This is a genomic window from Bradyrhizobium sp. S3.7.6 (assembly GCF_054061875.1).
The window spans coordinates 5,821,274-5,932,766 of record NZ_JBSSEQ010000001.1 but is presented as its reverse complement, the minus strand read 5'-3'; the positions used below and the strand labels follow the sequence as shown (position 1 = coordinate 5,932,766).

General features: G+C 63.8%; 108 protein-coding genes and 7 pseudogenes (1 of these 115 only partly in view). 62 read left to right on the top strand and 53 right to left on the bottom strand.

Annotation, left to right across the window (positions count from 1 at the left end):
* Both ACVJ5M_RS29360 and ACVJ5M_RS29355 read left to right on the top strand, forming a co-directional pair.
* Window positions 1–253, top strand: the 3' portion of a protein-coding gene (locus tag ACVJ5M_RS29360) for an SDR family NAD(P)-dependent oxidoreductase (protein ID WP_063983811.1). 665 nt of this gene lie to the left of the window's left edge; 253 of the gene's 918 nt are visible here — the last part of the coding sequence; its start codon lies off the left edge, out of view; the stop codon is at window positions 251–253.
* Window positions 254–291: 38 nt separating this feature from the next.
* Window positions 292–1,471, top strand: a pseudogene (locus ACVJ5M_RS29355) (NAD(P)/FAD-dependent oxidoreductase).
* On the opposite strand, the gene ACVJ5M_RS29350 reads toward ACVJ5M_RS29355, so the two are convergent.
* Complete coding sequence (locus tag ACVJ5M_RS29350) at window positions 1,472–2,689, bottom strand: MFS transporter (protein WP_063983809.1); 1,218 nt, start codon at window positions 2,687–2,689, stop codon at window positions 1,472–1,474.
* A 93-nt stretch (window positions 2,690–2,782) separates the two neighbouring features.
* On the opposite strand from ACVJ5M_RS29350, the gene ACVJ5M_RS29345 reads away from it, so the two are divergent.
* Window positions 2,783–3,685, top strand: coding sequence for a LysR family transcriptional regulator (locus ACVJ5M_RS29345; RefSeq protein WP_063983808.1), 903 nt, complete (start codon window positions 2,783–2,785; stop codon window positions 3,683–3,685).
* On the opposite strand, the gene ACVJ5M_RS29340 is transcribed toward ACVJ5M_RS29345, so the two are convergent.
* The 3 genes from ACVJ5M_RS29340 to ACVJ5M_RS29330 are packed head-to-tail and all read right to left on the bottom strand — an operon-like array spanning window position 3,682 to window position 7,082.
* Window positions 3,682–4,761, bottom strand: coding sequence for a D-TA family PLP-dependent enzyme (locus ACVJ5M_RS29340; protein WP_063983807.1), 1,080 nt, complete (start codon window positions 4,759–4,761; stop codon window positions 3,682–3,684). The genes ACVJ5M_RS29345 and ACVJ5M_RS29340 overlap by 4 nt on opposite strands.
* Before the next feature lie 3 nt (window positions 4,762–4,764).
* Window positions 4,765–6,576, bottom strand: coding sequence for an ABC-F family ATP-binding cassette domain-containing protein (locus tag ACVJ5M_RS29335; RefSeq protein WP_063983806.1), 1,812 nt, complete (start codon window positions 6,574–6,576; stop codon window positions 4,765–4,767).
* Between the two features lie 2 nt (window positions 6,577–6,578).
* Window positions 6,579–7,082, bottom strand: a complete 504-nt coding sequence (locus tag ACVJ5M_RS29330) for a YaiI/YqxD family protein (RefSeq protein WP_063983805.1) — start codon at window positions 7,080–7,082, stop codon at window positions 6,579–6,581.
* A gap of 107 nt (window positions 7,083–7,189) precedes the next feature.
* Between ACVJ5M_RS29330 and ACVJ5M_RS29325 the strand changes: the two genes are divergently transcribed.
* Together ACVJ5M_RS29325 and ACVJ5M_RS29320 are read left to right on the top strand one after the other, a co-directional pair.
* On the top strand, window positions 7,190–7,990 hold the full coding sequence (locus ACVJ5M_RS29325; RefSeq protein ID WP_063983804.1) for a hotdog family protein: 801 nt from the start codon (window positions 7,190–7,192) through the stop codon (window positions 7,988–7,990).
* 18 nt (window positions 7,991–8,008) lie between these two features.
* Window positions 8,009–9,433, top strand: coding sequence for a DUF5107 domain-containing protein (locus ACVJ5M_RS29320; protein ID WP_283018671.1), 1,425 nt, complete (start codon window positions 8,009–8,011; stop codon window positions 9,431–9,433).
* Between the two features lie 55 nt (window positions 9,434–9,488).
* Here the strand turns inward: ACVJ5M_RS29320 and ACVJ5M_RS29315 are convergent, their stop codons facing one another.
* Window positions 9,489–11,861, bottom strand: coding sequence for a xanthine dehydrogenase family protein molybdopterin-binding subunit (locus ACVJ5M_RS29315; protein WP_063983802.1), 2,373 nt, complete (start codon window positions 11,859–11,861; stop codon window positions 9,489–9,491).
* A 212-nt stretch (window positions 11,862–12,073) separates the two neighbouring features.
* On the opposite strand from ACVJ5M_RS29315, the gene ACVJ5M_RS29310 reads away from it, so the two are divergent.
* From ACVJ5M_RS29310 to ACVJ5M_RS29300, 3 genes are all read left to right on the top strand, one after another.
* The gene (locus tag ACVJ5M_RS29310) at window positions 12,074–13,147 is read left to right on the top strand and encodes a Ppx/GppA phosphatase family protein (protein ID WP_063983801.1); all 1,074 of its coding nucleotides are present in this window, start codon (window positions 12,074–12,076) and stop codon (window positions 13,145–13,147) included.
* Between the two features lies 1 nt (window position 13,148).
* Window positions 13,149–13,841, top strand: a complete 693-nt coding sequence (locus ACVJ5M_RS29305; protein ID WP_063983800.1) for an RlmE family RNA methyltransferase — start codon at window positions 13,149–13,151, stop codon at window positions 13,839–13,841.
* Between the two features lie 92 nt (window positions 13,842–13,933).
* The gene (locus tag ACVJ5M_RS29300; protein WP_283018672.1) at window positions 13,934–15,814 is read left to right on the top strand and encodes a hypothetical protein; all 1,881 of its coding nucleotides are present in this window, start codon (window positions 13,934–13,936) and stop codon (window positions 15,812–15,814) included.
* Window position 15,815: 1 nt separating this feature from the next.
* Here the strand turns inward: ACVJ5M_RS29300 and ACVJ5M_RS29295 are convergent, their stop codons facing one another.
* The 3 genes from ACVJ5M_RS29295 to ACVJ5M_RS29285 form a co-directional block, all read right to left on the bottom strand.
* Complete coding sequence (locus ACVJ5M_RS29295) at window positions 15,816–16,670, bottom strand: TorF family putative porin (RefSeq protein WP_354099497.1); 855 nt, start codon at window positions 16,668–16,670, stop codon at window positions 15,816–15,818.
* Between the two features lie 83 nt (window positions 16,671–16,753).
* A complete protein-coding gene (locus ACVJ5M_RS29290) occupies window positions 16,754–17,536 on the bottom strand; it encodes a VIT1/CCC1 transporter family protein (RefSeq protein WP_187387729.1) in 783 nt (260 codons plus the stop codon).
* Window positions 17,537–17,714: 178 nt separating this feature from the next.
* Entirely contained in the window at window positions 17,715–19,205 is a 1,491-nt protein-coding gene (locus ACVJ5M_RS29285) for an MFS transporter (RefSeq protein ID WP_063983797.1), read from the bottom strand.
* 469 nt (window positions 19,206–19,674) lie between these two features.
* On the opposite strand from ACVJ5M_RS29285, the gene guaB reads away from it, so the two are divergent.
* From guaB to ACVJ5M_RS29270, 3 genes are all read left to right on the top strand, one after another.
* Window positions 19,675–21,168 carry an IMP dehydrogenase gene (gene guaB / locus ACVJ5M_RS29280; RefSeq protein ID WP_063983796.1) on the top strand — a complete coding sequence of 498 codons (1,494 nt, stop codon included), beginning with the start codon at window positions 19,675–19,677 and terminating at the stop codon, window positions 21,166–21,168.
* A gap of 225 nt (window positions 21,169–21,393) precedes the next feature.
* Entirely contained in the window at window positions 21,394–22,416 is a 1,023-nt protein-coding gene (locus ACVJ5M_RS29275; RefSeq protein ID WP_063983795.1) for an NADP-dependent oxidoreductase, read from the top strand.
* Between the two features lie 227 nt (window positions 22,417–22,643).
* Window positions 22,644–22,940, top strand: coding sequence for a hypothetical protein (locus ACVJ5M_RS29270; RefSeq protein ID WP_063983794.1), 297 nt, complete (start codon window positions 22,644–22,646; stop codon window positions 22,938–22,940).
* 9 nt (window positions 22,941–22,949) lie between these two features.
* Here ACVJ5M_RS29270 and ACVJ5M_RS29265 read toward each other — a convergent pair whose 3' ends face one another.
* The 10 genes and pseudogenes from ACVJ5M_RS29265 to ACVJ5M_RS29220 form a co-directional block, all read right to left on the bottom strand.
* Window positions 22,950–24,014, bottom strand: coding sequence for a LacI family DNA-binding transcriptional regulator (locus tag ACVJ5M_RS29265; protein ID WP_063983793.1), 1,065 nt, complete (start codon window positions 24,012–24,014; stop codon window positions 22,950–22,952).
* A gap of 41 nt (window positions 24,015–24,055) precedes the next feature.
* Entirely contained in the window at window positions 24,056–25,084 is a 1,029-nt protein-coding gene (locus tag ACVJ5M_RS29260) for a succinylglutamate desuccinylase/aspartoacylase family protein (RefSeq protein WP_063986433.1), read from the bottom strand.
* A gap of 62 nt (window positions 25,085–25,146) precedes the next feature.
* Window positions 25,147–25,491 (bottom strand): RidA family protein, encoded by a 345-nt coding sequence (locus ACVJ5M_RS29255; protein WP_018645782.1) that lies wholly within the window; start codon window positions 25,489–25,491, stop codon window positions 25,147–25,149.
* Window positions 25,492–25,548: 57 nt separating this feature from the next.
* Window positions 25,549–26,346: a transporter substrate-binding domain-containing protein gene (locus ACVJ5M_RS29250; RefSeq protein ID WP_063983792.1), complete on the bottom strand. Its 798-nt coding sequence runs from the start codon at window positions 26,344–26,346 to the stop codon at window positions 25,549–25,551.
* 31 nt (window positions 26,347–26,377) lie between these two features.
* Window positions 26,378–27,106, bottom strand: coding sequence for an amino acid ABC transporter ATP-binding protein (locus ACVJ5M_RS29245; RefSeq protein ID WP_063983791.1), 729 nt, complete (start codon window positions 27,104–27,106; stop codon window positions 26,378–26,380).
* Window positions 27,093–27,743: an amino acid ABC transporter permease gene (locus tag ACVJ5M_RS29240; protein WP_063983790.1), complete on the bottom strand. Its 651-nt coding sequence runs from the start codon at window positions 27,741–27,743 to the stop codon at window positions 27,093–27,095. Before ACVJ5M_RS29240 ends, ACVJ5M_RS29245 begins: the two co-directional genes overlap by 14 nt.
* 11 nt (window positions 27,744–27,754) lie before the next feature.
* On the bottom strand, window positions 27,755–28,414 hold the full coding sequence (locus ACVJ5M_RS29235) for an amino acid ABC transporter permease (RefSeq protein WP_063983789.1): 660 nt from the start codon (window positions 28,412–28,414) through the stop codon (window positions 27,755–27,757).
* 13 nt (window positions 28,415–28,427) lie between these two features.
* Window positions 28,428–29,721, bottom strand: a pseudogene (locus tag ACVJ5M_RS29230) (alanine racemase).
* Window positions 29,722–29,862: 141 nt separating this feature from the next.
* Window positions 29,863–30,705 carry a metallophosphoesterase family protein gene (locus ACVJ5M_RS29225; RefSeq protein ID WP_063986432.1) on the bottom strand — a complete coding sequence of 281 codons (843 nt, stop codon included), beginning with the start codon at window positions 30,703–30,705 and terminating at the stop codon, window positions 29,863–29,865.
* Between the two features lie 70 nt (window positions 30,706–30,775).
* On the bottom strand, window positions 30,776–31,390 hold the full coding sequence (locus ACVJ5M_RS29220) for a hypothetical protein (RefSeq protein WP_063983787.1): 615 nt from the start codon (window positions 31,388–31,390) through the stop codon (window positions 30,776–30,778).
* 167 nt (window positions 31,391–31,557) lie between these two features.
* Here ACVJ5M_RS29220 and ACVJ5M_RS29215 point away from each other — a divergent pair, with 167 nt between their 5' ends.
* Both ACVJ5M_RS29215 and ACVJ5M_RS29210 read left to right on the top strand, forming a co-directional pair.
* Complete coding sequence (locus ACVJ5M_RS29215; protein WP_063986431.1) at window positions 31,558–31,932, top strand: MAPEG family protein; 375 nt, start codon at window positions 31,558–31,560, stop codon at window positions 31,930–31,932.
* Between the two features lie 111 nt (window positions 31,933–32,043).
* Window positions 32,044–33,342 (top strand): RsmB/NOP family class I SAM-dependent RNA methyltransferase, encoded by a 1,299-nt coding sequence (locus ACVJ5M_RS29210; RefSeq protein WP_063983786.1) that lies wholly within the window; start codon window positions 32,044–32,046, stop codon window positions 33,340–33,342.
* Between the two features lie 225 nt (window positions 33,343–33,567).
* Here the strand turns inward: ACVJ5M_RS29210 and ACVJ5M_RS29205 are convergent, their stop codons facing one another.
* From ACVJ5M_RS29205 to ACVJ5M_RS29195, 3 genes are all read right to left on the bottom strand, one after another.
* Entirely contained in the window at window positions 33,568–33,777 is a 210-nt protein-coding gene (locus ACVJ5M_RS29205) for a cold-shock protein (RefSeq protein WP_008141931.1), read from the bottom strand.
* Window positions 33,778–34,042: 265 nt separating this feature from the next.
* Entirely contained in the window at window positions 34,043–34,375 is a 333-nt protein-coding gene (locus ACVJ5M_RS29200; protein ID WP_063983785.1) for a DHCW motif cupin fold protein, read from the bottom strand.
* Between the two features lie 250 nt (window positions 34,376–34,625).
* On the bottom strand, window positions 34,626–34,997 hold the full coding sequence (locus ACVJ5M_RS29195) for a nuclear transport factor 2 family protein (protein ID WP_063983784.1): 372 nt from the start codon (window positions 34,995–34,997) through the stop codon (window positions 34,626–34,628).
* A 149-nt stretch (window positions 34,998–35,146) separates the two neighbouring features.
* Here ACVJ5M_RS29195 and guaA point away from each other — a divergent pair, with 149 nt between their 5' ends.
* Window positions 35,147–36,745, top strand: a complete 1,599-nt coding sequence (gene guaA, locus ACVJ5M_RS29190; RefSeq protein ID WP_063986430.1) for a glutamine-hydrolyzing GMP synthase — start codon at window positions 35,147–35,149, stop codon at window positions 36,743–36,745.
* Window positions 36,746–37,068: 323 nt separating this feature from the next.
* Here guaA and ACVJ5M_RS29185 read toward each other — a convergent pair whose 3' ends face one another.
* The 4 genes and pseudogenes from ACVJ5M_RS29185 to ACVJ5M_RS29170 form a co-directional block, all read right to left on the bottom strand.
* Complete coding sequence (locus tag ACVJ5M_RS29185; RefSeq protein ID WP_354097851.1) at window positions 37,069–38,487, bottom strand: thiamine pyrophosphate-binding protein; 1,419 nt, start codon at window positions 38,485–38,487, stop codon at window positions 37,069–37,071.
* An 83-nt stretch (window positions 38,488–38,570) separates the two neighbouring features.
* A pseudogene (locus tag ACVJ5M_RS29180) lies at window positions 38,571–38,762 on the bottom strand (thiamine pyrophosphate-binding protein); the annotation flags it as partial.
* Window positions 38,763–38,908: 146 nt separating this feature from the next.
* Window positions 38,909–40,054 (bottom strand): zinc-binding dehydrogenase, encoded by a 1,146-nt coding sequence (locus ACVJ5M_RS29175; RefSeq protein WP_456679552.1) that lies wholly within the window; start codon window positions 40,052–40,054, stop codon window positions 38,909–38,911.
* Window positions 40,055–40,181: 127 nt separating this feature from the next.
* Entirely contained in the window at window positions 40,182–41,060 is an 879-nt protein-coding gene (locus ACVJ5M_RS29170; protein WP_231144855.1) for an NmrA family NAD(P)-binding protein, read from the bottom strand.
* Between the two features lie 173 nt (window positions 41,061–41,233).
* On the opposite strand from ACVJ5M_RS29170, the gene ACVJ5M_RS29165 reads away from it, so the two are divergent.
* Both ACVJ5M_RS29165 and ACVJ5M_RS29160 read left to right on the top strand, forming a co-directional pair.
* Window positions 41,234–41,785 carry a MarR family winged helix-turn-helix transcriptional regulator gene (locus ACVJ5M_RS29165; RefSeq protein ID WP_187387728.1) on the top strand — a complete coding sequence of 184 codons (552 nt, stop codon included), beginning with the start codon at window positions 41,234–41,236 and terminating at the stop codon, window positions 41,783–41,785.
* 260 nt (window positions 41,786–42,045) lie between these two features.
* A pseudogene (locus ACVJ5M_RS29160) lies at window positions 42,046–42,318 on the top strand (MFS transporter); the annotation flags it as partial.
* A 51-nt stretch (window positions 42,319–42,369) separates the two neighbouring features.
* On the opposite strand, the gene ACVJ5M_RS29155 reads toward ACVJ5M_RS29160, so the two are convergent.
* From ACVJ5M_RS29155 to ACVJ5M_RS29145, 3 genes are all read right to left on the bottom strand, one after another.
* A complete protein-coding gene (locus ACVJ5M_RS29155; protein WP_063983780.1) occupies window positions 42,370–42,864 on the bottom strand; it encodes a DUF302 domain-containing protein in 495 nt (164 codons plus the stop codon).
* A gap of 46 nt (window positions 42,865–42,910) precedes the next feature.
* Window positions 42,911–43,807 carry an alpha/beta fold hydrolase gene (locus ACVJ5M_RS29150; RefSeq protein ID WP_063983779.1) on the bottom strand — a complete coding sequence of 299 codons (897 nt, stop codon included), beginning with the start codon at window positions 43,805–43,807 and terminating at the stop codon, window positions 42,911–42,913.
* Window positions 43,808–43,982: 175 nt separating this feature from the next.
* Complete coding sequence (locus tag ACVJ5M_RS29145) at window positions 43,983–44,753, bottom strand: alpha/beta hydrolase (protein WP_063983778.1); 771 nt, start codon at window positions 44,751–44,753, stop codon at window positions 43,983–43,985.
* 217 nt (window positions 44,754–44,970) lie between these two features.
* Between ACVJ5M_RS29145 and ACVJ5M_RS29140 the strand changes: the two genes are divergently transcribed.
* The 9 genes from ACVJ5M_RS29140 to ACVJ5M_RS29100 all read left to right on the top strand — a co-directional run bounded on the left by ACVJ5M_RS29140 (window position 44,971) and on the right by ACVJ5M_RS29100 (window position 55,875).
* Complete coding sequence (locus tag ACVJ5M_RS29140) at window positions 44,971–45,933, top strand: AraC family transcriptional regulator (RefSeq protein ID WP_063983777.1); 963 nt, start codon at window positions 44,971–44,973, stop codon at window positions 45,931–45,933.
* Between the two features lie 396 nt (window positions 45,934–46,329).
* The gene (locus ACVJ5M_RS29135) at window positions 46,330–46,626 is read left to right on the top strand and encodes a hypothetical protein (protein WP_063983776.1); all 297 of its coding nucleotides are present in this window, start codon (window positions 46,330–46,332) and stop codon (window positions 46,624–46,626) included.
* Between the two features lie 101 nt (window positions 46,627–46,727).
* Window positions 46,728–49,013 (top strand): COG1361 family protein, encoded by a 2,286-nt coding sequence (locus ACVJ5M_RS29130; protein ID WP_063983775.1) that lies wholly within the window; start codon window positions 46,728–46,730, stop codon window positions 49,011–49,013.
* A 184-nt stretch (window positions 49,014–49,197) separates the two neighbouring features.
* Window positions 49,198–50,091 (top strand): APH(6)-I family aminoglycoside O-phosphotransferase, encoded by an 894-nt coding sequence (locus ACVJ5M_RS29125; protein WP_441280155.1) that lies wholly within the window; start codon window positions 49,198–49,200, stop codon window positions 50,089–50,091.
* A 256-nt stretch (window positions 50,092–50,347) separates the two neighbouring features.
* The gene (locus ACVJ5M_RS29120) at window positions 50,348–52,264 is read left to right on the top strand and encodes a Vps62-related protein (RefSeq protein WP_354099495.1); all 1,917 of its coding nucleotides are present in this window, start codon (window positions 50,348–50,350) and stop codon (window positions 52,262–52,264) included.
* A gap of 103 nt (window positions 52,265–52,367) precedes the next feature.
* Window positions 52,368–53,627: a serine hydrolase domain-containing protein gene (locus ACVJ5M_RS29115; protein ID WP_063983772.1), complete on the top strand. Its 1,260-nt coding sequence runs from the start codon at window positions 52,368–52,370 to the stop codon at window positions 53,625–53,627.
* 205 nt (window positions 53,628–53,832) lie between these two features.
* Window positions 53,833–54,711, top strand: coding sequence for an AraC family transcriptional regulator (locus ACVJ5M_RS29110; RefSeq protein ID WP_063983771.1), 879 nt, complete (start codon window positions 53,833–53,835; stop codon window positions 54,709–54,711).
* A 139-nt stretch (window positions 54,712–54,850) separates the two neighbouring features.
* The gene (locus ACVJ5M_RS29105; RefSeq protein WP_063983770.1) at window positions 54,851–55,513 is read left to right on the top strand and encodes an SRPBCC family protein; all 663 of its coding nucleotides are present in this window, start codon (window positions 54,851–54,853) and stop codon (window positions 55,511–55,513) included.
* Complete coding sequence (locus ACVJ5M_RS29100; RefSeq protein WP_063983769.1) at window positions 55,513–55,875, top strand: ArsR/SmtB family transcription factor; 363 nt, start codon at window positions 55,513–55,515, stop codon at window positions 55,873–55,875. The genes ACVJ5M_RS29105 and ACVJ5M_RS29100 overlap by 1 nt, the downstream gene beginning before the upstream one ends.
* A gap of 83 nt (window positions 55,876–55,958) precedes the next feature.
* Here ACVJ5M_RS29100 and ACVJ5M_RS29095 read toward each other — a convergent pair whose 3' ends face one another.
* The gene (locus tag ACVJ5M_RS29095) at window positions 55,959–56,930 is read right to left on the bottom strand and encodes a LysR family transcriptional regulator (protein ID WP_063983768.1); all 972 of its coding nucleotides are present in this window, start codon (window positions 56,928–56,930) and stop codon (window positions 55,959–55,961) included.
* A 150-nt stretch (window positions 56,931–57,080) separates the two neighbouring features.
* On the opposite strand from ACVJ5M_RS29095, the gene ACVJ5M_RS29090 reads away from it, so the two are divergent.
* Window positions 57,081–57,506: a hypothetical protein gene (locus ACVJ5M_RS29090; protein ID WP_187387727.1), complete on the top strand. Its 426-nt coding sequence runs from the start codon at window positions 57,081–57,083 to the stop codon at window positions 57,504–57,506.
* Window positions 57,507–57,668: 162 nt separating this feature from the next.
* Window positions 57,669–58,187, top strand: a complete 519-nt coding sequence (locus ACVJ5M_RS29085) for a hypothetical protein (protein WP_063983767.1) — start codon at window positions 57,669–57,671, stop codon at window positions 58,185–58,187.
* 147 nt (window positions 58,188–58,334) lie between these two features.
* Here ACVJ5M_RS29085 and ACVJ5M_RS29080 read toward each other — a convergent pair whose 3' ends face one another.
* From ACVJ5M_RS29080 to ACVJ5M_RS29055, 6 genes are all read right to left on the bottom strand, one after another.
* Window positions 58,335–58,721, bottom strand: a complete 387-nt coding sequence (locus ACVJ5M_RS29080; RefSeq protein WP_063983766.1) for a hypothetical protein — start codon at window positions 58,719–58,721, stop codon at window positions 58,335–58,337.
* Window positions 58,722–59,081: 360 nt separating this feature from the next.
* Window positions 59,082–60,410 (bottom strand): H(+)/Cl(-) exchange transporter ClcA, encoded by a 1,329-nt coding sequence (gene clcA / locus ACVJ5M_RS29075; RefSeq protein WP_084795165.1) that lies wholly within the window; start codon window positions 60,408–60,410, stop codon window positions 59,082–59,084.
* Window positions 60,411–60,701: 291 nt separating this feature from the next.
* The gene (locus ACVJ5M_RS29070) at window positions 60,702–60,965 is read right to left on the bottom strand and encodes a hypothetical protein (RefSeq protein ID WP_028157629.1); all 264 of its coding nucleotides are present in this window, start codon (window positions 60,963–60,965) and stop codon (window positions 60,702–60,704) included.
* A gap of 360 nt (window positions 60,966–61,325) precedes the next feature.
* The gene (locus tag ACVJ5M_RS29065) at window positions 61,326–62,999 is read right to left on the bottom strand and encodes an arylsulfatase (RefSeq protein ID WP_063983765.1); all 1,674 of its coding nucleotides are present in this window, start codon (window positions 62,997–62,999) and stop codon (window positions 61,326–61,328) included.
* Window positions 63,000–63,296: 297 nt separating this feature from the next.
* Entirely contained in the window at window positions 63,297–64,298 is a 1,002-nt protein-coding gene (locus ACVJ5M_RS29060) for an ABC transporter substrate-binding protein (protein ID WP_071914789.1), read from the bottom strand.
* Window positions 64,299–64,536: 238 nt separating this feature from the next.
* A complete protein-coding gene (locus ACVJ5M_RS29055; RefSeq protein ID WP_187387726.1) occupies window positions 64,537–65,526 on the bottom strand; it encodes a phosphatase PAP2 family protein in 990 nt (329 codons plus the stop codon).
* Between the two features lie 154 nt (window positions 65,527–65,680).
* Between ACVJ5M_RS29055 and ACVJ5M_RS29050 the strand changes: the two genes are divergently transcribed.
* Window positions 65,681–66,700 (top strand): phosphatase PAP2 family protein, encoded by a 1,020-nt coding sequence (locus ACVJ5M_RS29050; RefSeq protein WP_063983761.1) that lies wholly within the window; start codon window positions 65,681–65,683, stop codon window positions 66,698–66,700.
* Between the two features lie 481 nt (window positions 66,701–67,181).
* Here ACVJ5M_RS29050 and ACVJ5M_RS29045 read toward each other — a convergent pair whose 3' ends face one another.
* The 3 genes from ACVJ5M_RS29045 to ACVJ5M_RS29035 form a co-directional block, all read right to left on the bottom strand.
* Window positions 67,182–67,865: a transglycosylase SLT domain-containing protein gene (locus tag ACVJ5M_RS29045; RefSeq protein WP_456679551.1), complete on the bottom strand. Its 684-nt coding sequence runs from the start codon at window positions 67,863–67,865 to the stop codon at window positions 67,182–67,184.
* 1,019 nt (window positions 67,866–68,884) lie between these two features.
* Window positions 68,885–70,627, bottom strand: a complete 1,743-nt coding sequence (locus ACVJ5M_RS29040) for a tetratricopeptide repeat protein (protein WP_456679550.1) — start codon at window positions 70,625–70,627, stop codon at window positions 68,885–68,887.
* Between the two features lie 428 nt (window positions 70,628–71,055).
* A complete protein-coding gene (locus tag ACVJ5M_RS29035; protein WP_231144870.1) occupies window positions 71,056–71,553 on the bottom strand; it encodes a peptide deformylase in 498 nt (165 codons plus the stop codon).
* A 78-nt stretch (window positions 71,554–71,631) separates the two neighbouring features.
* On the opposite strand from ACVJ5M_RS29035, the gene ACVJ5M_RS29030 reads away from it, so the two are divergent.
* Both ACVJ5M_RS29030 and ACVJ5M_RS29025 read left to right on the top strand, forming a co-directional pair.
* Window positions 71,632–72,216, top strand: coding sequence for a TetR/AcrR family transcriptional regulator (locus ACVJ5M_RS29030; protein ID WP_063983759.1), 585 nt, complete (start codon window positions 71,632–71,634; stop codon window positions 72,214–72,216).
* 105 nt (window positions 72,217–72,321) lie between these two features.
* Window positions 72,322–72,900: a hypothetical protein gene (locus ACVJ5M_RS29025; RefSeq protein ID WP_063983758.1), complete on the top strand. Its 579-nt coding sequence runs from the start codon at window positions 72,322–72,324 to the stop codon at window positions 72,898–72,900.
* A gap of 17 nt (window positions 72,901–72,917) precedes the next feature.
* Here the strand turns inward: ACVJ5M_RS29025 and ACVJ5M_RS29020 are convergent, their stop codons facing one another.
* A complete protein-coding gene (locus ACVJ5M_RS29020; protein WP_063983757.1) occupies window positions 72,918–73,379 on the bottom strand; it encodes a cupin domain-containing protein in 462 nt (153 codons plus the stop codon).
* A gap of 322 nt (window positions 73,380–73,701) precedes the next feature.
* On the opposite strand from ACVJ5M_RS29020, the gene ACVJ5M_RS29015 reads away from it, so the two are divergent.
* Window positions 73,702–74,922 carry an MFS transporter gene (locus ACVJ5M_RS29015; RefSeq protein WP_063983756.1) on the top strand — a complete coding sequence of 407 codons (1,221 nt, stop codon included), beginning with the start codon at window positions 73,702–73,704 and terminating at the stop codon, window positions 74,920–74,922.
* Between the two features lie 6 nt (window positions 74,923–74,928).
* Here ACVJ5M_RS29015 and ACVJ5M_RS29010 read toward each other — a convergent pair whose 3' ends face one another.
* The 3 genes from ACVJ5M_RS29010 to ACVJ5M_RS29000 are packed head-to-tail and all read right to left on the bottom strand — an operon-like array spanning window position 74,929 to window position 76,706.
* Window positions 74,929–75,807 (bottom strand): bifunctional helix-turn-helix transcriptional regulator/GNAT family N-acetyltransferase, encoded by an 879-nt coding sequence (locus ACVJ5M_RS29010; protein WP_063983755.1) that lies wholly within the window; start codon window positions 75,805–75,807, stop codon window positions 74,929–74,931.
* Between the two features lie 52 nt (window positions 75,808–75,859).
* On the bottom strand, window positions 75,860–76,273 hold the full coding sequence (locus ACVJ5M_RS29005; RefSeq protein ID WP_063983754.1) for a cupin domain-containing protein: 414 nt from the start codon (window positions 76,271–76,273) through the stop codon (window positions 75,860–75,862).
* Between the two features lie 31 nt (window positions 76,274–76,304).
* Window positions 76,305–76,706 carry an Ohr family peroxiredoxin gene (locus tag ACVJ5M_RS29000; protein WP_063983753.1) on the bottom strand — a complete coding sequence of 134 codons (402 nt, stop codon included), beginning with the start codon at window positions 76,704–76,706 and terminating at the stop codon, window positions 76,305–76,307.
* 148 nt (window positions 76,707–76,854) lie between these two features.
* On the opposite strand from ACVJ5M_RS29000, the gene ACVJ5M_RS28995 reads away from it, so the two are divergent.
* Window positions 76,855–77,325, top strand: coding sequence for a MarR family winged helix-turn-helix transcriptional regulator (locus tag ACVJ5M_RS28995; protein ID WP_063983752.1), 471 nt, complete (start codon window positions 76,855–76,857; stop codon window positions 77,323–77,325).
* Window positions 77,326–77,402: 77 nt separating this feature from the next.
* Here the strand turns inward: ACVJ5M_RS28995 and ACVJ5M_RS28990 are convergent, their stop codons facing one another.
* Both ACVJ5M_RS28990 and ACVJ5M_RS28985 read right to left on the bottom strand, forming a co-directional pair.
* Window positions 77,403–77,558 carry a hypothetical protein gene (locus ACVJ5M_RS28990; protein WP_094184234.1) on the bottom strand — a complete coding sequence of 52 codons (156 nt, stop codon included), beginning with the start codon at window positions 77,556–77,558 and terminating at the stop codon, window positions 77,403–77,405.
* 100 nt (window positions 77,559–77,658) lie between these two features.
* The gene (locus ACVJ5M_RS28985) at window positions 77,659–78,012 is read right to left on the bottom strand and encodes an MmcQ/YjbR family DNA-binding protein (protein WP_063983751.1); all 354 of its coding nucleotides are present in this window, start codon (window positions 78,010–78,012) and stop codon (window positions 77,659–77,661) included.
* A gap of 68 nt (window positions 78,013–78,080) precedes the next feature.
* On the opposite strand from ACVJ5M_RS28985, the gene ACVJ5M_RS28980 reads away from it, so the two are divergent.
* The 3 genes from ACVJ5M_RS28980 to ACVJ5M_RS28970 all read left to right on the top strand — a co-directional run bounded on the left by ACVJ5M_RS28980 (window position 78,081) and on the right by ACVJ5M_RS28970 (window position 80,051).
* Complete coding sequence (locus tag ACVJ5M_RS28980) at window positions 78,081–78,632, top strand: carboxymuconolactone decarboxylase family protein (protein WP_063983750.1); 552 nt, start codon at window positions 78,081–78,083, stop codon at window positions 78,630–78,632.
* Between the two features lie 128 nt (window positions 78,633–78,760).
* Entirely contained in the window at window positions 78,761–79,387 is a 627-nt protein-coding gene (locus tag ACVJ5M_RS28975; protein ID WP_063983749.1) for a PadR family transcriptional regulator, read from the top strand.
* A 19-nt stretch (window positions 79,388–79,406) separates the two neighbouring features.
* Window positions 79,407–80,051, top strand: a complete 645-nt coding sequence (locus tag ACVJ5M_RS28970) for an O-methyltransferase (RefSeq protein WP_063983748.1) — start codon at window positions 79,407–79,409, stop codon at window positions 80,049–80,051.
* Here ACVJ5M_RS28970 and ACVJ5M_RS28965 read toward each other — a convergent pair.
* On the bottom strand, window positions 80,038–80,265 hold the full coding sequence (locus ACVJ5M_RS28965) for a tautomerase family protein (RefSeq protein ID WP_014495867.1): 228 nt from the start codon (window positions 80,263–80,265) through the stop codon (window positions 80,038–80,040). The two genes, ACVJ5M_RS28970 and ACVJ5M_RS28965, sit on opposite strands and share 14 nt — an antisense overlap.
* 117 nt (window positions 80,266–80,382) lie before the next feature.
* On the opposite strand from ACVJ5M_RS28965, the gene ACVJ5M_RS28960 reads away from it, so the two are divergent.
* From ACVJ5M_RS28960 to ACVJ5M_RS28910, 11 genes and pseudogenes are all read left to right on the top strand, one after another.
* Window positions 80,383–81,276 carry a LysR family transcriptional regulator gene (locus ACVJ5M_RS28960; protein WP_063983747.1) on the top strand — a complete coding sequence of 298 codons (894 nt, stop codon included), beginning with the start codon at window positions 80,383–80,385 and terminating at the stop codon, window positions 81,274–81,276.
* Between the two features lie 250 nt (window positions 81,277–81,526).
* Entirely contained in the window at window positions 81,527–83,191 is a 1,665-nt protein-coding gene (locus ACVJ5M_RS28955) for an acetolactate synthase large subunit (RefSeq protein WP_063983746.1), read from the top strand.
* Between the two features lie 181 nt (window positions 83,192–83,372).
* The gene (locus ACVJ5M_RS28950) at window positions 83,373–83,720 is read left to right on the top strand and encodes a Lin0512 family protein (protein ID WP_063983745.1); all 348 of its coding nucleotides are present in this window, start codon (window positions 83,373–83,375) and stop codon (window positions 83,718–83,720) included.
* A 4-nt stretch (window positions 83,721–83,724) separates the two neighbouring features.
* A pseudogene (locus ACVJ5M_RS28945) lies at window positions 83,725–84,416 on the top strand (GNAT family N-acetyltransferase).
* A 73-nt stretch (window positions 84,417–84,489) separates the two neighbouring features.
* Entirely contained in the window at window positions 84,490–85,674 is a 1,185-nt protein-coding gene (locus ACVJ5M_RS28940; RefSeq protein WP_187387725.1) for a serine hydrolase domain-containing protein, read from the top strand.
* A gap of 95 nt (window positions 85,675–85,769) precedes the next feature.
* Complete coding sequence (locus ACVJ5M_RS28935; protein WP_063983742.1) at window positions 85,770–85,979, top strand: YgaP family membrane protein; 210 nt, start codon at window positions 85,770–85,772, stop codon at window positions 85,977–85,979.
* On the top strand, window positions 85,976–86,497 hold the full coding sequence (locus ACVJ5M_RS28930) for an RNA polymerase sigma factor (RefSeq protein WP_063983741.1): 522 nt from the start codon (window positions 85,976–85,978) through the stop codon (window positions 86,495–86,497). The genes ACVJ5M_RS28935 and ACVJ5M_RS28930 overlap by 4 nt, the downstream gene beginning before the upstream one ends.
* Window positions 86,498–86,500: 3 nt before the next feature.
* A complete protein-coding gene (locus ACVJ5M_RS28925) occupies window positions 86,501–86,848 on the top strand; it encodes a carboxymuconolactone decarboxylase family protein (RefSeq protein ID WP_028157609.1) in 348 nt (115 codons plus the stop codon).
* 28 nt (window positions 86,849–86,876) lie between these two features.
* A pseudogene (locus ACVJ5M_RS28920) lies at window positions 86,877–87,543 on the top strand (DUF429 domain-containing protein).
* Between the two features lie 118 nt (window positions 87,544–87,661).
* Window positions 87,662–87,808, top strand: coding sequence for a hypothetical protein (locus ACVJ5M_RS28915; protein ID WP_456679549.1), 147 nt, complete (start codon window positions 87,662–87,664; stop codon window positions 87,806–87,808).
* Window positions 87,809–87,900: 92 nt separating this feature from the next.
* Entirely contained in the window at window positions 87,901–88,605 is a 705-nt protein-coding gene (locus ACVJ5M_RS28910; protein ID WP_231144874.1) for a glutathione S-transferase family protein, read from the top strand.
* Between the two features lie 2 nt (window positions 88,606–88,607).
* On the opposite strand, the gene ACVJ5M_RS28905 is transcribed toward ACVJ5M_RS28910, so the two are convergent.
* The 3 genes from ACVJ5M_RS28905 to ACVJ5M_RS28895 all read right to left on the bottom strand — a co-directional run bounded on the left by ACVJ5M_RS28905 (window position 88,608) and on the right by ACVJ5M_RS28895 (window position 90,610).
* Window positions 88,608–89,390 (bottom strand): sulfite exporter TauE/SafE family protein, encoded by a 783-nt coding sequence (locus tag ACVJ5M_RS28905; RefSeq protein WP_063983739.1) that lies wholly within the window; start codon window positions 89,388–89,390, stop codon window positions 88,608–88,610.
* Between the two features lie 3 nt (window positions 89,391–89,393).
* The gene (locus ACVJ5M_RS28900) at window positions 89,394–90,026 is read right to left on the bottom strand and encodes a TetR/AcrR family transcriptional regulator (RefSeq protein ID WP_063983738.1); all 633 of its coding nucleotides are present in this window, start codon (window positions 90,024–90,026) and stop codon (window positions 89,394–89,396) included.
* A gap of 212 nt (window positions 90,027–90,238) precedes the next feature.
* Complete coding sequence (locus ACVJ5M_RS28895) at window positions 90,239–90,610, bottom strand: tRNA-binding protein (RefSeq protein WP_063983737.1); 372 nt, start codon at window positions 90,608–90,610, stop codon at window positions 90,239–90,241.
* A 104-nt stretch (window positions 90,611–90,714) separates the two neighbouring features.
* Between ACVJ5M_RS28895 and ACVJ5M_RS28890 the strand changes: the two genes are divergently transcribed.
* Window positions 90,715–91,068: an ArsC family reductase gene (locus ACVJ5M_RS28890; protein WP_354099493.1), complete on the top strand. Its 354-nt coding sequence runs from the start codon at window positions 90,715–90,717 to the stop codon at window positions 91,066–91,068.
* A gap of 23 nt (window positions 91,069–91,091) precedes the next feature.
* Here ACVJ5M_RS28890 and ACVJ5M_RS28885 read toward each other — a convergent pair whose 3' ends face one another.
* Window positions 91,092–91,784 carry a hypothetical protein gene (locus tag ACVJ5M_RS28885; RefSeq protein WP_063983736.1) on the bottom strand — a complete coding sequence of 231 codons (693 nt, stop codon included), beginning with the start codon at window positions 91,782–91,784 and terminating at the stop codon, window positions 91,092–91,094.
* Between the two features lie 302 nt (window positions 91,785–92,086).
* On the opposite strand from ACVJ5M_RS28885, the gene ACVJ5M_RS28880 reads away from it, so the two are divergent.
* From ACVJ5M_RS28880 to ACVJ5M_RS28850, 7 genes and pseudogenes are all read left to right on the top strand, one after another.
* Window positions 92,087–92,842 carry an ABC transporter ATP-binding protein gene (locus ACVJ5M_RS28880; protein ID WP_063983735.1) on the top strand — a complete coding sequence of 252 codons (756 nt, stop codon included), beginning with the start codon at window positions 92,087–92,089 and terminating at the stop codon, window positions 92,840–92,842.
* Window positions 92,835–93,581, top strand: a complete 747-nt coding sequence (locus tag ACVJ5M_RS28875; RefSeq protein WP_456679548.1) for an ABC transporter ATP-binding protein — start codon at window positions 92,835–92,837, stop codon at window positions 93,579–93,581. The genes ACVJ5M_RS28880 and ACVJ5M_RS28875 overlap by 8 nt, the downstream gene beginning before the upstream one ends.
* Window positions 93,582–93,629: 48 nt before the next feature.
* Window positions 93,630–94,850, top strand: coding sequence for an ABC transporter substrate-binding protein (locus ACVJ5M_RS28870; protein WP_063983733.1), 1,221 nt, complete (start codon window positions 93,630–93,632; stop codon window positions 94,848–94,850).
* A 72-nt stretch (window positions 94,851–94,922) separates the two neighbouring features.
* Window positions 94,923–95,786 carry a branched-chain amino acid ABC transporter permease gene (locus tag ACVJ5M_RS28865; RefSeq protein ID WP_063983732.1) on the top strand — a complete coding sequence of 288 codons (864 nt, stop codon included), beginning with the start codon at window positions 94,923–94,925 and terminating at the stop codon, window positions 95,784–95,786.
* Window position 95,787: 1 nt separating this feature from the next.
* Window positions 95,788–96,756 (top strand): branched-chain amino acid ABC transporter permease, encoded by a 969-nt coding sequence (locus ACVJ5M_RS28860; RefSeq protein WP_135215252.1) that lies wholly within the window; start codon window positions 95,788–95,790, stop codon window positions 96,754–96,756.
* 156 nt (window positions 96,757–96,912) lie between these two features.
* Window positions 96,913–97,556, top strand: a pseudogene (locus ACVJ5M_RS28855) (DUF47 domain-containing protein).
* A 15-nt stretch (window positions 97,557–97,571) separates the two neighbouring features.
* The gene (locus ACVJ5M_RS28850) at window positions 97,572–98,579 is read left to right on the top strand and encodes an inorganic phosphate transporter (RefSeq protein WP_063983731.1); all 1,008 of its coding nucleotides are present in this window, start codon (window positions 97,572–97,574) and stop codon (window positions 98,577–98,579) included.
* Here ACVJ5M_RS28850 and sugE read toward each other — a convergent pair.
* On the bottom strand, window positions 98,572–98,886 hold the full coding sequence (gene sugE / locus ACVJ5M_RS28845; RefSeq protein WP_231144876.1) for a quaternary ammonium compound efflux SMR transporter SugE: 315 nt from the start codon (window positions 98,884–98,886) through the stop codon (window positions 98,572–98,574). The genes ACVJ5M_RS28850 and sugE overlap by 8 nt on opposite strands.
* Before the next feature lie 158 nt (window positions 98,887–99,044).
* Between sugE and ACVJ5M_RS28840 the strand changes: the two genes are divergently transcribed.
* The 8 genes from ACVJ5M_RS28840 (at window position 99,045) to ACVJ5M_RS28805 (ending at window position 107,996) form a co-directional block, all read left to right on the top strand.
* The gene (locus ACVJ5M_RS28840) at window positions 99,045–100,664 is read left to right on the top strand and encodes a peptide chain release factor 3 (protein ID WP_063983730.1); all 1,620 of its coding nucleotides are present in this window, start codon (window positions 99,045–99,047) and stop codon (window positions 100,662–100,664) included.
* A 232-nt stretch (window positions 100,665–100,896) separates the two neighbouring features.
* The gene (locus ACVJ5M_RS28835; protein WP_063983729.1) at window positions 100,897–101,475 is read left to right on the top strand and encodes a hypothetical protein; all 579 of its coding nucleotides are present in this window, start codon (window positions 100,897–100,899) and stop codon (window positions 101,473–101,475) included.
* A gap of 166 nt (window positions 101,476–101,641) precedes the next feature.
* Window positions 101,642–102,226, top strand: a complete 585-nt coding sequence (locus ACVJ5M_RS28830; protein ID WP_063983728.1) for an NnrU family protein — start codon at window positions 101,642–101,644, stop codon at window positions 102,224–102,226.
* Between the two features lie 75 nt (window positions 102,227–102,301).
* Window positions 102,302–103,894, top strand: a complete 1,593-nt coding sequence (locus tag ACVJ5M_RS28825; protein ID WP_063983727.1) for a class I adenylate-forming enzyme family protein — start codon at window positions 102,302–102,304, stop codon at window positions 103,892–103,894.
* Between the two features lie 167 nt (window positions 103,895–104,061).
* Window positions 104,062–104,715 carry a tetratricopeptide repeat protein gene (locus ACVJ5M_RS28820; RefSeq protein WP_063983726.1) on the top strand — a complete coding sequence of 218 codons (654 nt, stop codon included), beginning with the start codon at window positions 104,062–104,064 and terminating at the stop codon, window positions 104,713–104,715.
* Between the two features lie 44 nt (window positions 104,716–104,759).
* The gene (locus ACVJ5M_RS28815; protein WP_166352690.1) at window positions 104,760–105,311 is read left to right on the top strand and encodes a hypothetical protein; all 552 of its coding nucleotides are present in this window, start codon (window positions 104,760–104,762) and stop codon (window positions 105,309–105,311) included.
* Between the two features lie 49 nt (window positions 105,312–105,360).
* Window positions 105,361–106,743 carry a ribosome biogenesis GTPase Der gene (der, locus tag ACVJ5M_RS28810; RefSeq protein WP_063983725.1) on the top strand — a complete coding sequence of 461 codons (1,383 nt, stop codon included), beginning with the start codon at window positions 105,361–105,363 and terminating at the stop codon, window positions 106,741–106,743.
* Window positions 106,740–107,996 (top strand): TCR/Tet family MFS transporter, encoded by a 1,257-nt coding sequence (locus ACVJ5M_RS28805; RefSeq protein ID WP_166352692.1) that lies wholly within the window; start codon window positions 106,740–106,742, stop codon window positions 107,994–107,996. Before der ends, ACVJ5M_RS28805 begins: the two co-directional genes overlap by 4 nt.
* Window positions 107,997–108,101: 105 nt before the next feature.
* Here ACVJ5M_RS28805 and ACVJ5M_RS28800 read toward each other — a convergent pair whose 3' ends face one another.
* From ACVJ5M_RS28800 to ACVJ5M_RS28790, 3 genes are all read right to left on the bottom strand, one after another.
* Window positions 108,102–109,328, bottom strand: coding sequence for an ABC transporter substrate-binding protein (locus ACVJ5M_RS28800; RefSeq protein ID WP_063983724.1), 1,227 nt, complete (start codon window positions 109,326–109,328; stop codon window positions 108,102–108,104).
* A 166-nt stretch (window positions 109,329–109,494) separates the two neighbouring features.
* Window positions 109,495–110,658, bottom strand: coding sequence for an NHL repeat-containing protein (locus tag ACVJ5M_RS28795; protein WP_231144878.1), 1,164 nt, complete (start codon window positions 110,656–110,658; stop codon window positions 109,495–109,497).
* 78 nt (window positions 110,659–110,736) lie between these two features.
* Complete coding sequence (locus ACVJ5M_RS28790) at window positions 110,737–111,477, bottom strand: SDR family NAD(P)-dependent oxidoreductase (RefSeq protein WP_063983722.1); 741 nt, start codon at window positions 111,475–111,477, stop codon at window positions 110,737–110,739.
* Window positions 111,478–111,493 lie beyond the last annotated feature (16 nt).

Below are 111,493 nucleotides of genomic sequence, written 5' to 3'. Positions count from 1 at the left end.
TGTCGAATACATGCTGAGCGAGGACGCACCGACCCGCACCATCATGGGCGCCGGTGCCGGCTCCTTCGCCGTGATCAAGATTGTGGAGAGCGAAGGCATCAACCTGCCGGAATCCGACTGGACGCCGGATGCGGTCGCCGCGCATTTCGCCGAGATCAGCGACATGTCGAAGGCCAAGGCGCTGCAGGGCGCGTTCGAGCAGACGCAGAAATACGTGGCGCAGGCCGCGGCACGGGCGGGGATCAAGCTCTGACTGACATCGTCGTCATCGGCGCCGGTCCCGCCGGGCTGATGGCGGCGGAGGTGCTGGCGCAGGGCGGCGCCCGCGTCAGTGTCTACGACGCCATGCCGTCCGCGGGCCGCAAATTCCTGATGGCCGGTCGGGGCGGGCTCAATCTCACCCACAGCGAGCCGCTGCCGGAGTTCATGGCACGCTACCGCGAGGCAGCACCAAGGCTGCGAGCGGCAATCGAGGCGTTTTCCCCTGAGGCGCTACGGGGCTGGAGCGAAGCACTGGGCGAGCCGACCTTTGTCGGCACTAGCGGCCGTGTGTTTCCGAAGGCATTCAAGGCCTCGCCGTTGTTGCGCGCCTGGCTGCGGCGGCTCGATGCCGCGGGGGTACGCTTTGCCTTTCGTCATCGCTGGATCGGCTGGGACGGTGAGGGGCGGTTGCTATTTCGCACCAACGATGGGCAAAGGCCGATCGAAGCCAAAGCCACTGTGCTGGCGCTCGGCGGCGCAAGCTGGCCGCGGCTGGGCTCCGACGGCGGCTGGGCCGATATCCTTGCGCTCCAAAGGCGTTGCGATCTCGAAGCTGCGGCCGGCTAATTCCGGCTTCACCGTCGCATGGTCCGACGTGTTCCACGACCGCTTTGAGGGCCAGCCGCTCAAGGGCGTGGCGCTGACGATCGGGGCGCATACAGTCCGCGGCGAAGCCATGATCACGCGCAGCGGCATCGAAGGTGGCGCCATCTACACGTTGTCGGCCGAGCTGCGCGAGGCGGTGCTGGGTCTCGGGCAGGCGACGCTGACGATCGCATTGCGGCCCGAGCTCGACGTCGCCGCGCTGACCACGCGCCTGTCGGGCACGCGCGGCAAGCAATCGCTGGCGAACTTCCTGCGCAAGGCGGCGCAGCTGTCGCCGGTCGGCATCGGCCTGATGCAGGAGGCCGCCATCGCATCCGGCCGGCCGCTGGCGACGTTCTCGCCGGCGGAGCTTGCGAAGCTGATCAACGCTATTCCGGTTCAGCTCACCGGCGTTGCCCCGATCGAGCGCGCCATCTCGACCGCGGGCGGGGTGACCTTCGACGAGCTCGACGAACGCCTGATGCTGCGCGAGCTGCCCGGCGTGTTCGCCGCCGGCGAGATGCTGGACTGGGAGGCGCCGACCGGCGGCTATCTGTTGCAGGCGTCGTTTGCGACGGGGGCGGCGGCCGGAAGGGGCGTGTTGCGATGGCTCGCGTCGTCCTGATCACGACGTGCCGGTCCTGGTCAGAAGATCGGTGAGAAGACCTAGCACACCAAAGCTCGCCGCGACCACGCAGACAGCGGTCCAGCCGCCAAAACTCCAGGCCAGCGAGGCCGCTGCGGAGCCGACGCCGCCGCCGATGAAGAACAGCGCAACGAACAGGCCGTTGATGCGGCCGCGCGCCTCGGGGTGCAGCAGATTGACGGCGCGGCGGCCGAGCGTCTGGTCGGCGGTGATGCCGACGTCGAGCAGGATCGTGCCGAGACTCAATACCAGCAGAGCCGCCATGCGGGACTCCATCGCACCGGCCACGGCGCAGAGCGCGAGCGAGCCGATGATGAGCAGATGCGCCACAAGAAACAGCGGGCGCGCCCAGCCCTTATCGCCCCAGCGGCCAGCGAGCGGTGTCGCCGCGGCGCCTGCGACGCCGATCAGCGCGAAGGCCGCGATGCCCTTGGAGTCGAGGCCGAATGGAGCCTCCGGCAGGCGCAGCGCGACCGCCGACCAGAAGGCGGTGAAGGAGGCCATAACCAGCGATGCGGTCCAGGCCCGCACGCGCAGCACAGGTTCTTCCCGCAGCAGCTTTGGGAACGAACGGAGCAATTCGCCGTAGCCGACGCGGGCTGCCGGTCGCAGCGTCGGCAGATAACGGCCGAGCGCACCCGCGAGGAACGTCATTAGGATGGCTGAGGCGAGATAATAGGCACGCCAGCTCCAGAGATCTGCGATCAGGCTCGCTGCCGGCCGCGACAGCAGGATGCCGATCATCAATCCGCTCATGACCTCACCGATGGCCTGGCCGCGACGCTCGGGCGCCACCATCGAAGCCACGAGCGGAACCATCATCTGGATCGCGGCGCAGGAGGCGCCGAGAATGAACGTGGCGAGCAATAGCAGCGACGGCGTCGGCGCCAGCGCCGTTGCCAGCGCCGCGAAGATCGCGCAGCCGAGCGTGCGCAGGATCAGGCGCCGGTTCTCGATGAGATCGACCAGCGGCACCAGCAACAACAGGCCGAGCGCATAGCCGAGCAGCGTTAGCGTGCTGACGAGGCCAGCCTGCCAGGCGGTCATGACCAGCGACCGGCCGATCAGTCCAACGAGGATCTGCGGCGCGAACAAATTGGTGACGACGACGCCGGTGGTGATGGCGCCGAGCCAGATCAGGGATCGCTCGGCAAGTTGCTTCGGGGATGCGAGCTTGGTGGTTTCGGAGATGGTCATGGGACCTCGCGGGCAGGGTACGGGGTCCCCTTTAAGCGGGGTGACTAATATGCTACAATTCAATTAAGCCTATAAAGAATATGCGAGTTCGTTATGAATACCCATGACCTTGTCGCCTTCGTCGCTGTGGTCGAGACCGGATCAATCGTTGCCGCCTCGACGCGCCTCAATCTCACGCAGCCTGGCGTAACCCGGCGCATCCAAAATCTCGAGGAGATGCTGGGCGCGCAGTTGTTGGACCGCCTGTCGAAACCGTTGAAGCCCACGGCCGCAGGTCGTGAGGCCTATGAGCAGGGCCGGCGCCTTCTTCGGATGCTGGACGACCTCAAGTCAGGCGTCGCCAATGACGGCGTTGTACGCGGCGAGTTCAGGCTCGGCCTCACGCCGTTTCTCTCCGAGTCCGGACTCAGCGCGCCGCTCGACGCGGTGCGTGCCGAATTTCCGGCACTGAGCGTGCGCGTCGTCTCGGGCTGGTCGCCCAACCAAGTCGAGCGGGTCAGCCGCAACGAGCTGGATGCCGCCGCGATCTGCCTGCCTGACGGGGCAACGCCGCCTGCCGATCTCGTCGCCGACGATCTCGGGTCGCAGCCGGTGGTGTTCGTCGTCGCGCGCGACATGAAGATTCCGCGCACCGTCGACCTGGAGCGCCTGTCGCAGCTCTCGTGGGTGATCAACCAGGACGGTTGCGGATTTCGCGACACACTCAAGCGTCGCTTCGATGCAGAGCATTTACCGTTCACCGTCGCTGTGGAGGCGCTGGACAGCGAGCTTCGGCTGTCGCTGGTGTCACGCGGTCTGGGCGTCGGCCTGGTCACGCCGATCGGGCTGAAGCGCAGCGCATTTCGCGACAAGCTCAAGCCGGTCGCTGCGCGGGAGTTCAATCCCGCCGTGCGCGCATGGCTGGTACATCGCCCGCCGGCCGGGCGACTGACTCGCCCGATCAACCTGTTCCGCGACGGACTGGATCGGGAGCTGCAAGCTCTAATTCGCGCCTAGCGCAGCTTCCCGCGCGCCGCCACCGGCAGCGTGCCGATGATCTCCTCGCCGCGCACCATCACGACCTCGTCCATCATGTTGACGACGACGCAGACGTGATTGGGCACGATCCGCACGACGTCGCCGACATTGGGGCGCGTGTTGCTGCGTGAGAGGTCGAGGAAGCCGTGTTCTTCCGCGAAGCGCGCAATTTTGGCCTCGGGGTGCTCCAGGATCAGGCCGTGGCCGTCGAGGCCGCCGGTGTCCGTCGTCAGCGTCTTGGAGCCGGCGTCCAGAATGCCGCGCTCGGGCGCGGCGCGGCTGACGACCGTCGAATAGATGTGCAGCGCGCAATCGTCCCAGGTGGCGGAGCCGGCGGCGACCTGCATGCGGTCATTGTAGATGTAGGTGCCGAAGCGATGCTCGGTGCCGCCCTTGAGCTTGCCGAGATTCTTCAGGTTCGGCGTGCCGCCGGTCGAGACGATCTTGGCGTCCAATCCGTGCGCGCGCACGCCGGCCAGCGCCTCGTCGAAGAATTTCTGCGCGTCGGCCCAACCGGTCTCGGTCGGGTACAGCATGAAGCCGGCGAATTCGAGCCCCTTGGACCCGGCGATCTCGCGGGCCAGCGCAATCGCCTCAGCCGGGGTCTCGACGCCCGCGCGCTTGCGCCCCGTATCGCATTCGACCACGACCGAGAGCGGACGACCCGAGGCTGCGGCTGCCTTGGGCAGGCCGGCGACGACCGTCGAGTTATCGGCAGCGACCGTCATGTTCGCCTTCGCCTGCAGCGCGCCGAGGCGCGCCATCTTCTCTTCGCCGAGCAGATTGTAGCTGATCAGGATGTCGTCGATGCCGGCATTGGCCATGATCTCGGCCTCGCCGAGCTTCTGGCAGGTGATGCCCTTCGCGCCGGCCGCAACCTGCAGCTTGGCGATCGTCGGGTTCTTGTGCGTCTTGATGTGCGGCCGGTTGGCGACACCCGCATCGTCGCAGGCCTTCTGGATCCGTGCGATGTTGCGCTCGACCCGGTCCATGTCGATGACGGCGCAGGGCGTGCCATATTCACGGGCGATTTTGGCGGCGAGGGGAGTGGTCATGAGTTAAGCCTGTTCAATCTCTTCGCGGAGCATTTCCAGTTCGAGCCAGCGCTCTTCGGCGGCGGACAATTCGTCGTGCGCCTTGGCGATGGAGGCGGAGGTGTCGTCGAATTTCTTGCGGTCTTTGGTGTAGAGATTGGGATCATCAAGGAAGCGCTGCAGCTTGGCAATGTCGGCGTGCAGGGTCTCGATCTTCTTCGGCAGCGTTTCCAGCGCGTGCTTCTCGTTGAAGCTCAACCGACGTTTTGCCGTGGCGGGCGGAGCAGCCAGCCGCTCCTCTTTCTTCTCCGCGGGGGCTTGCGCCTTCGTCGTCTCGCGCTTGAGATCGGCACCGCGCTGCGCCAGCATGTCGCTGTAGCCGCCGGCATATTCGGTCCACTTGCCGTTGCCTTCGGGTGCGATCACGGACGTGACGACGCGGTCGAGGAAGTCGCGGTCGTGGCTGATCAGGATCACGGTGCCCTCGTAGTCGCCGAGCATGTCCTCGAGCACGTCGAGCGTCTCGAGGTCGAGATCGTTGGTCGGTTCGTCCAGCACCAGCAGGTTCGAGGGCTTTGCCAGCGCGCGCGCCAGCATCAGCCTGCCGCGCTCACCGCCCGAGAGCACCTCGACAGGCGTGCCGCGCTGCTCCTGGGCGAACAGGAAGTCCTTCATGTAGCCGACCACATGCTTCGGTTTGCCGCCGACCATGATCTGGTCGCCGCGGCCGCCGGTTAGCGCCTCGGCCAGCGTCGACTTGGGATCGAGGCTTTCGCGGTGCTGATCGAGCGTGGCCGTCTCAAGATTGGCGCCGAGCCGCAAGATGCCGGAATCAGGCTCCGCGCCGCCGGTCAGCAGGTTGACCAGCGTGGTCTTGCCGGCGCCGTTCGGTCCGACGATGCCGAGCCGGTCGCCGCGCTGGATGCGGGTGGAAAAATTGTCGACGATCACGCGGTCGCCGAAGGCCTTGGTGATGCCCTTGGCCTCGATCACCAGCTTGCCGGATTGCTCCGCTTCGGACGCAGCGAGACTGGCGGTGCCGGCCGTGCCGCGATAGTTGCGGCGCTGGTCGCGCAGTGCATGCAGATTGCCGAGCCGCTTGACGTTGCGCTTGCGGCGGCCGGAGACGCCGTGGCGCAGCCAGTGCTCCTCGTCGACGATCTTGCGGTCGAGCTTGTGTTGGTCGCGCTCTTCCTCGGCGAGCACCTCGTCGCGCCAGCTCTCGAACGAGGCGAAGCCACGATCGATCTGCTTGATCTTGCCGCGGTCGAGCCATGCGGTCGAGCGCGAGAGATTGGTGAGGAAACGGCGGTCATGGCTGATGATCACCAGCGCGCCGCGGCGGCTGTCGAGCTCCTTTTCCAGCCATTCGATGGTGGAGAGGTCCAGATGGTTGGTCGGCTCGTCCAGCAGCAATATGTCGGGCGAGGGCGCCAGCACGCGTGCCAGCGCGGCACGGCGGGCCTCGCCGCCGGAGACGTTGGCCGGGTTCTCGTTGCCGGTAAGCCCGAGCTGCTCCACGAGGTAGCGTGCCTGGTACGGGTCGTCGCCGGGCGCGAGGCCCGCCTCGACATAGGCGAGCGTGGTCTTGTGGTCGCCGAAGTCAGGCTCCTGCGGCAGATAGCGAACGGTGGCGCCCGGCTGCACGAAGCGCGTGCCGCCGTCGGGCTCGACGAGGCCGGCTGCGATCTTCAGCAGCGTCGACTTGCCGGAGCCGTTGCGGCCGATCAAGCAGACGCGCTCGCTCGGCGCGACGTTGAGCTCGACGCCGCTCAGCAGCGGCGTGCCGCCAAAGGTGAGCTTGATGTCTTTGAGTTGGATCAGGGGCGGCGCCATGACTAGCCTTGATTCAAATTCTGGCTCGTCGCGGCCTGGTCGGCACGGCGGCGCTGGATCCGGCGCAGCGTCTGGTCGAGCGCGGAGAGGAACGCGGAGCGGTCGCGCGGCGCGAACGAGCGTGGGCCGCCGGTGACCTCGCCGGCCGAACGCAGATCCGTCATCAGATTGCGCACCGCCAGCGTCATTCCGATCGACTCTTCCGTGAACGGCTTGCCGTTCGGTGCGATCACGTCGGCGCCCGCTTTCACGCAACGGCTCGCCAGCGGAATGTCCGATGTCACGACGACGTCGCCCGGCTTGGCCCGCTCCGCGATCCAGTCGTCGGCGGCATCCATGCCGGCGCCGGCCGCGATCCGCTCGATCATCGGGTCTTGCGGAACGCGGATGAAGTTGCCGGCGACCACGCTCACGGGCACTCCGTGCCGGAGCGCGACGCGGTAGATCTCGTCCTTCACCGGGCAGGCGTCGGCGTCGACATAGATGCGGGTGGGGGTATCAGTCATTCGCCGCGTGGTACCCCATTCGGGCCGCAAAGGCGAGGGGATTGACCGGTGTTCCCGGGGGCCTACGATCAACCCTGAAACAACAAGAATTCAGGGAAAGGCCCGCCATGCCGAACCGGCTCGAAACCTACCGCGTCGAGGCCTACAACACCGCCAAACAGTCCGAAAACAAGATGCATGACGACACGGTGGCGCGCCGCTTCGGCTTTTCCGGCGGGCTGGTCCCCGGCGTCGATGTCTTCGCCTACATGATGCACGTGCCGGTGGCGCGCTGGGGCCGCGATTTCCTGTCGCGCGGGCTGGTCGAGGCCCGCTTCATCAAGCCGGTCTATGACGGCGAGACCGCCGATGTCGATGCGACCGAGCACAACGGCCTGCTCACGATCGAGGTGTTCAGCCGCACCGAACTCTGTGCCACGGGCACGGCCTCCCTGCCGGTGGCCGCGCCTGTGGTGTCGCTGAACGACTATGTGGCGGTGCCGGTCGTAGCCGAACGCAAGCCGGTCAGCCCAGCGACTTTCGAGACCGGCAAGTGGCTCGGCACGATGCCGCGCCGCTGGGCCGGGCAGGACGCGACCGATTATCTCGCCGACGTCAGGGAAACCGATCCGATTTTTGCGCGCGAGGGGCTCGGCCATCCCGGCTTGATCCAGCGCGTGATGAATCGCGTCCTCGTCGACAACACGATTTTGGGCCCGTGGATCCATGTCGGCAGCCGCATGCAGCTGCTGTCGGCCGCGCGCGCCGGCGACGAGATCACCGCGCGGGCAAAAGTCATCGCGAATTACGAGAAGAAGGGCCACCGCTTCGTCGAGCTCGACGCGCTGGTCGTCGCCAACGGCACGACGCCGCTGGCGCACTGCCAGCATACTGCGATCTACCAGCCGCGCGAGCAGGCGGCGGCCTGAAAGCCAGTTGAGGTCTCCTTGCGCGCCCTCGTTTGTTTTGGAATAGCACTCCTTTTGTCACTCCAGGCGCTTTGCGTCGTGCATGCCGCCGGACCGGTGTCCGATAGTGTGTCGCTCAGCGAGCAGACGACGACGTGGAGCACCGTCAAATTCGCCGTCGATGCGGAGAATGGCTTTGTCAGCGGGTCGCTCGACAAGAGCGTGATCGTCGAACGCAGTTTCAAGTCCTACGTGCTTGAGAATCGATATCTGAGGGTAACGCTCGTGCCCGAATTCGGAGGGCGTATTCTTTCCATGGTCTACAAGCCGACCGGCCACGAGCAGCTCTATCGAACTGAAGTCGGAGTGCCCTACGGCATGAAGGCCGGAAATTTCTACTACGACTGGCTGATGGTGTACGGCGGAATCTTTTCAACGTTCCCGGATGCCGAGCACGGCAAGACGTGGCTGAAGCCGTGGGCTTTCCGGGTGGTGAAGCAGGGCGCCGACGAAGTCACGGTCGTGATGTCGTTCCGGGATGACTTCGACTATTCCGCGCGGCCGAGCAAGTTCAGGGGCGCGACCGGCATCGAGGCGAGCTACTATGTCACGCTGAAGGCCGATCGTGCCGCACTCGATGCGCGCGTGGTGCTGAAGAATCCGAACGACGAGGCTGTCCAATACGAATACTGGACGTGCACGACGCTCGCTCCGGGATCGGAGCCGAAAAATCCCAAGGCAACGGGCGGCGCCGAAATCATCGCGCCGATCCGAACTTTCACGACGCCTGCCTGGTCGGCCAATCTGGCCGACGGCGACGAGAGCGCGGATATGGGCAGGCGGCGCTTCGGAAACCTGCGCTACTTCAAGAACTGGCCAACGATGGGCATCGCCTATGCTGCACCAGATATGCAGGGCGGGAATTTCTGGGGCGTCATCAACCATGACAATGCAGAAGGAATTATTCGCATTGCGGACAATACCCTCACGCGGGGCCTGAAAATGTGGACGTGGGGGTTTCCGTCGTTCACCGGCGAAACCGATGCCCGGAAGGATCCGAACGAGTGGCGGCCGTATGTCGAATTATGGGCGGGCGTGTCAGACCAGTTCTTCCACAGCTCAGATTTTCCCGCACGCAGTGAGGTGTCGATTCCGGAAACCTACAGCCCGACCGTCGGCATGAGCAACGTGACGCATGCGAACGAGAAAATCCTGATCAATTTCTCGGCCGAGGCGTCTCGCGCTGTTCTCGAGTTCTTCAGCGTCGAACCGGCCATCCCGTTGCTTGTCACGTTGAAACAGGGTGACACGGCTCTGTTCAGCGGGGTCGTGAGCGCCGATCCGAACAACGGAAATCGCATTTCGGCAGCGATTGCCGACGGCCGCAGCGGGGAAAAGATACGGCTAACGATCACGACCACGGAGGGAAAGGAGTTGATCGCCGCCGAAACAGCGATCAAGTGATCTCTTTCGGAATGCCGGTCGAACCCCCGGCGTTGTCACGATCGCGGAACTCCCCCTACGCCGCGTTGCCCTTCGCATCCTGGATGGCGCGCCACACCCGCTCCGGGGTCAGCGGCATGTCGATGTGCTTGATGCCGTAGTCGGAGAGGGCGTCGAGCACCGCGTTCACCACCGTCGACAGGCTGCCGGCGCAGCCGGCTTCGCCGCAACCCTTGCTGCCGAGCGGATTGGTCGTGGCCGGCACCGGATGATCGCCGACCGTCATGTTCGGAACGTCCTCGGCGCGCGGCAGCGCGTAGTCCATCAGCGAGCCCGTGATCGGCTGGCCGCTCTCGTCGTAGCGGACGTGCTCCATCAGCGCCTGGCCAATGCCCTGGACGACGCCGCCATGAAGCTGGCCCGCGACCAGCAGCGGGTTGATCACCGTGCCGAAATCGTTGACCGCGCTGTAGCGCACGATCTGCACCACGCCGGTATCAGGGTCGATCTCGACCTCGGCGACGTGGCAGCCGTTCGGGAACGCCGAGGGCACCGGTTCGCTGGTATGGTCGACGTCGAGGCTGTCAGGCACGCCGTCCGGCACCTTGCCGTCATGCAGCTTCCTGGCGAGCTCCATGATGTCGATGCTGCGGTCGGTGCCGGCGATGGTGAAGCTGCCGTCGGCGAACTCGATGTCGGCCTCGGAGGCTTCCAGCATATGCGCCGCGGCGCGCTTGCCCTTCTCGATCACGAGCTTGGCGGCGCCCACGATGGCCATGCCGCTCGCCGTGATGGAGCGCGAACCGCCGGTGCCGTTGCCGGTGTGCACGATGTCGCTGTCGCCTTGCTCCAGCTTCACGCTGTCGAACGGCACCCCTAATTGCGCGCACAGCACCTGCGCGAATGCGGACGCGTGGCCCTGGCCGTAATCGAGTGTGCCGGTGATGAGCTGTACCGAGCCATCGGGATCGAACACGATCTTGCCGAGTTCGGGGCTCGGCGGCGCGGTGACCTCGAGATAGGAGCCGACGGCGATGCCGCGCAGCTTGCCGATCTTCTTGCTCTCTTTCTTGCGCTTGGCGAAGTTCTCGTGGTCGGAGATTTCGAGCGCCTTGTTGAACACCGCCTGGAAGTCGCCGCTGTCATAGGTGACGCCGGAGGAGGCCGGGAACGGCATCTGGTTCGGCTTGATGAAGTTGCGCTTGCGCAAGGTCAGCCGGTTGATGCCCATCTCGTCGGCGGCTCGGTCGATCAGCCGCTCCATGTAGTAGTTCGCCTCGGGCCGGCCGGCGCCGCGATAGGCGCCCATCAGCGTGGTGTTGGTGAGCACCGTCTTGATGTCGACGGCCATCAGCGGCGTGCGGTAGACGCTGGAAAAGTTCTTTCCGGTGTTGAGCGAGAGCGGCCCCGGCGCGACGCCGGTGATGTAGGCACCGAGATTGCCATAGCCTTCAAGCTTTGCCGCGAGGAAGTGCCCTTCGGCGTCGAGCGCCAGCTCGGCATGGATTTTCTGCGCACGGCCGTGGCTGTCGGAGAGGAAGCTGGTGGAGCGTTCGTCCAGCCATTTCACCGGGCGGCCAAGCTCCTTGGCCGCGTACAGGATGCACATGTATTCGGGGTAATTGACGTTCTTCATGCCGAAGGAGCCGCCGACATTGGCGGTGAGGACCCGCACCTTCTCGTTCGGCACCTTCAGGTTCTTGGCGAGGTTGGCGCGGTTGCCCGCAACGCCCTGCGTCGGCATCTGGATGGTGTAGCGCTCGGTCTTCTTGTCGTAGGAGGCGAGCCCCACGCGCGGCTCCATCGAGACGACGGCGACGCGGGTGTTCTCGATGTCGACCTTGGTGACGTGGGCGGCACTGGCGAAGGCCGCGTTCACCTTGTCCATGTCGCCATAGTGGTAGTCGAGTGCGACATTGTTCGGGATGTGGTCATAGAGCAGCGGCGCACCGGGCCTGGCGGCTTCCTCGGGATCGGTCACCGCCGGCAGCGGCTCGATATCGAGCTCGACGGCTTCGGCGGCGTCGCGCGCCTGCGCTAGCGTGTCGGCGACCACGAAGGCGACGGGATCGCCGACGAAACGGACCTTGTCGGTCGCCAGCGGTTGCCGGTTGGTCTGGAGCAGGGGGGAGCCGTCGCGGCTCTTCAGCGGCAGGCCGCAGGTGAAGGGGCCGTATCCGGCGGCATCGAGGTCCTTGCCGGTCCACACCCCCAGCACGCCGGGCATCGCCCTGGCGGCGTCGGTGCCGATGCCGCGAATGAGCCCATGGGCATGGGTGGAGCGGACGACCACGGCATGGGCCTGGCCGGGCAGGTTGAAATCGTCGGTGTAGCGGCCCTTGCCGCGCACCAGCGTATCGTCTTCCTTGCGGCGGACCGGCTGCCCGACGCCGTATTTTTGCAGTGCAATAGCGTTTTCGAGCGTGGACGATTTGGTGTGTTCTTGCATGGAATTGACCTGAAAAGCCGGCAATCGCGCGTTTTGGGGGGCGCCTGGAGGACCGGACCCTCCAAAAATAACCCACGGTCCCGTTCACGACAACGCACGAATGGGCATGGTCCCATGTGATGCGTTGTTGCGCAGGCTTGCCGCGCTGCTAATGTTTCAGGCGAAAAAGCAATTCCAGATCGGCCCCATCGGGCCGCGGAAAGACAATTTGTATGAATGACCACACGCGGCTCCGCGACGGCCATGCGCCGCACGGTGGGCTGGATGGGTCGATGGCGGCGGTGGCGTTGGCCCCCGAACCGGCCGTCGTCGCGCAAGCGCCGGGAACCGGCGTCTATGCGGCGCTGGACCTCGGCACCAACAATTGCAGGCTCCTGATCGCTTGTCCGACCAGCGACGGCTTTCGCGTGGTCGATTCCTTCTCGCGCATCATCCGGCTCGGAGAGGGCGTCTCGGCGACCGGCTGCATCAGCGAGGCCGCGATCGAGCGCGCCGTCGCCGCGCTCAGCATCTGCCGCGACAAGATCAATTTGCGCAAAGCCAAGCGGCTGCGGCTGATCGCGACCGAAGCCTGCCGGGCCGCCTCGAATGCGGAAGGTTTCCGCAGCCGCGTCGCGGCCGAGACCGGCATCGACCTCGAGGTGATCGACCGCGAGACCGAGGCCTCGCTCGCCGTGCTCGGCTGCGCGCCGCTGGTCGACCCCAGGGGCCGGGGCGCGATCCTGTTCGACATCGGCGGCGGCTCGACCGAGCTGGTGCGGATCGAACGCGATCCGCAAAATCAGGAGCCGCGCATCAAAGCCTGGATGTCGATCCCGCTGGGCGTCGTGACGCTGGCCGAGCAGTTCGGCGGCCGCGACGTCACGCCGGAAATCTATGCCGCGATGGAGCAAGAGGTCGCCAACCACGTCGCACCGTTCGCCGAAGCGCACGGCGGCGATCTCGCCGACATGCACCTGCTCGGCACCTCGGGCACGGTGACGACGCTCGCCGGCATCCATCTCAACCTCGCGCGCTACGACCGCCGCCGCATCGACAGCATCTGGATGAACGATTCCGACATCACCGCGACCATCAGCAAGCTGCTCGGCATGAGCTACGAGGAACGCGCCAACAACAGCTGCATCAGCGTCGAGCGCGCCGATCTCGTGCTGGCCGGCTGCGCCATCCTCGATGCTATCAGGCGCGCCTTTCCGCTGCCGCGCCTGCGCGTCGCCGACCGGGGCCTGCGCGAAGGCATGCTGGTCGAGATGATGCGCGAGGACGGCGCACTCAGGAGCTGGTGAGATGGCCAAGGACACCACCGGCCGCTTGCACGTCCAGGTCAAGACCGGCGGCAAGCGCAAATTGTCGTCGAAGCTGTGGCTGGAGCGGCAGCTCAACGATCCCTATGTCGTCAAGGCGAAGGCGCTCGGCTATCGTTCGCGTGCCGCGTTCAAGCTGCTCGAGATCGACGACAAATACCGCCTGCTGAAACACGGCATGGCGGTGGTCGATCTCGGCGCTGCGCCGGGCGGCTGGAGCCAGATCGCCGCCAAGCGCGTCGGCTCGGTCGACGGCAAGGGCAAGGTGGTCGCGATCGACCTGTTGGACATGCCCGAGATTGCCGGCGTCGACTTCGCGCAGCTCGACTTCATGGACAACGACGCACCCGCGAAGCTCACTGCGATGCTCGGGGGCGGCGCCGACATCGTGATGTCCGACATGGCCGCCAACACCACCGGCCACCGCAAGACCGACCAGCTCCGCATCGTCGGCCTGATCGAAACGGCGGCCGCGTTCGCCTGCGACGTGCTGAAACCGGGCGGGGCATTCCTGGCCAAGACGTTCCAGAGCGGCGCCGACGCCGATCTGCTGGCCCAGCTCAAGCGCGATTTTGCGACAGTGCGGCATGTGAAGCCCGCGGCCAGCAGACAGGATTCCTCCGAGCGCTATGTGCTGGCGACGGGGTTTCGTGGCGGGCAGCCGGACCCGGGCTGACGTGTCACGCTCACATGAGCATGACATTCACATCGATAACATCTTGAGCTGATAGATCCATCATCTGCAATTTCAGCGGGTGAGATCAATCCATGCCGTGCCTTCATCGACAACGCTTGCGCGTTTGCAAGCATCGCCTGTCCCTTGCCTCGGTCTCCTTTCTGGCGTTGGCGTCGCTCGGCTTTGCTTCGGCGACGACGTCGCGTGCAGGGACGTCGATCACGGTCAGCACCCAGAGGCCTTACAATATCGGCCTCAGCGGCAACGACGATCTCGGTGATCTCAAGAAGATCTACCAGAGCGCGAACAGCCCGTCCGAGCAGGCTCTCGACCAGTTCAACCAGATCATCACCGATACCGGCATGAAGCGGACGCGCCTGCTGCTCAGCGATGTCTATTGCGATGTCGATCAGACCGGCGATGTGTTCGGGTACACGCAGGACGGCGTTTTCCATCCGGGCGACTGCCAGCCTCTCGCCTGGCATCTTGAGTGGGCCCTGGGTCGCGGGCTCTCGCCTCACGTGGCGGTCGCGGCCTTCATGCCGCCGCGCCTGGTGCAATACGGACCTGGCGAGAGTTGGAATCGGAACGGGCCGGCTCCGGCACTTTTCCAGAAATACGCCAACGCTCTCGTGCGATATATCGCGAAGAAATCGTTCGACGGCGGGGCGTCATCCGTCATCTTCGAGGTCAGCAACGAGGCCGATATCGCCGATTCAGCCCCGGAGAACTGGAGCGACACCAATCCATCCGCCTACAGGCTCAAGCCATTGGGGTCATGGGGCCGTTGGCTGTGGTGGATGGATCCGGCCAAGTATGTCCTCAACCAGTGGACCCCGCTGCAGACCCACGTGATGTCCAAGGCCGAAGATCCGACCTTGTCGTACCCCTACGGGCTCGATGCGCGCCGTCTGCCCAGGCAGCTCTTGCCGGTTCAGAAGGTCTTCTCGCAGGCGATCGTGAACATCAGAAACGAACTCGCCGCCAACCAGAGTTATAACGGCAAGACGCTGGAAATGGCCGGGCCGGCCCTGGTCGGACTGAGCTTCAACTATTATCCGGCGGAGAATCTTCCGACGCTGGAGGAAGTCTTCCTCGACCAGACCTTCAATCCGCTGGCAGACACTTACTTGGCAAAATTCAACGCGCGGCTCGATCGTTTTTCGTTCCACTATTACGGCTCGACAGACGGCACCGGCGGTTTCGCGTTCTTCGACAATCTGGTCGACAAGGCCAAGGCCAAGCTGGACGCCTTGAAGAAGAACAATGCCAACATGCCCGACGTTAAACTGTTCCTGTCGGAATGGGGCCCTACGGCCTATGAGGCGACTGACGTCAATTATTCGCACAAGGGGGCGGCGTGGACGGCGGCGTTCCTGTCCGAAGCCGTGAAAAAGAAGATATCAATGGGGTCGTACCTCATTATCGGCGACGGCCAGGGGGATCCGAACATCACACCTTTCCTCGGCCAGGCCAGCCTGCTGCACAAGGTGCCGCACGGCGACAAGCCGGCCGACTACTACCCGAAGCCGGTCGCGAACCTCTTCAAGATGTACAACAAGATGTCAGGCCAGCGGGTGCAGGCTGCGCTCACCGGCGGGGCGGGCTCCCACCTCAACGCGTTCGCGACCTGGGATGGCGCTAACTCGACCGCGAACATCATGGTCTACAACTATGATCCGACACGTGTCTTCGGCAACAACATTTCGACCGAGACGCCGGAGGGGATTTCGCTTGAGGTCGACAACCTGCCGTTCAGCGACGGCTCGACCGTGACGATTGAGCGCTACCTGATCGATGCGAATACCAGCAACCTGGCGAAGTTCTATTCCGATCCGACCCACCCCGATCCCAACCTGCAGAGGATATTGCTGCAGCGAACGATCCATAGCGGAAAGCTCGTCCTGACGGGCGACGCGCTCGGGCTGGGTGTCGTGCTCTACCGCATATTGCCGCCGACGGTGGTTCCCTAAGTTAGTTGAACGCAAACCAGACCTTGGCGACGAACGTCGCGCCGCACCAGTTCGAGGCCAGGCCGTCCGGGTTGGTGATCGGATTGACACGGCCGCCCGGCCGCGCATTTGGATCGCCTGTAAAGACGAAGCATTTTTCCTTCGACAGATTGGTGTCATAGTAGCGCAGATCGAGGTTGAGCGCCTTGTGCGTGAACGTCACGCCGGCCTGCCAGTTGAGATAGGCAGGCAGCGGGAAGCCGCCGAGTTGCGGGGTCTGGTTGCCAAACCAGGAATAGCCGGCGGCGGTGGTGAACGACACGGTCAGGTTCTTCAGCAGAAACCGCTCCGGCACGTCGAAGCCGACTCCGGCCGCCACATATTGGCTCCAGGCGCCGGTGTTCGAGACGTTCGGAGAATAGGCGTAACCGCCGGCGACGCGGATCTGATCGCCGATGCGTCGATCGCCGCGGACCACGATCTCCCAATAATTGATGCCGTTGGTCTCGCCAGGAAGTCTTTCACCGGGATAGGCGAAATAGGTCGCCCCAAGATCAAAATCGATCGTGGCAATCTGCGGGCGCATGCCGGCGGCAAAGGTGAGTTCGGCGGCCGGTTGGGTCGGCAGCTTGACGGTGGCGACCGTTGTGCCGGCGTAGAGCGGGCCCCATCTCGTCTCGAAGGCGGCGCCAGCCGCGGGGCCATGATCGGACAGCGTGGTCCCGCGATAGATGTAGTCGGATGCAAGCCCCGCGCGAGCGCTGAACTCGAACTCGTCGGCAGGCGTTGCGTGGGTGGTGTCGGCCGCCGACCAACCGCGGTTGCCGAGGCCGAGCGCCCCGGCCGAGGATTGGGCCAGCGCCAAACCGCCGGTCATGGGTGCAAGCCACAATCCGGCCAGCGCGGCAAATAAGGCGCCGCTTGCACCCCGAAACGATGTTTCGTGTCGCCGCAAGTCGATCATCCTCCCAGAGCGACCGCGATGCCAACCAGCGTACTACCGACAGCCACCATCGCAAGTCCCGCCACCGAAGGCCGCAGCCCGCTACGAACCCCGAACACGTAACCGCAACAGAACAGCATCACGATGGCGACGGCGTAGGAGACGCGCAGCGCTAGTCTGGCGTCGCTCAGGAACAGGAACGGGATGACCACCGGGAAGGTCGACAGGAAGCTCAGCAGGCAAAGGCCGAGCGCGCCGATCCAGTCGCGCTTCGTCAGCCCTGGACCGGGAGCCGGCTCAGGCAATTGTTGCAGCCGTTTCCGCATCGATTCCAACTGCTCTACGGGCAGCATGGCCGACAATTCCGGCGGCAGCGCGTCGGCAATGACGCGGCGCGCTGCTTCGGGATCCGGCGCCTTCCGTATCGCGCGGAGGGTCAGAACCTTGTCTCCCCGGTCATTGATGCGCGCCAGCAGATAAAGACCGCCGTCAACGATGCCCCATGCGAGATTGCAGCCGAGTGCGCCGATCAGCATTGTTTGAATATTGATATTGGTCCCGGTCGCGACACCAAGCGAGCAGATGAAGGTAAGGGCCATGATCAGCCCGAACAAAGTCTCCGAGATCCGTTCCATCGGATCAAGTATGCTCCCGAACGGAGTATCCGGTCCCAATAAAGCCATGGCTTGGTCTTCGATCACCGTTTGCTGACGATCATGGCTGCGCACGCGGGCGAATGCATCGTCTCGGCTCCTGGGCCAAGCCCGACCCACGCCCGAGCAGGTGTCATCGAGGCTCATGTCCGGCATTCGCTCTTTGAGTTATGTCAACGCGCCCGGGCATGAGTGAACTGGGCCGACGCGCCGCGCGGCGGCCGCTTGTGCCCCGCCAGTCCAACGAAGACGATTTTTGGCCGTAGCTGCCGAGGCGGTCCGATCTTGCGGGTTGCCCCGTCGCCGAATTTGACTTCGTCGCGCTTTACCCCAGCCTTTGATCCCGCACGTCCTGCGTATCCTCCGTCGCCGTCTTGACGGCGGCGGTCGCGGCGCTCTTTGCGGCCCCCTTGCGGCTGGCGATCTCCACCGCCGTGCGGCCGGAGATCTCGTGGCCGGCATCGGCGGGCATCTGCCAGAAGAACCAGCTCGACGCCGCCGAGGTCAGCGCGATCACGAGGAAGGCCGGCGCGAACACGGTGGCGTCGATCTCGCTGACATGGTTGAACCACATCGTCGTTTCCACGCAGGCCGCGCCGACCGCGACGCCGGCGGAGACCGCGAGCTGCTGGTTGACGCTGACCAGCGTGGTGGCGCGGCTCATCTGCGCGGTCTCGACGTCGGCATAGGCCACCGTGTTGATCGCGGTGAACTCCAGCGAGCGGAAGAAGCCGCCGACCACCAGGATCACCAAGATGATGAGCAGCGGCGTCGTCACCGTGAACAGCGCGCAGACGCCGAGGAAGAACGCGCTGACGACCGCGTTCACCGTCATCAAGTTGCGGAAGCCGAAGGTGCGGATGATGCGCGCGGCCAGCGTCTTCATGCCCATGGCGCCGAGCGAGGAGCCGAAGGTGACGAGGCCGGAATGGAAGGGCGACAGCCCGAAGCCGATCTGCATCAGCAGCGGAAGCAGGAACGGTAGCGCGCCGATGCCGAGCCGGAACATGAAGCCGCCGAAAACGGCCGCGCGCAGCGTCGGCAGCTTCAGCAGCGAAAAATCCAGCACCGGCGAACCCGTCCGCCGCGCGTGCAGGACATACAGCGTCATCGAGATCGCTCCGCCCACGACCAGGGCCGCGACCGTGCTCCAGGGCAGAAGGTTGAGCCCGGCGACGGAAAGACCGAAGGCGATGCCGGCGAGGCCGACGCCCGCGAGCACCATGCCGTAGAGATCGAACGGTTCCCGCGTCTCGCTCTTGATGGGATCGATGAAGCGCAAGGCCATGAAGATGCCGAGCAGCCCGATCGGAATGTTGATCAGGAAGATCCAGTGCCATGACGCATAGGTCGTGATGAAGCCGCCGAGCGGCGGGCCGATCACGGGACCGATGAGGGCAGGGACCGTCACCCAGGCCATGGCGTTGACCAGCGCGCTCTTGTCGACCGAGCGCAGCAGCACCAGGCGTCCGACCGGCGTCATCATCGCCCCGCCCATGCCCTGAAGGATGCGCGCGAATACGAAATCGGTGACGGAGGTCGAGAGTGCGCAGCCGATCGAGCCGACCATGAACACGCCGACCGCGATCGCGAACACCATGCGCGCGCCGAACCGGTCCGCAGTCCAGCCGCTCGCCGGGATGAACACCGCGAGCGACAGCAGATAGGAGGTGATGGCAAGCTTGAGCGTCAGCGGGCTCGTGCCGATGTCGGCCGCGATCGCGGGCAGCGAGGTGGCGATCACCGTCGAATCCATGTTCTCCATGAAGAGAGCGGTGGCCACGATCAGCGGGATGACGCGTTGCTTGTCGACCATGACGGATTGGTAATGAAAATCAGAAGGAAAGGTGGACTTGCGGCTTATCACCGCCGCTTGGCGGGGACCATTGCGGATCAACGCATAGCACCTAAATCCTGCGTAACAACGGTGTGACCCTCGACGGCGGGTGCGCGCGCTCCCGCGTCATTCCGGGGCGCGCCCCTTGGCGGGCCCGGAATCCACCGGGCCCCAGAGACCGCTGCGGGATGGATTCCGGGCTCGCGACTTCGTCGCGCCGGGGAATGACGAGGGGGGCCGCCACCCGGCCATCCACGCCGAATTTACTTAAAAAGCCTGTGCATGGCTGGCCGGCGGTCCGATTTGCTTTGATTCGTCGCGTGGCCGTGCTATCGACCCGCGTCAACCCCACCGATGGGCTCCGATTCTCCGGCGATGCCGCAAGGCACGCTGAGGGCGGCGCTCATCCATAGCTATTTGCGGCAGGGCCGCAGGAAGGAGTTGGCAGATGGCCACGGTGCAACTTCAAGGCATTCGCGAAGCCTTTACGTTCGACGACGTGCTGTTGAAGCCGGGCCTGTCGGACGTCATGCCGGGCGAGGTCGACATCCGCTCCCGCGTCACCCGCGCCATTCCGCTCAACATCCCGATCATGGCCTCCGCCATGGACACGGTCACTGAAGCCCGCATGGCGATCGCCATGGCGCAGGCCGGCGGCCTCGGCGTCATCCACCGCAATTTCGATCCCGAGGGGCAGGCCGCCCAGGTCCGGCAGGTCAAGCGCTACGAGTCGGGCATGGTGGTGAACCCGCTCACCATCAGCCCCGAGGCCACGCTCGACGATGCGCTCAAGCTGATGAGCGACCACGGCATCTCCGGCATTCCCGTCGTCACCGGTGCGAGCAAGAATACGCCCGGCAAGCTGGTCGGCATCCTCACCAACCGCGACGTGCGGTTTGCCACCGACCGCCGGCAAAAAGTCTCCGAGCTGATGACGCATGATGGCCTCGTCACGGTCCGCGAGAATGTCAGCCAGGACGAGGCGCGGCGGATGCTGCACCAGCATCGCATCGAGAAGCTGCTCGTGGTCGACGAGCAATATCGCTGCGTCGGCCTGATCACCGTGAAGGACATGGAGAAGGCGGTCGCCCATCCGCTCGCCTGCAAGGACGCGCAGGGCCGCCTGCGCGTCGCCGCCGCCACCACCGTCGGCGACACCGGCTTCGAGCGCACCGAACGGCTGATCGATGCCGGCGTCGATCTCGTCGTCGTCGACACCGCGCACGGCCATTCCCGCCACGTGCTGCATGCGGTCAATCGCATCAAGCGCCTGTCCAACTCCGTCCAGGTCGTTGCCGGCAACGTCGCCACCACCGAAGGCGCGCAGGCGCTGATCGATGCGGGCGCGGACTGCATCAAGGTCGGCATCGGCCCGGGCTCGATCTGCACCACGCGCATCGTCGCCGGCGTCGGCGTTCCCCAGCTCACCGCGATCATGGATGCGGTCGAGGCTGCAAAGAAGTCCGACATTCCCGTCATCGCCGACGGCGGCATCAAGTTCTCCGGCGACCTTGCGAAAGCGCTCGCCGCCGGCGCCGACATCGCCATGGTCGGCTCGCTGCTCGCGGGCACCGACGAGACCCCCGGCGAAGTGTTCTTGTGGCAGGGCCGTTCCTACAAGGCCTATCGCGGCATGGGCTCGGTCGGCGCGATGGCGCGCGGCTCGGCCGATCGCTACTTCCAGCAGGACATCAAGGACACGCTCAAGCTCGTGCCTGAGGGCATCGAGGGCCAGGTGCCCTACAAGGGCCCGGTCGGCAACGTCATGCACCAGCTCGCCGGCGGCTTGCGCGCCGCGATGGGCTATGTCGGCGCAAAGGACATGAAGGACCTGCACGAGAAGGCCCAGTTCGTCCGCATCACCGGCGCAGGCCTGCGCGAAAGCCACGTCCACGACGTCACGATCACGCGCGAGAGCCCGAACTATCCGGGCGCGGGTTAGGCGCTCCGCATTCGGCTGCGCGTCGGTTTCGGCGCGCTCGCCTCGATGACGGTGTCATTCCCCGCGGAAGCGGGGAATCCAGTACGCCGCGGCTTCTCGGTTCAATCACAGCCGCCTCTGGAATACTGGATCGCCCGCTTTCGCGGGCGATGACAGCGAGTGTTGGGATTTGCTTCATTCCCACGTACCTCCTAAATGACTGCAACAAGTAGTCAGGAGGAAGCCATGTCCCAAGCCAAACGCATCGTTCTCGCCGCGCGTCCCGTCGGTGAACCCAAGCCATCCGATTTTCGTCTGGAGGAATTCGCGATTCCGGCGCCCGGCGCGGGTGAAGTCCTGCTGCGCACGATCTGGCTCTCGCTCGATCCCTATATGCGCGGGCGCATGAGTGACGGTCCGTCCTACGCAGCACCTGTGCCGGTCGGCGGCGTGATGGAGGGCGAGGCGGTCAGCGAGGTCGCGGCCTCCAACAGTCCTGATTTCGCCAAGGGCGACATCGTGCGAGCCCGTACTGGCTGGCAGTCGCACGCGATCTCGAACGGCAAGGGCTTGATCAAGGTCGATCCGAAGCTCGGTCCGATCTCGACCTCCATCGGCGTGCTCGGCATGCCCGGCATGACCGCCTATACGGGCCTGCTCGATATCGGCAAGCCGCGGGAAGGCGAGACCGTCGTCGTCGCCGGTGCCTCCGGTGCGGTCGGCTCGGCCGTCGGCCAGATCGCGAAGATCAAGGGCGCGCGCGCGGTCGGCATCGCCGGCGGCAAGGACAAGTGCGACTACGTGGTGAAGGAGCTCGGCTTTGACGAGTGTCTCGATCATCGTGAAATCGATTTCGCCGCGAAGCTGAAGTTTGCCTGCCCGAAAGGCATCGACGTCTATTTCGAGAATGTCGGCGGCGCCGTCTTCGAGGCGGTGTTCCCGCTGCTCAATCCGTTCGCGCGCGTGCCGGTCTGCGGCCTCATCGCCCACTACAACGACACCGAGGCCAAGCCGCCGAAATGGGCGGCCAGCATGATGCGCGCGACGCTGACCAAGCGGCTCACCTTCCGCGGCTTCATCGTCTCCGACTTCGCCAACCGCCATGGCGACTTCCTGCGCGACATGTCCACCTGGGTCCGTGACGGCAAGGTCAAGTACAAGGAGTTCGTCACCGAGGGCCTGGACAGCGCACCCGGTGCCTTCATGGGGCTCCTGAAGGGCGCCAATTTCGGCAAGCAGCTGGTGCGGGTCGGGCAAGATAAGGCGTAAGGCGTTTTGGGGTCGCGTGAGGAAAACGCGCCAGACTAGACGCTAGAGCCCCGGAACAGGGCTCTAGCTGCAAGGCCTAGTTGCAAAGGCGTCACACCCCGGACATCGATGGTTAACAAAGAGTGACCGATCGGCCACACCTGCCCGCAAAAGCCGCAGGTGTGACCGTCGGTTCATTGACGGCTGAGCGAAGGCATTGAATCATCGCGCATATTTTAGGTGCTGCGATGTTAGAGATTGGTATTTTCAGCGTAATCCTTCTGGCTGCCGGCTATTGGGCGACCCTGTTCGTCATGGGCCGTCGCGACGACGTCATCCATGGCAAGTTTGTCCATGTCGACGAGGAGGGCGATTTCACGCCAGCCGCGATGCCGGCGCCACCACCGCCATTCCCGAAGCGTCCGGGCAAAGCTGCGCAGCCTGACAAGATCCAGCCTGCGAAGGCGGAGGCGAGGCCGGTGAACAGTGATGCGCTGCAATCGCTGCTGGCTGCGATCCAGCAGGATCTCAAGACCATCGCCTGATCCGCAACCTCAGACGCTACCGCGCTCGACCAGGAACAGCTCGACGGCGAGCCGCTGCTCGGCGTGCGGCGTGCCTGATAGCCGCGCCAGTAGCAGTTCGCCCGCGATCCGCCCCACGGCCGCCGCATCGAACGAGATGGTGGTGAGACCGGGCGTGATCTGATCGGCGACATCGTTGTCGCCGAAGCCGAGCAGCGCCAGATTGTGCGGTACCGAGAGGCCGCGGGCGCGGGCCTCGATCAGCGCGCCGGTCGCAAGCAGATCGTTGGCGCAGAACACCGCATCGACGTCGCCGCCGCGTTCGAGCAGGGCGGTGAAGGCGGCGCGGCCGTCGGCCAGTCCCGTGATCTCACCGACACCGATCTCGTGGACGATCTCGAGGCCCAGCTGTGCCGCTGCGTTCCGAAATCCGTCGCAGCGCAGTGCGCCACGGCCGCTGCCGCGGCCGATGAAGGCGACGCGGCGATGTCCGGCTTCAGCCAGCCTGCGCGCCGCCATCGCGCCGGCATCGGCATTGGGCAGGCCGACCAGCATGTCGATGGGGTCGCGCGGAAACGCCCAGGTCTCGATCACGGGAATGCCCAGTTCGAGCAGCGCGGCACGATTCTCCTCGAGCTCGATCACGCCGGTGAACATCACTGCTGCGGGGCGGATGCCGCGCAGCGACTGGATCATCGCGACTTCCTTGGCATAGGAGTAGGAGGTCTGGCCGACCAGCACCTCGAAGCCTTCCGGCTCCAGCGTGGCGGCGAAGCTGCGCACCGCGAGGCCGAACTGCTGGCTGAGAATGTTGGAGACGAAGGCCATCACCACATTCGAGCGCCCCGAGCGCAGCGCGCGCGCATGCGGGTTGGAGGCGTAACCGGTCGCCTCGATCACTTCGAGGATACGCTCGCGAGTCTCGCGATTGACCTTCTCGGGGTGACGCAGCACCCGCGACACCGTGATCGGCGCAACGCCCGCACGCTCCGCGACCTCCTCGATGCGCGGCGGCCGCCCGCTCGCGCTGGCGCGGCCGGGCGGCGCTGGAATGCGCACCACGTCGTCATAGGTCGGCTTTGCCGGATCGGTCATCGAATCCCGAGTGTAATCGCAGTCGGTATCGTCTCCAAAACTCAGCGCGCCGGCAGCTCGTCTCGTGACAGCGCGCGGCCGACCTGGACCAGGCAGTCGCCGCTCTGGCTGTCGGTGTGCAGGCGCTGCGAGATCACGATGCCGTCGGCGGGGAAGCGCAGCACCTCTTCGGGCAGCTCCGGGCGCTCGAAATTATGGTACCAGCCGGCGATGTCGCCGGCCGCAACCCGCGTGCCGACCATGACGGCGGGCTCGAACCAGCCGCGGCGGGTCGCGAACACCGCCTGCGCATGGCTTTGCAGCGCCAGCAATTCGGTGGCGCGCTCGACCGGCGCGTGAGGGCCCAGCACCGGCGCCTGGACGAGGCCGAGTGCGAGCAGCAGCCGGTCGATCGCGCGCGCGGTGAGCGCCATGGTCTGCGGCGTGACGGTGCCGCCGCCGCCGAATTCACCGGAGAGCCCGATCGCGCCGGCGCGTGCAGCCGCGGCCATCGAGGTCGGAGCGGTCGCGCCGTTTTCCGCGACGAAGGCGAAGGGCATCCCCAACCCCTCCATCAGGCGCAGCGCGTGGCCGAACATCTCGGGCGTGCCCTGCCGCTCGATCAGCGCGCAAGGCACATGCGCCATCGAGGTGCCGCCGGAATGGATGTCGAAGACGACTTCGTGCCGCGGAAACAGCTCGTGCTCGAGGAAGTGCGCAAGCCGGAACGTCGGCGTGCCCGCGGCATCGCCGGGGAAGGCGCGGTTGAGGTTGCCTTCGTCGAGCGGCGAGCGGCGGCGCGCAGCCATCACGGCTGGCCAATTGGCGAAGGGCAGGATGGTGATCTCGCCTTTGACGTCCTTTGCATCGAGCCGGCGATACAGCCGTGTCAGCGCGATCTCGCCCTCATATTCGTCGCCGTGATTGCCGGCCATCAAGAGCAGTTTTGGTCCGGCACCGTTCTTGATTCGGAAGATCGGGATCTTGAGCTGGTAGTAGGGGGAGCGATCGATCGAGAAGGGAATGCCGAGATGGCCCGACCATTTCTGGTCTTTCTCGAAATCGATCTCATGGAAAAGTCCGGTATGCATGGCTTGCCTCGCGGCCGCGCCGTCGCCGGCGCCGGCCAAAGGTTGAAAGGGTGGCGGTGCCTTTACAGCAAGGCGACCGCGGTCATCTCGACGCGCAGGTCGGGATCGGCGAGGCGGGCTTCGACGCAGGCGCGCGCCGGCGGGTTGGCCGGATCGATCCAGGCATCGTAGACCGAGTTCATGGTGTCGAAGTCGGTGATATGCGGCAGGAAGACGTTGACGGCGATCAGCTTCGACCGGTCGGAGCCGGCCTCCTTCAGCAACGCGTCGATCTTGGCGAGCACCTGTTGGGTCTGCGACACGATGCCGGCCTTGCGGTCGTCAGCGACCTGGCCGGCGATGTGCACCATGCCGCCTGCGGCGACGGCCTGGCTCATGCGCGAGCCGACGACGTAACGTTTGATCATCTCGAAATTCTCCTCGTGAAGCTTGGCCCCCGCATGATGCAGGAGCCGTGCGCAAGCTTACAGCGTCGGCAGCGTCTGCTCTTCCTTGAACCACTTTAGTTGCAACGCGCCGAGCTTGCCGTTGAGCTTGTTGAAGAAGATGTCAGTATTGATCCAGTTGAGCAGGTTCTGCTCGCCCTGGCGCACGCCGACATGAGCCGGCGACTGGCGGATCAGGAACTTCAGCTCGACCTCCTTGGTCGGGTTCTGGTCCTGCACCTTCAGCGCGATGGCGCTGTTCTCGGCGAAGGTATCGGCCTGTCCCGCGAGAAACGCGGCGAGCGCGGCCGGCGTATCCTCGAAACGCACCAGCTTCACCTTCGGCGCGTTGTCGGTGAGCCAGACGTCGAGCGTCGAGCCCTTGGCGACCGCAACGCTGCGGCCGTCGAGATTGTCAGGCTTCTTGCCGGTCGCGGCCGGAATTGCCTTGGCGCCATAGACGCCGAGATTCACCACCGCATAGGGCTGCGAGAACATCACCTGCTGGGCGCGCTCGGGCGTCGCGCCGAGGCCTGCGATCAGGATGTCGATCTTGTCGGAGAGCAGGCTCGGGATGCGCGCTGCGCCCGTCACCGGCACGAGCTCGAGCTTGACGCCCATGTCGGCGGCGATCAGCCGGGCGAGGTCGGCATCGAGACCTGCGATCTCGCCCTTGTCGTCCTTGAAGCCCCACGGCGCGGCATCGGTCAGCAGGCCGACGCGCAGCTTGCCCGCGCCGAGCACGTCCTGGAGCTTGTCGGCTTGCGCGAGAGTGGGGGCAGCGAGCACGGCGAGCGCGGTGGCTGCGATCGCAAAGAGGGATTTTAGTGGTCTCATGGCTCTCTCCTGATCGGGGATTGGTGGATGGTTATTTGGCGGACGCGATGAAGCTGGCGAGCTCGGGGGTTTCAGGATTGGCGAACAGCTTTGCCGGCGGTCCCTGTTCCCAGACGCGGCCCTGATGCATGAAGACGATGCGGTTGGCGACGTTGCGGGCAAAGCCCATCTCGTGGGTGACCAAGATCATGGTCATGCCCTGCTTCGCCATCGCCTCCATCACCTTCAGGACTTCGCCGACGAGTTCGGGGTCGAGCGCGGAGGTGACCTCGTCGAACAGCATGAGGTGAGGGGCCATCGCGAGGCAGCGCGCGATGGCGACGCGTTGCTGCTGGCCGCCGGAGAGCTGCTCCGGCCAGGCGTCGATCTTGTCGGCGAGACCGACCCTGGTCAGCACGTCGTCGGCAAGCGCCCGCGCCCGGGCCTTGTCGGTGCGGCCGGTGAGGAGCGGAGCCAGCGTGATGTTGCGCTCGACCTTCAGGTGCGGAAACAAGTTGAAAGCCTGGAACACGATGCCGACGCGCTGACGGAATGCCTTCAGGTCAGGCATCCTGGCGTGGACCTTCTCGCCCTCGACGCGGATCTCGCCGGAATCGACGCTCTCCAGTGCATTGATGCAGCGGAGCAGGGTCGACTTGCCCGAGCCGGAGCGGCCGATGATCGTGACGATCTCGCCTTCCTCGACGTCGAGCGAGACGCCCTTGAGCACCTCGACCTTGCCGAATGTCTTGTGCACGTCGCGGATTTCAACGAGAGCCATCGAGGCGGGCCTCCAGAGAGCGGGACCAGAGCGTGAGCGGCAGGCACAGCGCGAAATAGATCGCGGCGACCAGCGCGTAGGTGAGTAGCGGCTGGAACGTCGCCGCGCTCACCACTTGCCCGGCGCGGGCAAGCTCGACGAAGCCGAGGATCGAGGCGAGCGAGGTGCCCTTGATCAGCTGCACCAGGAAGCCGACGGTCGGTGGCAGCGACAGCCGCAGCGCCTGCGGCGCGATGATGTGGCGGAATTGCTGCCAGGCGGAGAGGCCGAGACAGGCGCCTGCCTCCCATTGCGCCTGCTTCACGGCTTCCAGCCCGCCGCGCCAGATCTCGCCGAGGAAGGCGGCGGTGTAGAGCGTGTAGGCGACGGTGACGGCAACGAGGGCCGGCACCTGGATGCCCAGGAACATCGGCATGCCGAAATAGAAGAAGAACAGCAGCCCGAGCAGCGGCACGCTTTGGACGATCTGGATGCACGCCGCCATCGTCCAGCGCAGGCCGGCGAAGCGGCTGATGCGGCCCGTGGCGAACGCCAGCGCCAGCGGCGCACCGAAGGCGAGCGCGAGCACGACGAGCGCAACGGTCCAGCGCAGCGCCGCGAACAGCGAGACGAAATCGATGAGGGTGAAGGATCGCATCGCCTTGTCCCTCAGCGCCGCCGCGGCCAGCGGAAGGCCGCCAGACCGATGATGGCGAACAGCGCCTTGAACGACATCGCCATGGCGAAATAGACCACGCAGATCACCGCATAGACCTCGAAGCTGCGATAGGTGCGGCTCTCGATGAAGCCCGCGACATGAAACAGCTCGTCGGCGGCGACCTGCGAAGCGAGCGAGGTGCCGAGCAGCAGCAGGACGAACTGGCTGGTCACGGCCGGATAGGCGTTGCGCAGCGCCGGCGGCAGCAGGATGTGACGGAACACCTGCCAGCCCGACAGGCCAAGGCACTGGCCGGCCTCGATCTGGTTCTTCGGCACGGAGTCGAGGCCGGCACGGATGATCTCGACCGAGTAGGCCCCGAAATAGAGCGACAGCGCGACGGCGGCGGCTTCGAACGCCGGCAGCTTCAAGCCGAAGTTCGGCAGCACGAAGAAGACGATGAAGATCTGGATCAGCGACGGCGTGTTGCGGAACAGCTCGATGTAGCCGCGCACCAGCCAGCGCAACGGCGTGATGCGGCCGTTCAGCGCGACCGCGCCGGCAACGCCGATCAAAAGCCCGGCCAGCGCCGCGATCACCGTCAGTTCGAGCGTGACGATGGCCCCGTCGATGAGCTGGTTCTGATAGCGCCACAGCGGCAGGAAATTCATCGGGCGCGCCGCCTTAGCCGAACTGGGTGGGGAGGGCGCGCGTCACGACCCCGTCGGCGTCGAGGCCGAGGATCACGCGCCAGCGGTCGAGGCAGGTGCAGGGATGCGAGATGCCGAAGGCGATGACGTCGCCGACCGCAAGCGTGCCATCGGGCGCGACGGACAGGAACGCATGCTGGTCATTGAGACGGGTGACCGACAAGGTCTCGGCAAGCCCTTGTTGTTCGACGCCGTCGCGGAAGACGCGTAGCGGCACCGGCAATCCCTGATCGAAGGAGGCATCGCGCATACCGAAGCCCGCTATCGCGAGGCTTGCCTCCGGCCGCGACAACACCTCGGCCCAAAGTGTCAACGCAGGCCGGAAACCCTCGGCCGCCGAGTGCGGCGCGCCGTCGATGAGGAGACCGCCGCGACGGTCGAGCTCGGCGAAAGCGCGCGTAAATGCCGTGATCGGCAAAGAACAGGGCGTCTGAGCGCAAGAGGACGCTGGCGTTGCCGTCGGCCTGCGCGCTCGGTGTGAGCGCGCGGGCGACGACGTCGAAATAGGCCGAGCCGCCGGAGCTGATGATCAGCGGCCGGCCCGGGGCAGCATGACGTACCAGCGCGAAGGCCGCGATGGTGCGCTCCATCAGCGCCGCGATCGCGCGCATCGTCTCGTCGGCATCGGGCGTTGCGACCGCGCCTTCGTAAGTGGCGACGCCGCCGAGCAGGAGGCCGTCGGCCGCGAGCACCGCGGCAATCGTCGCTTCGACCGTGGCGCGATCTCGCGCGCCCGCGCGGCCCGCACCGAGCTCGACCAGCACGGACAATTCGCTGCGGCCCGCAATCCGGGCCGCTTCAGCCAGTGCTGCGACCGCCGCCGGTGAATCCGCGAAGGCGTGAAATTCGACGTCGGGATAGGCGCCGAGCAACGCGCCGAGCCGCCGGCCGGCCGCGAGCCCGCCGATCTCATTGGCCAGAAGCAGGCGCCGCTCGCCGCTCGCGAGCAGCACGGCGGCCTGCTGGATGTTGGCAACCGTCGTGCCCCAGGCGCCGGCCTCACGCAGCGACTGGGCGAGCTCTGGCGACATCGGCGTCTTGGCGTGGGGCGCAACGGCAACGCCGGCGCTCCTGCACCAGCGCAGGAAGAGGTCGCGGTTGGCCGCGAAGGCGGCTTCATCGAGGGTGAGGGCGGGCAGAGCGAGATCGCCGCGGGAGGGCTGCCAATTCTGGCGGGCGATCTCCTCGATCGGCAGGCCATCGACCAGGGGGATGCCCCGCGTGGTCGTTGAAAAACGTTGGCTCTCCCACCGGGACAAGAACTGCATCGTCGCTCCCTCAGCGGCCCCTCGACCGCTCGGGAACGATAGGTCGGAATGACAACGTTGTCATTAGCGGATTCTAGCCAATCTTGGCGCGAATTCGATGCGGGGAGGTAATTTGGTAAGGTGTTGTGCCCGTGAATTGGGCTAGTGCTCGCCGCCCATCTGGGCGAGCAGCTCCTCGATATCGACATCGACCTGGCCCGCGGCCCTGACGTGACGAACTTCAAAACTGTTCGGCCGGAAGCGGTATTCGACGAGCCCGACTTCCTTGATCGCGATGCGGTCCTGGCGCGCGTCGTTGATCCTGAAGCCGGCCGACGGCGCCCAGACATGGCGGGTGTGGCGGTAGGTGAAGTCGCGCCGCTGGTGCACATGGCCGCTGGCGATGAGGCGCAGGTCCACGGTCGAGAACATCTCGATCAGGCGCGCCCGTGCCGGCTGCGGCACGTAGCGGATCGAGGTCTCCGGCGTCTCGGGGTCATCGGGCAGGTTGAGAAACATCGGCTTGTGCACGAACAGCGCGATCGGCCTGCCGTTGATGCGCGCCATTTCCCGGGACAACCAGTCGAACTGCTCGGCCTCGAAGGCGAGCCCGGAATTCATCACCAGCGAGTTCAGACCGATGAAGTGCCAGCCGGCCGCTTCGAACGACCAATGGTCCTCGCCGATGATGTCGCGGAATTGTTGGCGGTGCTTTTCCTCAACCGGCGGCTTTGGCGCAGGCCCGATCGCGGTCGGATTGTCGCCGATGTCGTGATTGCCGGGAATGTAGCGGCAGGCGACGGGCAGGGCGTCGTGCCGGCTCTTGGCGAATTCGACATCGTCGCGACTTGTCGGCCCGTCGAAGGAGACGTCGCCGGTGTTGACGACGAGGTCGGGTCTATCAGCGTCGATATGCTCGCTGACGCGATCGAAATTTGCGATCAGGCCGGGGAAGCGCCGGCCGAGATGGGTGTCGGAAATCTGCGTGAGGCGAAATTCGGACATGGCATCAGCATACGCGTTGTCGCACGTCGGAACGATGACGGCGCGCGCATGCATCGCCATGAAACAAAGTTTAAAGCACGCGATAGCGGATCGTGTAGGCGTCCTGCGGAGCGACGCTGCCGGTGGCCGGCGAGGCGATGCGGTCGGCGAGGTGCCAGGGTCCGAACTGCTCGGACCGGTGCGGCTCGGCGGGCAGGCGGAGGCGGAATTCAAAGGTGCCCTTGCCGGGCAGGTTCACGACCAGCACGCGGTCGGCGGTGCGGTGGTTGAGCGCCACGGCGCCGCGCAGCACGGAGCGGCCATCACCGAGCTCGCGCACGCCGTCGACCAGCGCCAGCGTCTGGTTGCGGTCGGTGTGCAGCTCGATCTGGCTGTCGGACACAGCCGTGAGTGTTTCCCTCGGCATCCGGATCTCGAACTCGACCGCCGGCTTGGAGGGATTGAGGCCGAGATAGGCCAGCGCGGCGTGGCGCATGTCGTAGGCGGCAAAGGCGAACAGGGCGAGCGCGGCCAGAGTGGCGAGGCCATGCCTGACGACGTCGCGCCAGCTCCGGTAGCTCAGGCGGAAGTACACCGTCATCGCCAGCGCGACCGCGAGCGCGGCCGCGATTCCCGCTAGTGCCGACATCAGGACGCCGAGCCGGCCGTCCGCGGATTCGGTCAAAAGGCTGGAGAGGGTGTTCATGTCAGTCTCTTGGCGCTAGCTCGCCTTGCGGTCCCAGGGGCCGAAATCGCTTTAACTATCGGCCTTTGGTCGCGGGACCGGGAACACCGGTTCAACTCGTTGATTGTCAGCGCCAGCAGTCGCGGCTAATGACGGTCCGCGGTGTTCCGCCTGACGGGAAAGTTCCGATGTCCATCCAAATGGTTTTGCTGCCTGTCTTCGTGCAGGTCGGTCTCACCTTCGCACTCCTGATCGGAATGGTACTGGCGCGCCGGCGCTCGCTGGTCTCCGGCGAGACCAAGAGCCGCGACATTGCGCTGGGCGAGCAGTTCGAATTGCCGGTGCTGTTCTACGCGCTGATCGCCCTGGCGCTGCCCTTGCGCCATGCCGATCTCTTCATCGTGCTGATGTCCTGGGTGTTCGTGGTGACGCGCTTCGCCCATGCCGGCGTGTTCGTCTCCTCCAACGATCCCGGCCGGCGCTCCACGATCTGGCTCGCGGGTGTGCTTGTACTGCTCGCGATGTGGATCTACTTCGCGCTGAAGATGCTGTTGTTGATCTAGGCGCGCGCATGATCCGGACCCGGAGGGCCGCGTTAGCGCAAAGTGGATACCGGTTTTCCGACAAGATCATGCGCAAAACAAAAATAGCCAATCCTGACCTGAAAGATTCAAATGACTCCCGCTGCCCGGCTGTCCGCAGCCATCGAACTGATTGACACCATCGAGAAGGACCGCGTGCCGGCGGCCAAGGCGCTCAAGGAGTGGGGCACCGCGCACCGCTTCGCCGGCTCCGGCGACCGCGCCGCCATCGCGGGCCTCGTCTGGGACGTGCTGCGCCGATATGCCTCGAGCGCTTTCCTGATGGACGCCGACACCGCACGCGCCCGGCTGATCGGCATGCTCCGCCTCGAGCGCAACATGGACGCGGCCACCATGGGCGCGCTGTTCGACGGCAGCCGGTTTGCACCGGCGCCGCTGACCGAGGCCGAGCAGGCCGCGCTGACCTCGCGTTCCCTCAAGGACGCGCCGGCTGCGATCGTCGGGGATTATCCTGATTGGCTCGACCCGTACTTTGCAAAAGTGTTCGGCGAGGACCGCGCCGCGGAGGCGGCCGCGATGGCGAGCCGGGCGCCGCTGGATTTGCGCGTCAACACGCTAAAATCCAATCGCGACAAGGTGCTGCGCGGGCTTGCTCATCTTCATGCGGAACCGACGCCATGGTCCGCAAACGGCCTGCGCATCGAGCTTTCGGCCGATGCGCGCAATCCCGGCCTCCAGGCGGAGGAGGATTTCATCAAGGGCGCCGTTGAAGTGCAGGATGAGGGATCGCAGCTTGCGGCGAGCTTCACCGCGGCAAAACCCGGCGAGCAGGTGATCGATCTCTGCGCCGGCGCCGGCGGCAAGACGCTGGCGCTCGCAGCCATGATGCAGGGCAAGGGACGGCTGATCGCCACCGACAACGACAAGCGCCAGCTTGCCCCGATCCACGAACGCCTGTCGCGCGCCGGCGTCCACAATGCCGATGTCCGCACGCCCAAGGGCGAGGCCGATCCGCTGGCCGACATCAGCGGCACCGCCGACCTCGTCGTGATCGACGCGCCCTGCACGGGAACCGGCACCTGGCGCCGCAACCCCGACGCCAAATGGCGCATGCGCCCCGGCGCGCTGGAGATCCGCCTGCGCGATCAGGCCGAGGTGCTGGAGCGCGCCGTGCCGCTGGTCAAGGCCGGCGGCCGTATCGCCTACATCACCTGTTCGGTGCTGGCGGAAGAGAACGGCGAGCAGGTGAGGGCGTTCACCGCCCGCCATCCCGAGTTCGCCGTCGTGCCGCCGGAGCAGACTGCAAGCGTGCTCTGGGACAAGGCGGAGGATTTCGCAAAGGCCGCGCTGCAGTCGGATGAAGGCTGGCTGATGACGCCACGGCGAACGGGGACGGACGGGTTCTTCGTCTCGGTGCTGAAGAAGACGTAGCTCTCGTAGTGACCCTCGTAGGGTGGGCAAAGCGAAGCGTGCCCACCATTCGCAGTGTGAAAGATGGTGGGCACGGCGCGCGAAGAGCGCGCCTCTGCCCACCCTACGGCACCGCGTGTGCCGCGCCGCAGTTCCCCAAAACAAAAACCCCGCGAACCGAAGCTCGCGGGGCTTTCTAACTCGACGTTCTGCCGGTACGTCCGTGGTCAGAACGGTGCGTGGGCGTTAGCCGACGCGGAGATTGTCAGCCGACGACTTGCCGCTGCGGCGGTCGGCGACGATGTCGAACGAGACCTTCTGACCCTCGTTGAGGGAGGAGAGGCCAGCGCGCTCGACGGCGCTGATGTGAACGAACACGTCCTTCTGGCCGTCATCCGGCTGGATGAAACCATAACCCTTTTGGGTGTTGAACCACTTCACGGTGCCCATAGCCATGGGAATTTCCTTTAGTTAGTTAGAGAGGATACGCACGTGGACCGGTACGCGAAATTGCGCCCATGATCCTGTTCAGTCGATGTTTGGGGAAGTCATCTGAAGCGTGCGCGCCCGTCTGCAACGAAGCGAAGCGGCCCAGTCGTTCGGCCAAGTATCGATGATCACAATATAGCGAGAATTTGGGGCTACTTCAAGGCACCACCCGTGGGCCGGCATGTGGCGCGGCTTTGCTATTTTGCGGTGCAAATGAGCCGCCCGACAGCCCTCAATCCACGATGAAAAGCGTCGCCCCCGTGGCCGTCGAGGACCGGTGCGCGGCGTCGCCGAAGTCCGAGACCTGGTAGCTCATCCCCGCGGTGAGCTTGAATTTCCGCCCGTCGCGCAGCTCGCTGTCGAGCTCGCCCTCGAGCACGTAGAGCACGTGGCCGCGGTCGCACCAATGGTCGGCGAGATAGCCCGGCGAATACTCGACCATCCGCACCCGGAGATCGCCGATGTTGAGCGTCCGCCACTTGGCCTGCCCGGTCTCGCCGGGATGCGTGGTGGCCTCGACCTTGCTCCAGTCTGTGACGGTGAAGGGGGAGGCGGGGAGTTTCATGGGGAATCCTATGTCAGAGCCGGCGGGCGCAGTGTTAGCGCACGCCCGTCCGGCAGTCTCCGTCATCGTGAGCGATACTCGGTGTCATCGCCCGACTTGATCGGGCGATCCAGTATTCCAGAGGCCGCGCCGTGATGCGGAAAAGCCGCGGCGTACTGGATTCCCCGCTGGCGCGGGGAATGACAGCGGTGGGTGGGGCGGCACCGTCTGCACACGATAAGCGCGTGGCCGACAGCAATGCGCGCAAGCGTCACTGCGCCAAATGGTTCGCCGACCCCTGCAAAATCAGCCCCGCTGCATTCACCCGCAGATACTCGCAGATCTTCTTCCCCCGCTCGTTCTCGTAAAACACCACGACGCTGTCAGGGCTGACGAACAGGTCGATCAGTGTAAAATGCAGCTCCGGCAGCAGGGCGAGCGCCTTGCCCCAATACGCCCGCAACGCGTCCTTGCCGCGCACGGTGCCGCTGGCATCGAACCCCATCGCGGGGATGCGGTCCGAGGTCATCACGGTGTCCTCGGCGTAGAGCGTCAGCACGCGCTCGAGATCCCGCGCGTTCCAGGCCTCGACCCAGGTCCGGCCGAGCGCGGCGAGCGTCGATGGCTGATGGTGCTGTGGCATGGCGTTCTCCCCTGATTGCCCCCTGTTTGGCGTGAGGGCATATTAGGTCAATAATACTGACCTATATCCATTTGTCCATGCCCAAAGAAGAATGTGGGCGCGCGCATCGCGCGGTTGCGGGCAGGGGCACGGTCGCGTATTTGCTGGCCATGACAGCAGCACAGAACGACCGCTCCGCGTCGACGCCCTCGGTGGCCTCGGCGCACGACAAGATTCTCATCGTCGACTTCGGCAGCCAGGTGACGCAGCTGATCGCGCGTCGCGTGCGCGAGGACGGCGTCTATTGCGAGATCGTCCCGTTCAACAGGGCCGAAGAGGCCTTCAAGGAGATGAAGCCGAAAGCGGTGATCCTCTCCGGCGGCCCTGAGTCGGTGCATGAAGCGGGCTCCCCGCGCGCCCCGCAGTTGATCTTCGCCTCCGGCGTGCCGGTGCTCGGCATCTGCTACGGCCAGATGACCATGGCGGAGCAACTCGGCGGCACCGTCGAGGGCGGCCATCACCGCGAGTTCGGTCGCGCCGATGTCGAGGTCAAGGCGCCGAGCAAGCTGTTCGAGGACGTCTGGTCGCCGGGCGGCAAGAACCAGGTCTGGATGAGCCATGGCGATCGCATCACAAAAATGCCGCCGGGCTTCTCGGTGGCCGGCACCTCGCCGAACGCGCCGTTCGCGATCATCCAGGACGAGACGCGCAAGTACTACGGCCTGATGTTCCACCCCGAAGTGGTGCACACGCCCGACGGCGCCAAGCTGATCCGCAATTTCGTCCGCAAGATCGCCGGCCTTTCCGGCGACTGGACCATGCGCGCCTTCCGCGAGGAGGAGATCGCAAAGATCCGCGCCCAGGTCGGCAAGGGCAAGGTGCTCTGCGGCCTCTCCGGCGGCGTCGATTCAGCCGTCGCGGCCGTGCTGATCCACGAAGCCATCGGCGACCAGCTCACTTGTGTGTTCGTCGATCACGGCATGCTGCGCCTCGACGAAGCCAAGACCGTGGTTGATCTGTTCCGCCACCACTACAACATCCCGCTCGTGCATGTGGATGCCTCGAAGCAATTCCTCGGCGAGCTCGAAGGCGTCACCGACCCCGAGACCAAGCGCAAGACCATCGGCCGCCTCTTCATCGAGGTGTTCGAGGCTGAAGCTAAGAAGATCGGCGGCGCTGACTTCCTGGCGCAGGGCACGCTCTATCCTGACGTGATCGAGAGCGTCTCCTTCACCGGCGGCCCCTCGGTGACGATCAAGTCGCACCACAATGTCGGCGGTCTGCCCGAGCGCATGAACATGAAGCTCGTCGAGCCGCTGCGCGAGCTGTTCAAGGACGAGGTGCGCAAGTTAGGGCGCGAGCTCGGCCTGCCCGAAATCTTCGTCGGCCGCCACCCGTTCCCGGGCCCCGGCCTCGCCATCCGCTGCCCCGGCGACATCACCCGCGACAAGCTCGACATCCTGCGCAAGGCCGATGCCGTCTACATCGACCAGATCCGCAAGCACGGCCTCTACGACGACATCTGGCAGGCCTTCGCCGTGCTGCTCCCGGTCAAGACAGTGGGCGTCATGGGCGACGGCCGCACCTACGACTACGTCGTGGGCCTCCGCGCAGTAACCTCCACCGACGGCATGACCGCGGACTTCTACCAGTTCGACATGAAGTTTCTGGGCGAGACCGCCACGCGCATCATCAACGAGGTGAAGGGCGTGAACCGGGTGGTGTACGACGTGACGAGCAAGCCGCCCGGGACGATTGAGTGGGAGTGAAGGGGAGTACCGTGGAGTAGTATCGGATAGCAGAGGACACTCGAGCGAATCCTAGGCCATCGATAGCAGTCGATAGATTTTAAGCGACTCACAGATCCGCCGCTCTGTCGGGCGTCTTCCCGCTCTTCGAACGGCGCCCATGCGCCGTCAGGCCCACCCCAACCTTCGCGACTTTGTGTTGCTCAAATTCGCAATCCCGGTCTTCGCATTGACACAGACATGCCAGCCCAAACGCTTGGCTGCGCAGCATCTGGACCGTGTCGTCCTTCGTCCATAGCCCGTCCGCCATGTATTGGCTTCCGTCGGCGAGGCTTGCGCGCGGATCAGCCGACGCTGATCGGAACCTCAACCAGATTCGTGTTGCCGCTCGCGATTCCGTCCTCGATTGCCGGCGCGATATCGGCTGCTCGTTCCACCCGTCGCGCGGGCACCCCCATCGCGCGAGCCAATGACAGATAGTCAATCTCTGGCTGTTGAATGTCCATGGCGATGAAGCGGTTCGTCTTCGCGGCTACATAGTCTGCCTGCGTTCTCATGAAGTTCTTGAGGACGTTGTACTCGCGATTGTTCATCACGACGAAGGTCACGGGGAGCTTCTCGTGGGCAGCGGTCCAAAGCGCCTGTGGGGAATACATCGCCGCTCCGTCTCCGACGAGGCAAACGACGGGGGCGCGACCGAGTCCAAGCGAACAGCCGACGGCCGCCGGCATACCCCAGCCGAGTCCACCGCCGCGTATGAACGAGTACTGGTTCGGTGATTGGCTGTTGAGGAATTTTCGAACATGGCCTGACGTGGCGACAGCCTCGTCGACGATCGCGACATCCGGTCCGATCGCGCGTACCGCCTCCCGTGCAGCGACCAGTGGCGTGGTCAGAGTGCGATTCATCTCAGCATCCGCCATTTCTGAGAGCGACCGCCGTTGCGCAGCCCGTTCCTCCTGAGCCTTCTGAAGCAGCGTCGCGTACGCGCCACGATTGCTTTTCGTCGCCTCGGAAAGATGCGGCAAAAGAGCCTTGAGCGAGGCCTTGATCTCGCCGACGACCGAGAGCTTGGTCACATAGGTACGGCCGAGATCGCGCACGTCAGCCGACAGTTGGAACACGTCGCATCCGGGCGGGACAGCAGAGCCCTCGGTGTAGAGGATGGTGATCAGTGATTTCCCGCCGAGTGCAAAGATCGCGTCGTAGCGGGAAAGGATCTCGGCCATGCCTCGGGCCACGGTCGGAAAATTCCCCGCCCAAAGCGGGTGAGAAGTCGGGAATGGAATGTGCGATGGCCATGAAGATCCATATACCGGCGCGCCCAGAGCTTCGGCCGCAGCTGCCACTTCCTCGGCCGCCTCGCTGGTGTGAACCTCATCGCCGGCGATGATCGCCAAGCGGCCGGGCTCCACCGCGGCGAGGTGTTGCGCGAGCTGTGGGAGCGAGCCTGCAACCGCATTTCGGTCGATGTGAGAGCGGCCCTCAATGCCAACTGTGCTCATCTCCTCCATGACATCCATCGGCAACGACAGAAACACAGGACCCGCTGGAGCGGCGCTGGCATCGTGGAAAGCGCGCCGCACGAGAACAGGCAATTGATCAACGGTCGCGACTTCGCGCGCCCACTTCACCGCCGGTTCTGCGATCCGCACGAGATCACCGAACAGCAGTGGATCTGACACCGTATGTCGTGAGTCCTGCTGGCCCGCCGTGACAACCATCGGGGTTTGGGACACGCTCGCATTGAGCAGATTTCCCATCCCATGCCCGAGACCGCCAGCTGTTGCAGGTTCAGGAAGGCGGGCCGCCGAGCAGCCTGGGCATATCCATCCGCCATGGCAACCGCTGAGGCTTCTTGTAACGCCAGGATATATTTCAAATCCGGCTTACGCAGCAGTGCGTCGATCAACGGAAGTTCGGTCGTCCCTGGATTCCCGAATATGTATTCAACGCCCTCACTGGAGAGTATTTCGAGCAAGACGTCCGCGCCGCGGCGCGCGCTCCGTTCGTTTAGCTCGGAAAAGCGCTTCAACATTGGTGGCTCCTTAGGCGTGATGTGACTTGACGGGCCGATCCGCCGCGCAAATGGTCCCTCGATAGAGCTGGTGATCTTAAGCGCAGACTTGCTGAGACATACCGACGCTTATGAGCGGTTCTGGCGAAATGATCCGAGGAGCGGTGTCACTTACCTTTGTTCGGGTTGATAAGGAATTTTTCGCCAGTTGCCCGTTTGACGTAGACCGCGATGTTGGCCGGATCGAGCGCTTCGGCCAACGACACTACTTTGGTGTAGTAGCTTGCGAACGTGGTCTTGAGTTCATCGACGACGCGCTGGCGCAGCCTCTGTGAGCCGGCCTGCCCGATCTTCGCCAGGAACGGCATCAACAGCCAGCCGCCTAGGCCCCAAGCGGTGCCGAAGGAACGGGTGATCTCAGTCGGCCGAGGATCGAGCGTGCCGTAGATATAGACCTGCTTGTGGACTGTCGAGCCATAGCGGCTATAGGGGTACTTACCGGAGTTGTTGATGGCCGCCTCCATAGCGCTCAGGATTTGACTCGCGAGCTTGCCGCCGCCGATCGCGTCAAAAGCGATCGTCGCACCGGTCTCAACAAGTGCAGCGCTCAGTTCATCCATGAAGGTCGCGGAGGTTGAGTCGATCACATGCCTGGCGCCGATATTGCGCAGGATCGACGCCTGTTCCGCGTTGCGCACGATATTGACGAGCGAAATGTCGTCCTTGAGACAGATCTTGTTCAGCATCTGTCCGAGATTCGAGGCGGCGGCGGTGTGCACCAATGCGGTATGGCCCTCGGTCCGCATCGCCTCGGTCATGCCGAGCGCGGTCAGCGGATTGACGAAGCAAGAGGCGCCTTCGGCCGGCGTCGTGCCGTCGGGCAGCGGCAGGCAGTCCGCTACTTTCAGGCAGCGATATTGCGCATACATCGCGCCGCCGAATATCGCGACTGTCCTGCCCATCAGGGCCTTCGGTGTATCGGACGAGCCCGTCATGATGACGATGCCGGCGCCCTCAAAGCCGATCGGCAGCGATTGATCGAGGCGCCCTGCCATCGCCGGCATGGTCGTTTCCGGCACTTTCGCGGTGACGATAGGGTGATGGTTGGTCCCTGAGGCCTTGATAGTGGTGAGATCGGCGGTGCCGGTCAGCAAGCCGAGGTCGGACGGATTGATCGGCGTCGCCTCGATTCGCACCACAACCTCATCGGCACCGGGCTCGGGCGTCGGCACGTCTACGAGCGAAATTTCCAGCTCGCCACTCGCCTTGATCAACGAGCGCAGTTGTAGACCCGTCTTTCCCATGCTCGACATGACAGTCTCCTTGATCGCCGGATGATCCGGCCGTCTGAAGTGATTCGGGCACATTCCGCACACAAGGCGGTAGTGCCAGCGAGGGGAACGAAATCTCCGCGAGAAGGCGCAGATTGTCGTCCTGATTTTACTTGGCAAATCTAGCGCGATTGGTATCGGCAAACTGCTCGACAGTCAGGGGCCGTCTGCCGGTGAGATCTTCGACGACATTGTTGGTGCCGGCAAAGATGCCTTCCTGATAGTCCTGTGCGACAGAAACGATGTGCTGCACAAATCGTGGAAGCTGCCCACTATTCTCCATGCGCGCGCGAAACGCTGGAATTGTGAGTGGCCTGTAAACAAAGGGCCGACCTAGCGTTTTCGTCAGCTTCTCTGCGATTTCGTAGTGATTGAGTTCGACGGGACCGTACAGTGGGTACACCTTGCCTGCGTGAGACTTCGGGTCTTGCAACACTGCAGCGATAACGCGGCCCTGGTCTTCTCCGGCTATCGGCGCGTGCCGCCCATCCGCAAACGGGAACTCGATGACGCCTGCTTTTACGTTCCAACCGTCCATCGGATAGAGAAGCCATTCGGCGAAAAACGTCGGCCGTATGTGAGTGGTGGGAACGTCAGACCAATCAAACACCTGTTCGGTGATCCAATGATCGCGAGACGCTTCGCTCTTCGTCTCCCGGCGTGCGGGCTTCTGCGACATATTGACGATCGATTCCACGCCCGCCTCGATCGCAGCCTGTGCAAAGAACGCAGCCGCACCAATAAGGCCCGGTTTGAAAGGGTACACGAAATAAGCGCCTCTGACGCCTTCCATCGCGGCCCGCATTTGGTCCAAGTCTAGCAATTCGCCGACAATGGTTTCAGCACCTTGTTCGCGGAGTGCTTCCGCTCGCGCGTCCTCCTTATGGACGACGGCTCGAACACGTTTTCCCGCATGCCTTAGCGCTGTGACGGCGGCTCTGCCCGTCGTTCCGGTGGCGCCGGAGATCAAATACAGTGGATCAGCCATCCGAGTTTCTCTTCAATAGGTGCATATGCACCTATATATGAGCATATGCACATATATCGAAAAGGGGTAGTCAACTGACTGTGAGGGCGAATTGCTGGAAAAGATTTAGAGTTCGGTCCGGTTGCTGACATACACGAGCAGTGGTGGGAGTGTCCTGCATAGCGAAGCCTGGGATGCAAGGTCCCGGCGTCGTGGATCGCCCTTGCTTCGTTCATCGCGGAGGTGTCCGACAGGAAGTAGAACACGAGCTCAATCTCGTGTATGTGTGTGTTGTTGAAATTCTGGAGATATCGGTGGAGCGAATTAGCGTACGGGACTGCAATTGCTTTTATCTCCGCAAGGCAGCCCGCCATCTCACGCAGATATACGACACGATATTGGCTCCGTCGGGCATTCGCTCGACGCAATACATGATCCTGGCGGTTCTGAATGAGAGACGCGGTCTTTCCGTCAACGAACTTGCGGAAGTGATGGTGATGGATCGGACCACTATGGGCAAAAATCTGAGGCCTCTCGTGCGGGATGGTTTGATTGCCGTGAACGTTTCGGACCTGGATCGGCGCAGTCGTACTGTTGGTCTGACCAAAAAAGGGTTCAAGGTGCTGGGGGACGCTTATCCCTTATGGAAGATTGCGGATTCCAGCTTTCAGAAGATGCACGGAAGGCAATTTTCAGAGGATCTTCGCGGCATGCTGGATCTTGTAACTCGGGACAAGAGGGCTTGAGTTCTGTTTGCCGAGGCTGCCGGACCGAGCGTCTCATGCCTGAACCCCCGCCAGCGGCCCCGGTAGAATGGCTGTCCGGGCCAGTCATTGCCGGCGAACCGTGCGGCCAGCTGAGCGAGCGGGGGCTCAATAGACCAACCGCACCGGCTGCATCGCGTCTCGATGTGGGCCTTGTCGATCGTCCATTCAGCCTTCTAGGTTCTCCTGTGCGATTACGGTGACAGTGCACTCAATGTGCGAGGCTATCCGCTCCTTGCGCGTGGACGGGCGTCGGCCCGCTGGTCGCGGGCGCGGTCGCCGAGATGTTCGGCCTGCGCTGGCAGGCGATGATCCAAGGCCTCGCCTTCATGAGCCACCAGATCGGCAGCTTCCTCGGCGCGTACGGAGGAGGGGTTCTCTACGACGCGCTCGGCTCCTACACCATGGCCTGGCGCACCGGCGTGGCGCTGGGCTTGGCCGGTGGCATCATCCAGGTCGCGTTCGCGCTGATCCGGCCGTCGCAGCCGCCCGCGCCGGTGCTGCGGACGGCGTAGCTGGCGAGCCGGACATCGCACTTCCATTGGTCGAAGACATCATCAGGAGTTTTAGCTTGCACATTCGCGTAGCAAGGTTGTGATTTTCGCATCGAGATTTCGGGCAACGGTGAGGGCTTCCGAGCTGCCATAATGCAGCAGAAAACTCTCCATTTTGTCGTAAGAGACATGCACGCCATCGGAACGCTCATCAATGAGCACCGTGACTGGAGCGTAAGATCCAGCATCGGGCACGTGCTTGACCATTTCTTTCATGATGAGTGGATTGCCGATCACAAGCCGTACGATTTTAGGCGTCTTGGATCCGGCTTCGCGACGCAGAATGTCGCCCAAGTCAAATTCTGCGAAGAGCATAAGGTCCGTTCGGCCGAGGCCGCTTCGTACAACGCGCTCCAAATCCGGGAAGGAATTTGTCGCCCTCGTTTCCTTGAAAAATTCGACCATGTTGGGCTGCCCGACCGCCGACTTGAGCGCCGCCACAATAGTGTCGAATGATTTTAAGCTCGTGAGGCTGAAGCGCTCTACTTCGATTTTAGCGATTGTCATTTTGTCCTCTGTAACAATTCTCATGGATAAAGTGCGCCTGATCCCGTCAGAACGCGCCTTGTGTCATGCGGCCGCGGGCGGGTTGGGCATCCAGGAAAGTCCGGACGTGGCTGACGAAGATGTCGTGGTGCTGAAACAGCGCGCCGTGCCCTGAATCGGGATAGAGGACCAGCTGAGCGTTACTCAGTTCCCTAGACATTGCGTAAGCGTTGTTCGCAGGCAGCATGGTGTCGTGGCTGCCGCTGACCACAAGAACGGGCTGGCGGATAGCGCGCAGAATGGCGTGCCCGGGATCAGGTGTGGCGCACCAGGTGATCAGCGCCTTGGCCTGTGGATCGGTTACCGCGTTGCCGTTATCGGTGTCCCGATCATCCTTGCGCACCTTGGTCCTCTTCAGGAAGGCCAAGCCGGACGACCGGCTGGCGGATGAATTCGTGAAGAACAGCGGCAGGCGGGGGTCCGGCGCATCGGTTTGGGAAAACGCTTCCTGCAGAACCGCTAACAGGTGTTCCTCTCCGCCTTTCGGCGCGGTACCGACGAGTATGAGCTTGCGGACCAGCTGTCCGTGTTCGGCGGCGATCTGCTGAGCGACGCAGCCGCCGAGGGAGAAGCCAAGCAGGTCCACTTCGGAGAGGCCGAGCAAGTCGATGAAATCCACGGCGTCTCGTGCCATCGTCGCGACGTTGTCGGGCGTTTGACCGGTCGACCGGCCGACCCCTGCGTTGTCAAAGGCGATCACGGGGCGATCAGCGGCCAGAGCGTTGACGACGGCGGGATCCCATCCGTCGATGTTTCCCGAGAAGTGCTGCAGAAGAACCAGCGGAGTTCCAGTCGTGGGGCCGAGACGGCGATAGGCGAAGCGGATTCCGTGGCCTTCGATGTAATGGGTTGGCGCCGTTTCGAGTGTGAGGGCGTCCTGGTTCGCGATGTCGAGTTGAGTCATATCGTACTCCGGATGCTTGGCATGAAATGATCGAGCGGGTGACGCACGCAGCGCGGCGACCGAAACCTTCCTCTAGGATGTCGCTGGCGCTTCGCGCCATCGCGGTCCGAGGCGTTCCGCATTCCTCCGAGCGAGCGTGCGCGCTCCCGGCGCGACAGCGCCGGGAGCAGGTTCGTCACTTCGCGAGCGCCGCCTTTTCGATGACCTCAGCGACTTCCTTCGCATGGACCACGAGCGAGGCATGGCTGCCGGCGACTTCCGTCGTCTGAGCCTTCATCCTGGCTGCGAACAACTTCTGGACCTCGGGCGCGATGACTTTGTCCTTCGTGGTGATGACGTAGAACGTCGGCTTGTCGCGCCAGGCCGCAATGCTGACAGGCGCCTCGAACGCAGCGAGGCTCAGCGGAAGCTGCGAGTTGGCCAGGTGCTCGGCGATCTCAGGAGGAAGGTCAGCCGCGACGGCTGACGGAAACAACTTAGGATCGATATACAGATTGCCCTTCGCGTCGGGATGGATCGCCTTGACGCCTTCGGTCTGCGGGCCGTCTTTGGCCAGCAACGCCAGGGATTGACCGACCTCCGGTGCGAAGGCGGAGACATAGACCAGCGCCGAGACCTTGGGATCGTTGCCGGCTTGCGTGATCACCACGCCGCCCCATGAATGGCCGACCAGAACGGTCCTGCCGTCCTGTTTCGCGAGCGCCTGTTTGGTGGCATCGACGTCAGCGGCGAGCGAAGTGAGCGGATTTTCCACGAGCGTGACGTTGTAGCCCTTCTTCGACAGAATATCGGCAACGGGCTGCCAGCTCGTCTGGTCCACGAAAGCGCCGTGCACGAGCACGATGTTGTGGGCTGCTCCCTTGGGCAGCTCAGCGGAATGGGCGGGGCCGACCCATGCCGTTCCGGCCAGGAGTACGGTGGCGGCTGAGAGAAGGATATTTAGCATTGATTGTTCCTGTTGATATGTCGGACGGAATAAGGTCCGGGGGAATGGACAGGCGTTTCCTGCCTGGTCGCGGTTTCTTCCATCCGCCGTTGGCGAGATGGTTGCCGCACATGACGTCGGCCCGCCGCGACATGACCTAGTTCGCAGGCTTTTCGGACGGTAGGGATCAATCGTCCGGATGTTGTGTCCGACCGTCCACCGGACTAACTTCGGCGGCATGGACATCCTCGCCCAAGTGCTCGATCGCGTTCGTCTCGGTGGGACGCTGCTGTTCCACTTCGAGCTCGGCCATCCCTGGAATTTGGCGCTGCCGGCGCGCCCCTACGCGCTGTTTCACTATCTCAGTCGGGGCTCCGCGACCCTCGCGCTCGAACTCGGACAAGAAATCCAGATGACCGAGGGCGATTTTGTCGTCATCACACGCGGCGAGCCCCATGTGTTTTATTCGGATCGCCGGGCCAAGCCTTTGCAGATTGTGGACCTCGATCGATCGTCGGCACGTCTTGGCGTCGTTCGTCACGGCGGCCGTGCCAAGCCGCTCTCGACCATGATCTGCGGCAATTTCACCGTGTCGCGGCCCTCGTTCAGCAGCGTGCTGGAAATGCTTCCGCCCGTGCTTCTGTTGAAGCCGACGGCGGACGGTGGCTGGCTCGAAGCGATCCTGCGGCGCATGGTGAGTGAGTCCGCGCACGAGCGTCCCGGCCAGCGCGTCGCGCTCTCACGACTGACGGAAGTGCTGTTTGTCGAGGTGCTCCGAAGCTGGATCGCGTCTCTCAGTCCCGGACAAGGCGGCTGGCTCGGGGCCATATCGGACCCGCATATCGGACCGGCGCTCAAGTTGATCCACGAAAACCCGGAGCGGCCCTGGACCCTGAGCGACCTCGGCCATCGCGTGGGGCTCGGCCGCTCGGTATTTTCGGCCCGCTTCACCAAGCTCGTCGGCCAGTCGATGCATCGTTATGTGATCGAACGCCGGATGGCGGAAGCGGCGTTCCTGCTCGAAACCAGCGATGAGCCCATCGCACGGATCGCGAGCCAGGTCGGTTACGAGACAGCGGCGGCGTTTTCAAAACTCTTTCATCGACATCATGGCATGTCGCCCGGCCGCTACCGGACCTCTCAGCGCCTTGATGGACACCAAGGTCAACCGCACGGCTCGGAAGCGAACGTCTCCGATTGAATTTGCGTCAGTTGGTGCCCACGGTGAATGTCAGGCCTGCTGCCAAGCTGCAACGCGACCACGCCTCTGCCAACCGCGCCATCCAATGTCCTGTTCATTGTCGCCGGCTCTGACTTGAGCCCGCTCTCGCAAGATCCGGACTGAGCTGCTTCTCCGCCGCGCTTTCATCGCGCTCTCATCGCCGGTGCTCAATTGTCGCACCTTCGGTGTGAAGCATCTCACACGCACGCTTGCGTCAATGCTGCGATAGAGTACCTGTTGTGATTGAACGTGGTGAATTTGGTCGATTTGACACACCCGCCATCACATCAGCCTCAAATGAGCTGCACACGCCAGAACGGCATGTTGAAATAGCCTCCAATCGGCCGCTCGGCCGATGAGAGCTATGGAGACACTATGGCTGACAAACACGAACAGGGCATGGTTGGTACGTGGACCAAATCCACGTCGGCTGCGTGTGCGGACAAGTACCCCGCCACTCTCACATTCTCGACCGGCACCTACCGCGGCATGCGCGGACCAGGGCAGGGCATGGTGTGGTGGGACGCGGGAATCTACCGTCTCGAAGATTCCAACACACTCGTCGTCGGGACGGCGACTGATGAACTTGTGACCTATCGCATTTCACTCAAGGCCGACCGATTTGAGTTTACGGATTCAGAGGGCTGTGTCGTGACCTATCGGCGCGCGTAGGACTGCGCACGCCACAGCTGACCGAAATAACGCGGCTGTACCCGCGAACGAGCCCGATGCTCACGTCGATCGTCTCACCCTTTCAACGAGGAGAAGACGACATGTGCAATTGCTCAGAGCATGAATCGAGTGGCAGCCTTTCCAAGATGACCGCGGCATCGGTCGAGCCCGCGATGAAGCCGCAGGTCCCCCTGTCGCGCCAGATCAGCTTCAGCGACGAGGAGTCCGGCGATCAGCCGGCCTCGACCGATCTGCAGCCGTTTCCGCCGTTCAGGCTCTGCAGGCTCGACTTCCGCGAAGGCTGCTACCAGATCAACTTCAGGCCGACCGCGGGCTTCGTGACCTTCGAAGGCACGCTGCGCGTCGATCGCTCGGCACCCGACGGCGGCGCCGACCATCTGATCGTCAGCGGCGATCTCTACTCGCGCCGGCCGGTGATCGGTCCGATCCCGCCGGTGGGGCCCGTGGTGCCGGTGGGCGACGCGGACGAAGATGAAGCGGCGGCGGGCTCGGGATTGACGAGCCTGGCCGGTTCGCTCAGTGCGCTCGATGACCCCCTGATTCCGTTTCCGATCCGCAGGCCGCGGATCCCCATCTTCCCCCGCGCGCGCTATCATTCCTATCTCAGGGTGACCAGCGTGTCCGCGCCTGTCGCGGTCCCGCCGCCGAAGAAGTGCGAGCTGACGATCACAGCCGAGCAGTTCAATTACACGCAGCCGCCGGCCGGCCAGTTCAAAGGCACGTTCCCGGCTTCGCCGTCGCGCACCGTGACGATGAAGCTTTCAAAGGTGCCGGCGCCGTTTCCGTTCTCCCTGACCGGCGGCCCGTTCTACCAGGGCCGGCTGTTCGAGGGCGGCGTGGACAAGGGAAGCATCACGCTCGCCTGGGTGTCGAAGTTCTTCCGCCGCGCCACGCTGGAGATCGACACGCTGGTCGGAGCCGTGCGGCCCGCGCCGGTGCCCGACGGTGCCGGTGGCACCGAGTTCTTCGATACGGTCTTTGCCAAGACCGGCTGGCAGCTGTCGGTGGTGCAGGACCAGCTCAACGTTCCGGTGCCATCAGGCGTGGTGGCGACCAATTGCTGGAGCTCTGCGGATCTGCACGCGCTGATGACGACCGTGCGCAATCCCGCGACGAATCTGGACACCGAATGGCGCGTGCACATGATCGTGGTGCCCGCAAAACTCGGGTGCTCGCGCGGCATCATGTACGACCAGATCGGCGTACCCCGCGAAGGCTGCGCCAGCTTCTCCGATGACGGCTATCCCGTCTCGGACTCCTCGAACTTCGGTCTCGCCGCCAACAAGAAGCAGCGTGACGTGCCGCGCGCGTTCCTGCGCAGCGCGACCCACGAGCTGACGCATACGCTGAACCAGATCCACCAGGAGCAGGAGACGGCGGCCGACAACTCGATCATGACCACGACGCCGAGCGTGGCGGACGTGCTCGGCGGTCCCGCGACCGGCGCACCCGGCGTGTTCCCGGACCAGATCGCGCTCGCGCACAACACCAACGTCCGCCATCACCTCAACCACATGCCGGATCCGGTCATTCGTCCAGGCGGATGGCCGTTCGCAAGCTGGTTCCCGACCGGTGCGCCGCAGGCCGCCGACCGGCACGATTTCGAACCTTCCGAGCTGGCGCTGACGGTGACGGCCACAACCGACCGCGTCGCGCTCGGCCAGCCGCTGGATCTGACCTGGACGATGACGAACACGAGCGGCGTGTCGCTGCGCGCGCCGAACGACGTCAGCACCGAGGCCTTGTTCGCATCGATCACCGTCACCGACGGCGAGGGGCACGAGCGTCCGGTCAGGCCGTTCGTGATCCTGTGCGAGCACGCGAAGCTGGGCGAGCTTGAGCCCGGCAAGAGCGTCACGGCGTCAGCGAAGGTGTTCTGGAGCACGTCGGGCTTCGCCTTCGAGAAACCGGGCCGCTACCGCGTCGACGTCGCGGTGTCGTGGTCGGCGCAGGGCGTGATGGTTGGCGTGCAGTCGGGCATCGACGTGTTCGTCGACTATCCGACCAGCGCGAGCGACAACCATTCGGCCAATCTCGTGCTGCATCCCGAGGTCGGCAAATGGGTGGCGCTCGGCGGCGATGCCTATCACCTCGGTGAAGCGTGCCGGCGGTTGCAGGCGCTCAGCCAGACCGCAGTGCCGTCAGGCGCGCGCGCCGCAACGGCTGCGGCCGGCGACGATACGACCGCGCCGCGCGCGATCGACGGTTTTGCCGACATGCTGCCCGATCGCGCCAAGCTCGCCAGGTTGCGTCCCGAACTGTCCACTGAGACCGGCGGCCGTACGCCACGCGGACCGGCGCGAGCAGCCGCCCCAGGCCGCAAACGCGCGGCGAAGGCAAAGGGGCGCGCTGGGCGAAAGCGGTAACGGTTTCGCCAGAGTCCGGTGAAGACCATCGGTGTCATGGGCGAGCGCACCTGCGACCGTGTCGTCGCAGGTGCGCCGTCACCTTCGCCGACCGCGACGCGAAAGCGCGACTCTTTGGCCACGGGAAAGGAAAACGAAAACGTGGAAAGGGTATCGCTGCAACGAAACGGTGGCGGCCGGCCGCATGATTGATCAAGTCCCGGCAGACAGAGCGCCGGACATGATCCCAGGTGATGACCCCATGGACTCGCATCCCCATATTCCAGCGCCAGTCACAACGTGGCTAGAACGATGGCGTCTGGTTCCGGACGGGGCACTGCTGACCACCCATTCCAGCTGGGTCCTGCCGGTCCGACATGAGGGCCGGCCTGCAATGCTCAAGGTTGCCCGTATTCCCGATGAGGGGGCGGGCTATCGCCTTCTGACCTGGTGGGACGGTCAGGGCGCTGCGAAGGTCTTTGCCTCGACTGCAGACGCGCTGCTGATGGAACGGGCCTCGGGAGCCGGTGATCTCGCGCAGATGGCTTGGTCGGGCCGGGACGAGGAGGCATGCCGGATCCTCTGCGACACGGCGGCGCGGCTGCACGCGACGCGGTCTGGCCCGCTTCCCGACCTGCACCCGCTGGAAGACTGGTTTCAGCCGCTCTTCCAGCTCGCCCCGGACCACGCGGCACTCGAGCCCGCCGCCGACATCGCCCGCCAACTCCTGTCCGCGCCACACGCCATCGGTCCGCTGCACGGCGACCTGCACCACGAGAATGTGCTCGACTTCGGTGAGCGGGGATGGCTGGCGATCGACCCGCATGGGCTCGTCGGCGAACGAACATTCGACTATGCCAACATCTTCACGAACCCCGACCTCAGCGATCCCGGCCGTCCGCTTGCGACCCTGCCGGGTCGACTGGAGGCCCGGCTGGATATCGTGGTCGCCGTGACGGGACTTCAGCCCGAGCGGCTGCTTCGCTGGATCGTTGCGTGGACGGGGTTGTCGGCAGCCTGGTTCATTGGCGACGGCGACGAGCAGGGCGCCGCCATCGACCTGACCATCAATACAATAGCTCGCCGCCTGCTCGACTAGCCTCGGCGCGCGAGTGCTCGCTCATGACGCGCACCCGCGCGAGCGGCCGCGCCAGGACGCAAACTTCACAGACGAATGACAGCAGTGTGAAATTCTCCATCGCTGCCGCGCTGTTTCATCTGCGCTCAGTTTCAGCATGATGTGATCTCGCTTTAAGCGTGTATTGGCGTAGACTATCGCGCAGGGGCTGGCTCGCGTCCAATATCGGTTGCTCGAAGCTCCCGACCGTCGATCTACGACCAGCAGGGAGCAAATCATGGCCTGGCCTACGCTTGCCGAACTCGTCTCGAACTTCGCGCCGATCCTTCATCTCGACAAGGACGAGGTCAATCTGCCCTCGTCGACCGACTGGTACATCGGCCAGGTCGGCTATCAGGCCGCCGGCGGCATCTATTCCGGTCCCGGTCAGTGGAATTGGGGGACGGCCGAGCAGAGCAGCCCCGACGACTATCTGGTCGCGCCGCAGGCCATATGGGCCTCGCTGATGAAGGGCTATATCCCCACCGCCACCAGCTATGTTCACGTCCTGCCGGTCGACGACCGCACCGACATGGTCGATCTCCAGTACTGGTTGTTCTATCCCTATAACGGACAGGAGACCTTCCAGGTCACCGGTTGGACCGGCAGTACCGGTCAGGCGCTGATGCCGCTCTCGATCCATTGGGGCGACTGGGAATGCGTCACGGTGCGCGTCAATATCGACCAGCAGGTCGTCGGCGTATTCTTCTCGCAGCATTCGGGCGGACAATGGTGCTCGCCGAACGACGGCTTCCTGTCGCTGAGCGGTACGCACCCGAACGTCTATGTCGCGAGCGGGTCGCATGCCAACTATCCGGCCGCGAGCAACAGCACCTATGAGATCGGCGGCGTCGATGTGTGGGACGTGCGCTTCGCGGTGGCCGACTACGCGCGCGGCGGCGGTCCGACCGTCAATCTGTCCGCGCCCAATCCGCCGGTCGTGATCCAGAACGATGCGCAGGCGATCCTTCCCACGCCCGTCACCTCGCCACCCTGGCTCGCCTTCAGGGGACGCTGGGGACAGCCGATCGAGCCCACGCTGACCGACGCGGAGATAGGCTCATTGGTCGCCGCCGCCGCCAGCGGCATGCAACTGAACGTGCTGGTCGAGGACGCCGTGCAGTACGTGGCAGGCTCGACCACGCTGCAGGCCTGGCTTTCGGAAGTGATCCTGCCGATCGCGAAGGGCGATCTGACCGGCCCAACGGGACCATCGCAGAAGGGCTCCTGGGCTGTGACGCCGACGTTCCTGCCCTTCGGCACCGACACGCCGATCGCTTCGAGCGTCAGTCTCGTTCCGGTGGCGCTGGCGACGATGCCGGGATCGCAAATCCTCTGCATCGGAATGGGAAATCCCTTGCCGCCAGCGATGCGTGCGTGGAGCCTCAATCAGGGCAAATGGTCCAGTGCGAAGTCGCCTACCATGAGCCCGTTCGGCGGACTGGCCGCCTGCGCGACGCCCTCGGGCGGACTGGCGCTGCTCGGTCTGGGCAAGACCAGCCTTCTCGCCTTCATCTCCCCAGAGGGATCCGGAGGGCCGTGGAGCGCAGCGGGGCTCTGGCCCGCACCGCCGGCCACGACCGGGGCCAGCATCGGCCAGTTCAACGGCGCCTGGTATATTGCCTGGGGCGGCGCCGACGGAAGCATCCAGTATCTCAGCACGACCGACTGGGTGCACTTCGGGTCTCCGCAGCGCGTGATGCTCCCCAGCGTCGACGGCCCGGTGCCTGCGACGATCGCAGGCGGTGCATTGGTGGCGCCCGCGGTGGAGAGCTGCGGGGGCGCGCTGGTGATCGTGGCGCCAATTGCGGGTCTCGAAAAGGGGATGCCGATGGTGCTCGGCGCCTATGTGTCGTCCGACGGATCGAACTGGACCGGCCCCAATCTGCTGCCGAGCATGTCGCTCTGTTCGGACACCAGCGGCGCGCTCGCCGGGGGGCCGAACGGGACGCTCTATTGCTTCTATGCCGACAGCAACAAGAAGGTGCGCTACGCGGTCACCAGCGATGGCGCGGACTGGAGCGATTCAGGCACCATCGCCGGCGCGTTCACCTCGCGGACGCCCAGCGTGGTCCCTTGGCAGGGCGGCTTTCTTGTCGTGCATCCCGGCAAGTCGTCACCAACGGTGTACTGGAACAGCGCGACCTTCGAGTAAAGCGCGGCGGGATCACTGCACGGCCCCCCGGCGCAAACGCGGGATGTAGACGGCGCTGTCCCATGATACGCCGACTACATCGTCGCCTCCGGAGCCCGCCTTCATGCCCGCTGCAACCGCCCCCAACCAACAGCCCGCGACCGCAACCGAGACCGACCCCGAAGCGCTCGGCTGGATGCGCGGCTTCCCGCCATCTCCCGACCGCACCATCACCTTCCAGAACGGCTCGTTCCGCAATTTCCCCGAATTGCGCTGGGCCTGGAGCAACGTCCGCCAGCTGGTGCCGACCGTGAATGTCTGGCGCGGGGCAGGGCCCGCGTCCGTGTTGCCGCGGGAAGACCACGACATCGGCGCGGTCGCCTCGACCACCCTGGACGGCCGGCCCATGACGTTCGCGAAGGTGCTGGAGGAGACTTATACCGACGGCATCGCGGTGCTGCATCGGGGCAAGCTGATCTATGAGCGCTATTTCGGCGCGCTGAAGCCGCACAAGCCGCATATCGCGATGTCGGTGACGAAGTCGTTCACGGGCGTGCTGGCCGGCATTCTGGTCACCGAGGGCAAGGTCGATCCGCAGGCACAGGTCACGGATTATGTGCCGGAGCTGAAGGCCAGCGCGTTCGGCGACGCCCGCGTGCACGAGGTCATGGATATGACCACGGGTCTCGAATACACCGAAGTCTACACCGACAAGAACTCCCACGTGTGGGGCTTGCGGCGTGCCAACGGTATGGCGCCGATTCCGCCTGATTATAGCGGCCCGACCAATATCTTCGATTTCCTCGTCGCGCAGAAGAAGCAGGGCGAGCACGGCAAGGCCTTTGCCTACAAGACCGTCAACACCGACGTGCTCGCCTGGATCTGCCGGCGCGCCAGCGGCATGACATTGTCCGAGCTTCTCTCCGAGCGCATCTGGACGCCGATGGGCGCGGAGGAGGACGCGCATTATCACGTCGATCGCATTGGCACCGAGAGCGGCGGTGGCGGCCTCTCGACCACGTTGCGCGATCTCGCCCGCTTCGGCGAGACCATGCGCAATCATGGCCGCTTCAACGGCCGCCAGATCGTGCCTTCGTCTGTCGTCGAGGACATCGCGCGCGGCGGCGATCCCGAGAAGTTCAAGCCGGCCGACTACACCACGCTGCCCGGCGCGTCCTATCGCAATCAATGGTGGGTCACGCACAACGCCCACGGCGCCTATATGGCGCGCGGCGTTCACGGCCAGGGCATCTACGTCGATCCCAAGGCCGAGATGGTGATCGCGCGCTACGCATCGCACCCCGTCGCGGGCAACGCCGCCAATGACCCCGTGACGCTGCCGGCCTATATGGCGCTGGCGAAGGAGCTGATGGCCGGCGGGTAGGGCGTGGCGGGGGCTGATGGCGTAGGGTGGATTAGCCGAAGGCGTAATCCACCACCTTTCATCGAGCCGCGTTGAAGATGGCGGATCACGCTTCGCTAATCCGCCCTACGGGGCCGACGAATTCGCGACAACTTCCAAACCGCAAGATCGGTCGAGCAAATGATCGCCGTCAGCGGCTATCTGGAGCCGCCACGGAGGAGGGACGATGAAGGCGGCGCTGCAGAACTATCAGGACCGGATGCGGCGGGTGCTGGACCATATCGACCGGCATCTCGACAGCGATCTGGACCTGGAAACGCTGAGCAGCGTTGCGGCCTTCTCGAAATTTCATTTCCACCGGCAGTTTACGGCGACCTTCGGGTTGTCAGTGCATCGCTATGTCCAGCTGGCCCGTATGAAGCGCGCTTCCTACATGCTGGCCTACAGTGACGCCCTTGGTGTCACTGACATCGCGATGGACGCCGGTTACGACGCACCGGACGCCTTTGCTCGCGCCTTTCGGCAGCGGTTCGGGCAATCGCCGTCGTCGTTCCGCAACTCTCCCGACTGGGAGCCGTGGCTTGTGGCCTTCGGGCCTCTCGACAACGCGAGGAGCAAGCTCATGAAGACTTTTACCACTGACGACGTGACGATACGCGATGTGCCCTCCACGAGGGTGGCGATCATGGAGCATCGGGGCGACCCGGCGACGCTCGGCGACACCATCCGGCGGTTCATCGCGTGGCGAAAGAAAGCCGGCCTGCACCCCAGGACAAGTCCGACCTTCAATGTCTGGCGGTCCGAACGCCGTCCTTCCTCGCCCGCCACTTACAGCACGGACCTCTGTGTCGGGACCGACCAGCCGATCGAGGCGAACGGCGAAGAGATCAAGGCCGGCGAGATCCCCGGCGGACGCTGCGCGGTGCTGCGGGTCGTCGGCTACACCGACAATCTGGAGCCCGCCGCGCTCTACCTTTATCGCGACTGGCTTCCGGCGAGCGGCGAGGAAGCACGCGACTTCCCGATCTATTGCCAGCGGCTGAGCTTCTTCCCGGAGGTGCCGGAGCATGAGACGGTTGCGGACGTGTTCCTGCCGCTGAAATAGCGCCCTCCGACGGCGGACGAACTGGCATCAATCAATATCGCGCGCTCCACACGGCGGCATGGTCTCACTAATATAAGAGTTGACTTATATTAGTGAGGGGCGATACTCGCCATTGCGCGAAACGATACGGAGGGATGCAATGGAAATCGACGTCGCCAGGGTCTTGGGTCTTGTCACGCGTTCGGTGAAGAATTTCGAGAAGGATGGAAAAGCAGCCAGCACGGTGACGCTGACGCGGCTTTACGAGACCAGCGTCGACGATCTCTGGGACGCAGTGACCAGCCGGCAACGCATTCCGCGCTGGTTCCTGCCGGTCGAGGGAGACCTCCAGCTGGGCGGAAGGTACCAGCTGAAGGGGAACGCGGGCGGCACCATCACGGCATGTGCGCCGCCGACGCATTTTGCAGCGACGTGGGAATTCGGCGGCGGGATGAGCTGGATCGACGTCAAGCTGGCAGCAGAACGAGCTCAGGCGCGTCTGACGCTGGAGCACACCGCAATCATCGAGGACCATTGGAATCAGTTCGGTCCTGGTGCGGTGGGTATCGGTTGGGATCTCGCCATCGCGGGATTGGAGCGATATGTTGCGACCGGCGCATCGGTCGACCACGAGACGGCCGAGGCTTGGATGGGCTCTCCTGCCGGCAAGGAATTCATGACGACAAGCGGTGAATATTGGTGCGCGGCGCATGTCGCAAGCGGGGTCGATCCTGACACGGCGAAGCAGCGCTCCGACCGCACCATCGCCTTCTACCGCGGCGAGATGCCGCCTGACGTCGCACATCCGGGCACAGGAAGCTGATGCACGTCTTCGAGGTCCTCGCCGATCCCGTGCGCCGTCGCATCCTAGAGCTGCTCGCTCCGGGGGAGATGGCGTCCGGTGAGGTCGTTGAAGCGATCGGGGCCGAGTTCGGGATCACGCAGGCGGCCGTGTCGCAGCATCTCAAGGTGCTGCGCGAGAGCGGCTTTGCGACGGTTCGGGCGGAGGCGCAAAGACGGCTCTATTCGGTCGACGTTGCGGGGCTTCGGTCGGTGGATGCGTGGATCGGTCAGTTCAGGAATTTCTGGGAGCCGAAGCTGGACGCACTGGCGACGGAGATCGCGCGCGGCAAACGGGAGCGTCGTCACGCGCCGATGACCAAACGGAGCGGGAAGAGGGCGTGAGCTCCATAATGTAGGATGGGTTTCGCTTCGCTCTATCCATCCTGCGCGCTCATCTCCCCAGCGCGCCATCCGCGCTTTCGATATCAGCGCATTTTCGTCCCGCGCGTTCGCTTGTCATCAACGTGGACGCGCGTTTTGCCGGCAGCGACCGGGCGGCCCTTCACGTGATCGATGAAGGCTCTCAGTTTCGGCATCGTTTGATGGCGGCTCGGATAGTAGAGAAACACGCCCGGCGCCATTGGCGCGAAAGACTTCAGGACCTGTACGAGCTTTCCCGTCTTCACCAGGCTGGTGGCGATCGGCGCGGGCACTTGAGCAAGTCCCATGCCTTCCACGGCGGCGCCAAGCATGGTGGGAAAGTCGTGGGCAATCAGCGGCCCCGAGACGATCGCTTCGACTGTCTTGTTGCCATCGACAAGAGACCAGGGCGCGATCGATCCGTTGCTGCGGCGAATGCGCAGGCATGCGTGCTGACGCAGGTCGTCGATACGCTCGGGCCGCCCGTGCCGGCGTAGATAGTCGGGGCTGCCGACGACCATGAACGGGAACGGGGGCGTCAGCCGCACCGCGACCATGTCGGTGGCGATGAACTGGCCCATCCGGACGCCGGCATCAAACCCCTTGGCCGCGAGGTCGACCAATTCCTCGCCTGCGGCGATCTCCACCTCGACCTCGGGATAGGCCTGGCAGAAGGATGCGATCAGCGGCTCCAGCAGGATCGGTACCACCGCGCGCGGCACGGTGAGGCGCAACAGTCCAGTCGGTCGCTGCCCAAGATCGCGCGCAACCTCGCTTGCCGCGACGAGCTCCTCGAAAGCGGGCTTTGCGCGCGAGAGGAACCGCGCGCCGGCCTCGGTCAGGCCGACACTGCGTGTCGTGCGAATGAACAAAGCTGCGCCGACACGCGCCTCGAGCGCACGGACCGCCTGGCTGATGGCCGATGGCGTGACCCCGAGCTCCGCGGCTGCCCGGCGGAAACTGCGGTACTGGGCGACACGCAGGAACGCTTCCACGCCATCGAGCGCGCCTTGTCTGACTGTGAAGTTCTGCTTCATAGCCCATCAACATTATCCCGAATAGTCGCTCGCGCCAATCGATCGTATGTCTCGCTCGCAGATCGGAAGCATCGCTGATGGCGGACATCTGCGACGTCAGCGCGATCTCAGAGAACAAAGGAGACCGCCGTGCTCCGGGAAACGAAACCGATGAAAGTCATCCGTAAATTTGTCGTCATGCTCACCCTAACCCTGATGGGAGCGACTTCCATGACCGATCCATCCGTTGCCCAAACACAAGCCATCTCGCAAGCCATGTCGCCCACAACCACCGGGGTGATGGTCATCCTGACCGTGAAGGCGGGCGTCACGCGCGAGCAGGTCATGGCCGTCATGCCGGCTGAAATCCAGCAGACGGTGCAGCTCTATCTCAATGGGAAAATTCGCGAGTGGTATTCGCGTGGCGATGGGCGCGGAGCGATCTTCCTCGTCGATGCCGGGGATGTCGCCGGGGCGCAGGCGATCATGGGGGATCTCCCATTGGCCAGGCAAGATCTGATGGACCACGAGTACATCGCAATCGGTCCGCTTTTGCCGCTCCGCTTGCTCATGGCCAATCCCGAGCGTCGGCAATAAGGGCGAGACCGGGATGGAGGACGGCCGATGACCACTGATGCTGCTCCCGCTGCGATCGTCGCGCCGCTTCGGGCCTGGCATGGCCTGCTTTGGCCCGTCCCATTCACGGCAGTATGGACCTGGTTGATCCATGCGCTAGTCGCGATCTGATTGGAGGCCAAAATGACGACAGAAACGCTCTTCCGGATACATCTTGTCCTCGGTTATGTCGCGTGGCTGCTCTGCTTCGGCACGTATGTCTGGCCCTGGCTCAGGTCGATGGACGGGCGCGACGCGCATCGTGCCATCGCCACTCTGCACAGCTTCCGCTTCTTCGGGCTCGTCTTCATCCTTCCTGGCATCGTGAGCCCGGACCTGCCGGCTGGCTTCGCGGTGTTCGCCGCCTGGGGCGACTTCGCGACCGGGGTGCTGGCCATGCTGGCGCTTCTCACGGTGAGGATACGCGCTCTCTTCTGGCTGTTCGTCGTCGCCTTCAATCTCGCTGGCACGGTCGACCTCGTCGTCGACTACTATGACGCCATCCAGGTCGGCCTTCCCGCGCATGCGGAGTGGCTTGGCTCAACCTACGCGATCCCGATCATCTACGTGCCGCTGCTGATGATCACGCACGTCACTGCATTCTATTTTCTGGCACGCCCTCGGCTCAGCGCCGATGCCGCGGCACTGGCCGGCGCGGGCTGAGACGAACCGCTAAAGTAGTAGTACGCTCCGACAGAGGTCTCGCCCTTCTTACCAATCGGCGGCTGCCTCGAGCAGCCGTTGGCGCATGAGGGCAACGCGCGGCCGTTTGCGTTCCGGTCGGCGTATGAACGGTGAGGATTGAGCCGATCAGGTCACGCAACGGCCGGGCTGCAGAAGCCTTGCGACTTCCGTGAGCGCGCTGACCACGGGCTCGCAGGCAAGTGTCGGCTTACGGCTCTGATTTCGCAGCAGCGTCGGCGGCTTGGTGGTGCGGGCCTGCGCAGATGGAATACGCAGCAAGACCGAGGTATCGGCGAGATCGTTCAAGCGCAGCGAAACCGTTTTCGTCGGAACTGCGAAAGGCTTGCGGTCGGCAAGATGATCTGCCTTGCCGGCGCGATTGACGATGTGGCTTGGCTGTTCGGAGACCGCCTGCCAGCGGTTTACGAGGTCGTGACCTGAAGCGTACTGCACGGCACCGAGCGTCAAGGCGGTCGCGACAGCGCCTAGAAGAGCTTTGCGAATCTGTGACATGGCTTCGCTCCTCGCCCCACGGCGATTGTCGTTCCCTACGCAGCGCCCCCTCGGCCCATCGCTTCCTGTGGTCGCTTTCTAATGGCCGGCGGTTTCACCATTCCTTCGTGAACGCCGGAAAATGGTTTCATCCCGGCAGGTTTTGTTTCGTCGCATTGAGGGAGGTCCTGGTTCCCGCGTGGGCACAGCGGTTACGTCCGGGCTAGGTCACAAGCCGACATCTGAGCAAAGACCACAAAGCGTCCGCCAGGGGCCCACAAGCGGAAATGAACGCTGCTCAAGAACAGAATTGCCGATGGGGAGGTCGAAGGCTCAGAACGTTGCAACGCATCGGCGTCGTTGGGGTGGGTGACACCGATCTCATCTCTGTCTGATTTGCCGCTCCAAGCGCAGCGTATGCTCACGCAGGGAATCGTAAATCGGCGCATTACCCAGCAGCATGGGCAGCAGCATCGCCATGAAGCAAGCTCCCAGCATCGGCAGCAGCATCGTCACGTTACCGGTCATTTCAGCGACGAGAACGATGCCGGTCACCGGCGCGCGCACAACGCCGGTGAAGAGAGCGGCCATGCCCACCAAAGCAAATGCTTCCGGCTGGATAGAGAGCGCCGGGAATGCAAGACGGCAAGCCGCCCCGAACAGCAACCCAGACTGGGCTCCCAGCACGAGCAAGGGTGCGAACAGGCCGCCGGGCGTGCCGGCAGCGTATGAGAGAGCGCCGAGTCCGAATCGGATCAGGAACGCGCCCCCCAGGATCCCCACACTCTCGTGGCCGATCAGCGCCCGCTGCGTGATCTGATCTCCGCCACCGACCAGTTCGGGCGCGAACCAGGCCAACATGCCGACGCTTGCGCCAATCAATCCGGCGCGGAGCTCGATCGGTAGTCCTCCAAATCGGTCGCGAAACGCGATGGTCGCGAGCAGGGTACGATTGTATGCGACGGCCAGCAGGCCCGCGATACCACCGAGAGCAAGGAAGAGCGGGGCGGACTCAGCGCTGGGATAGCTCAGCGGCGCGACCTGGAAGTCGGGCGCGTCGCCGAGAAGCAGCCTTGCGACCGGGATCGCCGTCGCCAGCGCTGCAAGGGCGGCGACGGCAACACGGTGTTCGAACCTCTGCACCAGTTCCTCCAGCACGAACACGAGCCCGGCAATCGGCGCATTGAAGGCCGTTGCAAGGCCGGCGCCGGCGCCGGCCGCCAGAAGCACTCGCGAGTCCGCCCAACACAACCGGCAGACGCGCGCAGCGAAAACCGCGATACCGGCGCCCATCTGGACGGTCGGCCCCTCACGGCCCAGCGCCAGCCCGGAGCCGATCGCCAGTATTCCGCCGAAGAATTTCACTGGCACCAGGCGAAACGGAGCCGGCGGGATCTCTTCGCGCAGAACAGCTTCGACATGCGGAATGCCGCTGCCCGAAGCGTGTGGCGAGAATTGCCGTACCATCCACGCGGCAACCAGGGTCGCGACACCGCACGCGCCGACGACAGTCAAGAACCCCCAGATTGCGTGGCCATGGGCCCAGGCGATCATCGCATCGCGCAGACGATCGGCATGCGCGAGCAAAAGCCGGAAGATCGCCCCAACACATCCAGTCGCCGCTCCTATGATGAGAGCCATCGCCGCGAGCCCCAACAGGCTGCGACGTTCGTCTGCGACTTGCCGGTCGTCGTCAGGGTTATGGTCCACGGCTGGTCGATGATCCCGAGGCCTTCGCAAGGGCTAATCTTTGCCAAAATCACTGGCGAATGTCCCGGAAAAGAATGCTTCCAACTTGACCGAACAACTGCCTCTCCGAGGGACCTCACCGCACGTCCCAACGAAAAGGTGCGCCGAACCAAGGCCCCGCTTTGGGTCACAGGCTGACTTCGACAACCTGCTTGACCTGGTTCGCTTATCTCCTGAAAGCAGACATTGCAGCCCTCTGAGCAGAGGTCAGCCACGGGCCAAAAACAGACAACTGAAACAGCCGCGACCTGATCAGCCGCAGATGCGCACGCGGCGCTCGCGCCAGCCATGCCCGTCCCAGAAGCGCTGGGTTATCCAGTGGCAGGGCGGGATCGGCTCTCCAACCGGGGCATCGACATAGCCCGACCAGTACGGATAGCCGCCGGGTCCGGGATAAGTGCGCGGATACGGATTGCCGCCGGGGCCGTAATCATAGCGCGGACCAGCATAAGCGGGCGAGGCTGCTGAAACGACCAAAGTCGCGACGGCAGCGAGAGCCAACAACGTCTTCCTCATGGTGATACCTTTCCAACGCTGCGAAGGCTGCAAGACGATCGCCGAGCAATGCAGCGTCAGCGTCGACAAGCTGAAATGTCAAGGAGAGTGATCTCAGCAAGGCTATTGTCTGGCGACCTCCTCGGATGTCGCCTTCGGGTCAAAATGCGAAGAACACAGAGTGAGCAAAGTCAGTCCGCTCTACCCCACCAAGCGGACCTCAATGAAAGGTGTCGTCACTTCGCTGATGGGCCAAAAGGCGACGTTGGCTCCCGCCGGGCAAGCACTCGATGCGCGACGGCGAGCCGCTCGTGAAAGCCGACCCGCCGTATGCCGCTTGATGCAGCCCGTCAGCCAATGGCTTCACGGGACGTCGCGATATTACCCACCGCTCCCCTTGATATTCGGCAGGTTTTTCATGTCGAGCATCGGGACCGGGTTTTCCGGGCGCTGCAGATCCGGTCTCCAATCGTTCGAGGCTCCGCCCGGCTTACGCTTGATGCTTGGATAGTCGGCAATCGATTTGTTGAACTCCATCACGACGGGGAAGATTAGTGCCAAGACCCAGCCGTTGTCCTGTCCGGTGTACTTGCCCGGCGACTGCAATGGCATACGTGCCGACATCGCGCCGTTGAAAACCATGTCGTATTTCTCGAATGGGTCCATCGTCAGATTGTAGACCGAGCCAATCGCGCCGAGATTTTGCTCCGGACCGAGCCAAGTGTCCTTGGCCGTCCAGAGATACTTCCACGCGATGCTGAGATCGGGGTTGGTTGGATCACCGCCGACATCCGCCCGCGCTCCCATGAAGCTTTCGCCGTCGATGTAAATCCACGACCTTCGTGCCGAGTGCTTCGCGCGGCCGAGGATGTACTCGCTGTTGTCGATGCTGTCGAAGTAGATTGGCCTGCCATTATCGTCGGTCCATGCGCCGTGCGGCGGCGGGCTCAGGCCGACCATCTTGGCGAGCGTTGCCCAGCAGTCGATATGGGACATCATTTCATGGTAATTTGCACCGGCGGGAATGTGTTCGGGCCACCACATTAACCCGGGTACGCGCCAGCCTCCTTCAAATGCTGAACCCTTTTCGCCGCGGAAAGGCGTGGTGCCCGCATCAGGATAAGCATCCTGCCACGCCCCGTTGTCTGCCGTTACGATCACAATCGTATTCGGCGCTTCGGCACGGATCGCGTCCATGACCCGGCCGATGTCGTCATCGAGTTCTATCACCGAGTCCGAGTAATCGCCCAACCGCGACTTCCCGGCGAATTTTGATGATGCGTTGGTCGGGTTGTGCATCTTCATGAAATTGACGTCCATGAAGAATGGCTTGGCGTCCTTGGCGTGCTTCTTGATGTAATCGATTGCGTAATCAGCCTGCCGGACGTCAAAGTTGGCGAGGTAATCGTACGTAATGTACTCGCCTCTCTTCGCCGGTTGTCCAGCAACTCCCTCCCACTCGTACATGTTTACGACATCAAAATAGGCTTTCGCGATCTCTGGGTTGTACGAGGGAAACCATGGATGAAACCACTTGGACGTATCGGCATAGGTGTAGACGCCCGGATAGTATGCGGCGAACGCCTTCATCTCGTCGAACCCGTGCTCGATCGGATAGGACTCCGGCTTATCACCGAGATGCCATTTGCCAGAAAAGTAGGTGGAGTAGCCGTTCTTTTGAAAAAATTCGGCTATGGTCGGCGTCTCCTTTTTGAGCGCATTCTCATCGCCGGGAGCGACCACGATGGAGAGAGCCGAACGGATCGGAATACGTCCGGTTATAAACGAGGCGCGGCCTGCCGTGCAGCTTGCTTGCCCGTACCAGTTCGTGAACGTCGCGCCTTCCTTAGCGATCCGGTCGATGTTTGGTGTTGGATGGCCGAGCGCGGCGCCACCCCCGCTATAGGCGCCGAAATCGTTCCATCCAGTGTCATCCGTCATTAGCATGACGACATTTGGCCGCTTCTGCTGCTGTGCGGTCGCTTGAGGTACCGCAACCAACATCGCGCCGAACAGTGCGAACATGCCGTGCGCAACACTCTTTCGGATACTCATGACTGCTTCCTCCGATTTCAAAGGTCGGTCACTTGTGCCAAACGAATGGATATGTCGCAGTCGTGCTTTTTAGCTCTGCGCCACAGCGTGTTCAATGTGCGATTGTTTGATTTAGATCAAGACACCGATTGTGACGGGTCTATGCCGCTTGCTAGGCGTCGCTCCACGATGTCCGCTGCGGGTCAAAAAGCGACGGTTTGGCGATGTCCGCGCTACTTCCGCTTTACCCCCGAAAACCGACATTCATCGTGAGGGGCGGCATGTCTCAAAGGGGCCAATCGCAGACATTCTGCCTGCTCATTCGAACACTTCGTCGGCGGTCAGGAGAGAGTCTCGACCAGCCGCCAAACCAAGCGCCTTGGCCGCTTTAAGGTTTACAACCAGCTCGAACTTGGTTGGCTGCTGTATCGGCAACTCGGCCGGCGTTGCGCCTTTGAGTATTCGGTCCAGATAGATAGCGGTCGCGCGTGACAGGTCAGGCAGGTTGACTCCGTAAGAGACAAGGCCACCGAGCTCCACGCCCTCTCTGGCGGCGTAGATCGTCGGGAGGCGGTTCTTCTCGGCAAAGGGTACAATCCGAGAGTACTGGCTGTACAGCATCGGACTAGGAAACACGACGAGACCATCCGCTCGCGCTTTGGCCAACTCCGCAAACGCGCTTTCGAGATCGGCGGGGCTATCCGCCGGCACAAGTTGAAGGCTTGCTCCGAGAGATCGGGCGGCGCTCTCAATCTCGTTCAGCATCCCCTTCATTGTGCGCTCACCGTATGCGCGAGGGTGCCACAAAACGACAACGTGAGAGAGACCGGGAACGATCTCCTTAAGCAGTTGAAGCCGTTTGGACACCAACTCCGGGCCGAGAAATGCCGTCCCGGTGACATTGCCGCCCGGCCGCGCCAGGCTGGAAGCGAGTTCGTCGTCGACGGGATCTGCCATGCCTATGCCGACAATCGGAATGGTGGAAGTCGCTTTCTTGGCTGCGCGGACGGCCGGGGTAGCCAAAGCAACAATTGCGTCGACGCGGTGCGTCACGAATTCCTGCGCGTACTCGTTGAGCTTGTCCTCATCGCCGTCTGCGAATTTACGGTAAAACGCGACATTCTTTCCTTCAGTATAGCCGAGCACACGCAATGCCGGCACAAACGCATCGAGAGTCTTTAGACTTGCGTCGGACTTGTCACCGCGGCCGAGTGAAAGCACACCGATCTGATGAAGCTTGGTCGATTGCTGAGCATGACCTGCGAACGGCCACGTTGCAGCCATACCCCCAACAACCGTGATGAACTTGCGCCGTTTCATGCGGCCCTCAGCCAAGCCGAACTATCGTACAGACAAAAGGTGGCGCCTTGGAAGTGTAATCAGGCCGGTGAAAGTCTGCTTTGGGTCACACACGGAAGAACTCGGGCTGAGCATATCAAGTCTGCTTCACCCCCAAGGAGCGGACATCTAGCGGACATGCCGGGTCGACCGCTTGGAGCCAAAAGCCGGCGTCCAAAGGTGTATCCCAAACCGGGACTTCTTACGACGGCGTGGCCGTTCAAACGCCGCGGCCAAAGGCAGGATCGACCAGCCGACCCGGTTCCGCCGATGCCGACTGCGTCGAGACCGCCAGCGGGCTTGCAGCGACGACCGCCGTTAGGCATTTCGACAACTGGATCGTCAGCGCAGCCACCGACACGCCGGCGATCACATCAACAAAATAATGCCCCCCAACCAGCGGGGTCGCAACGAGCATTCCCGCATTCAAGATCAGGAGGGCGGGACGCAGCCACCAGATGCTCCACAAACTCCAGATGCTAAGAAGCGCCGTCGCAGCGTGAAAGCTCGGGAAGGTGAGGATGCCGCCGAGTTCCGTGAGCTTGAGTGCTCGCAGCGTGCCATCGCGTAGCATCGGTATGTCGCGCGCCTGTCCTCCATATCCGTTCGCCTTGAATATCTCGGTGTCGGAGGGGAGCCCAAACTCGAAATAGGTGCCGATCGCCGGAAACAGGGTGGAGACAGCAATCACCACGCACAACGCCAAAATTGCCGCCATCACGAACTGCTGCAGACGGATATATTGCCCCGTCAGCCCCAGTATGACCGGTACGCCGAAGGCTGGCACGAGGATCATTGCGTAAAAGAACTTGGCGTAGAGCAGCAATTCCGGATTGGCCATCGCAAAATGGAAATATGCAGGCCAATCCAGGCCGAGCAATCGGTCGAGCTCGGCGAATCTTGAGTCCTGCAGCGGCATCCCGGCGCTCAAGCCGATATACGACAGCGGCGCCGCGCAGATCACGCCAGATCCCATCTGCGCAAATGCAAGCATCGTGAATGCCGGTCGCTCGCCCCAACTCCGCCGCATGAGCCACAACCCGGTAGCCGCCAGCGCTGGCGCTGTGACGACCTCCGTCGTTACCAGACCTTCCAGCGTGAAGGTTGTTACAGCCAGTCCGAGGCAAAGTGACATCGCACATCCAGCTACAAGGCTCCAATTGATCAATTGCAACCTGTTTGCAATCCGTCGCTCCATGTGACCGACCAAGTGCGACTCCTCTTTGGAAGCACAATAGCCACAACGACCTACAATCTGAGGGCGTGCCAAGGCGTGTACCCAATCTGTTACACACGCTTTTATTGTTAATGTATTAATGGTTGTAATGCTATTTGCGCTATCGCAATTCCACGGGTGACTGCAAATGGCTCTGGAGTCTTATGGGGGGGCGTCACATTCAAAGCAGGACAGCTTAACGCAAGACGAACTTGTTTCTCTGCGCCTGTTCCAGCTGAATTGGGCGCTCATCTTCCTCGTTCTGGTCAGTCTTTGTCTTGGCCTTTTGCTAACCAGTTTCCGTGTCGAGTGGAGCAGCTACCTCGCCATGCTCGGAATGGCCGGGCTCTACGGTATCATCGGTCATCTCAATGAGCGATCCGCGGCCAGAAACGCGAACATCTACGCCACGCTCATAACGCTGGCGCAGTTCATTTCAATGCTCGTGCTGCTCATTTCTCTCGGTTACGTCGCGGCTGCAGCGAATTTGCCCATGCAGGAAAAAAATCTGCTGGCGCTCGACCGTATGCTTGGATTCGATTTCAGGGCCTACCTCGGCCTCGTGAACGACCAACTGCCGCTGCGCTGGGCTTTCACGCAAACATACGGTTCCATCCATCGGCAGCTTCTTATCCTGATGTTTATCCTGCCGCTGTTCGGTCATCACCGACGTGCAGCAGAGTTCGCGTTTGGCTTCGCCATCGCGCTGATTGCGACAACCATCATCTCCACGCTGGTGCCGGCGATTGGCGCTTATCACGCGGTCGGAATCGTGCCGGCCGACCATCCCAATATCGAACCAGTCGTCTACTACGGGACCCTGAAAGAACTTCCGCTCGTGCGCGACGGCACCACCAGACTGCTCAACGCCTATTCTCTAGGTTCTATCCTGACGTTTCCGAGTTTTCATGCCGTTTGTGCGGTTCTTTACGCTTGGGCTCTTTGGCCGTTCCGGTGGCTGAGGATCGCCGGCCTTTTGTGGAATGTCGTCATGATCGCGGCTACGCCGATCGGTGGTGGGCACTTCTTCGCTGATGTCTGGGCTGGATTGGTCGTTGCCCTCGGATCAATTTACACTGTGCAACGTCTCGGAAACCATCTGGCTCAGGAAGGCCGTTGGAAAGGAGCGTCGCCTGTGTCTCAAGTGACAGAGCTTCACGTGCAATGACTGCTGTAATGGTCACCACTGGCGTGCCGGTGACAGAGTCTAACGTTGGTGACGTTTCAATAAATTTGGGGAAAGCACTAATTTTGCTGGCTGCGCTCCTACCTTCTTCGGAAGGCTCCCACAGCAGACGATGACAACAACTAGATTGGGTACGTTCGACCGCTTTGGGTCAAAATGCGAAGAACTCAGAGTGAGCAAATCCAGTCCGCTTCACCCCACTAAGCGGACCTCAACGAGGAGTGTCGTCACTTCGCTGATGGGTTATCAGCCGACGTGATTGCCTGTGAATAATCTAGGAGTCCGGGCCGCGGAGCGGCACTGGTCGAGGTATTGGGTCAATCCGGCCGCGGGAGCCGAACAACCACCCAGTCTCTGAGCGGAACGCAAACTTACCTGGCGCCGGAAACTAGATTGCCGACACAGCTTCTCGACGAAACGAATGTCGACCCAGAGGTGTGCGTGTGCGCAGTCGCAAGCTGTTCTATCTCGAGCGTTCGGCCGCCGCCGTTAGCACAGGATAGCGGGCATAGAGCGTGTCGACGCGGTCCCGCCACATCGCCACGAACGCACCCGAGGTGAGATCATCGACCGACTTCCATTCGCGTTTGACCGCAGGCAGCGTATTGCCCCAGATAGCGCGCTTGCACCATCGCTCGCCCTTTGCCGAGCCCTCCCGGGTTGCGCACATCGACTTCCAGGCAATCCGCTGCGGACGGCTGATGTGTTGGGCGGCTCCTTCCCAGCCCTGCTGGTGGATCAGGTAGAGGTCGGAAAGGGTCGGCTTTTTCTGCGTCAATATTTCGAATAGCGCAGCCTCGCTGAGAAACTTGTAGGCGGCACCTACAGCGTTGTCGCGAGGATTGAGGATGTCGCCCGATCCGTATTTGCTGAACTCAAACTTGCTCAGCTGGAACAGGCCGATATAGGAGCCGGTGCGTTGCTTGGGATTGAAATCGGATTCGATTTTGGCGACCGCCTTCATGAAGTTGACATCGACACCGAACGCTTCGGCTGCACGTTCGATCTCCTGGACGGGCGTTCCGAGCGGAACGTCGCTCAACGCCGACAAGGCGATCTTTGCGGGTTTTTCTCGGCGGCGGAATTTCCGAGTAGACGTAGTATTTGAGATACGACGGTTTGCCTTCGCCCGGATTGGGCGAAGCAACGGGCGGACGGTCCTGCTGTAGCGTTGCCGAGTTCTCGGGCGACGCTGCCTCAAGGCTGGCGACCTGCACCATTGGCTCTTGCGAAGTGGTTACATCGGACGGCGGCACCGAGTCCGGCGCCGCGGCGCTGAATCCCGCCGCAACGATCGCATTAGCCGATAATCCTGTATCGAATTTCGTCTCGATGGCCGGGGCCGGAAACGCGGCGCCAGCATTTGACAGAACCGTCGTCACATTCAGCGGGATGCCGCTGAATGCATCAGCCACTCTTGCATTCGGCGTTGCGATGCTTGGGCGCGGTACCGCGATCTGACCAATCGCGACAAGCGAAGTCGCTGTCAGCGCGCCGGCAATACAGCTTGTTTGCCAAATCTTCAATGTCGCCAGCCGCGCGGCCGCGGTCCCCCCATTCACGTCCCCGACTTGGCACGCAGATTAAGGAGGTGAGGGGATGACAATGGGGCGCACCTGTGGCGCAGGTGCGGCCGGTCTCGGTCACGTCGCCAAGATTGCCTAAATTGAAAGTTGCGGTCGTGATGCGCCTCCCGCCGAGGAACAGGACGGGCGCCATATCGCGCAACCATCGCTAAACAAGGCATCTTCGTGCGTTAGCGCATCGAGACCGGCGCCCGCGCGCACACCGCTCCCAAGCATCTCGAGGCCGCGACGTCGCAAGACCCGAGGACGGTTCGCTGGGAATGGACAATCGCGATCCGCTTTATGACGCGCTAGCGTCGGTCTCAGCGGAGCTGGTCTAGCCAAGCTCAGGTCTGCCGTGACCGTTGTCTCCGCTCGGGCCGGAGCGTTGCGGCTTACCACAGCGCCTGCCGCATTCTTGCACAACAGTAAACTAGTGCGCCAATGTCTCAGTTGGGTCAATCGCGTCGGTTGGCCCGTAGCTCGAAGACTCCGGTCTACTCCCCGCTCCGGACATGTCGCAAACTGAAGCGATGGGCCATAACCGGACTCATGCGTCGCAGCAGAGTGCCGCTATTCAATCGCCTCATGGGATGGAGAGCTAATCGGGCAACCCCGCTTTCCGAAGACCCTCAATAAACAGCTTTGCGTTTGATAGTCCGGCCCGGGCGATAAGCGCCGATATTGTAAAGGCGGGATCGATCTCAAGCACACGCGCCGCCGCGTCGTGCGCCTCAGCGTCACGTCCGAGATGGGCGAAGGCGGACGCGAGCCATTGGTAAGTTGCCAAATAAAGGTTCTGACGAAGGGCTTTCTTCAATACGACGATGGCTTCGTCAAAGCGGCGAAGCTCGATAAGGGCCTGCCCAATGCCAGTAAGCGTCATGTATAGTAGCGGGTCTACTGGGCTCATGCGAACGGCACGTTCAAAGCTCCAGATCGCTTCCTCCGGCAGCCCCGCAATTCTATAGACATGGCCTCTGCAGCTCCATATGAGCCATGAATTTGGGTTGAGCCCGACCGCCCGGTCAGCCATTTCGATCTCGGCTTCACGATCGCCGACCATGAACGCCGAGATTACGGCAGCCCTTGCTAACGTGTCCGGATCGCCATCGTCGATGCTCAATGCCAAACGAGCAAGCCGAACCGCTTCCTTGCGGTCGAACTGAGGGTCGTTGGCATAGCCCAAAAGGACGTTGAGCATGTGGCAGACACCTGCCAGAGCCGCGACAGCGCCGAACCGAGGGTCGAGCTCCAAGGCGCGGTGGAACAGTCGGATTGCCTCGGCCAACCCTTCGCGGGTCCTTAGGTAGAACTGCGGCATGGCACGGAGATAAAAATCATACGCGGTGAGGTTCTCTGGCCGCCGCCGCGTCGCCAATTCAATTTCTGTTTGAAGCATCTTTGGCTCAATGGCCGAGACAACGGCGAGCGTTACTTCGTCCTGAAGAGCAAAAACGTCGGTCAGGTCACGCTCAAACCTGTCCACCCAGATGTGCGCGCCTGTAACCGCATCGATCAACTGCCCTGTGATGCGAACTTTCCCCGACGCCTTCCGCACAGACCCCTCGAGGACATAGCGCACGCCGAGCCTTCGCCCGACCTCCTTGATATCGACCGCTCGACCCTTGAAGGTAAAGCTCGAATTGCGCGCGATCACGAACAGCGACTTGAAGCGCGACAGTGCGGTGATGATCTCCTCGACCATTCCGTCCGCAAAGTATTCCTGTTCGGGATCGCCGCTCATGTTCTCGAACGGCAGTACGGCGATGGAAGGCTTGTCCGGGTGTGGCGGGGCCGCACTCAGCCCCTCTGTCAGCGCCCCTGGCGCTCCGGCGCGGACAGCGTAGGCGCGGACCGGCTTGGAGATGTTCTTGAGCTGCTGCTCGCCACGATCCTCGAAGCCAGCGTCTAGCTTGCCCTCGACTTCGTTGTAGACCTTGTCGGAAATCAGGATACCGCCCGGATCGGCGATCCCCTCCAGCCGAACAGCAATGTTGATCCCGTCGCCGTAGAGGTCGTCGTCCTGTCCAACGATCACGTCACCAAGGTTGAGCCCGATGCGTAGCTTGAATGGACCGCTACCCTCGGCGAGATGATCCTGTATCTCAACCGCGCATCTCATGGCGGCCAGGGGACTGGCGAACTCGGCGAGTGCGCCATCACCCGTTGTCTTGATTAGACGGCCTTCGTGGCGGGAGAGGCTCGGCTCGATCAGTTCTCGCTTGAGCCGCTCGAACTCGGCATAGGTAGCTTCCTCGGCGCGTTGCATCAACGCAGAGTAGCCGACCACGTCGGCAGCCAAAATCGCCGCTAATCGCCTTTGAACCCGCTGCTCCGTCACAGCGCTCTCCGAACGGCCAGCCAAAAATTCGCTGGGGCCAGGAGGAGCCTAGCACTTTGTTGCGGACCTGTGAGCGGTAATCGCGGGAGGGCCCTGTTGCCCCGAGGTGGCATTTGCTGTTGCGGCAACTCGGAAGGTCCGAGTTGGGTCACGACCGGTAAGGCTTGGATCGAGCACGTGAGTTCTGCTTCGCATCCGAAAGCGGACATCTCGCCTCAATGAGTACACGCCCTCTGGAAGTACAACGCCAATCGGCTTGAATTTCGTGCAAACCTGGAGCTGCAGTGGCGGGAGTTCTCTCTGAAATCTCGCTCTGTATGCCGAGACCCAGTGCCGACCTCTACCGAAATCCATGAACATCTCAGAGCTGCAACACGCATCGACACAACCAGGTCTGTCGGCGAGCCTGCACTGGCTGTGCGACGCGCTCAATCCCGCGACATCTTCTCGAACTTCTTCACCAGCCGTTCCCGCTTCAGCCGCGACAGCCGCTGGATCCAGAACATGCCGTCGAGCTGGTCGATCTCGTGCTGGTGACAAACGGCGCGTAAGCCATCCGACTCCTCGCTGTGCATGTTGCCGTCGAGATCCCAGTAGCTGATCCGCACCCTTGCGTGGCGCTGGACCTCGTCGTTGACGCCGGGCATCGAGACGCTGCCTTCCTTGTGCAGGATCATCTCGGGCGAAGCCCACTCGATCTCCGGATTGACGTAGGTTTGCGGACCCGCCTTGGCGTCGAGCTCGAGCACGACGACGCGCAAGGGCACGCCGATATGCGGCGCCGTGATGCCGATGCCGGGCGCGGCGCGCATGGTGTCGAGCAGGTCGGCTGCAAGCTCGCGCAACGCGCCGTCGAATGCGGTGACGGGATGGGCCGGCGTCGCGAGCCGGCGATCGGGATAGCGGAGGAGGGGACGAATGGTCATGCAGGCTCCCTACCACTCACGGATGGTTGAAGCATCCCGTTCTTGACTGCCTACCAACTGGAAGGTAGTCAATCCGCCATGACCAACGTTTCCTCGACGGCCGACGACATCCTGGCCTGCGCGCGTACCCTGATCATCGCGGGCGGCTATAACGGCTTCAGCTATGCCGACGTGGCCGAAATCGTCGGTATCCGCAAGCCGAGCATCCACCACCATTTCGCCAGCAAGGTCGATCTGGTCCGAACCCTCGTGTCGCGCTATCGCGCGGAAGCCGAGGCGGGACTGTCCGCGCTCGAACGCAATGTCGCGGACCCCCGCGACCAGCTCAAAAGCTATGTCCGGTATTGGGAGGCGTGCATCAATGATGCGACGGCGCCTTTCTGCGTGTGTGCGCTGCTTGCCTGCGAGCTACCGATCCTGCCGGAGCAGGTGGCGCTTGAGGTCCGCGCGCATTTCCGTTCGCTGGCGTCGTGGCTGACCTCGGTGATGGAGCGCGGCAAGCGGAAGGGGCAGCTGCATCTCTCCAGCGCAGCGAAGATCGAGGCTGAAGGCTTCATGGCGACCGTTCACGGCGCGATGCTGTCGGCGCGTGCCTATGGCGATCCAAAGATGTTCGGTGTGATCACCGGGCCGCTGCTGGATCGGTTGTCCGCCAGGCACTGAAACATATCGACGAGACGACAACGACACGCCCGCAGGTGAGCTTGCGGGCGAGGGTGACTTGTTGTGCGGGAAAACTACCAACTAGTAGGTAAAGGAGAGAGTGCAGTGACGCATCATCAATTGGATCTCGTTCGGGCCGACCGCGAGCAATGGCTGAAGCTCTACTACTTCATCCGGGCGGCGTTCTCCGTCGCCTGGGTCGTTGCCGCCTTTGCCGTCGGGCCGTCATCCGCGGCGATTGCCGGAGCCTTGCTCGTGCTCTATCCGGCATGGGATGCGGCGGCGAACTTGGTCGACGCGTTGCGCAGTGGCGGGCTCGCTCAAAATCGCACGCAGGCGCTGAACGTTCTGGTCAGCCTGGTGACCACTGTCGCGGTCCTCGTCGCCTTGCAGATGAGCATGAACGGGGTGCTCGGCGTCTTCGGGGCCTGGGCGATCCTGTCCGGATTGCTCCAGCTGGGGACCGCGATTCGCCGCTGGAGAAGTTTTGGCGCGCAGTGGGCCATGGTGCTCAGCGGCGGCCAGTCGGCTCTGGCCGGTGGCTTCTTCATCTTTCAGGCCACGACGCCGATGTCTCCAACGATCGCAAATGTCGCGGGCTACGCTGCGGTCGGCGCGATCTACTTCCTGGTCTCGGCGGTATGGCTGACCGTGACCGAGTGGCGGCATGGCGCAGCCATGTGAGGCGTCGCTGTTGCCGTTCATTCGTGCGGATAGGGCGTGCCGTCCTTGTGCAGGAACCGGCCGCTGGAAGCCGGGCTCATCATGTCGACGTCGGAGCAGGTGATGAGGTCATCGGGCGAGCGCGAGCCGACTTCGAGGTAGACGGCCGTCGCATCAGACCGGTTGATCATGTGATGGCCGTTGCCGCTTCCCTTCGGGAAGGCGGCGCAGTCGCCGGCGCTCAGCACGGTTTCGCCCTCGTCCTCGACAAGCGTCAGCTCGCCTTCGAGCACATAGACGAACTCGTCCTCATGCGAATGCCAGTGGCGCTGGCTCGACCAGCTGCCTGGCGGCAGACGCATCAGGTTGACGCCGAAATCCTTAAGCTTTCCGGCATTGCCCAGCCGTTGGCGGATGCGCTCGGCGCAGGGCGCGTCGAGCGGCGCGGGATAACCCGAGCCTTTTCGGCCCGGCACGGTGGCGAGATCAATCTTTGGCATGCAGCTATTCCCTCCGAAGTCGGAGCATTGACCGCGCACCGGATCGGTGGCGTGCGCCAGATCGGCGGCGTCCGGAGTGTGATGAGATCGCGTTGGCGGGATGATGACATTGTGCCGGTGTTTTGCCCGACGTGTCAAACGCGCCCCTCGCGTTGCAGGGCGTTGGTAAGTCTTTGATCCGGCAGCGGCCGGCTACTGTGCATGGGGTTGTTTTCGGGGGTTTGTTTGGCGGCGCCAAAAAAATCTGGTGTCCTCGATGCCGTTGTCGGCAAGCGCAGTTCCCATTCGTCTTCCACCCAGACAGATCTGACGGGAGACCCAAATGAACGCTTCCTCCTATCGCTGGGTGATCGTCGCCGCCGGCGGCTTGCTCGGCTGCGTCGCGATCGGCGGCATGTTTTCGCTGCCGGTGTTCCTCCAGCCGATCGCCAAGGACACCGGCTGGTCGGTGACCGGCATTTCCAGCGCGATGACGATCGGCTTCCTGGCGATGGCCTTCACCAGCATGGCCTGGGGCACGGCGACCGACAGATTCGGGCCGCTGCCGGTGGTGCTGACGGGATCGACGGTGCTGTCGCTCAGCCTGTTCGCCGCAAGTCATGCGACTTCGCTGCTGGCGTTCCAGGTCATGTTCGGCCTTCTGGTCGGCGCCTCCTGCGCGGCGATCTTCGCGCCGATGATGGCGACCGTCACCGGCTGGTTCGACACCCATCGCAGCCTGGCTGTGTCGCTGGTATCGGCCGGCATGGGCATGGCGCCGATGACGATGGCGCCGCTCGCGGCCTGGCTCGTCTCCGGCCACGACTGGCGCACCTCGATGCAGATCGTGGCGCTGGTGGTCGGCGCCATCATGATCCCGGTCTCGTTCCTGGTGCGACGCCCGCCCGCGCTGGCGCATGCCGTGGCCGCGCCTGCGGGCGAGAGCGCGCCGCAAGGGGAGATGTCGCTGGGCGAGGCGCTGCGCTCGCCGCAATTCATGATCCTGCTTGCCACCAACTTCTTCTGCTGCGCCACCCATTCCGGCCCGATCATCCACACCGTCAGCTATGCCGTGAGCTGCGGCATCCCGCTGATCGCGGCGGTGACGATCTACAGCATCGAGGGTTTTGCCGGCATGGGCGGCCGTATCGCCTTCGGGCTGCTCGGCGATCGTTTCGGCGCCAAGCGCGTGCTGGTGACGGGGCTGCTGTTGCAGGCGTTCGGCGCGCTCGCCTATGTCTTCGCGCAGCAGCTCGCGACGTTCTACGCGGTCGGCGCCGTCTTCGGCTTCATCTATGCCGGCACCATGCCGCTCTATGCCGTGCTGGTGCGCGAGAACTTTCCGCTGCGCATGATGGGCACGGTGATCGGCGGCACGGCGATGGCCGGCAGCCTCGGCATGGCGACCGGCCCGCTCGCCGGCGGCCTGATCTACGACGCCTTCTCCAGCTACGCCTGGCTCTATATCGCCTCCTGGGCAATGGGCCTCGGCGCCTTCCTGATGGCGATGAATTTCAGGCCATTCGCGAAGCCGCAAGGCGAGACCGCGGTGGCGGCGGCGTGACGAGGTCTATGACTGGATGTGCTTTTCGAAAAAGAGATCCGGGTAGGGATCATCGTTGAAGCGGGGGATCTCGCGCCAGCCCGTGGTGCGGTAGAGCTGGCCGGCTTCGGCGAGCGCGCTGTTGGTGTCGAGCCGCAGCAGCGTGACGCCGAGGTCGCGTGCGGCATTCTCGGCCGCGTCCATCAGGCGCCGGCCGAGCCGCAATCCGCGCGCTGCGGGGGCAACCCAGAGACGCTTGATCTCGGCATAGCCGTGATCCGTTCCCTTCAATCCGACGCAGCCGATCGGCAGCGTGTCGGACATCGCCACGATGAAGGTGCCGCGCGGACGGCGCATGTCCTTGGCGTCAGGATCGCGCGACAGCGAGACGTCAAAACCCTGCTTGAAGCGGCGGCCGAGCTCGGAATAGTACTCGCGCAGGCAATAACGTGCTGCTTCGCTCCGTGGATCCATCTCGTCCAACGCGACGCGCTCGCGCGTCAGCGCGGAGGCGATCAGGTCCATCGCCGCCAGCAGCGCCTCGCGCTGCGAATGTTGCGCCAGGAAGCCTTCGGCCTGCGTATTGGACAGCGCCTCGTAGGCTGCGAACTCGCGCCGTCCCGCACGCGTCAACGTCGCGACACGGCGGCGCGCATCGTCCTCATGTGTCGTGGTCTCGACCAGCCCTTCGTCCTCGAGGCTGCGGAGCAGCCGACTCATCAATCCGGAATCGAGCCCGAGATAGTCGCGAATCTCCGCGACGTCCGAGCGCCCATGTCCGATCGCATTGAGCACGCGCGCCGCCCCGAGCGGTCGGCCGCGCCCGAGGAACGAGGTGTCGAGCGCGCCGACGGCGGAGGTCACGGCGCGATTGAAGCGGCGGACGCGGGAGACGGGATCGAGCATGATATCTGACTTTAGTCAGATATTGTGTGCGGGTCAATCGAGACGGCCGGTCTCACTTCACCAGCGTCAGCAGCGGCTTGTCCTTGGCGACGACATAGGTTGCAAGCTCGCTCGCGGTGTCCGGGCCGACGTTCTTCGCCGCATGAACCGCTCCCGCTGGAATGAACAGCACGTCGCCTGCCTTCAGCGTCACTGGCGGCTTGCCCTCGACGTCGTATTCGATGGCGCCTATCAGCACATAGATAATCTCCTCGCCTGGATGAGTGTGCCGGCCGAACGCAACTCCGGGCGCGAGGTCGACGCGGACCTGGACCGCCTCGCGACCGGGCGCGCTGAGATCATGGTGCTGGAGGTCGGTGCGCGTGACGCCGGCCGGCTGGGCTGCCGCCGGCAGGGTGAGAAGGTTGGTGGCGAGCACGGCGGCGCTCGCAAGCATGCGCAGGGTTCGTAATGGATAGGGGCTCATGGTCGACTCCTGATGTTCGCTTGATGGCGGGTCAAACGAGGGTGGTGGTCACCTCGATGTTGCCGTGGACAGCCTTGGAGTAGGGGCAGATGCCGTGCGCCGTCTCGATCAGCTCCTGGGCGACCGAGCGATCGACGCCGGGAACGCTGACGTCGAGACGGGCCCGCAGAAAGAAGGCGTCATTGGCGTTGCTCAGGTCGATCGTTGTGTCGACCGACGGCTCGCTCGGCAACTTGACCTTGCGTTGGGCGGCGGCGAGGCCGAGCGCGCCGAGGTAGCAGGCCGACCAGGCGGCAGCGAACAGGTTCTCGGCGGCCGGGTGCGGCTGGGCCAGCTTGATATCGAGAGAGCCGTCGTTCGCGTGCGCGGCGCCGTCGGGGCCGGAGGTGACGTGGGTCTTGCCGGTGAAGAGAAGCTTTGCAGCGGTGGTCATGGCGCATCCTTTCGGGTTCGATGTAGATCGTGTCCGATCTAATCGGATGCGCGTTGAAATAAACCCGTCGCTCTGTCCGGTCAAGCTCTTCCGATTTAATCGGATGCGATTTATATTGACGCGGAGATCACGAATTGCGGAGGTTCACGTGTCCCGTCCCGCCAAAGCTGCCGGCAAAGGCCGAAAACTGTCGAATTTCCTGTGCTTCGCCGTCTATTCGGCCAATCTGGCCTTCGGCCGCGCCTACAAGCCCCTGCTCGACAAGGTGGGACTGACCTACACCCAGTACATCGCCATGGTGGCGCTGTTGGACGAAGACGAGCAGACCGTCAGCGCGCTCGGCGACAAGCTGTTCCTGGAATCCAACACGCTGACGCCGATCCTGAAGAAGCTCGAGCAGATCGGTTACATCAAGCGCCACCGCGATCCCGCCGACGAGCGGCAGGTGCGCGTGAGCCTGACGCCGGCCGGCCGAAAGCTTATCGAACAGGATCTCGGCAACTCCGTGATCGAGGCGACCGGCCTCGGCGACGATTTTCCGGTGGTGCAGAAGACGGTGAGCCGGCTGCGCGACAACCTGCTGCGCGCGACCCAGGCGGCCGGAGAGAAGAAACGCTGAGCGGGCAGCGCCTTCCCGCTGGGAAAGTCGGAGGCGGCGTCCGCCTCCGATACAAGTACGAGGAAAAGCGCGCGGCTCTAGTTGCAGACCGTGCGCGGAATCATCCAGGTCGCAAAAGTCTGCCAGAACCCGTCTTCGCGACGGCGCTGGTAAGCGACGAAATCGGCGTCATCATCATCATGCACGAGTTCATAGCGATAAGTGTTGGCTGCAGTGGTGTTGGGCTTACTCATGGAGCACTCCATCTCGAATGGGCTTTGCTTCGAGCTAGGTGCGGTGCAACAAAAGTCCAATGGGAGTACGATGATCAGCGCATCACGTTGTGGAGAGTGCTTAGTCCAGCCCGAGCGCCTTGCGCGATTTGCGCGTGAGCTTTGCGACGATCAGGGCATGGGCCTGCGCCAGATAGGCGGTGAGTTCCGCATCGGGAAGTGCGTTGTTGCTGGTGAGCTGCACCCATTTGGCGCGCGCCAGATAAGGCGCCGGTCGTGCCACGCCATGCTCGATCAGCATCGCATAGGCCATGTCCGAGACCTTGAACATGTAGCCGCCGGAGCCCGCGGCAAAGCCGCCGCCGAGCGCGAACATCTTCCCGCCGACCTTGAACACGGAGGTGCCTTCCCACTGCACCACCTTGGTGGCCGCGGCCAGGCGCAGGCAGCGGGCTTCGAATGTCTTGGGTGTCATGCGCTCGCACTTGAGACGAAGGCCCGCCGTTATGGCAACATGCGTCTTCCAACCAGGGATGAATTGCCATGTCGCGCGTTTCGATCAAGACCAGGGACGATCTGCCGGAGGCGCTGAGGCCGTTGTGGGACAAGATGACGACCTACGGCGCGTTCGAGAACCAGGCCGGTGTCATGGCCCACCGCCTGCCGATCTTCAAGCATATGTGGTCGCTGCTGGTCGATCTTGCTGAAGAAGGCAATGTCTCGAAGCGCCATCTGGAGCTCGCGCTGGTCACGGTCTCGCTGCTGAACAAATGCGACTATTGCGTCTCGCACCACGCACCAAAGCTGGCGGTGCAGGGCGTGTCTGAGGAGGGCGCCGCGCGCCTCGTCGATTACAAAGACCATCCCGAGCTCGATGAGCTCGACAAGCTCGTCGTCGAATATTCCATCGCCGTCACCAACAACTGGAACAAGACCCGCGACGAGATATTCGCCCGCCTGCGCGCGCATTTCTCGGAAGCCCAGATCGTCGAGCTGACCTGGCGCATCGCGCTCTGCGGTGCCTTCAACCGCTTCAACGACATCTTTCAGCTCGAGGTCGAGCAGGGCGTTCCCCACAGCGAAGCCGCGGAGTAATCGGCCCCCGGCGGTGCCGGTCCCCCGAGCCGGGACCGGCGCCAAGGCGCCCGATCACAGATTCGTGGGTTGTGGACTGTCTATCGCAAACTATATCGTAAGATATGTTTTACAAAAGGGCGTACGATATGCACCACGGACGAGACCACAAAGACTTCCATTTTGGGCATTTCGCTCATTTCGTCATGGGCCGGCACGGCGGCGGACGGCGCTTCGGCCGCGGCGGGCATGGCTTCTTCGGGCGCGGCCCGGGGGGCGATTTCCCCGGCGCAAGGCGGCTGTCCTCGCAGGACCTCCAACTCGTGATCCTGGCGTTGCTCGCCGAAAAGCCGGCTCATGGATACGAGCTGATCAAGATTATCGAGGAGCGGTCCGACGGCTTCTACACGCCGAGCCCGGGCGTGATTTATCCGGCGCTGACTTATCTGGAAGAGGTCGGCCACAGCAGCGTCGAGCAGGATGGCGGTCGAAAGCTCTACAGCATCACGCCGCAGGGCGAGGCGCATCTCGCCGAGAACCGCGCCACTGCGGATGCAATCCTGCAAGCGTTGTCGCGGATCGGTCGCCGCATGGACGAGGTGCGCGAGGCCTTTGCTGGCGTCAGCGATCTCGATGCCGACGCCTCCGACGAATTGCACCGTGCCCGCCACAACCTCAAGCGCGCGCTGCGTTCCAGGCTTGGCAGCGACCCCGCCGAGGCGCGCCGCATCGCGGCGATCCTGGATCGTGCCGCCGCGGAAATCCTCGGCAAATAACTGAGAGGCGAAGCAACACATGAATGATCGGCCCTACAGCCCGATTCAAGACCCACGCGTCAACGCCGTCCTCGCGCGCCTCCAAGGCGCGCGGCAGCGGCCGGCCGGCGGCGGGCCGCGCGGTTCCTTCAACAGCCGTGATCCCCACGCCTATGCCGAGCAGGGCTTTTCGATTCATTCCGAGCAGGGCGAACTGATCTATCTGCTGTGCCGTGGCTTGCGTGCTACGCGCATGGCCGAGTTCGCCACCTCGGTCGGCATGTCCACGCTCTATTTCGCGGCCGCTATCCGCGACAATGGCGGCGGCACCGTGATCGGCTCGGAGATCGTGCCGGCCAAGGTCGAGACCGCCAAACGCAATCTCGCCGAGGCCGGCCTTGCCGACTACGCCGAGATCCGCGAGGGCGATGCGCGAAAAACCTTGCGCGATCTCGGCGGTCCCGTCGACTTCGTTCTGATCGACGGCTGGCCGGGTGAGAGCGGTCCCTCGCTGGCGCGCGAGGTGATCGGGATCGTCGCGCCGCAGCTGCGCGTCGGCGGCTACGTCATGAACGACAATGCCGAGCCCGACTATCTCGATTTCATCCGCGATCCCGACAACGGCTTCGTATCGATGACGCTGCCGCTCAAGGGCGGCACCGAGCTCAGCCTCAAGGTGAGGTAGCGGCGTCGCTTGCGCGATAGGCGTCGGGAACCACGAACACCTCGTCGGCGCGGCCATAACCGCCATCAGGCACTTCCTCGATCAGCACCATGGTGTGCGTCCGCGCCGCTTCGCCGAAATAGTGCGCGAACAGCGCGGTGAGGTTGTGCACGATCTCCGCCTTCTGCGCCCGCGATAAGGCGGCCTGGGGGATCTTGATATTGGCGAAAGGCATGATGGGTCTCTCCGTGTGATGGGGTGTGGTTGCTCCTGTTCGAGAATGCCCGATCGCCGCGACCGGATAATCGCGAAAAACTTGTCATCACTTGTCGGCTGTGGTGAACAATCGGCTATGGACCGGTTTGACGCCATGCGCCTGTTCGTCCGCCTCGTCGAACGGCAGAGCTTTACGGCTGCGGCTGCCGACCTCGGCATTCCCCGCTCGACGGCGAGCGAGGTTTTGCGCGGGCTCGAGGCGCGGCTGGGCGCGCGCCTGCTCGAACGGACGACACGGCATGTCACGCCGACGCTCGACGGCGAGGACTATTACCGCCGCTGCGTCGCCATCCTCGCGGAGGTCGAGGAAGCCGAAACCACGATGCGCGATGCGCGACCGCGTGGCTTGCTGCGCATCGACGCACATCCTTTGCTGACCCGCACCTTCATCTTGCCGCACCTGCCGGAATTCCTGGCGCGCCATCCGCAACTCGACTTGCAGATCGGGCAGGGCGATCGGCTGGTCGATCTCGTGCGCGAGGGCATCGATTGCGCGATCCGGTCGGGAGAGCCCGAGGACAGCGGGATGATTTTGCGCCGTCTCGGGACGGTCGAGGAAATCACGGTGGCGAGCCCGGGCTATCTCGCCAGCCACGGCTTGCCCGCGACGCCTGATACGCTCGACGGCCATCAGATGGTCGCGTTCATCTCATCGCGCACCGGCGATGTTTTGCCGCTGGAGTTTTCTATCGCCGGCGGGCTGCGCAATGTCGTGCTGCCAAGCAGGGTTCGCGTCAACAATTCCGACACCATGGCCGATCTCGCGCGGCTCGGCTTCGGCCTCACGCAGGCGCCCCGCTATCGCTTCGCAGCGGATCTCGCCAGCGGTGCGCTGGTCGAGGTGCTTGCAGGCTATCCACCGTCGCCGACGCCGCTCTCCGCGCTCTATCCGCAAAACCGCCAGCTCGCGCTCCGCCTGCGCGTCTTCCTCGACTGGATATCAGGCATCTTTGCCGAGGCGAAGCTGTAGAGCTTCGTAGCCCGACAGGCAAAATGTCCGAACAGTCGGTCAATCCGCTCTACCGGAATTCGGAAACGGCGTCGTTGCGAGCGCGGCGGAGCAATTCCAGAAATTCCGCGGAAAGATTCTGGATTGCTTCGCTGCGATCGTATTGACGATGTTGGAACAATCGCCCGCCTCTTTGTGAGTTGTGCCTGCGCCACGAGCCGCTACCATGTGACCGCTCCCGACCACGGGACGCACAGCGAGCGGAGGCGACATGAGCGGGCAGGAACGCAAGGCAAAAGGATCGGACCTGTTTGTGGCGGCGCTGGAGAACGAGGGCGTCGATCGCATCTTCGGTATCCCCGGGGAGGAAAATCTCGACCTGGTCGAATCGCTGCGCACCTCCAAGATCGAGCTGGTCCTGACCCGTCACGAGCAGGCCGCGGCCTTCATGGCCGCCACGCACGGTCGGCTGACCGGCAGGCCGGGAGTGTGTCTCTCAACGCTCGGCCCGGGCGCGCTCAACCTGTCCACGGGCGCCGCCTATGCCCATCTCGGCGCGATGCCGATGATCTTGATCACCGGCCAGAAGCCGATCATGAGCAGCCGGCAGGCGCGCTTTCAGATCGTGGACGTGGTTGCGACCATGAAGCCGCTGACGAAGCTCTCTCGGCAGATCATCAGCGCCTCCAGCATTCCGACCGTGGTGCGCGATGCCTTTCGCGTGGCGATGGAGGAACGGCCGGGGCCGGTGCATCTCGAGCTGCCCGAGGACATCGCGGGCGACGAAGTGCCCGCCGTCCCCGTGATCCCGGTCCATCCGATTGAAATTCCGGTGGCCCATCGCGCCGCGCTCGACCGTGCGGCCGAGATGATCCTGGCCGCAAGACGTCCATTGGTGATGATGGGAGCTGCGACCAGCCGGCCGCGCTCGACCCACGGCATCGCCAGCTTCGTGCGGCGAACCGGCATTCCGTTTTTCACGACACAGATGGGAAAGGGCACGGTGCCCGGCGGCACCAATCTCTACATGGGCACGGCGGCGCTATCAGAGCGCGACTATGTCCACGACGCGATCGACGCAGCCGATCTGATCGTGGCGATCGGCCATGACCCGATCGAGAAGCCGCCCTTCATCATGGGGCCGTCGGGACCGAAGGTCATTCACGTCAGCTACACGCCGGCCAGCGTCGAGCTGGTCTATTTCCCCGATGCCGAGGTCGTCGGCGACGTCGGCCCGAGCCTGGAGCTGCTCGCCGACCGGCTCGAAGGCAAGCTGCCGCAGGCGGCGGCGCTGTTGCCGTTGCGCGAGGGGATCCTCACGCACATCGCCGACCGCGCCACCGAGGCCCGCTGGCCGCCGACACCGCAGCGCATCGTGCACGACATCCGCCAGGTGATCCCGGAGAATGGCATCGTCGCGCTCGACAACGGCATGTACAAGATCTGGTTCGCGCGCAACTACCGAACCCGCGTCGCCAACACGCTGCTGCTCGACAATGCGCTGGCGACGATGGGCGCCGGTCTGCCGTCGGCCATGATGGCCGCGATGCTCTATCCCGAGCGCCGCGTGCTCGCGGTTGCCGGCGACGGCGGCTTCATGATGAACAGCCAGGAGATGGAGACCGCCGTCCGCCTCAAGCTCAATTTGGTCGTGCTGGTGCTCGAGGACAACGCCTACGGCATGATCCGCTGGAAGCAGGCCGTCGATCACTTCGCCGATTACGGCATGACCTTTGGCAATCCCGATTTCGTCCTTTACGCGAAGGCCTACGGTGCCAAAGGACATCGCATCGAGAGCATCGACAGCTTCGGCCCGACGCTCGATGCGGCCTTCAAGGAGGGCGGCGTGCATCTGGTCGTGATCCCGATCGACTATTCGGAGAATGTGCGCGTGCTGGTCGACGAGCTGCGGGCGCATGAGAAGGCGAAAGCGTGATGTGGTCGATGCTCTCGCCACATCGTCATTGCGAGCGCAGCGAAGCAATCCAGAATCTTTCCGCGGAGGCAGTCTGGATTGCTTCGTCGCTTTGCTCCTCGCAATGACGGAGTATGCTGATCAGCCAAAATCCGATAACAACCTGCATCAACGTAGCTCAACCAACCACAGGAATTATGAAATGACTCGCGTTCGCTGTATCACCGAGATGGGCATGGGCGTCGACGTCCACGGCAGGGACGCCACCAAGGCGGCGAAGCGTGCGGTGTCGGATGCCATCAGGCATTCGAGCCTCGGCTTCTTCCGGATGATCGGGAAGACAGCGAACGACATGTTCGTCGATGTCACGATTGCGGTGCCCAACCCTGAGGCGGTGGACAAGGACGCCGTTGCGAAGGAGCTGCCTTACGGCACGGTGACCGTAACTGCGGTCAAGGGCGGGCTGGAGATTCCCTCGGCCACGGAAGTGGCCAACGATCCTATCCTCATCGCCAACGCCGCCGTCATCGTCAGCTTCGACAAGGACTAGGCCGGTGTCCGACAGCGATGAGCGGCTACTGGATCGTCCGATCTGGAGCGCGCTGACGACCAGCCAGAAGCATCTGGCGGAGGGCGGCCCGCGCGCGCGGCGCTATCCCGTGGACATGACACCGTTTGCCGACATGGTCGACATGTCCGAGGCAAGCTTCGCCGCGCTCGGTGATCTCCTGGCGGGCTCGCAGGTTGCCGCGCTGTTCACGCCGGAGCCGGTCGACGTTCCCGCCAATTTCAAGGTCGTTCTGGCGGAGACCGGCGAGCAGATGATCGGCTCGCCGGCCGACAGCCCGCTTCGCGATGCCGAAATCGTCAAATTGAGCGCGGCCGACGTCGCCGCCATGATGGCGCTGACGGAGCTGACCAAGCCTGGTCCGTTCGCGTTGCGCACCCATGAGCTCGGCACCTTCCTTGGCATTCGCGTTGGTGGAGAATTGGTCGCGATGACGGGCGAGCGGATGAAGCCGGGAAAGTTCGTCGAGATGACGGCCGTCTGCGTGCATCCGGACTATCGTGGGCGCGGCTACGCGCAGGCGCTGCTCGCGGCGGTCGCGCGCCGGATCGAGAGGCGCGCGGCGAAATGCCGTTCCTGCACGTGTTTTCTCATAACGCCTCGGCGATTGCGCTGTACGAACGGCAGGGCATGAAGATCCGTCGCCGGCTGCACGTCACGGCGCTGATGAAGATTTGAGGGCCGATCGGACGGTCTTCATTTCCCACGAATTCGCGCTATATCCATCCTAACCATAATTTGGGGGAAACACATGGACGCCAGAACACCTGATTTTTCCGCCGCGCGGACGGCGATGCAGCGCTACGTCGATCAGGAGATCATTCCAGGCGTGTCCTGGGCGGTGCTGCGGGGGCGCGATGTCGTCGATCAGCAATGCGTCGGCTTCGCCGATGGCGAGGCAAAAGCCGCGCTCCGGCCCGACCACATCTTTCGCGCGTTCTCCAACACCAAGATCTTCGTGACGTCTTCGATCATGCTGCTGGTCGAGGAGGGCCGCATCGGGCTTGATGATCCCGTCGAGAAATTCCTGCCGCAGCTCGGCAATCGCAAGGTGCTGAAGCAGGGTGCCGCGAGCCTTGCCGATGTCGAGCCGGCGAAGAGCCCGATCACGATCCGCCAGCTGCTGACCCACAGCTCGGGTCTCAGCTACGGCATCTTCGATCCCGGCACCGTGCTGTTCAAAGGCTATAACGAGGCGCGCGTGCTCAATCCGCTCACGCCGCTGACCGACATGATCGACAAGCTCGCCGATCTGCCGCTGTCCTATCATCCCGGCGCGGGCTGGGAATATTCGGTGGCGACCGACGTGCTCGGCCGCGTGGTCGAGGTCGTCTCCGGCCATGCGCTCGACACCTTCCTCAAGGCGCGCATCTTCGATCGCCTCGGCATGGTCGATACGGGCTTCTCAGTGCCTGAGGCACAGCAGGGCAGGCTGGTTGCACTCTATACCGGCGCCGACGTGCTCGATCCGATGAAGCCGGGCCTGACGCGGGCCGACAATCTCCCTTATCCGCAGGCCTATCGGCGGCCGTTTCCGCGGCTCTCGGGCGGCGGCGGTCTGGTCTCGACCTTGCCCGACATGCTCGCGCTGGTACGCGCGCTGCTCCCCGGTCCGGATGCGCTGCTGAAGCCGGACACGCTGCGGCAGATGATGACGAACCAGTTGCCCGCGGGCCAGACCATCCGATTTGCCAATCTCGGGCCGATCCCCGGCAAGGGCTTTGGTCTCGGCGGCGCCGTCACCTTTGCGCCGACGCCGTTCGATCCCCCGAATTCGACCGGCGAATTCCAGTGGGGTGGGCTTGCCGGCACCCATTGGTGGATTTGTCCGCAGGCCAACACCGCCGGCGTGCTGATGGCCCAGCGCCATATGGGCTTCTGGAACCCGTTCTTCTTCGAGTTCAAGCGCCTGGCCTATCAGGCGGTCGGGGGCTGACCGCGAAAAAAGTTCACGCCCCCGCGAATCCTTTTGGGTCTTCGCGTCCTCCTGATGGTCGAGGCATTTTGCTTCGGCTCATTTCGGAGGATGTGATGGCATTCTACAGGAAGAATATCGGTGGTCTGCATCAGGCGGTCCGGGTTGCGCTCGGAATTGCGGTTGCGATTGCCGCATTCGTTTTTCTCACCGGCGTCGCGGCGTGGCTGGTGGCGCTCGGTGGCGCAGGCTTCGCACTGACGGGGCTCGTCGGCTATTGCCCGATGTGCGCGATGGCCGGGATCGGACGAGGAGGCGTGTCGTGAGTGCGGCGGCGATCTCGTCAAGCCTGTTCGAGGCGGCCCGGCTCGGCGATCCCCAGGCGATCGCGTCTCTGCTCGAGACGGCGCAGCCGGATATCCGCCGCTACGCACGCGCCACCTGCCGCAGCTCGGCGGATGCCGAGGATGCAACCCAGGAGGCGATGTGGATCCTGTTCCGCCATGTCGGCACGATCCGCTCGCTCGTCGCCTTTTCCGCGTGGCTGTTCAGCGTGGTCCGCCGCGAATGTCTGCGGCTCGCGCGCAAGGCGGGGCTTGCGCCATCGATCGACGACGGCGAGGCGGAGGCCCTGCTGCTGTCGCGCTCCGAAGCGGATTTGCGTCTTGACGTGGCGGCTGCGTTCGAAGCGTTGCCGGCGCATTATCGCGATGTCGCGCTGATGCGGGACGTCAAGGAAATGACCATCGACGAAATCGCCGCCGCGCTCGGAGCGTCCAGGCAGACTGTGAAGGCGCGCCTGCATCGCGCCCGCGCCTTGATGCGCGAATATCTGACGAGGTGAGACATGACCGATTATCAAACGCCTGACGATCTGAAGTCTGTCCCGGCTTTCGTGGCGCTCGCGCCGGTCGAGGCCAACGCGTTCCTTGCGTTCAACCACGCGGTCGAGCGCAAGGACGGATTGATCCCGCCGAAATATCGCGAGCTGATCTCGCTCGCGGTCGCGCTCACCACGCAATGTGCCTATTGCCTGGACGTGCATACGGCGCAGGCAGCGAAAGCCGGCGCGACGCGGGAGGAAGTCGCCGAAGCGGCATTGATCGCCGCGGCCGTGCGCGCCGGGGGTACGCTCGGCCATGCGCTGCTGGCGCAGCGCTTGTTCGAGCGCCATCGAGACGAGGGAGAAGCATAGATGTCTTGTCGACGTCGGGACGCATGATTTGCCAAACTATCTCGGTCTCGATGGATTTCGCTTCGGCTGGGTCGCAGCCTGGATCGACGAGCGCGGCGATCATGGCTTTGATTATTCGCCGGGCCTGACGCGCTTGCTTGCGATGCCGCATGCGCGTGCGATGATCGACATGCCGATCGGATTGAAGCCAAGCGGCTATCGAGCCTGCGACTTGCGTGCACGCGAGCTGGTCGGCCCTGCCGTGTTTCTTGGCGCGCGCCGCGATCTCTGGACATTTCCCGACATGGCGACGGCCAATCGCCACTATTGGGAGCGGGAAGGCAAGGGCAGGGGCGTGTCGGCGCAGCTCTGGAACATCAGGGAGAAGATCAGGGACGTCGACGAGATCATGACGCCGGTGCGCCAGGCGACAATTGGCGAAGCGCATCCGGAATTGATTTTCTGGGAATCTGGCAGGGTGCGTCCTTCTTCCGAAGAAGACGTCGGCGCAAGGTCGTGAGCAGCGCATCGCGCTGCTGGCGCAACGCGGCTTCACGCGCCTGGAGACATGGCTGACGCAGCGTCATGGCACCGGCATCGGCCGCGACGATCTCATCGATGCCTGTGCCTGCGCGGTCGCGGCCCGCGACAGCACACAGCGTGTCGGCGGCGAAGAGGTCGATCCGCGCGGACTGCGGATGGAGATCAATTATTGAGGTCGCGGCCTCGCGCGCCTCGATTCGGGATAAAGTGGCAATTTGTTTGAGGCGTGCAGGAACTGTCGACGGTCGGCCCGCGTTCCCCGTGCGAACCGATGACGGAGAAGCTCGTGCGATGAAGGATGCCAGTCAGTTCGCGACCGCGATGCTCGCGCTCATTTTCACCGGAACGCTGCTCGTCACCGGGCAGCTCTTCATCGAGCAACGCGCGCAGCGCGATATCGCGTACGCCGCCAGGCATCTGCTGCTGCGGCCCCTGTAGTCCGGCTTCGATGCATGATCACTGCTCGGCCTTGCGCCGTTCGACGGCTCGCCTAGATTAGGCGGCATCTCACGAACGAAGCCGGGGTCCCGATGCCTGATCTGTCCGCCTTTCCCATCACCAAGCGCTGGCCTGCCAGGCATCCGGAGTTGCTTCAGCTTTATTCGCTGCCGACGCCGAACGGCGTCAAGGTGTCGATCATGCTGGAAGAGATCGGTCTGCCTTACGAGGTCCACCTCGTCGACTTCGGCAAGGACGACCAGAAGACGGCGGAATTCCTCTCACTCAATCCGAACGGCAAGATTCCGGCGATCCTCGATCCCAACGGTCCGGGCGGCCGGCCGCTGCCGCTGTTCGAGTCCGGGGCGATCCTGCAATACCTCGCCGAGAAGACCGGCAAGCTTCTGCCGGAGGACGCCGCGCGCCGCTACCAGGCCATCCAGTGGGTGCATTTCCAGATGGGCGGCATCGGGCCGATGTTCGGCCAGGTCGGCTTCTTCCACAAATTCGCCGGCAAGGATTTCGAGGACAAGCGGCCGCTCGACCGCTATGTCAGCGAGGCCAAGCGTCTGCTCGGCGTGATGGAGACGCATCTTTCCGGCCGGCAGTGGTTCATGGATGACGACTACACCATCGCCGATATCTCCATGCTCGGCTGGGTGCGCAATCTCATCGGTTTCTACGGCGCCGGCGATCTCGTCGAATTCAGCCAGTTCAAGTCGGTCGGTGCCTGGCTCGAACGGGGGCTGGCGCGTCCTGCCGTGCAGCGCGGGCTGAACATTCCGAAGCGGCCGTAGAATCAGGTCAGCGCCTTATGCGTCATGTAGAGCGCCATCACCGAGATGAGGGCGATCATGACCCTGTGCAGCACCGCTTTGCTGACGCCGTTGGCCGCGCGTGCGCCGAGATCGGTGCCGATCCAGAGGCCGGCGAGAATCCCGACGATCGCCGGCCAGCCGACCATGAGCCCCTTGCTCCAGTAGATCCAGGCCGCCGGAATGTTGGTCGGGATGACCGAGAAGATGAGGCTGACGAGTTGCGCCTGGTGCTGCGGGACGCGTAGGCCCGCGGCGAGGCCGACGGTGATCGCGAGCCCGCCGCCGATGCCCATGAAGCCGGAGGAAAACCCGGCAAGCGCGCCGATGAGGAGCAGGGGGAGCCAAGGCAGTACGTCTCGGTCAACGGCCGCGTGGCTCCCGTCCTTGCGGTCGCGGCGCAGGATCAGAAGGGCGATCAGCGCGACGAGATAGACGACGTAGGTCCATTGCAGCACCGAGTCGGAGACCGCCGCCGCGGCGTAACCGCCGCCCGCACCGCCGACGAGAAATCCGAGGCCGATCCAGGCGATCCATTGCAGCGGGCTGCGATTGCCGCTCTGCCAGTAGCGGCGCACGCCGGCGAGGCCAGTGGGCGGGACCTGCGTGATCAGCGACGTCCCCTGGGCGACATGCTGCTCCGCGCCGAGCAGCAGCACGGTGAAGACGACAAGCCCGCCGCCCGGGCTCGTACCCATGAAGCCCGATGTCAGTCCGCCGACGAGACCGACGCCAATGCCTGCGAGGAGATCGTGAATCCAGGACATCGCTTACGTCCTGGTCCGTCGCTTGATGTCAGGCTTGGTCGTGCGAAATCCCTCGATCACGCCGCCGACGGCCGCCATGCAGGCCTCGACGTCAAAATCCTCGCCCCAGCATTTCTGCAGCACGAAGCCCTGGAAGATCGCGATGAGCACGCGTGCGACCGCGTCGGCGCCGAGGTCGCGCTTGATCAGGCCGTCATGCTGCCCGCGCTCGACCAGCGCCACGATCAGCGCGCGCGGCATGTCGATGCCTTCGACGACGCTGGTGCGGACGCGGCGATTGCGCAGGGCCTCCGCCCAGCCGTGAATGCCGACGCGACGCCGCGCTTCGCCGGCGGGATCGGTGAGCCATTGCGCGTAGACGCGGATCAGCGCGTGGAGTCCTTCGATCGGATCACCCGATCCCTGCGCCACCGAGTTGAGCACGGCCTCGCGACGATGCCGGTCGTCGGCGAGCGCCTCGATCAAATCGTCCTTGCTCTGGAAGTAGAGATAGACCGCGCCGTGGCTCAAGCCCGACCGTTTGACGATGTCGGCCATGCCGGTCTGATGAAAGCCTTGCTCGGCGAAGCAGGCAAGGGCCGCTTCGAGGATCTGCTGCCGCCTACCTTCGCGTTGCTTGTCGCTGATCTTGGGCATTTTGGCCGTCCATAAATAACTGACAGATCGGTCGTTTTGAGCGTTTGCCTGATGCGGCACCTATGAAGCCGGGCATTAATAAAAAACGATCAGTCAGTCATTTTTATTATCAAAGGCGATCTTGGTCAAGTCCAGACGGTCCGGAAACAGGAGGATCAAACCGTTGCCGGGGCCGTGGCTGAGGTGCGGCGGCCCGGCCGGCGATCGCGCGGCTAGAACAGCCGTCCGCCGTTCGGCACAGGCTTGCTCGGCTGCACCAGCACGACCTTGCCCTCGGCATCGGGGAAGCCGAGCGTCAACACCTCGGAGACGACCGGGCCGATCTGTCGCGGCGGGAAGTTCACGACGGCCGCGACCTGCTGCCCCACCAGCGTCTCGAGCGGATGATTTTCGGTGATCCGGGCCGAGCTCTTGCGCACGCCGATCGCGGGACCGAAGTCGATCCACAGCCGCCAGGCCGGCTTGCGTGCCTCCGGGAACGGTTTTGCATCGACGATGGTGCCGACGCGGATATCGACCGCGAGGAAGCTGTTGAAGTCGATGGTTGGCGACACGGCCGCGGCGGGATCGTGAGTGACGTGCATTGATGTATCCGTTCGGAGAGCGAGGTTCGTTCGCGATGTTGTCGCGCGAACCGGAGTTTCGTACAACGCTGCAGTCATCCAACGACGCATGCGCGAGGAAGGTCTTGCCCAACATCATCTACGGCATCAAGAACTGCGACACCATGAAGAAGGCGCGCGCCTGGCTCGACACCCATGGCGTCGCCTACGAGTTCCACGACTACAAGGCGGCGGACGTCGAGAAGGACAAGCTCAAGCAGTGGAGCGACAAGGCTGGCTGGGAGACGCTGCTCAATCGCGCCGGCACGACCTTCAAGAAGCTGCCGGATTCCGACAAGGAAGGCCTCACCGAGAAGAAGGCGCTGGCGCTGATGCTAGCGCAACCATCGATGATCAAGCGGCCGGTGCTCGAAGTCGGCGGCAAGCTTCTGGTCGGCTTCAAGCCGGATATCTATGCCAAGGAAGTCAAGGCCAAGTAAGTCGGCGCGAAATCGCGCTGACCCTAGTTCAGCTCGACGATTTCGGTGGTGACGCCCGGCTGATCGGCGAACTCGACGACGTCGGCGGCGGCGATCCGGCCGGGGGCGCGATGGAAGAGATCGCGGTCGATCACCGCGCGCAGTTTCGGGCGCGGCAGCGCGTCATTTCCGCGCATCAGATTCTTGATCTCGAAGCCGCCGTCCTCGCAGAACGTCTTGAGCGAGGCGATGACGTGGCAGACCTTGCCGTCGGTCTGGAACGGCAGCAGCAGCCGTTCATAGGCAACCACGCGGCCATAGATGTCGTCGACGTCGGCCACGCTGTAGACCGGAAGGCCGCGCGCCACACATTCATAATAGATCGGCATCACGAAGGGTGCGAGGCGCGGCCCGATATAGTCGTCGAGCAGAACGCCTTTGCCGGTCTGTCCATAGGCGCGCGAGATGCGCGTGCCCTCGCTCTGGATGATGAGGCGCGGCGTCGGCGCCGAGATGTCGACGGTATAATAGATGAGATCGGACAGCTCTTCCTCGAGCCGCGCGGGCTGATACTCCCAGATCGCCGGCACCATCTGCCCGCGCGCATAAAGTCGCAGCCACGTGTTCAGGAGATCACGCTGCCTGATCGACTTGACGACAGAAGGAGCGGCGCTTGCAAAATCCAAGGCAATTTCCAAGACAATATTCCCGACGCATAAAACCCGCGCATGATCCATGCGGCGGGAAAATTTTCTATGAAGGCTGGCGCGCGGGATGAAAGACCGTTAACGACGGCTTGATGACCGGTGCCTTGCGAACCGGGAGGCCGGGCAGGCGACATCAAAACGCGTCCGACTAAGGGAGCATAAGCCTCCCGGCCGGAGACCTGATCTGCTCAGCTTTCCGCCTTGCCTAACCCCCGTCACCTCCGGCATATTCCGCGCCCGGAGGCGACGTTCCGGGACAGGCTCCAAGGCCCCCGGAAAGCCGAAGTAACTAAGGACAGCCACGCGTATTGTGCGGGCAGGGGGAAATCTGTTTGGCCGATGAGTTCATTCTCGAAACGGAAGGCTTGACCAAGGAGTTCGCGGGCTTCTTCGCCGTCCGCGACGTTGCGCTCAAGGTTCGCCGTGGGAGCATTCACGCGTTGATCGGCCCGAACGGGGCGGGCAAGACGACGTGCTTCAATCTTTTGACCAAGTTCCTCAAACCGTCCGCCGGCAAAATTCTGTACAAGGGGCAGGACATCACGGCGATGGCGCCAGCCGACGTGGCGCGCCTTGGACTGGTCCGTTCATTCCAGATCTCGGCGGTATTTCCGCATCTCACCGCGCTGGAAAACGTTCGCGTCGCGCTCCAGCGCCAGCACGGCAGTTCCTTCGATTTCTGGCGCTCCAAGTCCGTGCTCAACCGCTTCAACGATCGCGCGCGTGAACTGTTGAACGATGTCGGCCTCAGCGAGTTTGCCAATACGCCCGCGGTCGAGATGGCCTACGGCCGCAAGCGCGCGCTCGAGATCGCAACGACGCTCGCGCTCGACCCCGAGATGATGTTGCTGGACGAGCCGATGGCCGGCATGGGCCACGAGGACATCGACAAGATCGCGGCGCTGATCAAGCGCATCTCCGCGAAGTACACCATCCTGATGGTCGAGCATAATCTGAGCGTCGTGGCCAATCTCTCCGACATCATCACCGTGCTGACGCGCGGGCAGGTGCTGGCGCAAGGCCATTACAGCGAGCTCACCAAGGACGAGCGCGTCAAGGAAGCCTATCTGGGAGCCGGTCATGCGTGAGACTGCAACCGCGGACGCTCCCGCAAAAGCCGCAACCGGCGGCAACATCCTCCAGGTCCGCAACCTGGAAGCGTGGTACGGCGAGTCCCACACCCTGCACGGGATCAATTTCGACGTGAACGCGGGCGAGGTGGTTACGCTGCTCGGCCGCAACGGCGCCGGCAAGACGACCACGCTGAAGTCGATCATGGGCATCATCGGCAAGCGGACCGGCTCGGTGAAGTTCAACAACCAGGACATCATCCGCGCGACCTCCGACAAGATCGCGCGGATGGGCATCGCGTTCTGCCCGGAGGAACGCGGCATTTTCTCCAGTCTCGATGTGCGGGAGAATTTGTTGCTGCCGCCGGTGGTTCGCCCGGGTGGATTGCCGCTCGAGCAGATCTTCGATCTGTTTCCGAATCTGAAGGAACGTCTCAACAGCCAGGGCACCAAGCTCTCCGGCGGTGAGCAGCAGATGCTCGCGATCGCGCGCATCCTGCGCACCGGCGCGAGCTTCCTGATGCTGGACGAGCCGACCGAAGGTCTTGCGCCTGTCATTATCCAGCAGATCGGCCACACCATTGCACGGCTCAAGAAGGAGGGTTTTACCATCCTCCTGGTCGAGCAGAACTTCCGGTTCGCATCCACCGTCGCCGACCGCTACTACGTGGTCGAGCACGGCAAGATCATTGACGGATTTTCCAATTCGGAGCTTGCCGCCAACATGGACAAGCTCCACACCTATCTCGGCGTCTAAGACGGCCAAGCGTCAAACGGCCACGAGAAAATTCACGAGGGAAGTAGCATGAAAAAGTCGATTGCGTCGTTTCTGCTCGGCACGGCGTTGGCCGTCACCACGGCTGGCGTAGCCTTTGCGCAGGACAAGACCGTCAAGATCGGCGCGCTGTCCGATCAGTCCGGCCTCTACGCCGACCTCGGCGGTCCCGGCTCGACGCTCGCCGCCCAGATGGCCGTCGAAGATTCCGGCCTTGCGGCGAAGGGCTGGAAGATCGACATCATCTCCGGCGATCACCAGAACAAGCCCGACATCGGCACCGCGATCGCGCGGCAATGGTTCGACGTCGACAAGGTCGACATCATCGTCGACGTGCCGAATTCCGGCGTGGCGCTCGCCGTCAACAACGTCATCAAGGAAAAGAATGGCGTCTACATCAACTCGGGCGCCGCGACCTCGGACCTCACCAACGCGCAGTGCTCGCCCAACACGGTGCACTGGACCTACGACACCTACATGCTGGCCCATACCACGGGGCAGGCGCTGGTGAAGGCCGGTGGCGACAGCTGGTTCTTCCTGACCGCGGACTACGCCTTCGGTGCGGCGCTCGAGCGCGACACCACGGCCGTGGTCACCGCCAACGGCGGCAAGGTGGTCGGCGGCGTCAAGCATCCGCTCAACACGCCGGACTTCTCCTCGTTCCTGCTGCAGGCACAGGCTTCCAAGGCCAAGATCATCGGCCTTGCCAATGCCGGCGGCGACACCACCAACTCGATCAAGCAGGCGGCCGAGTTCGGCATCGTCAAGGGTGGCCAGAAGCTCGCGGCGTTGCTGCTGTTCCTCACCGACGTCAAGGCGATCGGTCTCGAGACCGCGCAGGGCCTCAACTTCACCGAGACCTTCTACTGGGACATGAACGACCAGACCCGGGCGTTCTCCAAGCGCTTCTCCGAGAAGATGAAGAACAACGCGCCGCCCACCATGGTGCAGGCCGGCGTCTATGCGGGCGTGCGTCACTATCTCAAGACGCTGGAAGCGCTCGGCGGCAATCCCCATGACGGCGTCAAGGTCGTCGAGAAGATGAAGTCGTTGCCGACGGAGGACGACCTGTTCGGCAAGGGCGAGATCCAGCCGAACGGCCGCACCATCCACAGCGCCTACCTGTTCGAGGTGAAGAAGCCCTCGGAGTCCAAGGGGCCGTGGGACTTCTACAAGCTGGTCGGCACCGTGCCGGGCGACCAGGCTTTCACGCCGCTGTCCGAGAGCAAGTGCGCGCTCTTGAAGAAGTAAGATAACCGCCCGCAGGCCATCAGGCCTGCGGGCGATTTTCAGGCAACGCCGAAGGGACCGGGTGCGGGATCGATGCAGGCTCTTTACGCTCAGCTACTGGTGGGATTGATCAACGGCTCGTTCTACGCGCTGCTCAGTCTCGGGCTTGCCGTGATCTTCGGCATGCTCAACATCATCAATTTCGCCCACGGCGCGCTCTACATGATGGGCGCGTTCGTTGCCTATTTCCTGCTGAGCCTCGGCGGCATCAACTACTGGTGGGCGCTGCTGATCGCGCCTGTTATCGTCGGCATCTTCGGCATGATCCTGGAACGGACCATGCTGCAATGGCTGACGGGGCTCGACCACCTCTACGGCCTGCTCCTGACCTTCGGGATCGCGCTGATCGTGCAGGGCGTGTTCCAGAACTATTTCGGCTCCTCCGGTCTGCCTTATGCGATTCCGGACCAGCTCAAGGGCGGCATGAATCTCGGCTTCATGTTCCTGCCGATCTATCGCGGCTGGGTCGTCATCTTCTCGCTGGTGGTGTGTATCGCCACCTGGTTCCTGATCGAGAAGACGCGGCTCGGTGCTAACCTGCGCGCTGCCACTGAAAATCCGACGCTGGTGCGCGCTTTCGGCATCAACGTGCCGCGCATGATTACGCTGACCTACGGTCTCGGCGTCGGCCTTGCCGCGCTCGCCGGTGTGCTCTCGGCGCCGATCAACCAGGTGCGGCCGTTGATGGGCGCCGACCTCATCATCGTCGTGTTCGCGGTGGTCGTGATCGGCGGCATGGGATCGATCATGGGCTCCATCATCACCGGCTTTGCGCTCGGTGTGATCGAGGGCCTGACCAAGTATTTCTACCCCGAGGCCTCCAACACCGTCGTGTTCGTGCTGATGGTGCTGGTGCTCTTGGTGAAGCCAACGGGACTGACGGGAAGGGCGGCCTGATATGACAGCCTTGACGGACGACACGCTGCCGGTAACCCCGCGCGCGATGCGTGACGAGATGGTCGTGTTCGTGGTGATGGCGCTGCTGCTGGCGTCGGTGCCCTTCACGGGCGTCTATCCGTTCTTCGTGATGCAGGCGCTGTGCTTTGCGCTGCTTGCCTGCGCCTTCAACCTGCTGATCGGCTATGGCGGCCTGTTGTCGTTCGGCCACGCAATGTTCATGGGCACCGCCGGCTATTGCAGCGCGCACGCGCTGAAAGTGTGGGCGTTGCCGCCGGAGCTCGGCATCCTCGTTGGAATCGCCGCGGCGTTCGGGCTGTCGCTCATCACCGGCTATATCTCGATCCGCCGCCAGGGCATCTATTTCTCGATGATCACGCTGGCGCTGTCGCAGCTCCTGTACTTCATCTACCTCCAGGCGCCGTTCACCCATGGTGAGGACGGCATTCAGGGCATTCCGCAGGGGCGGATGTTCGGCTTGCTCGATCTCTCCAAGCCGACGGTGCTTTATTACGTCGTGTTGGCCGGCTTCCTCGCCGGCTTCCTGCTGATCTACCGCATCATCAACTCGCCGTTCGGTGAAGTGCTGAAGTCGATCCGCGAGAACGAGCCGCGCGCGATCTCGCTCGGCTACCGGACCGACCAATATAAATTCCTGGCTTTCGTCCTGTCCGGCACGCTGGCCGGCTTTGCCGGATCGCTGAAGGTGTTCGTGGCGCAGAATGCCTCGCTCACCGACGTGCACTGGACGATGTCGGGCGAGGTCGTGCTGATGACGCTGGTTGGCGGTCTCGGCACCATCTTCGGCCCCGTGGTTGGTGCCTTCGCGATCATCGCCATGCAGCAATATCTGGCGGGTTTTGGCCAATGGGTGACGGTGATCCAGGGCTCGATCTTCGTGGTCTGCGTGCTCACCTTCCGCCGCGGCGTCATCGGCGAAATCGCTCATTACTTCCGGCGCTCGCTATAAACCTTTGATATCGCACCAATTTCATTGGTGCGCGAATCCGGTGGATGATCCTGCTCCGCGGGCGTGAGATGACACGCGCGCGGAGCGGAAATGGTCTATGACAGTTTTGTGACGGCCTATTCGGGCCGGGCCATTTCCAACCGGTAGCCTATCCCCATGATGCGATGGTTTCGCGCTTTCCTGCCCAAGGAAGAACGGTTCTTCGACCTGTTCGACCGCCATGCACAGACGGTGATCCAGGGCTCGATCGCGCTCCAGGGCATGCTCAACGGGGGAGAGGAGACGCCGGTCTACTGTCAGCGCGTCAACCAGTTCGAGAACGACGCCGACAACATCACCCGTGAGGTGCTGACGGCGGTGCGCCGCACCTTCATCACCCCCTTCGACCGCGGCGACATCAAGAACCTGATCACCTCGATGGACGATGCCATCGACCAGATGCAGCAGACGGCCAAGGCCGTGATGCTGTTCGAGGTGCGCACCTTCGAGCCGCCGATGCGGGAGATTGGCGGACTGCTGATCGAATGCGCCAATCTCGTGGGGCGCGCGTTGCCGCTGATGCAGTCGATCGGCCCGAACGTCGCGATGCTGACCGCGATCACGAAGAGCTAGGCAAGCTCGAGGGTCGGGTCGACGATCTCCACGACATCGGGCTGAAGGAGCTGTTTCTCAAGCACCGTGATGGTAGCGCGATGGATTTCATCGTCGGCGTCGAGATCTACGACCATCTCGAAAAGGTGGCCGACCGTTTCGACGACGTCGCGAACGAGATCAACAGCATCGTCATCGAGCAAGTTTAGGGCAGGGGTCGCGCCGTGGATGCTGCGCTCGGACTTCCTGTCCTCGTCGGCTTGATCGCCGTCGCGCTGCTGTTCGACTTCCTGAACGGCCTGCACGACGCCGCCAATTCGATCGCGACCATCGTTTCGACCCGCGTGCTGCGGCCGCAATTCGCGGTGCTCTGGGCCGCGTTCTTCAATTTCATCGCCTTCATGGTGTTCGGGCTGCATGTTGCCCAGACCATCGGCACCGGCATCATCGATCCCGCGGTCGTCGACGCCCAGGTGATCTTCGCGGCGCTCGTCGGCGCGATCGTCTGGAACCTCGTGACCTGGGGGCTCGGCATCCCATCCTCGTCGTCGCATGCGCTGATCGGCGGTCTCGTCGGCGGCGGCATGGCCAAGGCGGGGATCTCGGCTGCGGTGTGGAGCGGACTGTCCAAGGCGGTGCTGGCGATCGTGCTGTCGCCGCTGGTCGGTTTCCTGCTCGCGATGATGCTGGTCGCGATCGTGTCCTGGCTCTCGGTGCGCTCGACGCCGTTCGCGGTTGATCGCGCCTTCCGCATCCTGCAATTCGCCTCCGCCTCGCTCTATTCGCTCGGCCATGGCGGTAATGACGCCCAAAAGACCATGGGCATCATCGCCGTGCTGCTCTATTCGCAGGGGCATCTCGGCGGTGAATTCTCGGTGCCGTTCTGGGTGGTGCTGTCCTGCCAGGCCGCGATGGCGCTGGGCACGCTGATGGGCGGCTGGCGTATCGTCCGCACCATGGGCCTGCGCATCACCAAGCTGACGCCGATGCAGGGCTTTTGCGCCGAGACCGGCGGCGCCGCGACGCTGTTCATGGCGACCTTCCTCGGCGTTCCCGTCTCGACCACCCACACCATTACCGGCGCGATCGTCGGCGTCGGCGCGGCCCGCCGCGTCTCGGCGGTGCGCTGGAACGTCGCGAGCTCGATCGTCTATGCCTGGGTGATCACGATCCCGGCCTCGGCCATTGTCGCGGCGCTGACCTGGTGGGCGGTCCAGATTCTCGTCAGGTGACGAATTTCAGCCCTGCGATGCCGGCGACGATCAGCCCAATGCTGGCGAGGCGGAACGCCGTGGCCGGCTCGCCGAACAGAATGATGCCAAGCGTGGCGGTACCGACCGCGCCGATGCCGGTCCAGACCGCATAGGCGGTTCCGACGGGCAGCGATTTGAGGGCTAAACCGAGCAGGATGACGCTGCCGGCCATCGCCGCGAGCGTGATGACGGACGGAACAAGCTTGGTAAAACCCTCGGTGTATTTGAGGCCGATCGCCCAGGTAATCTCGAGAAGACCGGCGACGAACAGGATGCTCCAGGCCATGACGACCCTCCATTCAAGGCAGGGTCGTCCCCGCGGCGGATATGCTGATGAGGGGGGAGGCCGTCCTCCCCGGGAGCGGATATGGGGCTGGCCGTAGGGCTCCGCAATCACCACATGAGGCTTGATCAGGCCCATTTTCCCTGCCAAACGCTCCCGCCATGTCCGACATCGCCATATCAGCCGACTCGCCGGCCCGTTCCCCGCTTGCCACCGAGGTGGCGCGGCGGCGCACCTTCGCGATCATCTCCCACCCGGACGCGGGCAAAACCACGCTGACCGAGAAACTGCTGCTGTTCGGCGGCGCCATCAATCTCGCCGGCCAGGTCAAGGCCAAGGGCGAGCGGCGCAACACCCGTTCGGACTGGATGAAGATCGAGCGCGAGCGCGGCATCTCGGTCGTGACCTCGGTCATGACGTTCGAGTTCGAGGGTCTCGTGTTCAATCTGCTGGACACGCCGGGCCACGAGGACTTTTCGGAGGACACCTACCGTACGCTCACGGCCGTCGACTCCGCCGTCATGGTGATCGACGCTGCCAAGGGCATCGAGGCGCGCACCCGAAAGCTGTTCGAAGTCTGCCGCCTGCGCGACATTCCGATCATCACCTTCATCAACAAGATGGACCGCGAGAGCCGCGACGTGTTCGAGCTGCTCGACGAGATCGAGAAGACGCTCGCGCTCGACACCACGCCGATGACCTGGCCGGTCGGCCGCGGCCGCGATTTCCTCGGCACCTATGACGTTGCCAATGGCGGCGTGCGTCTGCTCGAAGGCGGCGGCGCCAAGACCGGCGCTGCACAGCAGATCGAGATCGCCGAGCTCGGCAAGCTCAACGCCAACCTCGATGTCGGCGCGGTCAAGGACGAGCTCGAGCTTGTCACCGAGGCCTCGAAACCGTTCGAACTCGCCGCCTTTCGCGAGGGGCATCTGACGCCGGTCTATTTCGGCAGCGCGCTGCGCAATTTCGGCGTCGGCGACCTCCTGGAAGGCCTCGGCAAGTTCGCGCCGGAGCCGCGCGCGCAGGAGAGCGACCAGCGCAAGGTCGAGGCGACCGACCCGCGCATGAGCGCCTTCGTGTTCAAGATCCAGGCGAACATGGATCCGAACCACCGCGACCGCATTGCTTTTGCGCGCCTGTGCTCCGGCAAGCTCAGCCGCGGCATGAAGGCGAAGCTGGTGCGCACCGGCAAGAGCATGCCGCTGTCGAGCCCGCAATTCTTCTTCGCACAGGACCGGTCGGTCGCGGACGAAGCCTTCGCCGGCGACGTCGTCGGCATTCCCAATCACGGCACGCTGCGCATCGGCGACACCCTGACCGAGGGCGAGGATTTCACCTTCGTCGGCGTGCCGAGCTTCGCGCCGGAAATCGTCCGCCGCGTGCGTCTCACCGACGCGATGAAGGCGAAGAAGCTGAAGGAAGCGCTTCAGCAAATGTCCGAAGAGGGCGTGGTGCAGGTGTTCCGCCCGCGCGACGGCGCACCGGCGCTGGTCGGCGTGGTCGGCGCGCTGCAGCTTGACGTGCTGAAGGCACGGCTCGAGGCGGAATATTCGCTGCCCGTCGAGTTCGAGGTCAGCGAGTTCCAGCTCGCCCGGTGGGTCTCATCCGAAGATCGCAAGAAGCTCGACACTTTCATCGCCGCCAACACCTCGAGCATCGCCGACGATGTCGACGGCGATCCCGTGTATCTGGCGAGAAACGAGTTCTATCTCGGCTACGCCAGGGAGCGCGCCGAGGGCATCGAGTTCACGAACGTCAAGGACGTCAAGAAGAAGGGGTAGGGCGTACTCCGCGCGCTGCTGCGTGGCCACACTCCGCTGTCATTCCCCGCGAAGGCGGGGAATCCAGTACGCCGCAGCCTCTCGATTCCATCACCGCCGTCTCGGAGTACTGGGTCGCCCGGTCGAGCCGGGCGACGACACCGGAGCTAAACGCGAGCATGTGAACAGCCGTAGGCTTGACGCGTTCGTTGGCAATGCCACGTTTGTGCGTGTGACATTGTGAGCTCGCATCATGTGGCGCGGCATCCTCGTTTTCCTCCTATTGGCGATATCGACGGTTGCCGCCGATGCGCAGCGCCGCCAGATCAATCCGATCCCGTTTTCGCATGAGCCGTGCAGCGTGCTCGACGGCCGGCCCTGCACGCCGTACTATTGCAGCCCGCTCGAGCCCGGCCCCTGCATTCCCGAGATCGATTATCCCTACGGTCAGAACCTCCAGCTCACGATCGAAACCGTGCCGACGGAGGCTGATCGCGCCAAATACCGGAAGCCGGATCACGATCTCGATACGATCGGCGATCTCTTCGCCGAGCTGCGCACCTGCTGGTCGCCGCCATCGGACAATGCGCGCGCGGGCATGCAGATGGCGGTGCGCTTCAGCTTCAACAAGGCAGGCGGCATGATCGGTCCGCCGCAGCTGACCTATGCGACCGCGGGCGTCCCGGCCGATACCCGAACGACCTATCTCAACGCGATCAATTCATCGCTGAAAGCCTGCCTGCCGCTCAAATTCACCAGCGGCCTCGGCGGCGCTCTGGCCGGACGCCCGATCGCGATCCGCTATGTCGATAATCGCGAGCTTGGAAAATAGCTCTATCCCCGCATCTTGCGGACTGCGCTTGCGCGGGTCTCGCAGGATGAAGGCCGCGCTGTTGCAGACCCGAGCCTTCACGCCTGACCATGAGGCGTGAGAGTTGCGACCCGCGCCCAATCGATGATACGCCATGGGCGGGGGCGCTGGTTGAGGGGAGGATGTCGTGGGTCTGCTGGTCATGATCCTGGGGCTGATGCTGTTTTTTGCGGCCCATGTTTTCACAACGAAACGAGAGGCGCGCGCGCAAGCGATCGCGAGACTGGGCGAGGGGACCTACAAGATCCTCTATGCGGCCGTCTCGCTTGCGGGATTGGCGCTGATCATCTGGGGCTTTGCCCATTATCGCGCTGCCGGAATGATCCCGGTTTGGGAGCCGCCGGTCGCATTCAAGCACATTACAGTCGCGCTGATGCTGCCCGCGGTCATCCTGGTGGTGGCGTCCTACTTGCGCGGGCGCATCTATGCGACGCTGAAGCATCCGATGCTGGCGGGCATCAAATTGTGGGCGGCCGCGCATCTGCTTGCCAATGGCGATCTCGGCTCCATCATCCTGTTTGGCTCGTTCCTGGGCTGGGCCGTGTACGACCGCATCTCGCTGAAGCATCGCACCGATGGCGGCGGCCCGCCGATTCCAGTGGGTGGGGTGACCAATGATCTGATCGCTGTTGCAGTCGGCGTCGTCGCCTATCTCGCGCTGGCTTTCGCATTCCACCCGGTTGTGATCGGCGTTCCCGTCATGGGGGGCTAACGACAGCCGATCAGCGCAAGACGGTTCCGCGCAGCCGTGCGCGGAACGTGACAAGCAACAGCCGAGGGCATCCCGATGGACTGGTCGCAATCTCAGATCCCGCCGATGCGGTTCGAGGCGCGCTTCGGCGATCGGGTGGTGCCGGCCTTCAGCGACCGGCCGGCGAGCCTGTGGGCGATGATCGCGGACGCTTGCGCCCGCAATCCTGACGGCGAAGCGCTGATCGCAGGCGATGTCCGGTTGAGCTGGCGGCAGGCCGTGGAGCAGGCCGCGCGGATCGCGGCGGGCTTTCGCAAGCTCGGCCTGCAGCGTGGCGATCGCGTCGCGATCCTGCTCGGCAATCGTATCGAATTTCCACTGCTGCTGTTTGCCGCTGCGCATGAGGGGCTGGTGACGGTGCTGCTCGGCACGCGCCAGCAGAAGCCTGAGATCGCCTATGTCCTCGCCGATTGCGGCGCCAGGATCCTGATCCATGAAGCAGGGCTCACCGAGCGGCTGCCCGATGCGCTTGATGTTCCCGACGTCATCCGCCGCATCGCCGTCGACAGCGATCAGGCCCTGTCGCGTTTCGCCGTGCTCGCCGACAACGTCCCGGCACCGGCGCCGGTCGAGATCGGCGAGGAGGACACCGCGATGATCCTGTACACCTCGGGCACGACGGGCAAGCCGAAGGGCGCGATGCTCGCCCATTGCAACATCGTCCATTCCTCGATGGTGTTCGTCTCCTGCCTGCAATTGACGGAAGCGGACCGTTCGATCGCGGCGGTGCCGCTCGGCCACGTCACCGGCGTCGTAGCCAACATCACGACCATGATCCGCTGCGGCGGCGCGCTGATCATCATGCCCGAGTTCAAGGCTGCCGATTATCTCAGGCTCGCCGCGCGCGAGCGCGTCACCTACACCGTGATGGTGCCGGCGATGTACAATCTCTGCCTGCTCCAGCCCGATTTCGACAGCTACGATCTCTCGAGCTGGCGCATCGGCGGCTTTGGCGGCGCGCCGATGCCGGTCGCGACCATCGAGAAGCTCAAGGCGACGATTCCCGGCCTGAAGCTCGCGAACTGCTACGGCTCGACCGAGACGACGTCGCCCTCGACGATCATGCCGGGCGAGCTGACCGCGAGCCACATCGACAGTGTCGGCCTGCCGTGTCCGGGTGCCCGCATCGTCGCGATGGGAGCGGACGGGCGCGAGCTGCCCGCTGGCGAGATCGGCGAGCTCTGGATCCAGAGCGCCTCCGTCATCAAGGGCTACTGGAATAATCCGAAGGCGACGGCCGAAAGCTTCACGGGTGGCTTCTGGCATTCCGGTGATCTCGGCTCGGTCGATGCGGAGGGGTTTGTCCGCGTGTTCGACCGGCAGAAGGACATGATCAATCGCGGCGGCCTGAAGATCTATTCGGCCGAGGTCGAGTCCGTGCTGGCCGGCCACCCCGCCGTGGTCGAGAGCGCGATCATTGCCAAGGCCTGCCCGGTGCTGGGCGAGCGCGTCCACGCCGTGGTGGTGACGCGCGCCCCGGTGACCGGCGAGGCCTTGCGCGCCTGGTGCGCGGAGCGGCTGTCCGACTACAAGGTCCCCGAAACCATGGCGATCACCCCCGAGCCGCTGCCGCGCAATGCCAACGGCAAGGTGCTGAAGCGGCAGCTGCGGGAGCTCCTGGGAACCTGAGCCGGACAGGCCGGTCCGGGCTGTTCCGGGTGGTTAACGCCTTGATTGGGCTCGCTTTGCCTTGCCACCGCCATATCGTTAGGGTACCCCGCCGCCACGTGGGGGACGGGGATTCCTGACGCGAACGCATTGGCGCGCGCACCCGGACGGGCATGGGATTAACATAAGTGTCTGAATTATTTGACGAAGTCGACGAGGAAGTACGTCGCGAACAGCTCAAGAAGCTGTGGGACAAGTATTCGATCGTCTTCATTGCCCTGATGGTGCTGATCGTGGCTGCTGTGGGCGGCTGGCGCGGCTACCAGTACCTGGAGGGCAAGAAGGCCGCCGAGGCCGGCGCCGCCTTCGAGAAGGCCGCTGAGCTGTCCGACCAGGACAAGCACGCGGAGGCCGAGGCCGCCTTCACCGCGCTCGCCGCCAAGGCTCCCTCGGGTTATCGCACCCTGGCGCGGCTACGTGCCGCGGCCGAGGCAGCGCCCCGCGATCCCAAGGCGGCCGCCAAGATGTTTGACGACATCGCCGCCGATCGCAGCATCGGTGGTGAGTGGCAGGACCTGGCGAAGATTCGCGCCGCCGGCTTGCTGGTCGACAGCGCGTCCTATGCCGACATGCAGCAGCGGCTGGAGTCCTCCGCCGCGCCCAAATCCACGTTCCGCCACAGCGCCCGCGAGTTGCTGGCGCTATCGGCCTGGCGCAACAACGACATGACCGCGGCCCGCAAATGGCTCGACGCGATTGCCGAGGACGGCGAAACGCCGCCCGGTTTGCGCTCACGCGCCGAGGCGCTCCAGGCCCTGCTGCCGCCCGTCGCCAAAAGCTGACCAAGAGCTGACCTTCGGGCTCTCTGACGTAGACGAGACACAAGATGCGCCGCACGCCACGCTTGATCGCAGCCGCCGTCCTGATCGCCTTCACGGGCATCCTGGGCGGCTGCTCCAGCTTCGATCCAAGCGACATGCTCGACTTCCTCGACACCAAGAAGAAGCTGCCGGGCGACCGCAAGCCGGTCTTCCCGGAGGGCGTTCCGGGCCTCGAGCAGGGCGTGCCGCGGGAGATGTACAAGGGCGCAGCACAGCAGCAGCCGGATCCGAACGCACCGGCCGTCGCGGCTCTGCCCGCCGAGCCGCCGCCCGAGGCCAAGCCGGCAAAGGGTACCAAGGCGAAGAAGACCAAACAGCCTGCCAGCACCGCGGCCGCGCCCGCTGAGGCGCCGGCGGGCGAGGTCGACGGCGAGGCCCAGCCGGAGGCCGCGCCGCCCACGGCCGCTCCGCCGCCCAAGCAGAAGATCGTGCGCAAGCGCACCACCGCCCCGCCGCCGGATCAACCCGTCCAGCAGGCGCAACCGACCCAGACCACCCAGCAGCAATCGCAGGGAGCTTTCCCGGCACCGATGCCGAGCGGCAGCTTTTCGCGCTGATCCCTTCATTACATTGACAGGCGCGGCCTTCGCAGCGCACGAATGACCGATGTCCTTCACGATTGCTATTATCGGCCGGCCCAATGTCGGCAAATCGACGCTGTTCAACCGCCTGGTTGGGCAGAAGCTCGCGCTCGTCGATGACCTGCCGGGCGTTACCCGCGACCGCCGCGAAGGCGAGGCCAGGCTCGGCGACCTCGAATTCACCATCATCGACACCGCTGGCCTCGACGAGGGCGCCAAGGGCTCGCTGACCGCGCGCATGCAGGAGCAGACCGAGGCCGCGATCGCACAGGCCGACGCGCTGTTCTTCGTCATCGACGCCCGCATCGGCCTGACGCCCACCGACCGCGCCTTCGCCGATTTCGCCCGCAAGGCCGACAAGCCGGTACTGCTGGTCGCCAACAAGAGCGAAGGCAAGCATGGCGATGCCGGCGCGATGGAGGCCTTTGCGCTCGGCCTCGGCGATCCCATCCAGGTCTCGGCCGAGCACGGCGAGGGCATGGGCGAGCTGTATGACGCGCTCCGTGAGTTGATGCCGGAGCCTGTCGACGAAGATGAAGCCGATGACGATGAGCCGCTGACCGAGGAGGAGGCCGCGACGCGTCCGATCCGCGTCGCCATCGTCGGCCGGCCCAATGCCGGCAAGTCGACGCTGATCAACCATCTGCTCGGCGAGGAGCGCCTGCTGACGAGCCCGGAGGCAGGCACCACGCGCGATTCCATCGCGGTCGAGATCAACTGGAGGGGCCGCGAATTTCGCGTGTTCGATACCGCAGGCCTGCGCCGTCGCTCGCGCATCGAGGAAAAGCTCGAGAAGCTCTCGGTCGCCGACGCGTTGCGCGCGGTCCGCTTTGCCGAAGTCGTCGTGATGATGATGGATACGCAGAACCGCTTCGAGGAGCAGGATCTGCGCATCGCCGATCTGATCGAGCGCGAAGGCCGCGCGGTCGTGCTCGCAGTCAACAAATGGGATTTGATGGAGACCAAGGGCGGCGGCGCCATCTCGGGCCTGCGCCGGGATGCCGACCATTGGCTGCCGCAGATCAAGGGCGTGCCGATCGTCGCCGTATCAGGTCTGATGGGCGAGGGCATCGATCGGCTGATGCAGGCGATCCAGGACGCCTACGCGGTCTGGAACAGGCGCGTGCCGACTTCCGCGCTCAATCGCTGGTTCGAGCAGGCCGTGCAGGCCAATCCGCCGCCGGCGGTGTCCGGCAGACGGCTCAAGCTGAATTATATCACGCAGAACAAGGCGCGTCCGCCGAGCTTCGTGCTGTTCTGCTCGCGCGCGGACGCGGTGCCGCAGTCCTATTTGCGCTACCTGACCAATTCCATGCGCGAGGCCTTTGAGCTGCCGGGTACGCCGGTGCGCATCACCTTGCGCGAAAAGGCCAACCCCTTCGCCCACAAGCGCAAGCGGCCGTCGTGAGCAACGATGCCGGCGAGGCGACGGCGCGAAGCGCTGCGCCGGTCCGGCGTGGTGCCGTCGCCTTCATCTTCGTCACCATCCTGCTCGACATGCTCGCGCTCGGCGTGATCATGCCGATCCTGCCGAAGCTGATCGAGAGCTTCGTCGACAACGACACCGCGCATGCGGCCCGCATCTTCGGCCTGTTCGGCACCGCCTGGGCGCTGATGCAGTTCGTGTTCTCGCCGGTGCTCGGCGCGCTGTCGGATCGCTTCGGACGGCGGCCGGTGGTGCTGCTGTCGAATTTCGGGCTCGCCGCCGACTATGTGCTGATGGCGCTCGCGCCGTCGCTGCTCTGGTTGTTCATCGGCCGCGTGATCTCGGGCATCACCTCGGCGAGCATTTCGACCGCCTTTGCCTATATCGCCGACATCACGCCGCCGGAGCGGCGCGCGGCCGTCTTCGGCAGGATTGGAGCTGCCTTCGGCGCCGGCTTCATCCTGGGCCCGGCGCTCGGCGGCCTGCTCGGCGATATCGATCCGCGGCTGCCGTTCTGGGCGTCGGCGGCTTTGAGCTTTGCCAATGCGCTCTATGGGCTCTTCGTCCTGCCGGAATCGCTGGCGCCGGAGCGGCGCGCGCCGTTCCGCTGGACCAGCGCCAATCCGGTCGGAGCGCTGCACTTGCTGCGTTCCAACGCGGCGTTGGCCGCGTTATCCATCGTCAACTTCATCGCACAAGTCGCGCATGTCGTGCTGCCCTCGACTTTCGTGCTCTATGCGACCTATCGCTACGGCTGGGATTCCAAGACCGTGGGTCTGACGCTCGCGATGGTCGGCATCTGCGCCATGGTGGTGCAGGGGCTCGCCATCGGCCCGATCGTGCGCGTGCTCGGCGAGCGGAATGCGCTGGTGCTCGGTCTGTGCTGTGGCGCGATTGGCTTCGTGATCTTCGGCGCGGCGCCGACCGGCCCGCTGTTCTGGATCGGCATTCCCGTGATGTCGCTGTGGGGAATCTCGGGCGCCGCCATGCAATCCTTGATGACGCGGCTGGTTGCGCCCGATCAGCAGGGCCAGTTGCAGGGCGCAACCGCGAGCGTGCAGAGCGTCTCGCAGCTCGTCGGGCCGTTCCTGTTCACGCTGACGTTTTCCTATTTCATCGGCGCCAGCGCGCCGTGGCATCTGCCCGGCGCGCCATTCCTGCTTGCGGCGGTATTGATGGTGGTATGTGTCGCCATCGCGATGCGGTCGCTATCTGCCACGAAGACGGTTTCGTAGGGTGGGTAAAGCGAAGCGTGCCCACCGCTACTTCGTCAACTCGCGGAGAGAAGGTGGGCACGGCGCTTACGCGCCTTTGCCCACCCTACGGCAGCGTCGACTCTCTTACTTCTTCACCAGCGGACACTCGCTGTCCTTGAGCGGCTTGGCCGCGTCTTCCGCCGCGATCGTGGCGATCTGCTTGTAGTAGTCCCACGGACCCTTCGACTCCTCGGGCTTCTTCACCTCGAACAGATAGGCCGGGATGAGACGGCGTCCGTCCTGGCGCAGCGGGCCATTGCCGAACAGCGGATCGTCGGTCGGCAGCTCCTTCATCTTGGCGACGACCTTGGCGCCGTCATGCGGGTTGCCGCCGAGCGCTTCCATCGCCTTGAGATAGTGCAGCACCATCGCGTAGTTGCCGGCCTGGGTCATCGACGGCATCGCGTTCTTGCTGGCCAGGGCAGCGAAGCGCTTCGACCAGGCGCGGGTCTGCTCGTTCATGTCCCAGTAGAAGGACTCGGTGAAGGTCAGGCCGTGCGCGGTCTTTAACCCCAGCGAATGCACGTCGTTGATGAACAGCAGCAGCGCCGCGAGCTTCTGGCCGCCCGATACGATGCCGAATTCGGCCGCCTGCTTGATCGAGTTCGTGGTGTCGCCGCCGGCATTGGCGAGGCCGACCACCTTGGCCTTGGACGATTGGGCCTGCAGCAGGAAGGACGAGAAGTCCGAGCTGTTGATCGGGTGCTTGACGCTGCCCAGCACCTTGCCGCCGTTTGCCGTCACGACGGCCGTGGTGTCGCGTTCCAGCGCGTGGCCGAAGGCATAATCCGCGGTAAGAAAGAACCAGGTGTCGCCGCCGGCCTTGGTCAGCGCCTTGCCGGTGCCGTTGGCGAGCATGTAGGTGTCGTAAGTGTAGGAGATCGTGTTCGGCGTGCAGGCCTTGCCGGTCAAGTCGGCAGAGGCGGCGCCGGAATTCAGCAGCACCGAATTCTTTTCCTTGACGAGGTTGCTGACCGCAAGCGCGACGCCGGAGTTCGGCGTATCAGCGATCGCATCGACCTTCTCGTTGTCGATCCACTGCCGAGCGATATTGACGCCGACGTCCGGCTTGTTCTGGTGATCGCCGCTCAGAACGTCGATCTTCCAGCCCTTCTTGAGCAGGCCGGAATCCTCGACGGCCATCTTGATCGCGACCACGGAGTTCGGGCCGCCGATATCGGCATAAAGGCTCGACATGTCATTCAAGACGCCGATCTTGACGGTCTTGTCCTGCGCGTAAGCGGATGTTGCAAAACCGAAGGCGGCACAGGCCAGAAGGGCCGCATAGCGGCGCGCGAGCGTCGTCGTCATAAAAGGTCTCCTCCATTTTCAATATGCGGACGGCTCTCTTGCGGAGCCTTGTTCCGGCTGATCGCTCTACCGTGTCCCACGGCTGGCGGCAATGCGCCTAAAGCCGGATGACGCTGCGGCGTAGCGTCATCCGTCGGTTAACCTTTGGGCAAAGTGTGTTGAGACGCTATTTGAGCGCGTCCGAGGTCAGCTTGAATTTCTGGATGCGCTTACCGGTGTCGACCTCGGCGGTATAGACGTTACCCTTGGCGTCTATCGCCATGGCATGCACCCAGTGGAACTGCCCGGCATTGCGGCCGTTGTGGCCGAAGCTGCCGGCCACGCTGCCGTCCTCGCGCTTGATCACCCGGATCTCGTTGTTCTCGCCGTCGGCGCTGAGCAAATAGGTCTGCTTCGGATCGGGCCAGATCGCGATGTCCCACACCGCGCCGTTGCCGAGGGTGTTCTTCTCGAAGAAGAACTCCTTCACGAAGGTGCCATCCTTTTTGAACACCTGGATGCGATTGTTGATGCGGTCGCAGACGTAGACGAGACCGTCATTGGCGAGCTTCACGCAATGGACGGGATTTCCGAATTGTTGGGAGACGGGCGCCTTGGGATCATACGCCGCCTGCTTATTGTCATCGGGCTTGTTGCCATAGGCGCCCCAGTGCCGCTTGTAAGCGAGCGTCGTCGCATCGAACACGATGACGCGGCGGTTGCCATAACCGTCGGCGACGTAGATTTCGTTCGCCGCCTTGTCGATCGCGGTTTCGGCGGGCTTGCCGAGCTGCGTGGTGTCGTTGCTGCCGAGGCTCGGCGCGATCTTTCCGATCTGGGCGACGAACTTGCCGTCGAGCGTGAATTTCAAAATGGCATTGTCGTTGTCGGCGTTGCCGCCGACCCAGACGAAGCCGCGCTCGTCGACCTCGATGCCGTGCTCGCGGCCGACCCATTCATAGCCTTCGCCCGGACCGCCCCACGACCGCAGCAGATTGCCGTCGGTGTCGAATTCGAGCACGGGCGGCGCCGAGACGCAGCACTTCGAGCGCGGCGGGTTGAGGCTCGCGCCTTTCTCGTCATCGGTGAGCGAACGCGGGCGATGGATCACCCAGATATGGCCCTGCCAGTCGACGGTGATGCCGCCGACCTGGCCGAGGATCCAGTTGTTCGGCAGCTGTTTTGGCCAGGAGGCATCGACCGCGAAGGTCGGGACGTCACCCGCAGTCGCCGTGCCTGGAAGCACGAACGCGATGGCTGCAATAAGGATGGAGAAGGCGTGAGAGACTCGTACGAGCGCACGGCCGAGCCTTGTACAGACAAGCCCTGCGCGATCATGCCACGGCGCCATGGCAACCTCCCTTTTTTGGCTTGCGGCTTGCTGCCGCTTGAGCGCGGGCAGTCAATCGCGGGGAGGCACGCGAGTCAATCAGGCCGGCGAGCGGAAGCTCATCAGTGTGCGGGTCTTGTAGTCGTAGAACTTGCCGGTTTCGGTCCAGTCAGGCGCGCACATCGGGACGATGAATTCGGCGACCTGCTCGGGTGTCTCCAGCGTCGCCGGATCTTCGCCCGGCATCAACGTGGCCCGCATGCGGGTGCGGATCGGGCCCGGGTTGAACAGGTTGACACGGAGCGGCGTGTTCGCGGTTTCCTGCGCCCAGGCGCGGGCCAGCGTTTCCAGCGCGGCCTTGGAGGCGGCGTAGGGGCTGACATAGGCGGTGGCCTTGTTGGCGGCGCCCGAGGTGATGAACACGGCCCGGCCGGCATCGGACTGCCTCAGCAGCGGCTCCATGCAGCGGATCAGCTGGAAGTTCGCCGAGACGTTGACGGCCATCACGTCGGTGAAGGCTTTCAGTTCGATGTGGCCGACCGGCGAGGAGGGGCCGAGCACGCCGGCATTGCCGACGAGGATGTCGAGCTTGCCGTAGCGCTCGTGCAGGCCGGCGCCGAGCCGCGCGATGCCGTCGGAATCGGTGAGATTGAGCGGCACCAGCGTGGCGCTGCCGCCGTCTTTCCGGATCTCGTCATCGAGCTCTTCGAGCCCGCCCTGCGTGCGCGCCGTCGCAACGATATGCGCGCCGGCTTTGGCCAGCGCCTTGGCCGTGGCAAAGCCGATGCCGCGCGAGGCGCCGGTGACGAGAGCGATGCGGTTGGCGAGGGGATTTGTCATGGCGGGGTTTTACAGG

Coding starts and splice junctions, on each gene's coding strand:
- ACVJ5M_RS29350 (WP_063983809.1), bottom strand. CDS start 2,689: ATGACCATCTCCGAAACCACCAAGCTCGCATCCCCGAAGCAACTTGCC.
- ACVJ5M_RS29345 (WP_063983808.1), top strand. CDS start 2,783: ATGAATACCCATGACCTTGTCGCCTTCGTCGCTGTGGTCGAGACCGGA.
- ACVJ5M_RS29340 (WP_063983807.1), bottom strand. CDS start 4,761: ATGACCACTCCCCTCGCCGCCAAAATCGCCCGTGAATATGGCACGCCC.
- ACVJ5M_RS29335 (WP_063983806.1), bottom strand. CDS start 6,576: ATGGCGCCGCCCCTGATCCAACTCAAAGACATCAAGCTCACCTTTGGC.
- ACVJ5M_RS29330 (WP_063983805.1), bottom strand. CDS start 7,082: ATGACTGATACCCCCACCCGCATCTATGTCGACGCCGACGCCTGCCCG.
- ACVJ5M_RS29325 (WP_063983804.1), top strand. CDS start 7,190: ATGCCGAACCGGCTCGAAACCTACCGCGTCGAGGCCTACAACACCGCC.
- ACVJ5M_RS29315 (WP_063983802.1), bottom strand. CDS start 11,861: ATGCAAGAACACACCAAATCGTCCACGCTCGAAAACGCTATTGCACTG.
- ACVJ5M_RS29310 (WP_063983801.1), top strand. CDS start 12,074: ATGAATGACCACACGCGGCTCCGCGACGGCCATGCGCCGCACGGTGGG.
- ACVJ5M_RS29305 (WP_063983800.1), top strand. CDS start 13,149: ATGGCCAAGGACACCACCGGCCGCTTGCACGTCCAGGTCAAGACCGGC.
- ACVJ5M_RS29300 (WP_283018672.1), top strand. CDS start 13,934: ATGCCGTGCCTTCATCGACAACGCTTGCGCGTTTGCAAGCATCGCCTG.
- ACVJ5M_RS29295 (WP_354099497.1), bottom strand. CDS start 16,670: ATGACCGGCGGTTTGGCGCTGGCCCAATCCTCGGCCGGGGCGCTCGGC.
- ACVJ5M_RS29290 (WP_187387729.1), bottom strand. CDS start 17,536: ATGAGCCTCGATGACACCTGCTCGGGCGTGGGTCGGGCTTGGCCCAGG.
- ACVJ5M_RS29285 (WP_063983797.1), bottom strand. CDS start 19,205: ATGGTCGACAAGCAACGCGTCATCCCGCTGATCGTGGCCACCGCTCTC.
- guaB (WP_063983796.1), top strand. CDS start 19,675: ATGGCCACGGTGCAACTTCAAGGCATTCGCGAAGCCTTTACGTTCGAC.
- ACVJ5M_RS29275 (WP_063983795.1), top strand. CDS start 21,394: ATGTCCCAAGCCAAACGCATCGTTCTCGCCGCGCGTCCCGTCGGTGAA.
- ACVJ5M_RS29270 (WP_063983794.1), top strand. CDS start 22,644: ATGTTAGAGATTGGTATTTTCAGCGTAATCCTTCTGGCTGCCGGCTAT.
- ACVJ5M_RS29265 (WP_063983793.1), bottom strand. CDS start 24,014: ATGACCGATCCGGCAAAGCCGACCTATGACGACGTGGTGCGCATTCCA.
- ACVJ5M_RS29260 (WP_063986433.1), bottom strand. CDS start 25,084: ATGCATACCGGACTTTTCCATGAGATCGATTTCGAGAAAGACCAGAAA.
- ACVJ5M_RS29255 (WP_018645782.1), bottom strand. CDS start 25,491: ATGATCAAACGTTACGTCGTCGGCTCGCGCATGAGCCAGGCCGTCGCC.
- ACVJ5M_RS29250 (WP_063983792.1), bottom strand. CDS start 26,346: ATGAGACCACTAAAATCCCTCTTTGCGATCGCAGCCACCGCGCTCGCC.
- ACVJ5M_RS29245 (WP_063983791.1), bottom strand. CDS start 27,106: ATGGCTCTCGTTGAAATCCGCGACGTGCACAAGACATTCGGCAAGGTC.
- ACVJ5M_RS29240 (WP_063983790.1), bottom strand. CDS start 27,743: ATGCGATCCTTCACCCTCATCGATTTCGTCTCGCTGTTCGCGGCGCTG.
- ACVJ5M_RS29235 (WP_063983789.1), bottom strand. CDS start 28,414: ATGAATTTCCTGCCGCTGTGGCGCTATCAGAACCAGCTCATCGACGGG.
- ACVJ5M_RS29225 (WP_063986432.1), bottom strand. CDS start 30,705: ATGTCCGAATTTCGCCTCACGCAGATTTCCGACACCCATCTCGGCCGG.
- ACVJ5M_RS29220 (WP_063983787.1), bottom strand. CDS start 31,390: ATGAACACCCTCTCCAGCCTTTTGACCGAATCCGCGGACGGCCGGCTC.
- ACVJ5M_RS29215 (WP_063986431.1), top strand. CDS start 31,558: ATGTCCATCCAAATGGTTTTGCTGCCTGTCTTCGTGCAGGTCGGTCTC.
- ACVJ5M_RS29210 (WP_063983786.1), top strand. CDS start 32,044: ATGACTCCCGCTGCCCGGCTGTCCGCAGCCATCGAACTGATTGACACC.
- ACVJ5M_RS29205 (WP_008141931.1), bottom strand. CDS start 33,777: ATGGCTATGGGCACCGTGAAGTGGTTCAACACCCAAAAGGGTTATGGT.
- ACVJ5M_RS29200 (WP_063983785.1), bottom strand. CDS start 34,375: ATGAAACTCCCCGCCTCCCCCTTCACCGTCACAGACTGGAGCAAGGTC.
- ACVJ5M_RS29195 (WP_063983784.1), bottom strand. CDS start 34,997: ATGCCACAGCACCATCAGCCATCGACGCTCGCCGCGCTCGGCCGGACC.
- guaA (WP_063986430.1), top strand. CDS start 35,147: ATGACAGCAGCACAGAACGACCGCTCCGCGTCGACGCCCTCGGTGGCC.
- ACVJ5M_RS29185 (WP_354097851.1), bottom strand. CDS start 38,487: ATGGGAAATCTGCTCAATGCGAGCGTGTCCCAAACCCCGATGGTTGTC.
- ACVJ5M_RS29175 (WP_456679552.1), bottom strand. CDS start 40,054: ATGTCGAGCATGGGAAAGACGGGTCTACAACTGCGCTCGTTGATCAAG.
- ACVJ5M_RS29170 (WP_231144855.1), bottom strand. CDS start 41,060: ATGGCTGATCCACTGTATTTGATCTCCGGCGCCACCGGAACGACGGGC.
- ACVJ5M_RS29165 (WP_187387728.1), top strand. CDS start 41,234: ATGCAAGGTCCCGGCGTCGTGGATCGCCCTTGCTTCGTTCATCGCGGA.
- ACVJ5M_RS29155 (WP_063983780.1), bottom strand. CDS start 42,864: ATGACAATCGCTAAAATCGAAGTAGAGCGCTTCAGCCTCACGAGCTTA.
- ACVJ5M_RS29150 (WP_063983779.1), bottom strand. CDS start 43,807: ATGACTCAACTCGACATCGCGAACCAGGACGCCCTCACACTCGAAACG.
- ACVJ5M_RS29145 (WP_063983778.1), bottom strand. CDS start 44,753: ATGCTAAATATCCTTCTCTCAGCCGCCACCGTACTCCTGGCCGGAACG.
- ACVJ5M_RS29140 (WP_063983777.1), top strand. CDS start 44,971: ATGGACATCCTCGCCCAAGTGCTCGATCGCGTTCGTCTCGGTGGGACG.
- ACVJ5M_RS29135 (WP_063983776.1), top strand. CDS start 46,330: ATGGCTGACAAACACGAACAGGGCATGGTTGGTACGTGGACCAAATCC.
- ACVJ5M_RS29130 (WP_063983775.1), top strand. CDS start 46,728: ATGTGCAATTGCTCAGAGCATGAATCGAGTGGCAGCCTTTCCAAGATG.
- ACVJ5M_RS29125 (WP_441280155.1), top strand. CDS start 49,198: ATGATTGATCAAGTCCCGGCAGACAGAGCGCCGGACATGATCCCAGGT.
- ACVJ5M_RS29120 (WP_354099495.1), top strand. CDS start 50,348: ATGGCCTGGCCTACGCTTGCCGAACTCGTCTCGAACTTCGCGCCGATC.
- ACVJ5M_RS29115 (WP_063983772.1), top strand. CDS start 52,368: ATGCCCGCTGCAACCGCCCCCAACCAACAGCCCGCGACCGCAACCGAG.
- ACVJ5M_RS29110 (WP_063983771.1), top strand. CDS start 53,833: ATGAAGGCGGCGCTGCAGAACTATCAGGACCGGATGCGGCGGGTGCTG.
- ACVJ5M_RS29105 (WP_063983770.1), top strand. CDS start 54,851: ATGGAAATCGACGTCGCCAGGGTCTTGGGTCTTGTCACGCGTTCGGTG.
- ACVJ5M_RS29100 (WP_063983769.1), top strand. CDS start 55,513: ATGCACGTCTTCGAGGTCCTCGCCGATCCCGTGCGCCGTCGCATCCTA.
- ACVJ5M_RS29095 (WP_063983768.1), bottom strand. CDS start 56,930: ATGAAGCAGAACTTCACAGTCAGACAAGGCGCGCTCGATGGCGTGGAA.
- ACVJ5M_RS29090 (WP_187387727.1), top strand. CDS start 57,081: ATGAAAGTCATCCGTAAATTTGTCGTCATGCTCACCCTAACCCTGATG.
- ACVJ5M_RS29085 (WP_063983767.1), top strand. CDS start 57,669: ATGACGACAGAAACGCTCTTCCGGATACATCTTGTCCTCGGTTATGTC.
- ACVJ5M_RS29080 (WP_063983766.1), bottom strand. CDS start 58,721: ATGTCACAGATTCGCAAAGCTCTTCTAGGCGCTGTCGCGACCGCCTTG.
- ACVJ5M_RS29070 (WP_028157629.1), bottom strand. CDS start 60,965: ATGAGGAAGACGTTGTTGGCTCTCGCTGCCGTCGCGACTTTGGTCGTT.
- ACVJ5M_RS29065 (WP_063983765.1), bottom strand. CDS start 62,999: ATGAGTATCCGAAAGAGTGTTGCGCACGGCATGTTCGCACTGTTCGGC.
- ACVJ5M_RS29060 (WP_071914789.1), bottom strand. CDS start 64,298: ATGAAACGGCGCAAGTTCATCACGGTTGTTGGGGGTATGGCTGCAACG.
- ACVJ5M_RS29050 (WP_063983761.1), top strand. CDS start 65,681: ATGGCTCTGGAGTCTTATGGGGGGGCGTCACATTCAAAGCAGGACAGC.
- ACVJ5M_RS29035 (WP_231144870.1), bottom strand. CDS start 71,553: ATGACCATTCGTCCCCTCCTCCGCTATCCCGATCGCCGGCTCGCGACG.
- ACVJ5M_RS29030 (WP_063983759.1), top strand. CDS start 71,632: ATGACCAACGTTTCCTCGACGGCCGACGACATCCTGGCCTGCGCGCGT.
- ACVJ5M_RS29020 (WP_063983757.1), bottom strand. CDS start 73,379: ATGCCAAAGATTGATCTCGCCACCGTGCCGGGCCGAAAAGGCTCGGGT.
- ACVJ5M_RS29015 (WP_063983756.1), top strand. CDS start 73,702: ATGAACGCTTCCTCCTATCGCTGGGTGATCGTCGCCGCCGGCGGCTTG.
- ACVJ5M_RS29010 (WP_063983755.1), bottom strand. CDS start 75,807: ATGCTCGATCCCGTCTCCCGCGTCCGCCGCTTCAATCGCGCCGTGACC.
- ACVJ5M_RS29005 (WP_063983754.1), bottom strand. CDS start 76,273: ATGAGCCCCTATCCATTACGAACCCTGCGCATGCTTGCGAGCGCCGCC.
- ACVJ5M_RS29000 (WP_063983753.1), bottom strand. CDS start 76,706: ATGACCACCGCTGCAAAGCTTCTCTTCACCGGCAAGACCCACGTCACC.
- ACVJ5M_RS28990 (WP_094184234.1), bottom strand. CDS start 77,558: ATGAGTAAGCCCAACACCACTGCAGCCAACACTTATCGCTATGAACTC.
- ACVJ5M_RS28985 (WP_063983751.1), bottom strand. CDS start 78,012: ATGACACCCAAGACATTCGAAGCCCGCTGCCTGCGCCTGGCCGCGGCC.
- ACVJ5M_RS28980 (WP_063983750.1), top strand. CDS start 78,081: ATGTCGCGCGTTTCGATCAAGACCAGGGACGATCTGCCGGAGGCGCTG.
- ACVJ5M_RS28975 (WP_063983749.1), top strand. CDS start 78,761: ATGCACCACGGACGAGACCACAAAGACTTCCATTTTGGGCATTTCGCT.
- ACVJ5M_RS28970 (WP_063983748.1), top strand. CDS start 79,407: ATGAATGATCGGCCCTACAGCCCGATTCAAGACCCACGCGTCAACGCC.
- ACVJ5M_RS28965 (WP_014495867.1), bottom strand. CDS start 80,265: ATGCCTTTCGCCAATATCAAGATCCCCCAGGCCGCCTTATCGCGGGCG.
- ACVJ5M_RS28960 (WP_063983747.1), top strand. CDS start 80,383: ATGGACCGGTTTGACGCCATGCGCCTGTTCGTCCGCCTCGTCGAACGG.
- ACVJ5M_RS28955 (WP_063983746.1), top strand. CDS start 81,527: ATGAGCGGGCAGGAACGCAAGGCAAAAGGATCGGACCTGTTTGTGGCG.
- ACVJ5M_RS28950 (WP_063983745.1), top strand. CDS start 83,373: ATGACTCGCGTTCGCTGTATCACCGAGATGGGCATGGGCGTCGACGTC.
- ACVJ5M_RS28940 (WP_187387725.1), top strand. CDS start 84,490: ATGGACGCCAGAACACCTGATTTTTCCGCCGCGCGGACGGCGATGCAG.
- ACVJ5M_RS28935 (WP_063983742.1), top strand. CDS start 85,770: ATGGCATTCTACAGGAAGAATATCGGTGGTCTGCATCAGGCGGTCCGG.
- ACVJ5M_RS28925 (WP_028157609.1), top strand. CDS start 86,501: ATGACCGATTATCAAACGCCTGACGATCTGAAGTCTGTCCCGGCTTTC.
- ACVJ5M_RS28915 (WP_456679549.1), top strand. CDS start 87,662: ATGAAGGATGCCAGTCAGTTCGCGACCGCGATGCTCGCGCTCATTTTC.
- ACVJ5M_RS28910 (WP_231144874.1), top strand. CDS start 87,901: ATGCCTGATCTGTCCGCCTTTCCCATCACCAAGCGCTGGCCTGCCAGG.
- ACVJ5M_RS28905 (WP_063983739.1), bottom strand. CDS start 89,390: ATGTCCTGGATTCACGATCTCCTCGCAGGCATTGGCGTCGGTCTCGTC.
- ACVJ5M_RS28900 (WP_063983738.1), bottom strand. CDS start 90,026: ATGCCCAAGATCAGCGACAAGCAACGCGAAGGTAGGCGGCAGCAGATC.
- ACVJ5M_RS28895 (WP_063983737.1), bottom strand. CDS start 90,610: ATGCACGTCACTCACGATCCCGCCGCGGCCGTGTCGCCAACCATCGAC.
- ACVJ5M_RS28885 (WP_063983736.1), bottom strand. CDS start 91,784: ATGGATCATGCGCGGGTTTTATGCGTCGGGAATATTGTCTTGGAAATT.
- ACVJ5M_RS28875 (WP_456679548.1), top strand. CDS start 92,835: ATGCGTGAGACTGCAACCGCGGACGCTCCCGCAAAAGCCGCAACCGGC.
- ACVJ5M_RS28870 (WP_063983733.1), top strand. CDS start 93,630: ATGAAAAAGTCGATTGCGTCGTTTCTGCTCGGCACGGCGTTGGCCGTC.
- ACVJ5M_RS28865 (WP_063983732.1), top strand. CDS start 94,923: ATGCAGGCTCTTTACGCTCAGCTACTGGTGGGATTGATCAACGGCTCG.
- ACVJ5M_RS28860 (WP_135215252.1), top strand. CDS start 95,788: ATGACAGCCTTGACGGACGACACGCTGCCGGTAACCCCGCGCGCGATG.
- sugE (WP_231144876.1), bottom strand. CDS start 98,886: ATGGCCTGGAGCATCCTGTTCGTCGCCGGTCTTCTCGAGATTACCTGG.
- ACVJ5M_RS28840 (WP_063983730.1), top strand. CDS start 99,045: ATGTCCGACATCGCCATATCAGCCGACTCGCCGGCCCGTTCCCCGCTT.
- ACVJ5M_RS28835 (WP_063983729.1), top strand. CDS start 100,897: ATGTGGCGCGGCATCCTCGTTTTCCTCCTATTGGCGATATCGACGGTT.
- ACVJ5M_RS28825 (WP_063983727.1), top strand. CDS start 102,302: ATGGACTGGTCGCAATCTCAGATCCCGCCGATGCGGTTCGAGGCGCGC.
- ACVJ5M_RS28815 (WP_166352690.1), top strand. CDS start 104,760: ATGCGCCGCACGCCACGCTTGATCGCAGCCGCCGTCCTGATCGCCTTC.
- der (WP_063983725.1), top strand. CDS start 105,361: ATGTCCTTCACGATTGCTATTATCGGCCGGCCCAATGTCGGCAAATCG.
- ACVJ5M_RS28800 (WP_063983724.1), bottom strand. CDS start 109,328: ATGACGACGACGCTCGCGCGCCGCTATGCGGCCCTTCTGGCCTGTGCC.
- ACVJ5M_RS28795 (WP_231144878.1), bottom strand. CDS start 110,658: ATGGCGCCGTGGCATGATCGCGCAGGGCTTGTCTGTACAAGGCTCGGC.
- ACVJ5M_RS28790 (WP_063983722.1), bottom strand. CDS start 111,477: ATGACAAATCCCCTCGCCAACCGCATCGCTCTCGTCACCGGCGCCTCG.